General features: G+C 64.7%; 102 protein-coding genes and 4 tRNA genes. 74 read left to right on the plus strand and 32 right to left on the minus strand.

What is annotated here, in order from left to right; all coding sequences use genetic code 11:
* From EV659_RS15250 to EV659_RS12090, 6 genes are all read right to left on the minus strand, one after another.
* Positions 1-392 (minus strand): three component ABC system middle component (locus tag EV659_RS15250; protein WP_221400796.1); only part of this gene is annotated, 392 nt, incomplete at its 3' end.
* A complete protein-coding gene (locus EV659_RS12070) occupies positions 392-1,573 on the minus strand; it encodes an ABC-three component system protein (RefSeq protein WP_132709150.1) in 1,182 nt (393 codons plus the stop codon). The genes EV659_RS15250 and EV659_RS12070, both read right to left, overlap by 1 nt.
* A gap of 96 nt (positions 1,574-1,669) precedes the next feature.
* A complete protein-coding gene (locus EV659_RS12075; RefSeq protein WP_132709151.1) occupies positions 1,670-2,341 on the minus strand; it encodes a hypothetical protein in 672 nt (223 codons plus the stop codon).
* Positions 2,338-3,807: a relaxase/mobilization nuclease domain-containing protein gene (locus EV659_RS12080; protein WP_132709152.1), complete on the minus strand. Its 1,470-nt coding sequence runs from the start codon at positions 3,805-3,807 to the stop codon at positions 2,338-2,340. Before EV659_RS12080 ends, EV659_RS12075 begins: the two co-directional genes overlap by 4 nt.
* Positions 3,804-4,304 carry a relaxase/mobilization nuclease domain-containing protein gene (locus tag EV659_RS12085; RefSeq protein ID WP_132709153.1) on the minus strand — a complete coding sequence of 167 codons (501 nt, stop codon included), beginning with the start codon at positions 4,302-4,304 and terminating at the stop codon, positions 3,804-3,806. The genes EV659_RS12080 and EV659_RS12085 overlap by 4 nt, the downstream gene beginning before the upstream one ends.
* On the minus strand, positions 4,301-4,687 hold the full coding sequence (locus EV659_RS12090; RefSeq protein ID WP_165878876.1) for a plasmid mobilization protein: 387 nt from the start codon (positions 4,685-4,687) through the stop codon (positions 4,301-4,303). Before EV659_RS12090 ends, EV659_RS12085 begins: the two co-directional genes overlap by 4 nt.
* Positions 4,688-5,420: 733 nt before the next feature.
* Between EV659_RS12090 and EV659_RS12095 the strand changes: the two genes are divergently transcribed.
* The 5 genes from EV659_RS12095 (at position 5,421) to EV659_RS12115 (ending at position 9,403) form a co-directional block, all read left to right on the plus strand.
* Positions 5,421-7,256 carry a type IV secretory system conjugative DNA transfer family protein gene (locus EV659_RS12095; protein WP_132709155.1) on the plus strand — a complete coding sequence of 612 codons (1,836 nt, stop codon included), beginning with the start codon at positions 5,421-5,423 and terminating at the stop codon, positions 7,254-7,256.
* Positions 7,257-7,328: 72 nt separating this feature from the next.
* Complete coding sequence (locus EV659_RS12100) at positions 7,329-7,682, plus strand: type II toxin-antitoxin system RelE/ParE family toxin (protein WP_132709156.1); 354 nt, start codon at positions 7,329-7,331, stop codon at positions 7,680-7,682.
* A 1-nt stretch (position 7,683) separates the two neighbouring features.
* Positions 7,684-7,983 carry an XRE family transcriptional regulator gene (locus tag EV659_RS12105; RefSeq protein WP_132709157.1) on the plus strand — a complete coding sequence of 100 codons (300 nt, stop codon included), beginning with the start codon at positions 7,684-7,686 and terminating at the stop codon, positions 7,981-7,983.
* 179 nt (positions 7,984-8,162) lie between these two features.
* Positions 8,163-8,924 carry a pentapeptide repeat-containing protein gene (locus EV659_RS12110; protein ID WP_132709158.1) on the plus strand — a complete coding sequence of 254 codons (762 nt, stop codon included), beginning with the start codon at positions 8,163-8,165 and terminating at the stop codon, positions 8,922-8,924.
* Positions 8,921-9,403, plus strand: coding sequence for a hypothetical protein (locus EV659_RS12115; protein WP_132709159.1), 483 nt, complete (start codon positions 8,921-8,923; stop codon positions 9,401-9,403). The genes EV659_RS12110 and EV659_RS12115 overlap by 4 nt, the downstream gene beginning before the upstream one ends.
* Before the next feature lie 66 nt (positions 9,404-9,469).
* On the opposite strand, the gene EV659_RS12120 is transcribed toward EV659_RS12115, so the two are convergent.
* Positions 9,470-10,399 (minus strand): ArdC family protein, encoded by a 930-nt coding sequence (locus tag EV659_RS12120; protein ID WP_132709160.1) that lies wholly within the window; start codon positions 10,397-10,399, stop codon positions 9,470-9,472.
* Positions 10,400-10,938: 539 nt separating this feature from the next.
* Between EV659_RS12120 and EV659_RS12125 the strand changes: the two genes are divergently transcribed.
* From EV659_RS12125 to EV659_RS12135, 3 genes are all read left to right on the plus strand, one after another.
* Positions 10,939-12,753 carry an ATP-dependent nuclease gene (locus tag EV659_RS12125; RefSeq protein WP_132709161.1) on the plus strand — a complete coding sequence of 605 codons (1,815 nt, stop codon included), beginning with the start codon at positions 10,939-10,941 and terminating at the stop codon, positions 12,751-12,753.
* Positions 12,750-14,024, plus strand: a complete 1,275-nt coding sequence (locus EV659_RS12130; protein WP_132709162.1) for an ATP-dependent helicase — start codon at positions 12,750-12,752, stop codon at positions 14,022-14,024. Before EV659_RS12125 ends, EV659_RS12130 begins: the two co-directional genes overlap by 4 nt.
* Before the next feature lie 274 nt (positions 14,025-14,298).
* Positions 14,299-15,381 (plus strand): IS630 family transposase, encoded by a 1,083-nt coding sequence (locus EV659_RS12135; protein ID WP_132709245.1) that lies wholly within the window; start codon positions 14,299-14,301, stop codon positions 15,379-15,381.
* On the opposite strand, the gene EV659_RS12140 is transcribed toward EV659_RS12135, so the two are convergent.
* From EV659_RS12140 to EV659_RS12175, 8 genes are all read right to left on the minus strand, one after another.
* Complete coding sequence (locus tag EV659_RS12140; protein WP_132709163.1) at positions 15,378-16,208, minus strand: hypothetical protein; 831 nt, start codon at positions 16,206-16,208, stop codon at positions 15,378-15,380. The two genes, EV659_RS12135 and EV659_RS12140, sit on opposite strands and share 4 nt — an antisense overlap.
* 112 nt (positions 16,209-16,320) lie before the next feature.
* Positions 16,321-17,622, minus strand: a complete 1,302-nt coding sequence (locus EV659_RS12145; RefSeq protein WP_132709164.1) for a hypothetical protein — start codon at positions 17,620-17,622, stop codon at positions 16,321-16,323.
* Positions 17,623-17,882: 260 nt separating this feature from the next.
* Complete coding sequence (locus EV659_RS12150; RefSeq protein ID WP_132709165.1) at positions 17,883-20,900, minus strand: type I restriction endonuclease subunit R; 3,018 nt, start codon at positions 20,898-20,900, stop codon at positions 17,883-17,885.
* Positions 20,897-21,931, minus strand: coding sequence for a restriction endonuclease (locus tag EV659_RS12155; protein ID WP_132709166.1), 1,035 nt, complete (start codon positions 21,929-21,931; stop codon positions 20,897-20,899). The genes EV659_RS12150 and EV659_RS12155 overlap by 4 nt, the downstream gene beginning before the upstream one ends.
* Positions 21,928-23,232, minus strand: a complete 1,305-nt coding sequence (locus tag EV659_RS12160; RefSeq protein WP_132709167.1) for a restriction endonuclease subunit S — start codon at positions 23,230-23,232, stop codon at positions 21,928-21,930. Before EV659_RS12160 ends, EV659_RS12155 begins: the two co-directional genes overlap by 4 nt.
* Positions 23,229-25,253, minus strand: coding sequence for a type I restriction-modification system subunit M (locus EV659_RS12165; protein ID WP_132709168.1), 2,025 nt, complete (start codon positions 25,251-25,253; stop codon positions 23,229-23,231). The genes EV659_RS12160 and EV659_RS12165 overlap by 4 nt, the downstream gene beginning before the upstream one ends.
* A gap of 54 nt (positions 25,254-25,307) precedes the next feature.
* A complete protein-coding gene (locus EV659_RS12170; protein WP_132709169.1) occupies positions 25,308-25,517 on the minus strand; it encodes a type II toxin-antitoxin system Phd/YefM family antitoxin in 210 nt (69 codons plus the stop codon).
* A gap of 339 nt (positions 25,518-25,856) precedes the next feature.
* Positions 25,857-27,398, minus strand: a complete 1,542-nt coding sequence (locus tag EV659_RS12175) for a site-specific integrase (protein ID WP_132709170.1) — start codon at positions 27,396-27,398, stop codon at positions 25,857-25,859.
* Positions 27,399-27,850: 452 nt separating this feature from the next.
* On the opposite strand from EV659_RS12175, the gene EV659_RS12180 reads away from it, so the two are divergent.
* Positions 27,851-28,546, plus strand: a complete 696-nt coding sequence (locus EV659_RS12180) for a thermonuclease family protein (protein WP_165878877.1) — start codon at positions 27,851-27,853, stop codon at positions 28,544-28,546.
* A gap of 336 nt (positions 28,547-28,882) precedes the next feature.
* Here the strand turns inward: EV659_RS12180 and EV659_RS12185 are convergent, their stop codons facing one another.
* A complete protein-coding gene (locus tag EV659_RS12185; RefSeq protein ID WP_132709172.1) occupies positions 28,883-29,389 on the minus strand; it encodes a CarD family transcriptional regulator in 507 nt (168 codons plus the stop codon).
* Between the two features lie 531 nt (positions 29,390-29,920).
* Between EV659_RS12185 and infC the strand changes: the two genes are divergently transcribed.
* Positions 29,921-30,445 (plus strand): translation initiation factor IF-3, encoded by a 525-nt coding sequence (gene infC / locus EV659_RS12190; RefSeq protein ID WP_132709173.1) that lies wholly within the window; start codon positions 29,921-29,923, stop codon positions 30,443-30,445.
* 423 nt (positions 30,446-30,868) lie between these two features.
* Here the strand turns inward: infC and EV659_RS12195 are convergent, their stop codons facing one another.
* Entirely contained in the window at positions 30,869-32,239 is a 1,371-nt protein-coding gene (locus tag EV659_RS12195; RefSeq protein ID WP_132709174.1) for a UDP-glucose dehydrogenase family protein, read from the minus strand.
* Positions 32,240-32,564: 325 nt separating this feature from the next.
* On the opposite strand from EV659_RS12195, the gene EV659_RS12200 reads away from it, so the two are divergent.
* Positions 32,565-34,676, plus strand: coding sequence for a methyl-accepting chemotaxis protein (locus EV659_RS12200; protein ID WP_132709175.1), 2,112 nt, complete (start codon positions 32,565-32,567; stop codon positions 34,674-34,676).
* Between the two features lie 115 nt (positions 34,677-34,791).
* On the opposite strand, the gene EV659_RS12205 is transcribed toward EV659_RS12200, so the two are convergent.
* Positions 34,792-34,867 (minus strand) — tRNA-Thr (locus tag EV659_RS12205).
* A gap of 182 nt (positions 34,868-35,049) precedes the next feature.
* Here EV659_RS12205 and EV659_RS12210 point away from each other — a divergent pair.
* The 4 genes from EV659_RS12210 (at position 35,050) to EV659_RS12225 (ending at position 38,424) form a co-directional block, all read left to right on the plus strand.
* Positions 35,050-35,667, plus strand: coding sequence for an ATP-dependent Clp protease proteolytic subunit (locus EV659_RS12210; protein ID WP_165878878.1), 618 nt, complete (start codon positions 35,050-35,052; stop codon positions 35,665-35,667).
* Positions 35,668-36,194: 527 nt separating this feature from the next.
* A complete protein-coding gene (locus EV659_RS12215; protein WP_420877581.1) occupies positions 36,195-36,566 on the plus strand; it encodes a GntR family transcriptional regulator in 372 nt (123 codons plus the stop codon).
* Positions 36,563-37,498, plus strand: a complete 936-nt coding sequence (locus EV659_RS12220; RefSeq protein ID WP_132709177.1) for an ABC transporter ATP-binding protein — start codon at positions 36,563-36,565, stop codon at positions 37,496-37,498. Before EV659_RS12215 ends, EV659_RS12220 begins: the two co-directional genes overlap by 4 nt.
* Entirely contained in the window at positions 37,495-38,424 is a 930-nt protein-coding gene (locus EV659_RS12225; protein ID WP_132709178.1) for an ABC-2 transporter permease, read from the plus strand. Before EV659_RS12220 ends, EV659_RS12225 begins: the two co-directional genes overlap by 4 nt.
* Before the next feature lie 254 nt (positions 38,425-38,678).
* On the opposite strand, the gene EV659_RS12230 is transcribed toward EV659_RS12225, so the two are convergent.
* Entirely contained in the window at positions 38,679-39,551 is an 873-nt protein-coding gene (locus tag EV659_RS12230; protein WP_132709179.1) for a TrmH family RNA methyltransferase, read from the minus strand.
* A gap of 201 nt (positions 39,552-39,752) precedes the next feature.
* Between EV659_RS12230 and EV659_RS12235 the strand changes: the two genes are divergently transcribed.
* The 52 genes from EV659_RS12235 to EV659_RS12485 all read left to right on the plus strand — a co-directional run bounded on the left by EV659_RS12235 (position 39,753) and on the right by EV659_RS12485 (position 82,416).
* Positions 39,753-41,864, plus strand: a complete 2,112-nt coding sequence (locus EV659_RS12235; RefSeq protein WP_165878879.1) for a TonB-dependent receptor — start codon at positions 39,753-39,755, stop codon at positions 41,862-41,864.
* 2 nt (positions 41,865-41,866) lie between these two features.
* Positions 41,867-42,160: a hypothetical protein gene (locus tag EV659_RS14730; RefSeq protein ID WP_165878880.1), complete on the plus strand. Its 294-nt coding sequence runs from the start codon at positions 41,867-41,869 to the stop codon at positions 42,158-42,160.
* Complete coding sequence (locus EV659_RS12240; protein WP_165878881.1) at positions 42,160-43,908, plus strand: PepSY-associated TM helix domain-containing protein; 1,749 nt, start codon at positions 42,160-42,162, stop codon at positions 43,906-43,908. Before EV659_RS14730 ends, EV659_RS12240 begins: the two co-directional genes overlap by 1 nt.
* Entirely contained in the window at positions 43,905-44,180 is a 276-nt protein-coding gene (locus tag EV659_RS12245) for a hypothetical protein (RefSeq protein WP_132709182.1), read from the plus strand. Before EV659_RS12240 ends, EV659_RS12245 begins: the two co-directional genes overlap by 4 nt.
* A gap of 79 nt (positions 44,181-44,259) precedes the next feature.
* Positions 44,260-44,344: transfer RNA gene (locus tag EV659_RS12250), tRNA-Tyr, on the plus strand.
* A 90-nt stretch (positions 44,345-44,434) separates the two neighbouring features.
* Positions 44,435-44,508: transfer RNA gene (locus tag EV659_RS12255), tRNA-Gly, on the plus strand.
* Between the two features lie 122 nt (positions 44,509-44,630).
* Positions 44,631-45,821, plus strand: a complete 1,191-nt coding sequence (tuf, locus tag EV659_RS12260) for an elongation factor Tu (RefSeq protein WP_132709183.1) — start codon at positions 44,631-44,633, stop codon at positions 45,819-45,821.
* A gap of 213 nt (positions 45,822-46,034) precedes the next feature.
* Positions 46,035-46,110, plus strand: a tRNA-Trp gene (locus tag EV659_RS12265).
* A gap of 95 nt (positions 46,111-46,205) precedes the next feature.
* Positions 46,206-46,403, plus strand: a complete 198-nt coding sequence (gene secE, locus EV659_RS12270; protein WP_132709184.1) for a preprotein translocase subunit SecE — start codon at positions 46,206-46,208, stop codon at positions 46,401-46,403.
* A 4-nt stretch (positions 46,404-46,407) separates the two neighbouring features.
* Positions 46,408-46,941, plus strand: a complete 534-nt coding sequence (gene nusG, locus EV659_RS12275) for a transcription termination/antitermination protein NusG (protein WP_132709185.1) — start codon at positions 46,408-46,410, stop codon at positions 46,939-46,941.
* Positions 46,942-47,044: 103 nt separating this feature from the next.
* Entirely contained in the window at positions 47,045-47,479 is a 435-nt protein-coding gene (gene rplK / locus EV659_RS12280; protein ID WP_132709186.1) for a 50S ribosomal protein L11, read from the plus strand.
* Between the two features lies 1 nt (position 47,480).
* Positions 47,481-48,176 (plus strand): 50S ribosomal protein L1, encoded by a 696-nt coding sequence (gene rplA / locus EV659_RS12285; protein WP_132709187.1) that lies wholly within the window; start codon positions 47,481-47,483, stop codon positions 48,174-48,176.
* Positions 48,177-48,650: 474 nt separating this feature from the next.
* Positions 48,651-49,166, plus strand: coding sequence for a 50S ribosomal protein L10 (gene rplJ, locus EV659_RS12290; protein ID WP_200287403.1), 516 nt, complete (start codon positions 48,651-48,653; stop codon positions 49,164-49,166).
* A 68-nt stretch (positions 49,167-49,234) separates the two neighbouring features.
* Positions 49,235-49,612, plus strand: coding sequence for a 50S ribosomal protein L7/L12 (gene rplL / locus EV659_RS12295; protein WP_132709189.1), 378 nt, complete (start codon positions 49,235-49,237; stop codon positions 49,610-49,612).
* A gap of 179 nt (positions 49,613-49,791) precedes the next feature.
* Positions 49,792-53,886: a DNA-directed RNA polymerase subunit beta gene (gene rpoB / locus EV659_RS12300; RefSeq protein ID WP_132709190.1), complete on the plus strand. Its 4,095-nt coding sequence runs from the start codon at positions 49,792-49,794 to the stop codon at positions 53,884-53,886.
* A 120-nt stretch (positions 53,887-54,006) separates the two neighbouring features.
* Positions 54,007-58,236: a DNA-directed RNA polymerase subunit beta' gene (gene rpoC / locus EV659_RS12305; protein ID WP_132709191.1), complete on the plus strand. Its 4,230-nt coding sequence runs from the start codon at positions 54,007-54,009 to the stop codon at positions 58,234-58,236.
* A gap of 427 nt (positions 58,237-58,663) precedes the next feature.
* Positions 58,664-59,035 carry a 30S ribosomal protein S12 gene (rpsL, locus tag EV659_RS12310; RefSeq protein WP_132709192.1) on the plus strand — a complete coding sequence of 124 codons (372 nt, stop codon included), beginning with the start codon at positions 58,664-58,666 and terminating at the stop codon, positions 59,033-59,035.
* A gap of 12 nt (positions 59,036-59,047) precedes the next feature.
* The gene (rpsG, locus tag EV659_RS12315; RefSeq protein ID WP_132709193.1) at positions 59,048-59,518 is read left to right on the plus strand and encodes a 30S ribosomal protein S7; all 471 of its coding nucleotides are present in this window, start codon (positions 59,048-59,050) and stop codon (positions 59,516-59,518) included.
* Between the two features lie 39 nt (positions 59,519-59,557).
* Positions 59,558-61,639, plus strand: coding sequence for an elongation factor G (gene fusA, locus EV659_RS12320; protein ID WP_132709194.1), 2,082 nt, complete (start codon positions 59,558-59,560; stop codon positions 61,637-61,639).
* Between the two features lie 79 nt (positions 61,640-61,718).
* Complete coding sequence (tuf, locus tag EV659_RS12325) at positions 61,719-62,909, plus strand: elongation factor Tu (protein ID WP_132709183.1); 1,191 nt, start codon at positions 61,719-61,721, stop codon at positions 62,907-62,909.
* 39 nt (positions 62,910-62,948) lie between these two features.
* The gene (rpsJ, locus tag EV659_RS12330) at positions 62,949-63,263 is read left to right on the plus strand and encodes a 30S ribosomal protein S10 (protein WP_132709195.1); all 315 of its coding nucleotides are present in this window, start codon (positions 62,949-62,951) and stop codon (positions 63,261-63,263) included.
* Between the two features lie 5 nt (positions 63,264-63,268).
* Entirely contained in the window at positions 63,269-64,003 is a 735-nt protein-coding gene (gene rplC / locus EV659_RS12335; protein ID WP_132709196.1) for a 50S ribosomal protein L3, read from the plus strand.
* 5 nt (positions 64,004-64,008) lie between these two features.
* A complete protein-coding gene (gene rplD / locus EV659_RS12340; RefSeq protein ID WP_132709197.1) occupies positions 64,009-64,629 on the plus strand; it encodes a 50S ribosomal protein L4 in 621 nt (206 codons plus the stop codon).
* Complete coding sequence (locus EV659_RS12345; RefSeq protein ID WP_132709198.1) at positions 64,626-64,931, plus strand: 50S ribosomal protein L23; 306 nt, start codon at positions 64,626-64,628, stop codon at positions 64,929-64,931. The genes rplD and EV659_RS12345 overlap by 4 nt, the downstream gene beginning before the upstream one ends.
* 4 nt (positions 64,932-64,935) lie before the next feature.
* On the plus strand, positions 64,936-65,772 hold the full coding sequence (gene rplB / locus EV659_RS12350) for a 50S ribosomal protein L2 (protein WP_132709199.1): 837 nt from the start codon (positions 64,936-64,938) through the stop codon (positions 65,770-65,772).
* Between the two features lie 12 nt (positions 65,773-65,784).
* Complete coding sequence (gene rpsS, locus EV659_RS12355) at positions 65,785-66,066, plus strand: 30S ribosomal protein S19 (RefSeq protein ID WP_132709200.1); 282 nt, start codon at positions 65,785-65,787, stop codon at positions 66,064-66,066.
* A gap of 2 nt (positions 66,067-66,068) precedes the next feature.
* Entirely contained in the window at positions 66,069-66,449 is a 381-nt protein-coding gene (gene rplV, locus EV659_RS12360; RefSeq protein ID WP_132709201.1) for a 50S ribosomal protein L22, read from the plus strand.
* A complete protein-coding gene (gene rpsC, locus EV659_RS12365) occupies positions 66,449-67,150 on the plus strand; it encodes a 30S ribosomal protein S3 (protein ID WP_132709202.1) in 702 nt (233 codons plus the stop codon). The genes rplV and rpsC overlap by 1 nt, the downstream gene beginning before the upstream one ends.
* An 18-nt stretch (positions 67,151-67,168) precedes the next feature.
* Positions 67,169-67,579, plus strand: a complete 411-nt coding sequence (gene rplP / locus EV659_RS12370; protein ID WP_132709203.1) for a 50S ribosomal protein L16 — start codon at positions 67,169-67,171, stop codon at positions 67,577-67,579.
* Between the two features lie 16 nt (positions 67,580-67,595).
* Positions 67,596-67,787: a 50S ribosomal protein L29 gene (rpmC, locus tag EV659_RS12375; RefSeq protein WP_132709204.1), complete on the plus strand. Its 192-nt coding sequence runs from the start codon at positions 67,596-67,598 to the stop codon at positions 67,785-67,787.
* A gap of 19 nt (positions 67,788-67,806) precedes the next feature.
* Positions 67,807-68,055 carry a 30S ribosomal protein S17 gene (rpsQ, locus tag EV659_RS12380; RefSeq protein ID WP_132709205.1) on the plus strand — a complete coding sequence of 83 codons (249 nt, stop codon included), beginning with the start codon at positions 67,807-67,809 and terminating at the stop codon, positions 68,053-68,055.
* Positions 68,056-68,114: 59 nt separating this feature from the next.
* Entirely contained in the window at positions 68,115-68,483 is a 369-nt protein-coding gene (rplN, locus tag EV659_RS12385) for a 50S ribosomal protein L14 (protein ID WP_132709206.1), read from the plus strand.
* On the plus strand, positions 68,480-68,803 hold the full coding sequence (gene rplX / locus EV659_RS12390; RefSeq protein ID WP_420877580.1) for a 50S ribosomal protein L24: 324 nt from the start codon (positions 68,480-68,482) through the stop codon (positions 68,801-68,803). Before rplN ends, rplX begins: the two co-directional genes overlap by 4 nt.
* Positions 68,796-69,374 carry a 50S ribosomal protein L5 gene (gene rplE / locus EV659_RS12395; protein ID WP_132709208.1) on the plus strand — a complete coding sequence of 193 codons (579 nt, stop codon included), beginning with the start codon at positions 68,796-68,798 and terminating at the stop codon, positions 69,372-69,374. The genes rplX and rplE overlap by 8 nt, the downstream gene beginning before the upstream one ends.
* A 14-nt stretch (positions 69,375-69,388) precedes the next feature.
* The gene (rpsN, locus tag EV659_RS12400) at positions 69,389-69,694 is read left to right on the plus strand and encodes a 30S ribosomal protein S14 (protein WP_132709209.1); all 306 of its coding nucleotides are present in this window, start codon (positions 69,389-69,391) and stop codon (positions 69,692-69,694) included.
* Positions 69,695-69,706: 12 nt separating this feature from the next.
* On the plus strand, positions 69,707-70,105 hold the full coding sequence (gene rpsH, locus EV659_RS12405; protein WP_132709210.1) for a 30S ribosomal protein S8: 399 nt from the start codon (positions 69,707-69,709) through the stop codon (positions 70,103-70,105).
* Positions 70,106-70,125: 20 nt separating this feature from the next.
* Positions 70,126-70,665, plus strand: a complete 540-nt coding sequence (gene rplF / locus EV659_RS12410) for a 50S ribosomal protein L6 (RefSeq protein ID WP_132709211.1) — start codon at positions 70,126-70,128, stop codon at positions 70,663-70,665.
* 12 nt (positions 70,666-70,677) lie between these two features.
* Positions 70,678-71,034 (plus strand): 50S ribosomal protein L18, encoded by a 357-nt coding sequence (gene rplR / locus EV659_RS12415; RefSeq protein WP_132709212.1) that lies wholly within the window; start codon positions 70,678-70,680, stop codon positions 71,032-71,034.
* Positions 71,035-71,066: 32 nt separating this feature from the next.
* The gene (gene rpsE / locus EV659_RS12420; protein WP_132709213.1) at positions 71,067-71,648 is read left to right on the plus strand and encodes a 30S ribosomal protein S5; all 582 of its coding nucleotides are present in this window, start codon (positions 71,067-71,069) and stop codon (positions 71,646-71,648) included.
* 6 nt (positions 71,649-71,654) lie between these two features.
* Complete coding sequence (rpmD, locus tag EV659_RS12425; RefSeq protein WP_132709214.1) at positions 71,655-71,855, plus strand: 50S ribosomal protein L30; 201 nt, start codon at positions 71,655-71,657, stop codon at positions 71,853-71,855.
* 4 nt (positions 71,856-71,859) lie between these two features.
* Positions 71,860-72,351: a 50S ribosomal protein L15 gene (rplO, locus tag EV659_RS12430; protein WP_132709215.1), complete on the plus strand. Its 492-nt coding sequence runs from the start codon at positions 71,860-71,862 to the stop codon at positions 72,349-72,351.
* Positions 72,352-72,521: 170 nt separating this feature from the next.
* Positions 72,522-73,862, plus strand: a complete 1,341-nt coding sequence (gene secY, locus EV659_RS12435; RefSeq protein WP_132709216.1) for a preprotein translocase subunit SecY — start codon at positions 72,522-72,524, stop codon at positions 73,860-73,862.
* Complete coding sequence (locus tag EV659_RS12440) at positions 73,859-74,527, plus strand: adenylate kinase (RefSeq protein WP_132709217.1); 669 nt, start codon at positions 73,859-73,861, stop codon at positions 74,525-74,527. Before secY ends, EV659_RS12440 begins: the two co-directional genes overlap by 4 nt.
* An 84-nt stretch (positions 74,528-74,611) precedes the next feature.
* Positions 74,612-74,980 carry a 30S ribosomal protein S13 gene (gene rpsM / locus EV659_RS12445; RefSeq protein WP_132709218.1) on the plus strand — a complete coding sequence of 123 codons (369 nt, stop codon included), beginning with the start codon at positions 74,612-74,614 and terminating at the stop codon, positions 74,978-74,980.
* Positions 74,981-75,028: 48 nt separating this feature from the next.
* Positions 75,029-75,421: a 30S ribosomal protein S11 gene (rpsK, locus tag EV659_RS12450; RefSeq protein ID WP_132709219.1), complete on the plus strand. Its 393-nt coding sequence runs from the start codon at positions 75,029-75,031 to the stop codon at positions 75,419-75,421.
* A gap of 85 nt (positions 75,422-75,506) precedes the next feature.
* Entirely contained in the window at positions 75,507-76,523 is a 1,017-nt protein-coding gene (locus EV659_RS12455) for a DNA-directed RNA polymerase subunit alpha (protein WP_132709220.1), read from the plus strand.
* A 45-nt stretch (positions 76,524-76,568) separates the two neighbouring features.
* Positions 76,569-76,988: a 50S ribosomal protein L17 gene (rplQ, locus tag EV659_RS12460; RefSeq protein WP_132709221.1), complete on the plus strand. Its 420-nt coding sequence runs from the start codon at positions 76,569-76,571 to the stop codon at positions 76,986-76,988.
* Between the two features lie 153 nt (positions 76,989-77,141).
* A complete protein-coding gene (locus EV659_RS12465; RefSeq protein ID WP_200287401.1) occupies positions 77,142-78,596 on the plus strand; it encodes a DegQ family serine endoprotease in 1,455 nt (484 codons plus the stop codon).
* A gap of 146 nt (positions 78,597-78,742) precedes the next feature.
* Positions 78,743-80,056 carry a replication-associated recombination protein A gene (locus EV659_RS12470; RefSeq protein WP_132709222.1) on the plus strand — a complete coding sequence of 438 codons (1,314 nt, stop codon included), beginning with the start codon at positions 78,743-78,745 and terminating at the stop codon, positions 80,054-80,056.
* Between the two features lie 45 nt (positions 80,057-80,101).
* A complete protein-coding gene (locus EV659_RS12475; RefSeq protein ID WP_132709223.1) occupies positions 80,102-80,989 on the plus strand; it encodes a hypothetical protein in 888 nt (295 codons plus the stop codon).
* 24 nt (positions 80,990-81,013) lie between these two features.
* A complete protein-coding gene (gene crcB, locus EV659_RS12480) occupies positions 81,014-81,421 on the plus strand; it encodes a fluoride efflux transporter CrcB (RefSeq protein WP_132709224.1) in 408 nt (135 codons plus the stop codon).
* The gene (locus EV659_RS12485) at positions 81,418-82,416 is read left to right on the plus strand and encodes an RluA family pseudouridine synthase (protein ID WP_132709225.1); all 999 of its coding nucleotides are present in this window, start codon (positions 81,418-81,420) and stop codon (positions 82,414-82,416) included. The genes crcB and EV659_RS12485 overlap by 4 nt, the downstream gene beginning before the upstream one ends.
* 112 nt (positions 82,417-82,528) lie before the next feature.
* Here the strand turns inward: EV659_RS12485 and EV659_RS12490 are convergent, their stop codons facing one another.
* On the minus strand, positions 82,529-84,250 hold the full coding sequence (locus tag EV659_RS12490) for a hypothetical protein (RefSeq protein WP_132709226.1): 1,722 nt from the start codon (positions 84,248-84,250) through the stop codon (positions 82,529-82,531).
* A 297-nt stretch (positions 84,251-84,547) separates the two neighbouring features.
* Here EV659_RS12490 and EV659_RS12495 point away from each other — a divergent pair, with 297 nt between their 5' ends.
* From EV659_RS12495 to EV659_RS12510, 4 genes are all read left to right on the plus strand, one after another.
* Entirely contained in the window at positions 84,548-85,240 is a 693-nt protein-coding gene (locus EV659_RS12495; protein ID WP_132709227.1) for an HAD-IA family hydrolase, read from the plus strand.
* Between the two features lie 67 nt (positions 85,241-85,307).
* Positions 85,308-85,991 (plus strand): hypothetical protein, encoded by a 684-nt coding sequence (locus EV659_RS12500; RefSeq protein WP_132709228.1) that lies wholly within the window; start codon positions 85,308-85,310, stop codon positions 85,989-85,991.
* A 6-nt stretch (positions 85,992-85,997) separates the two neighbouring features.
* Complete coding sequence (locus EV659_RS12505; protein ID WP_132709229.1) at positions 85,998-86,696, plus strand: ATP12 family chaperone protein; 699 nt, start codon at positions 85,998-86,000, stop codon at positions 86,694-86,696.
* Positions 86,697-86,889: 193 nt separating this feature from the next.
* Positions 86,890-88,422 (plus strand): acyl-CoA carboxylase subunit beta, encoded by a 1,533-nt coding sequence (locus tag EV659_RS12510; RefSeq protein ID WP_132709230.1) that lies wholly within the window; start codon positions 86,890-86,892, stop codon positions 88,420-88,422.
* Between the two features lie 38 nt (positions 88,423-88,460).
* Here the strand turns inward: EV659_RS12510 and moaD are convergent, their stop codons facing one another.
* The 3 genes from moaD to EV659_RS14900 are packed head-to-tail and all read right to left on the minus strand — an operon-like array spanning position 88,461 to position 89,805.
* Complete coding sequence (moaD, locus tag EV659_RS12515; RefSeq protein ID WP_132709231.1) at positions 88,461-88,715, minus strand: molybdopterin converting factor subunit 1; 255 nt, start codon at positions 88,713-88,715, stop codon at positions 88,461-88,463.
* 46 nt (positions 88,716-88,761) lie between these two features.
* Positions 88,762-89,361, minus strand: coding sequence for a CDP-diacylglycerol--glycerol-3-phosphate 3-phosphatidyltransferase (gene pgsA, locus EV659_RS12520; protein ID WP_132709232.1), 600 nt, complete (start codon positions 89,359-89,361; stop codon positions 88,762-88,764).
* A 21-nt stretch (positions 89,362-89,382) separates the two neighbouring features.
* The gene (locus EV659_RS14900) at positions 89,383-89,805 is read right to left on the minus strand and encodes a tellurite resistance TerB family protein (protein ID WP_200287398.1); all 423 of its coding nucleotides are present in this window, start codon (positions 89,803-89,805) and stop codon (positions 89,383-89,385) included.
* A 268-nt stretch (positions 89,806-90,073) separates the two neighbouring features.
* Between EV659_RS14900 and EV659_RS12530 the strand changes: the two genes are divergently transcribed.
* A complete protein-coding gene (locus EV659_RS12530; RefSeq protein WP_132709234.1) occupies positions 90,074-92,554 on the plus strand; it encodes a GMC family oxidoreductase N-terminal domain-containing protein in 2,481 nt (826 codons plus the stop codon).
* 108 nt (positions 92,555-92,662) lie between these two features.
* Here the strand turns inward: EV659_RS12530 and EV659_RS12535 are convergent, their stop codons facing one another.
* Positions 92,663-93,331 (minus strand): outer membrane protein, encoded by a 669-nt coding sequence (locus EV659_RS12535; protein ID WP_132709235.1) that lies wholly within the window; start codon positions 93,329-93,331, stop codon positions 92,663-92,665.
* 581 nt (positions 93,332-93,912) lie between these two features.
* Between EV659_RS12535 and EV659_RS12540 the strand changes: the two genes are divergently transcribed.
* Both EV659_RS12540 and purU read left to right on the plus strand, forming a co-directional pair.
* Entirely contained in the window at positions 93,913-94,590 is a 678-nt protein-coding gene (locus tag EV659_RS12540; protein ID WP_132709236.1) for a hypothetical protein, read from the plus strand.
* Between the two features lie 234 nt (positions 94,591-94,824).
* A complete protein-coding gene (gene purU, locus EV659_RS12545; protein WP_132709237.1) occupies positions 94,825-95,688 on the plus strand; it encodes a formyltetrahydrofolate deformylase in 864 nt (287 codons plus the stop codon).
* A 132-nt stretch (positions 95,689-95,820) separates the two neighbouring features.
* Here the strand turns inward: purU and EV659_RS12550 are convergent, their stop codons facing one another.
* The 8 genes from EV659_RS12550 to EV659_RS12585 form a co-directional block, all read right to left on the minus strand.
* Positions 95,821-96,393 (minus strand): peptidylprolyl isomerase, encoded by a 573-nt coding sequence (locus EV659_RS12550; protein WP_132709238.1) that lies wholly within the window; start codon positions 96,391-96,393, stop codon positions 95,821-95,823.
* A complete protein-coding gene (locus EV659_RS12555) occupies positions 96,390-98,093 on the minus strand; it encodes a hydantoinase B/oxoprolinase family protein (protein WP_132709239.1) in 1,704 nt (567 codons plus the stop codon). The genes EV659_RS12550 and EV659_RS12555 overlap by 4 nt, the downstream gene beginning before the upstream one ends.
* Positions 98,090-100,198 carry a hydantoinase/oxoprolinase family protein gene (locus EV659_RS12560; protein ID WP_132709240.1) on the minus strand — a complete coding sequence of 703 codons (2,109 nt, stop codon included), beginning with the start codon at positions 100,196-100,198 and terminating at the stop codon, positions 98,090-98,092. The genes EV659_RS12555 and EV659_RS12560 overlap by 4 nt, the downstream gene beginning before the upstream one ends.
* Before the next feature lie 344 nt (positions 100,199-100,542).
* Positions 100,543-102,786, minus strand: a complete 2,244-nt coding sequence (locus tag EV659_RS12565) for a TonB-dependent receptor (RefSeq protein ID WP_132709241.1) — start codon at positions 102,784-102,786, stop codon at positions 100,543-100,545.
* 183 nt (positions 102,787-102,969) lie between these two features.
* Complete coding sequence (locus EV659_RS15070) at positions 102,970-105,738, minus strand: LuxR C-terminal-related transcriptional regulator (protein ID WP_243641596.1); 2,769 nt, start codon at positions 105,736-105,738, stop codon at positions 102,970-102,972.
* 424 nt (positions 105,739-106,162) lie between these two features.
* On the minus strand, positions 106,163-107,170 hold the full coding sequence (locus EV659_RS12575) for a tyrosine-type recombinase/integrase (RefSeq protein WP_165878882.1): 1,008 nt from the start codon (positions 107,168-107,170) through the stop codon (positions 106,163-106,165).
* Positions 107,101-107,307, minus strand: coding sequence for a helix-turn-helix domain-containing protein (locus EV659_RS15255; RefSeq protein WP_132709243.1), 207 nt, complete (start codon positions 107,305-107,307; stop codon positions 107,101-107,103). Before EV659_RS15255 ends, EV659_RS12575 begins: the two co-directional genes overlap by 70 nt.
* Entirely contained in the window at positions 107,304-107,609 is a 306-nt protein-coding gene (locus EV659_RS12585; RefSeq protein WP_132709244.1) for a DUF4326 domain-containing protein, read from the minus strand. Before EV659_RS12585 ends, EV659_RS15255 begins: the two co-directional genes overlap by 4 nt.
* Between the last annotated feature and the right edge of the window lie 152 nt (positions 107,610-107,761).

Here is a 107,761-nt window from a genome sequence, read left to right on the forward strand (position 1 = left end):
AGGGCTGGAAAAACGCCCACTCCTCGTCCGTCATCAACCCGCGAACCAAGACCGCCTCCCAAAAGCCAGTCTTGAATCACGCTTCGACCGCCTTGAGAATCCACTTCGTCAACAGGACCTAGGTTTTGAGCCCGCGTATCGTAGCCAACCAAGACATCGGGGTTCCGTTCTAGCCATGGATATAGCGATGTGATGATGCTTCTCGGAAGCCGGTCTCGTGTGTCCGGATGCAAAGCCACGGGCATCGCACAAAACGGTAAGCAGAAAGATGGTGGGCCTGACTTCGCTCGCGTGTAAGAGTGGACAAATTCATAGATCAAAGCACCACAGTAAGCTGGGTTGAAATGGTTCGCTTCCTCAGGTGAGCGCTCGCGCCAAATGGGCAATCTCATCACACATTACCTTCTTCATTCATGAGCGCGTTGAATTCAGGGTGCCAACCAAGACGCACTGAGTCAGCAAGGATCTGATAGGAGCCTGACGACAGCCATAGTTCTTCTCGATTCCGGAAAGGCTTGCTGTAAAGGCCCGCCCAGAAAAATATCGAACGTCCGATTCTCTTTTTCTCATCCTCGCTACAGCCGTTCCTAACTTCGTCGACTTTAGAGTGAAATTTCCTTTTCCATGCGTCGTATAAGGCCCGGTCATATCGATCGACCTCGCCATCGAGCAGCAAGTTTTCCCTCGCCCAACGGGAGCGTTGTTCGGACGCGCGATAGAAATCATGGACGGCAGCAAGGGTTGGGCTTTCCTCGAGGCCAATCAGTTTCATTTGTCGGACGAAATCGCGTTCGTCCTCTGGCAATGTCTCAATAGGCGGCATCGCATCGATGCCATCATCAAGGGGGAGCTTTGCTGCTTGAAAAGTCTCACGCAAATCAGCGATTTTACTTTGAATCGCAGCAAGAGGAATAGATGGAGGAGGGGAATCCGTAAGCGCGCCGATAACTTTTCTAAGCCACCAACCCTCCAGATAATCGACAAAATTTGTTAATTGATCAGAGGGCGCTGCATAAAATAGAAGCTCTTCCAGTTCTTCACGAACATCGACAATGTTCGGGGCGGCGTCGAACACCCAAATATTGGCAATCAGCAACTTACGCTGTTTGGAGTCCATGTCCAGAAAGGCCTCGCGCGCTTTCTGTGTCTGTGAATTAGTTGAGGATTTCGCCGCGTGGAGTAGGGTTTCCTGAGCACCATCGACATCACGCAGTTCTCCAAACATTCTAAGTTTGGATAAAGCTGTTTCAGGGGCCGCCGTACTTGTCGTAAGGAACGTAAAGCGGGTTTCGGACATCGCTTGGGGGTTGCCTTTAACCTGCCCAATCCAAATTCCAAGTGTTTTCCAGGTATCGACACTCATGTCTGAGGTGTCGCCCGGTTTGGAATGATGTTTGGTTTGAATTAGTTCAAGTGGGTTGTCAGTGTCTTCAAAGGCAACGTCATCGAATTTTTCAATGGACAGGGTATGACTTGGATTGCCCTTACCTTCCTGGAGGGCGCGAAGAAGCGCGTAACGGCTTTGGTATAAATAGCCGAGCATAGAAGCCGTGGCATCATGCGCGTTAATCAATGGTCCCCCCCCCCAAAGCTAAAATTCCAATCAGGATACAATTTCTACGTGCTTACGCTCAATCCTTTTATGGTTCTGTATTCATGGCCCAGAGACCTACTTCGGTACTTTTGGTTTCTTCTCGGGCTGCGGCCCATCCATCTCTAAATTATCTGGCCCAAGCACCTGCTCAGGATCGATATCCATCTCGTTTGGGTCAAGCTGTGCAAATACCCGCACATCACCGATTCCGGGCGCGTAGTAGGTCCGCAGGAGCTCCCCGGCCTCCAGCGGTACGCGTTCACCCGGTCGGACCGTAATCGCGTCTTCTGCCGGCTCCGTTGGTTCATCATCCCACCCGGGGTTGTCCTCGGCAAAGGCGTATTCATCAACATAATCGTCGTCCTGCATTGTTTCTGGTGCAACTTCTGGCGGCGATGCGCACGCCTGCTCCCACGGCGGCACCCACGGGGGCTCAAACGTCTGCACCCAAGGCGGCTCCCATGACGGTAGGTGCGGCTTGGGCGGCACCAGTCCCGGCGGAAGCCATTCGTCAGCCTCGGGCGCAGGCGTCGGCTGCGGCACAGGGAACCACGCCGGATCAATCTTGATCGGCTCGGGCCTCGGACCGCGCGGCCGGGCGAACCAGTTGAACAGCGCCCGGATGCCAAGCAAGCCGGTCAGCTTATTGAACAGCCTCTTGAGGCTGAACCGTGCCTGTGATGGTCCAGGATTGACGGGTTGTCCGCTCCTGCGGTCCTGCTCCTCCCGTCGGGAAGGACCGCTCATCGGTCGTAGCCACCTCCACGGTCGGGCGGCCGGTCGCCAGATGGATCGAAGTCCGGCGGATTGGGATCGCGGGCGCGGTCCAGTTCCTGCTGCCGGGCGCGCTCCTGATCGCGGCGATGCATGTCTTCAAGCTGCTGATGTTCGCGCTCGAAGGTCCGCTCCATCTTGTCGCGATGTTGTTCCTTGTCACGCAGCAGCTCTTCCATGCGGGCCTCGCGGCGTTCTTCGTCGCGGGCGTCGCGTTCTTTCTCGCGGGCCTGGCGCTCGTCGTGACGGTCACGGACGCGTTTCCGGTCGAGACGGTCGCGCAGCTTGTGATCGAACCGTTCAAAGCCGGACTTGCCTTCCATCTCCTTCCAGTCGGTTTTGCGCTCGATCTCGCGCTGCTCCCGAATCTGGCGATTGACCAGATCCATTTCGCGCGCGATCCGCTTCTCCCAATCCTGCTCAAAATATTCACGCCGACGCGCGTGGTTCTGGTCCAGCTCGGCGCGGGCCTCGGCCAGGGCCGGATCATCAGGGGCAAGAACCGGCAACGCGTCTTTCACCGGTTGTGCGGGCTCCGGCGTAACCTGAGACACGTCCGGCGCGTCCACCGCGCCATGCTGGCGGGCCTCGGCATCCTCGCGGCCCGAAGCACTGCGGCGGGCGTCGCGGCGCTGCTCTTGCAGCTCGCGCGCCTCGCTCACATCCGGCAGATGGGCGGGATCGATGTCGGCGACCTTCTCGCGGATTTCCTTTGCCTTGGCGGAGGTAATCTGGCGGTTGAGGCTGTGAACGTGGCCCGCGATGTCGACCACGACGAAAACGCGCTTGTCGCCATTGGCGAGCACATAGCCACGATCCTCAAGCGCGTTCTGAAACGCCTGTCCGTTATCCGACTGCTCATAGAGCGCCGTGATCTCGGCCTTGCGTTCCACCGCGTCTAAGCCCGACCGTTCCGATTGCTGCCACTCGGCGTGGTTATAGTCGGCCATCGGCAACTCCTGCTCCATGTCGCGCTTGTGCCATTTGCCCGGCACATGCTCGTGGCCGAACTCTTCCTCCAGCCGGGCGCTGGCGCGTTCGTGCTTGCCGTAGGTGAAGCTGTCCGGACGTAGCGTCATGGTGTCGAGGTCCGTGCGCGCCCATACGACATGGATATGCTCGCGGTCGTCTTTCTGATGCAGAATGATCGCACGGGGCTGGCCTTCGAAGCCCAGCTCCTGTTCCAGCACGTCAGCGGCGCGGAACCACTGCTCCTTCGTCATGGGGTAGTCGGAATGCGGATCGATATTGGCGTGGTACAGGCCGTTCTTGCCCTGCGTGCCAAGGCAGAGGGCCTGCATGTCGCAAAGGGCTTCTTCAAGATTGTCGGTGGGGGAAAAATCCACCTGCAACAGATCGACGCGCTCGTTGGTGTCGGTGCGCTCAAGATGCTTGGCCAGCCCCTTGGGCCGGGCGCGGCTTTTGCCCTTGATGATCATGGCGCGCCATCCGCTCCGTTATCCGGCTGCGGATCGCGCCAGCTCGGCACCGGATCGTGACCGAACATGGCCTCAATCGCGCGTGCGGCGCGTTCATGGGCGGCGTAGGTGAAACTGTCGGTGCGCAGCGTCAGCGTGTCGATATCGGTGCGTGCCCAGATGACGTGAAGATGGGCGCGCTCGTCCTGCTCATGCAGGATGATGACGCGGGGCTGGTCGTCCAGGTCCAGCTCGGCCTCCAGAATGTCGGTGGCCCCGACCCATTGATCGTGGGTGAGGCTGTATTCCGGGGCGGGGCGGATTTTGGCATGGTAAAGGCCCTTGGTGCCTTTGGTCCCGGCGCTGAGTATCTGCATGTGACGCAGTGCGTGCGCCACCTCCCAGATCGGTACGTCCCGGTATTCCAGCGCCTCGATACCGGTGTTTTCCACCGTGTCGTCGAGAAGTCGCCGCACAAGATCGAGCGAGAACGTGATGCTGTTGCCGGTGATAATCATGGCCCGAGCCCCAGCACCTTGCGCACCGCCGCGCGCATATCGGCATAATCGACCACCGCCGCCTTGATGTCGTCGGCGAGGCCGTTCGGGTCGTCGCCGCTGTTCACGGCACGGGCAAGCTGGTTGAGGTTGGAGCCGGTCTTGCCGATCTGGCCCAGTAGCCGGATAAGCTCGCGCTTCGCCACCGGCGGCTTGCGCGCCGCACGTGGCCCGGCATCGCCAAGGGCGCAGGCGCGCAAATATGCCCCGAGAGACATGCCCGCATTATCGGCGGCGGTGACAAGTCGCTCATGCTCCGCATCGGACAGGCGGAGATGGGCCACCTTGTTGCGCCGCCGCTTTTCGCTGCGGGCGGGTTTCTCGTTTTGGGCTTGGCGGGCCATGCTGCTATCGGCGACCTCCGGTGTCGTTCCTACAGCGCGCATCCGGGTCCAGCACGGTTTTGCTGGTGCGGGTTCAGGGGGCACACCCCTGACGCGGGGTCGAGGGGGCTGCGCAACCCTCTCGCCGGGTTCCAAGGGCGGCGCGCCTTGGTCGTCATGTCGGGCCGAAACCCGGCGCCGCATCCAACCGAAGGGGTTGGCCGTTCCAGCACGGATGCTGGTCGTAAGCCGCTGCCGAAACAGCGGTCGGGATCGTCAAGGGCGAAGCGCCTTGACGCGGTGTCCAGCCCGAAGGGGGCTGGCCGTCACCGGGGGCGGAAAACCCGGTCGTGATCCAGCGCCGAAACGCTGGTCTGGGTCCAGGGGAGAAGCACCCCTGGCCGGGGATGCAACGGGGACGGAGCCCCCTTGCCAAGCAGGTCTGATTCTCGGCGCGCAACCTGTGCGTCCGGGGATCGGACCGTCTGGGCGGTAACACCGCCCACGGCTTGCCATCACCAGTATCGGTACTTTCAACCTATCATATTTATGAAAAATATGCGAGTATTCGCACACTCCTGCGTAGACGATTTCGGCGCGCGGAACAACGCTCACAAGAGCGTTTCGCGTATTCCGCCAGCGCCGAACGGGCGGTCATTGCGCCCGCCCGCGCGGATGTCATCCGCGTTCCCGTGGTGCAATTTTCAGCCACAGTTTGTAACAAGGGAAGCGCCAGGAACGGAGGGGAACAGATGTGAACATACAAGCCCGAGAACTCCTCACCCTCTCTGCCATCGGCATCGCCGTTCCGTTTGGCGTGATCGCCCTTACCGGCGACGACATGCCCCTTGCGTGGGGGCACGCGGCACGGTCATCGGTGGCAGCCGGGTTCCTGTTTCTGGGGCTTGGTGTTCTGGCTATGTTCGGCATCCCGAAATCGGCCAAAGAGCCGGAAGATGAGGACGACGAAGAGGACGAATGGCGCTGGCGGCACGTCCGTCTGTGGCAGCTTTCCCTAGGTCTTGGTTTTCCCCTCCTGCTCTATGCCGATGGCGTCACCGGGGATACCGCCAACTTCGCCCGGATGCAGACCATCGTCACCTTCTGGCCCGGCGTTGCGGCGGTCGGTTACGCTTGCCTTGTGGCGGGGTGGCGTATCTGGCAGGCGCTCTATGGCGAGACCATTGACGAGCCCGAACTGTCGAGCCACGGCACGGCCCGGTTCGCCGACGACAAGGAAATCAAGAAAGCCGGGCTGCTGGAAAAGGGCGGCGTCTATATCGGCCAGTACCCGGACCTGACCGATGAAGGGCTGTGGTTCGACGGCGACGGTCACCTCATGACCGTGGCCGCCTCGGGGGCTGGAAAAGGTGTCTGCTCGATCATTCCGAACCTGCTCACATGGCAGGGCTCTCTCATCTGCAATGACCCCAAGGGTGAGAACGCCGCCATCACGGCACGGCGGCGTCGGGAGATGGGCCAGGAGGTCCATGTCCTGAACCCATGGGGCCTGCATAGCGGCCCGCCATGGGATTTACCGTGCTCGGCGTTCAATCCGCTCGACTGGCTGGACACCAACAGCGACGACGTGGGCGATGATGCCGCCATGATGGCGAATGCCCTCGTGCTGCGCGACAAGGGCACGTCCGGCGTCGAGGGGCATTTCTCGGATGAAGCGGAGTCATTGCTGACCGGCCTCATCCTCTATGTCGCCTTCATGGAGACACCGGAACGCCGGAATTTGCTCACGGTCCGCGAGCTGATCACGCTCGCCCCGGAAGACTGGACCGACCTGCTCAAGAAGATGTCCAAGCTGCCGCAAGCCGACGGGCTGATCGCCCGCGCCGCGAACCGCTTCCTCTCGAAGTCGGATCGCGAAGGCCCGGCGGTGCTCTCCACCGCACAGCGGCACACCAACTTCCTCGACAGCAACCGCATGCGGCTGGTGCTGGGCACGTCGGATTTCGACCTGGCGGACCTCAAGCGCAAACCGATGACGATCTATCTCTGCCTGCCCTTCGAGCACGTCAACGGCCAGTTCGCCCGCTGGCTTCGTCTGATGATCACGCTCAGCCTGACGGCGCTCTCACGCACGCAAGGCCCGACGCGGCCCGGCGTGCTGTTCTTGCTCGATGAGTTTGCCGCGCTGGGCCACCTCCGCATGGCCGAACGCGGAATGGCAGAGGGGCGCGGCTACGGCGTCAAGATGTGGCCGATCCTGCAAGACCTCAGCCAGCTCAAGGACACCTATCGCGACCGCTGGGAGACCTTTATCGGGAATGCGCGGATCGTGCAGTTCTTCGGCACCAACGATCTCTTCACCGCAAAATACGCCTCCGACCTGCTCGGCAAGACCACCGTGTGGTCGAGCGGATCAAGCGGCGACAGGGAAAACATCAGCGAGACAGGCCGCCCACTGATGACGCCGGACGAGGTTATGCATATGGGGCCGCAGGAAGAGCTGCTGTTCTTCCGGGGCGGGCTGCGCCCGATCCGGGCGCAAAAGCTGCCCTACTTCCATTCGACGCTGAACGAGTGCGCCGATCCGAACCCGATGGCCCCGGAGCACTTCGACCAGGCGGGGAGCTGAGCCTTCCAAGCCTTCCGCAGCCTTGACAAAAGTACCGCGCACGGTACATAATGTACCTTGAAAGGTACAGGCATGGTCGATGCGGAAAAGCGAATTCCCGCTGTCTTTTACCGGACGGGAAAGGGAAGTGAACCCGTCCGGGAGTGGTTGAAGGGCCTCGACCGCGAGGATCGCCGAGTCATTGGCGAGGATATCAAGACGGTCGAGTTCGGCTGGCCGGTCGGCATGCCGGTGTGCAGGCCGATCTCATCCCACAAGGGGATATGGGAGGTTCGCAGCTCCCTGCCGAAAGGCCGCATTGCGCGAGTGCTGTTCTGTATCGCGGAAGGGCAAATGGTTTTGCTGCACGGCTTCGTCAAGAAAAGCCAGAAGACACCGAAACCGGATTTGGACCTGGCCGTGCGGCGTATGAAAGAGGTGAACTGAGATGGCTAAGAAACATATAGGGTCGTCCTTCGACGACTTTCTTGAGGAAGAAGGCGCGCTTGAGGAAGCCACGGAAGTGGCGATCAAGCGGGTTCTCGCATGGCAGATCGAAGAGGCCATGAAGGAAAGAAAACTGACCAAAGTCGAGATGGCAAAGCGGATGCAAACCAGCCGGTCACAACTTGATCGGCTGCTCGATCCGCGCCAGACGCATGTCAAGCTGCACACGATGCAGCGGGCCGCCGCCGTCATCGGCAAGCGGCTGAAAATCGATCTCGTGGATGAAGCTCCTGCCGGATAACGCGGCGGGGCCATCCACGGTTTATCAAACACTGAATCTGCGGCAATCATCGCCGCAGATTTTTGTTTTCCTGAACCATCCAAACAGAAAAACGTCCAGAATTAACAATCGATTGTGCCATTAACCGTTAATTTCTACTAGTAATAGTATAATTACCCCATACTACATGGGAGTAATTCATGGAGATGTTCAAACAACAAACACCTTTCGACATTCGTATCATCGATTCCAGCGGCACATTTCTCGGCGTCATGGAGTTCAGCACCGTTTCCGAACTCTGCCGCCATATGCGCCATCATGGCCTGCCCAAAGGGCAGGCTTTTTGTTTGGCGGGGCTGGATTTGCGCGGCAGCTACCTGCGGCAGGCGCGTCTGGCCGGTGCCGATTTATCAAACTGCAACCTTGAAGGCGTCTGCCTGAGCGGTGCGGATTTGACGGGTGGCAATCTCGAAGGCGCAAACCTCAATGGCTGTTCACTCAAGAATGCCAGCCTGCGCGGCGCACGACTACGCCGCGCGACGCTGGTCGCGGCGGGCATGTGGTGGGCGGACCTTGAGAGCGCAGATCTGGAGCAAGCCGATCTGCGCCACGCCAACCTCAACGGGGCCTGCATGGAAGGCGCAAATATGGCCGGGGCTGATCTCGGCGCGGCGGCGCTGGCATGGACGGATTTCGAGGGCACGAACCTCGAAGGCGCCAGGCTGTGCGGCGCCTATGCGCGCGGCTCTTTCTTCCGGGGCGCCGATATGCGCGGTGCCGACATATCGGGGGCCTTCCTCGACGGGGCGGATTTTCGCACCGCGCATCTGAAGGGCGCATGTATCGACAAGGCCGATATGTGCGGCGTCCATGTCGTCTCCGCGCAACTGCGCGGAACGACGGGCAAACCGGCCACGGCACCGCCGGTCATGGCGGAACACGTGGAACGGGGCGCGCCATGACACGCCAGCAATGGATTGTCTGCGGTGCGGAATTTATCGAGGGCGACGTGATCCGCTGGCATGAAAGCGTGTTCCAGCCGAACCGGTATGACCGGAGCCAGCGGGTGAAGGTCGGCCACCGCGCGGTGACGGCGCAGGTGCTGTTCGATCCGATGGATAGCAACGAAATGCTGGAACTTGAGGTCGTCGCCAGCGAGGGCAGAAATGCCTACCAGGTCGGCGATACCCTGCGCCGGGCACGACGCACGGTGAGCCGCGAGGATACCGAGCGGCTGGCATGGTCTGATGAAGAGGCCCGCGCCTCGGTCGTTGACTCATTGCCGGAAGCCCAACTCAAGGCCGTGCGCGAAGCGCAGACACAAATACCCAAACCACTGGCGCAGCCAGGCTATAGCCAGAAGATACCAAGCGCCGGTACAACCGGCGCGCCATGGCGCAGGAAGCGCAAAGCGACCGGAGCCTATGCCGCGAAGCCCTGAGCGGCCACACATAGGGGTGGGTCGGGCGGGAAAGAAACTGCCCCCGCGTGATGCGGGGGCAGTGCTTCAGGCCGCCTGTTCGGCTGCGTGTTCTGTTGCTTGCTCCGGGGCCTGCTCGGCGCTCGGCTGCAAGCCATGCAGGAAATCCACGGCGCGCTGTGCATGCGCGGCGGCGGTGAAGATCGCGCGCTTGTCGTTCTGCAAGACCTTCAGCCATGATCCGATATAGGCGGCGTGATCCTCGCGGGGCTCCGGCGTCAGCTCAAGATCGGCGGCCAGAAAGGCAGAACCCAGCTCGGCAACAAGCTCCTCGGCGGCGTAACCTTCATCGCCCCAACGTTTGCGCCCAAAGTCACGCTCAAGGCGGGACGGGTGGCGCGTCCAGTGCGTCACCTCATGGGCCAGGGTCGCATAGTAGGATTCGGCATCCCTGAACGCTTCAAAGGGCGGCATCTGCACATAGTCGGAACCGACAGCGTAATAAGCCTGATTGCCACCATGCCGGATATCGGCGCGGGTCGCGGCAAAGAACGATTCCGCCCGCTCGATCCGCTCGACCGGGTCAAGCTGCGGCTCGGCCACGGCGTAGTAATGCGTGGGCAAGCCTTCGATCTGCTCGACGTTAAAACAGCTATACCCTTTCATGAACGGAATATCGCGTTCCTCTTCCTCGCCGGTGTCGGCGTCAACCTCCGTGCGGGTAATGGTGTTGGCATAGACCACAAGGGAACCCTTCTCACCCTTGCGGACATGCCCACCCAATTCCTTTGCCTGCCGAAATGTCATCCAGATGGGCGCGGCAAAGCCCCGCTCCACGGCAGACGCCCAAAGCATCAGGACGTTGATTCCATTGTACGGCGCACCATTGAACCGCAACGGCCTTGTGATTCGCCCGGCGGCGTGCTCGGCGTTCCACGGTTTGAGCCATGTACGGATTCCCTTCTCAAGGTCAGCGACGATCTTGTCAGTTACACGGGTGTAAACATCAGCTTTCATTGCCTTTCTCCTTTTGGCTGTTCGCGTTTGCGCTGCTGCTGCAAACGGACTAGCCACGCGGCAATGAGCGGGGGTTGGGCCGTCAGAGGCCGGACGCGGGGAAAGGGGGATCACCCGGCCTGCACGACCAAAGGGAGGAAGGTCGGGGAACGCCGCGCGTCCGCCCGGAGCCCAAGCGAAGGGCCTGGCCTTGACGGCCAAGGGGCCGCAAGCCCCCAAGAAAGACAAAGAAGAAGCGGCCAAAGGCCGCTCAACAGGGGCGGCGCAGCCGCCTAAACGCGCGAGGGATCGTTACCGAATGGCCGAGACCCTTCGTGAGCCTTGCGAAGCAGGGGCTCGGGGAGCGCCGCAGGTGCGAGTAGAGCCTGGTCCGGCTATGCCGGACGCGCCCCACCAGTGAAAACAAACAGAAATGTAGAACTTCTCGATGTTTCGCATACAGGTTGCTACGGTGAAAAGCGTTTGATGATGGCTGAGTTAGCTTCTTAAAGGAGACCTATGCGTCCGCCATAAGTCTTTCAGGGATCGGGGGAACAATTGTGAAAGTCGTTTTGCTTGAAATAGAGAATTTTCGCGGCATCAGTTCCGGAACAATAAAGTTCCACGACCATTCCGTTCTCATTGGGCCTAACAATAGCGGCAAGACGACGGTCGTTGAGGCGCTGGCTCTAGTGCTCGGGCGTGACCGGCTGGTTCGTAATCTGACGGAGCACGACTTCTTTGGCTCGGCCCCTGAACCACTCAGCAGAATAAAAATCACGGCAACCCTGGCTGGATTTGAACCCGAGGATTTCGCGGAGCATACCGACTGGTTCCGCGATGGACGGGGCGTACCGTTCTGGTTCGATCCGGAAACCGGAGATGTATTGCCGGAAAAGACAGAAGATCGCCAGAATTTGGCGTGCCAGATTGTATTTGCCGCTCGTTTCGACAGGGAGAGCCTAGAAGTCGAAACCGCGCGTTATTTCAACGACGGCAACGATATCGATGTTTTCGCCGACGAAAATTATGTCGGGGTTCCGGCCAAGCTGATTCGTGATATCGGCTTTTTCATCGTACCGGCGAACCGGTCCTGGGACCGGATGCTCTCTTTCAGCTCCGAACTGTTCAGGCGCGTCATTCGCTCCACCGACGGCCTTCCGGCTGAGACGATTCTGGATGAGCGAGACAGGCTCCGCGATCCGGCCCGGAAACTCGAAGACGATGCGCGCTTGAGCCCGGTCGTCAACGAGGTCAATGAAGAGATAAACAACCTTCTTGGCACATCTACGCCGATGCGCCTGAGGCTAACGGCAACAGACAGCGCCGGGGTCCTGGAATCGGTAATGCCTCATTTCCAGACCGGTGACCGTACGCCGATTCCGTCAAAGCGGCAGGGCAGCGGGCTAGTCTCACTGCAAAGCCTATTTCTGCTCCTCCATTTCGGTCAGAAGCGCATTGAGGATGGCGAGAGCTTCTTCATGGCACTCGAAGAACCGGAACTGCACCTGCCTCCAGCGGTGCAGCGGCGCGTCCTATCGCGCCTGCAAGCGCTTTCGACGCAGACCATCATTTCCACGCATTCTCCGCTCGTCGCCGGATATTGCGACGCCGACTCTCTGCTTGTCGTACGTAACGAGGACGGCAGGATGGACGCGCGGCCGATGTTGCCCAAGCCACTTGGGCAGGACGCGATTAACGCCGTTCGCAGGCTTTACCAGATCAACAGGGTCGAAACCGCGGCCGCAATGATGAGCGAGTTCCTTCTCGTGCCCGAAGGGCGTTACGATTTCGATTGGCTGGCGTTGTTGTTACGCGTTGCAGAGCTAGCCCCTGAGCGCGAGCAGCCTTGTCTCTTCGGCGTACGAATCGGCGTGGTGCCGACCGATGACGCCAAGGTGGAAGAGACCTGTGAAACACTTGCCAAAGCACATCCGAAGGTCATGGCGCTGGTTGATGGCGACCCCGCCGGAATCGGATACGCCGATGCTCTTGATGCACCCGACGCAGGAGCAAAGAAAGTTCTTCGCTGGCCTGATGACTGGACGATGGAGGATGTCATTGGTTGGCTTCTCGAAGCAGACGAAGCTGCGGTGATTGCGCGTCTGGATACGGATTTAACGACAGCGCCCGGCGACGCCGCGACGCTGGTGGCTCGCCTGAAATCCAGTGACCGGAACAACAATGGTCTCAAAGGTGACGGCGTCGCATACGAAATAGTCGCCAATGCCTTATCGGAAAGCGCCGCTTGCCGCGTTCGTACCCGCGTGCTTCTGCACGCCATCGCCGAGGCTTGCGCCGGAACCGAAAACCCTCATTTCACGCAAGAGCAGGGGCAAGGAGGCCATATCCCCAGACTAGTGTTCACGCAATGACAGTCGTCGCTTTCGAAGGACCGGCGGGGGCAGGAAAAACCTATCGCCTGATGGAAAGCCTGTCGGAGGCGCTGCGCGAACGTCCGTTGGTTGATCATGAGCGGGTCATGGCGCTGACCTTCATGCACGGGTCGCGGCGTAGACTCGATGCTCGGCTGCGCGACGTAGATGACCTATCGGGTCGCTTTGCAGCAATGACATTGGATAGCTTCGCGTGGCGGGTCACACAGAGGTGGCAGCGGCTCGCCAGACATCTCGGTCACCAAATGCCCGGTGAGAACGAGTACGAACGCACCTGCAGACTGGCCGCTGTCCTTCTGGAACGTGATGATGTGCGGAGATGGGTCACTCTGACCTATCCTTATATTCTCGTCGATGAAGCGCAGGATCTTAGCGCCGAAAGATCGGCCATGATCGCTGCCTTGGCGCAGTCGGGAACCATCCTGCTGGCTTATGACGAGTTCCAGTGCCTGAACACAGCGCTTTTGCCGATCGCGATTGAAGGGTGGATAAGGGAGCATTGCGAGCCGGTTATCCTCGAAGGCTGTCGGCGGACCGAAGACGCGGAGTTGATTGAAGCGGCTATTGCAGTGCGAGAAGGCCGGGCCGTGAATCCGGACGGTCAACGTTTCAAGGTCGTCGCAACGCCCGGACACGTAAATTACAGGGCGACGTTTGTCGCGAACGCGATTGCATGGCGCAACGGAGGAAGCGTCGCAGTGCTTACACCGTCTCGCCAAGGCGGGTTTGCAGACGATGCAGTTAGACGGGTTGGCGAAGGGCCTGTCGGTCAAAGACAGAACGGTCCTTACAGGATCAGATGGGAAAGCAGCGATGCACAAGATGGAGATGCGCTGTGGGATAATCTCGGCATAGCTGGCCGCTGCACGGCAGATGAAGCACTCGCCGCTATGGCAGCGCACCGGCGCAAGCCTGCGGTCAGGACGCTGAGGGACTGGGTGAAGAGGCAGCGCAGCACACAGGGCGTAGAGCAATTCAGCGGGGATGATCTACGACGCCAGCTCGGTCAGGCGTTATCGGTGCGGCGGCGGTACGGTCAACGAGCCGACGCTGAATTCACTGCAATGACGATCCAGCAGGCCAAGAACCGGGAATTTGATCATGTCATCGTTCTCTGGCCTTACAATGTCCCGAACGATGACGAACAGAAGCGGCGCCTATTGTACAATGCGATAACCCGTGCGAAGCGAAGCTGTAGAGTTCTCGTCCAGTCCGAGGATATGCTGTCGGCACCGCCGTTTTCGCCATGAGCCGGGATCTGAATGCGAGAGCCAAATTGCCTGGCTCTTTTTCCGGCTAAGGTCGTTGGCCATAGAGGATCGCCGAGTTCTGAATAGCATCTTCTGCATTCATACGAACCGGGGCGCGTTGCGAAAAATGCTCCTCCAACTACCGCACCATGCTCAAACTCGCTGCGATCAAAATCTGGCTACGCCTTTGTGGGGCTATGACCTAGTGGATTGATCGGAACGAAAGAGTCCGATTGAGGATTCCATGTTCGTCGCCGGCGTGCGAGTCTGGCGCATGCGCACCGACATCTCCTTTACCGTGTCGTCTCGCGAGCGCCAGCGATTGCGAGCGATCGTCGCAGACCCCAAGAGCCCGCAGAAGCATGTCTGGCGGGCGCGTATTGTCCTTCTCAGCGGCGACGGCCTCGGAACTGCGGCGATCATGGCCGGGACCGGCAAGTCCAAGACCTGCGTGTGGCGTTGGCAGGAACGCTTCATGCACGATGGCGTCGACGGGTTGCTGCGCGACAGGACCCGTCCGCCCGGTAAGGCACCGGTCCCGCCGGAGCGCGTCGCCGGGATCGTCCGCCTGACGCTCGAACCGCCGCCGTTCGAGGCGACCCACTGGACGCTGCGCGCGATGGCGACGCTCGCCGGCGTCGCGCCGTCGACGGTCCAGGCGATCTGGAAGGCGCACGGCCTCAGCCCGCACCGCTGGCGGCACTTCAAGCTCTCGAACGACCCGGCCTTCGCCGAGAAACTCACCGATATCGTCGGCCTCTATGTCGATCCGCCCGCCCATGCGGTGGTGCTCTCGGTCGACGAGAAGTCGCAGATCCAGGCGCTCGACCGCACCCAGCCCGGCCTGCCCATGAAGAAGGGCCGCGCCGGCACCATGACCCATGACTACAAACGGCACGGCACCACGACGCTGTTCGCCGCCCTCAACGTTCTGGACGGGACGGTCATCGGACAGAACATGCAGCGCCACCGCCATCAGGAGTTTATCCGCTTCCTCAACCGCATCGAGCGCGAGACCCCGGCGGACAGGGACATCCACGTCATCCTCGACAACTACGCGGCACACAAGAAGGACAAGGTCCGCGCCTGGCTCGACCGCCATCCGCGCTGGACCTTCCACTTCACGCCGACCTCGTGCTCCTGGCTCAACGCCGTCGAGGGCTTCTTCGCCAAACTCACGCGCCGCAGGCTCAGGCTCGGCGTCTTCCATTCCGTCGTCGAACTCCAGGCCGCCATCAACCGCTTCGTGAGCGAATACAATGCGGCAAACCCCAAACCGTTCGTCTGGAAAGCCCGTCCCGATGACATCATCGCCGCTCGAAACAGAGGGTTCCAAACGTTGGAATCAATCCACTAGTGTCTGCGCTGTTCTCGAAGTTCTGACTCGTACCTCTTAAAGAAATCTCCCTTCAGCTTGTCCGATAATTCACCAACAGTGGCGCGAGCGCGAGCTTCACTGATCTCATAAGACTCCTTTACTTTCTTCACGACATCCTTGAACACATCGTCTCTCATTCGATTCGAGAGCTTTACGCCCAAGAGGGTCGGGAAGACAGTTCCAAAACTTTTCCGTACATCTTCCGTAGAGGGTGAAAGAGCAATGAAGTTAAGCAAGAACTCCGGGCGCATCATATATTGTGCGCCATTCTCTTTTATGGTTTCCGATGTTGCCCGTCGTACGAGCGTTTCATGGGTGAGCCACCATGTGCGATACCCATACGGATTCGGTTTCTTTGCTTCGCCCAACTCTCGTCGCTTAGCGTAAACGCGTAACACGTGAAGAGCATCGTTAAAGGAGAGAATTTCCTCTTTCTCTTTGTCTCGAGCTGGTCCCTTCCGAACGCTGATAATTTTATCCTTCAATTTTTCCAAGTCATCGGCGTCAACACCTTGACTCATGTCTGATGCGCTCTCGTAGGAAAATCCAAACTCTTCACAGAGATATCGCCGTAAAGAGTCTTTTCCTGCTTCAGAATGCAAATCCTCGTATGTGCAAAACTGCCCCAAATATCTCTTCCACCCGGAGGGTTTCTTCCTCTTTGGTTCATCATCAAAACGTGCATAGAAGTACGACCGGATCAGGATTCGGTCTATATGCCGGGCAAATTCTCGATTAATGGAGGGCTCTATATCCATGTAGAAATTTTGAAATTCAAAGTCCGCCGCGCGAATATGAGAAATCACTTCTTCTAGGGCTTTCTCAGTTAGAATAGTTGTTGAGCCTGCGGCTTGGACGATCTTAAAAACGTTCCAGGTAATGCGGTCTTCCTCAGGCAGGAAATATTCTGATATTGCTCTAATAATTAGGTCCGCACCTATATATAAAAAAGTCTCTAGACATCGTTCGGAAGTATTCTACAATCTTTGGTTCATTTTTTAGAACAAAAATAAGGGTGTAGGTTCTACTGAGTTTTGATAAATAAACTCGTTCTTCTTCCGTACTCTCGTAGAAGGTGCTTCTCAATACCTTCATAGAGGTCTCTTTTACGAGTTGCCTCTTGTCGGAACCGACAGACAAGGCCTCCATGGCAGAATCAACATTTTCTGAGATGCTTGGGGTTACATAGTCTTCGGGTTCCTCTTCCGCGAAGTAGTAGGCCACCTCTAGGCCTTGCTTCTCGAATGTAATTTCGAGCGTGCGATGGCACGTTCCGACAACAAGCTCCATCAGGGCGTCGGGTTCGTCAGGAATCGTAAACCCTGACACTCTCATCTTGAAAATGTCACTCACTTGGGTCTTTAGAGATTCGTCCTCAACATTTTCCTGTTCAACCAAGAGACGGGTCTCATAGGGGAGGCAAAATTTATCCTCCTTCTTATGCCATCTAACTTCGCGGCCAGATGTGCCCTGTTTGGAAGAGAGTGCTTTCAAGCGGTGGTCCATAACCCCCCGTATGAAATGGCGTGCAGCCGGTAAGGCAGCTTCGATCTTCTCGCGAATTTCGTCCCGTGTAACAAAGATACCTTTGTCTGGGTCAGTCCCCTCCATGGCCCAAAGAATGAGGCTATCGGTTACTGCCTCCAAGAGTTGCGTGTCGCCTCTGCGACGCTCAATTTCCTGGCCCAGGAATACGCATAGAGACCGAGCTGGCAAATCCGGAGTATGGCTTAGCAGTGTCGTGCCGCCGATATCCCTCAAGAAAGCGAGTTGCGGGGCGAGGTACGAATTAAACGCCTGAACCGTTTGGGGAGAGTCATTGATGTGGGAGAGAATGTACTTTTGATCTCTTATCCGCACTCTTAGACTAAGCTCAGCACCCAACAAATCCTCTTCGCCGTCAATGTCCTGAACGACCACCGATGTGCAGTAGGTCAATTGAGCAGGGGTTCGCCCGAATTCGCGCAGACGACTTACCGTTTTTCGTATCTTTGACCTTGGTGTCTTTTCGACTGAGGCCTGCCAAAAATGATCAGCGTGGCCCGCGTCGAATACGCCACCTTCCGTGAAGGCGTCTGCCCCACCATCATGTACACCGCCTAGCGGAACGAAATTCTCGCCCGTCAGGGCGGCGAAGAAGGCGTGGCAGAACTTTTCGAAAGATGCGCCATCGACCCGCTGAAGCGCCATCTCAACTAGCGGATAACTAATAGTTTCCAATTAACCACTCCTCATTTCGAAGGGCCATAGAGCGTCAACGCTAAAGGCGGCCCGATATGCTTCATCAAGCAAATGCCGAACACGGCCTATCAAGCCCTTAACCTGCCATTTTGGCCTAATCCGTCCCAAGAGGTCCGGCACGTTTGATGCGCGCGTCATTTCAACGGATGCCAGGGGCATAAGCTCAACGGATGGCAGGGGCATAAGCTCGTTTGACATTTCTTGGCTCGCTCTCGCTAGATATTGTATTCAGCGGGTAACTAGGATTGGTCTCTAACCTCACGCAGTGCCCTGTTAAAGAAATGCTTGGTCGCCTTGTCTCGCGCTTCGGCGTCGGTCAGGACAATGTTGCGCATTTCGTTGTCCCGCTGAAACATGCGGATTGCGCCCTGGAAAAAGGCATCCCGGAAGGCGGCGTAAACAACGTCTGGCGGGTTGTTGCGAAGCATCTCCGTCATGTCTTCGTCCATGATCTCGCGGTTGACCTGCTCAAAGCGGATCATGTCGGCTTCGCTAAACTCCGTCCCATGCCGTTCGTTGAAGGCTTTCACAATTTCTGAAAGCTCTTTCTTCTCGTCCTCGGTGTACGGCTTCGCCCCGAACTCGCTGATAGCCTTGAGGGCTTCAGTGTCTCCTGCTTCTAGTGAAGCACTACCCGCTTCCTTCTGCTCTACCTTGAAAGCTTGAAGCCGAAGCATGTCCTCGGTGATTTCGATCTCCGGTGGCACTTCACGGTTCGGCAGGAGGCGCGCAAGCCAAGCTCCATAAGATGCGAGCTTTTCAAGGTCGGTATCTTCTAGGCGGATCACCTGTGCAATAAAGCTATAGAAGCGGCCATAGCTCTTGAGAAGCTGGCGAAACTCTTCCTGCCGCCCTTCGTCGTCGTCCGCTTCAAAACGACCGACAGCAAGGCGCACCAGACCTTCCAATCGCGCGCGATCTGAACCGCTAAGCGGCCCCTTGAAATAAGTCTGCGCAAATCGCTCGATCTCGTCCTTGTCGAGGTAGCCGAAGCGATAGAGCCGACCTTCAAGGTCATAGACCTGATTGGGGTCGGACATGGCTTCGACGGTCGTTACCTCGTAGAAGGGCTTAAACGCCGTCTGGATGTCCTCGATTGTGTTCTGGAAGTCGAGAATGAAGGTCTGGTCCTTCCCGGCGCGCGTGCGGTTTAAGCGGGAAAGGGTCTGCACCGCCTGAAGACCAGCGAGCTTGCGATCCACATACATGGCGCAAAGCTTGGGCTGATCGAAACCAGTCTGGTATTTCTCCGCGACAATCAGGATTTGATAGGTTTCGGGATACGGTGTGCCGTCTGGCTTGAAACCATCAAAGCGACCCGGAAGCTCTGTTTCTGAAAAGTCGTTGAGGTCCGCCTCAGTGTAGGTTTCGCCGTCAAGGTCAAGCTCGCCGGAAAACGCGACGAGCGCCTTCAAATTCGTATAGTCCTCATCGCGGATATACTTCTTCACGCCGAAATAATAGCGCAGCGCATGTTCACGGCTCTGGGTAACGATCATTGCTTTGGCCTGACCGTTCAGCATCCCCATCACATGGCGGCGGAAGTGCTCGACAATGATTTCGACCTTCTGGCCGATAGCGGTGGCATGAAGGTTCGCGTACCGCGCCACTTTTCGCTGACCGCGCCGACCGCTCAGCTCGGGGTCGTCTTCAATCGTCTTTTCAAGCTGATAGTAGGCTTTGTAGGTCATGTAATTCTGGAGCACGTCCAGAATGAAGCCTTCCTCAATCGCCTGGCGCATCGAGTAGAGGTGGAATGGATGCGGCAGGCCGTCCGGCCCCTGCACGCCAAACCGCTCAAGCGTCACGTTGCGAGGGGTGGCGGTAAAAGCGAAGAAGCTGATGTTCGATTGCGGGCCGCGCGCCTTCTGATATTCGGCGATCAAATCCTCGATGTCATCGCTGGACGTTGCTTCGCGGGTCAGTGCGTCTGTCATCGCTTGGGCGCTCTTGCCGGATTGACTTGAGTGCGCCTCGTCGATGATGACGGCGAAATTGCGCTTGCCCTGACCGGACAGCGCTTTGAGGTGATCCGTCGAAAATTTCTGAATAGTGGTGACGATGATCCGCGCGCCCTTGGCAATGGCATCCTTCAACTGCCGCGATGTGCCGTCGATCTTTTTGACGATGCCTTGTGTCTGCTCGAACTGAGAGACCGTGTTTTGAAGCTGCCGGTCGAGTACAACACGGTCGGTGACGATAATCGCCGTGTGAAACACCTGATTGTCGTCAGTGTCGTGCAGGTTGATGGCGTGATGCGCGAGCCAGCCAATGGTGTTCGATTTCCCTGATCCTGCCGAGTGCTGGACAAGGTAGTTCTTGCCAGCACGGTGAGCCTTCGCGTCCGCCATAATCTTGCGCACGGCGTCAAGCTGCTGGAAGCGCGGGAAGATCATCACTTCGTTCTTGCCAATGACTTCCAGCGTCATGAATCGACCGATCACATCGATCAGCACCGCGCGCGAGAAGATTGCCTCACCCCAATCGCCGGAGCGGTAGAGATAGGCGATGCGGTGTTCATCTTCGATATCCGGGTTGCCTGCGCCACCGTCTCGTCCACGGTTGAACGGAAGGAATCGCGTCTTCCCATTTTGAAGTCGTGTCGTCATCGACACATTGTCTTCGTCGATGGCGAAATGGACGAGTGCCCCGCGCTTGAAGGTCAACAGCGGCTCGCCAGCCGGGGAGCGATCCTGTTTGTATTGCCGCTCAGCGTGGCGGAAGGTCGTACCAGTAAGAAGGTTCTTGGCTTCAATCGTGGCGATGGGCAGGCCATTCAGGAACAAAACAACGTCCAGCCGGTTACCGTGTTTCTGGCTGTAAACGACTTCATCCATCACGCTGAGGAGATTGGCTTCGTATTCGGCAATGCGTTTCGGCTCCAACCCACTCGCCGGGCGGAAGTAGCAAAGCGTAAAGGGGATGCCGGGAACGATCTTGATCCCTTGACGGAGCACATCGAGAAGTCCGCGATCTCTAAGCGCCTTGTCGAGCTGCTTGAACAGCACATCCTCGGCGGAGCCGGTATAGTGCTGCTCCAACTTTTCCCACGCTTCGGCCTGTGTGGATTTCAGGAAGCGAACCACAAGCGCTCGGTCCAACGCCAGCGCCTTGTCGAAGTGGATTTCCCCTTCATAGCCTAGGCTTTTCTCCGAGCCGATGCGCCGGAGATAACCTTGTGTCGAGACAAGCTGTTCTATTAGATGCTCCTGAAGAACATCCTCTTTATGGGCATTGGAGGCAGCATGTTCCGTCATTGGGCATCCTCCTGCGGTAGATATGCCCAAATCCGTTGCAAGGGCAGGTCAGCGCGAATGCTTTCCGGCAAGCGGTCATAGGTGCGGAACAGCGCATTCAGGATTTCGTCGCGGCCCCAGAGACGCACACGGAAATAAAGTTCGTTCACACGCTGGCGGACAGGCGGTGTGAAACCGGACCAACTCACGAGAAGTCCGTGCTCCGCCTGAACATCGGAAATGCAACCAATCAAGCTTTGCAACGTAGGTTGATCGGTGACGAGATCGCCCGACTTGACTTGGACGACGAGGCGCGGACCGTCGAAGCCAAGCGCGCCTTGACCGGCAACAATATCAATCCCCTTGTCGCTTCCTGGCGGTGAGACCTTGGTCTGATAGCCGTCGGCTTGAAGAATTGCGTCGATCAGGCGCGTAAACGCATGTCCGACAAAAGCGGAACTGATATGCCGCTCGATTTGGTCGCGCGCCAGCTCAACAAGGTCGATAGCGCTTTCGGTCTCGGCGTCTTCCTCATCGCCATTGCTTTGCTCAAGGGCGGGCAGAGCGCTGTCGCCCGGATCGCGCCGTGTTTTGACAATTTCTTCAAAGCGGCTGGCGGCGTTGTTGCGCGAGATTTCGCATATCGTCTGTGACGCCCCCAAGCTGTAGAGCAAGTCCTGCTTCAGGGCATCGCGGGGCAGGTCTGTATGGAGCCATTCAACCTTGCGCGCTGGATGTTGTCCCTTAGCGGCGAAAAAGCCGCCCTTGATCCGACCAATGGCTAGTTGCCGCGAAGCTGTCTTGAGAGGTGTGACAGTCAGATCGCCTTCGCTTGCCTTGTTGCAAAGTTGATTGAGCTGGACACTCCAATTCTTGAGCGTTCCCGGCTTTTCATCAGGATACGCCGTTTGCAGTTCGGCGAGGATCGCGGCACGGTCTAGGGCTTCCGTGAAATTGGGCAAGCACCAGCCTGTCGCAAGCTCACCCGTCTCCAATGCGTAGGCTTCCGCCTCGCCATATTCGCCAAGTCTAACCAGCCAAACCCTTGTCATGCGCGCACCTCCCGGATAGACATTTCCTCTTCGATCCGGTCGAGCCGACGATCTGTCTCCTCCTGTCTGCCCCAGTTCTTGACATTGATCTGCCCAGTTACGGCGGCGGTGATAAGCGCTGAACGGAACTCCTGAAGCAATGCCTCGGCCTTCTTGTTCTTTTCAAGCAAATTATCTTCGCGGCCCTCTCGGTTAGCGATTTCTTTCAGTAACGCGTCTTGTGTTTCTAGCGGAGGTATCGGCAAACGCATGTCTAGAAACGCGTCGGGATACAATCGCAGGCGGGATGAATGGATGCCTTTGCTGCGTCGGGTAGCTTCCGCAATAAATGGTTTAGAACGCACCATCAGATCAACAAACTCTGACCGGAGCGCATCGGAAATCGGTGAGTAAATGCCGTAAGATGGACTGATGAGGCCGTGCTCTGAGCTAACTCCCATAGCTCCCATCCAGGCCCACATTGTATTGATGACCAGTTCACCAGGCGCGACGAGTTTGTAGCCCTCGTTGCTCTCTGCCATGAACATATTTACGTCCTTTTCAGAACGCTTCGTCACACCAGTGAGATGCGAAACTGTCAGAAGCTCTTCCTCGCCCGTTTTGCTACGTTCTTGGCTTTCCCGAAAGTGGACCTTTGCACGCTCTGCTTTCCAGCCATCAGGCAACGCGGAGAGCCAAGGTGTGTCACCAGTCGTACCGGTGACGGCCTGCGAGACAATAGCCAAGCGCCGTTCAAGTACGAGCTCGGCAAACTTTGATCTCTTATCGATCAGTTCGTCGATGCGGGCGGTTTCACGGTCAAGAAAATCCGCGATGGCCTTTTGGGTGTCGAGGTCAGGGAGAGGGACAGGAAACTCAAGGAGGTCAGTAGGTGTGAGATTTTGGCGAACACCACCCCCCATGCCATTAAAGATATTGTTCAGATAGGCCCCGTAGAAGAACCAGTAGTAATACCGCGAAAAGGTTAGTGGGCTAGAAGGCTGAAGTCGAATATAAGCGGGGCTCATGATCCCTCTACGTGGAACATATCCCACGCGACTTGTCTTAATATTCTCAAGGTCGATTAGCTTAAAAACAAGATCGCTCTCCTCGAATACCTGGTACGTTGAGTAGTCTGAAGACTGCAGGCCCTCGTCATCTTCGAGCGCCCTATCAATGACTCCGCCAAGCGTCAATGCGAGGCGATGTTTTTCCTCCATACCTCGATTAACTCGTTTGCGGAACCGGAACCGACGCTTCGCAGGGGCTTGGTTCCATGCGTATTTCTCGGCGAATTTCTCAAGGAAAGTAAGCTCGCTCACGCTGCCACCTCCTTCAGAAGCCCGGCGATGTCGGCTTCGAGCGCTTTAAGCTCTTCATCGATTTCTTCGAGTGGCCGCGGGGGCACATACTGATAGAAATATCGGTTGAAATTGATCTCATAGCCGACGCGACCAACCTGCTTATCGCGGGCGTCAGTGTGGCTCTCGTCAACCCAGGCATCGGGCACGAAGGGCTTGACCTCACGCTCCACATACTCCCGCCAGTCTTCATTTAGCGGCACAAGCTCGTTATCGCGTAACTCTGTATCGGGCTCGGGGTTGCCATTCTTGTCCGTACAAATATCGGCGTCTTCGTCCCGTTCTGACAAAGCACTCAGGATTGCCTTTTTGATGGGCGCACCGATTTTGGTGCCTTCCCCTTTCAAGGCTTTTGCCAATGTCCTTTCGAACGCACTACGGTTGGTAAAGGGCGTGCCGGGTAACGTCGCGAGGGCGGCGCGGATAGCTTCGGCCTCGTCGTCCTCAAGCCTCTGGAACGCTTTCTCGTCTGCCAATCGAGCAATCCGTTCCTCGCTGGCCTGGAAATTCAGCCGCAAGGGGCGCTCGACCCGGATTTCCCGATAGCCAAAGTCAGTCGTATTGAAGATTTTGGAGACTTCAGATTCACCGCTCTCGCCATTCAGAAACTCCGCGTAGAGGCGCACGATCTCGGCGCGTGCCTCATCTGGGATTTCCCGGCGTTTGGAGCCAAGCGATTTGCGCATGGACTTCCAGAAACGCTCGCCAGAAGCATCAATGAGTTGCACCTTGCCTTGACGGCTGGCGGGCTTCCGGTTCGTCAAGAGCCAGACATAAGTTTGAATGCCCGTGTTGTAGAAAAGATCAGTCGGCAGAGCGACGATGGCCTCAACCCAATCGTTTTCGAGCATCCAACGACGGATTTCGCTCTCGCCCGATTGCGCCCCGCCTGTGAACAGGGGGGAGCCATTCATAACAATTCCAATGCGCGAGCCGTCCTCGTCGTCGCGCATTTTCGAGATCATGTGCTGAAGAAAGAGAAGCTGCCCATCTGAGATGCGGGGCGTACCAACGCCGAACCGGCCTTCGAAACCCATATTCTCGGCTTCGGCCTTGATAGGGTCTTGATATTTCTTCCAGTCCACGCCGTAGGGCGGATTGGACAGCATGTAGTGGAATTTCTTGCTCGCGTGAGCGTCCTGGGTGAGTGTGTTGCCGAAGGCGATCTGCTCAGGATCGTGGCCGGTGACGAGCATGTCGGATTTGCAAATGCCGAAAGATTCGTCGTTCAACTCCTGCCCAAACAGCTCAACGCGGATATTGGGGTTGAAGTCCTTCAGCGCCTCTTCGGTTAGTGCGAGCATACCGCCGGTCCCGCAAGCGGGGTCATAGACCTGGCGAATGATGCCGCGTCCAGTGAGCTTAGCGTCGTCGTTGGCGATTAGAAGATCGACGATCAGGCGGATAACTTCGCGGGGAGTGAAGTGCTCCCCGGCAGTCTCGTTCGACATTTCCGAGAAGCGGCGGATCAGCTCCTCGAACAGGTAGCCCATTTCGAGGTTAGAGACCGTCTCGGGATGAAGGTCGATCTCGCAGAAACGCTCGAACACATTCCAAAGAATGCCACCGTCTTTCAGCCGCTTGAGCTGATCCGTGAAGCGGAACTTGTCGAGGAAGATATCCCGGACGTTCGGCGAGAACTTCGTGATGTAGTCGATCAGGTTTTGGTGAAGCTGGCCGGGTTCTTGGCCCTTCAGGGTGTCGAATGTGAAGCGCGAAAGGTTGTAAACCTTTACGTTGCCGCCGACCGCACCGAAAAGGATCATGTCGCGCGTAGCATCGTCGGCGCTATCCGGCAGAGTTTTTTCAGCATCAAGAACGGTTTGTTTGGACCCCTCTAGCAAGCAGTCAAGTCGCCGAAGCACAATGAAGGGCAAGACCACCTTGCCGTATTCGGACTGCTTGTAGTCACCGCGAAGGATTTCTGCGATTGACCAAACGAAAGAGCTTAAGCTCTGAACCTTGGCTGTTGCTCCCGACACCCCTGAACTCCCTCGTTATCGGTTGCCCGAAATGGGCTTACATAGAATTTCGATTCACGATCCTCTGCGATCGTCTCTCTTGTCAGCTTTGTCCGCTGCCTGATTTTTACGGTGCGTAAGACCTTTAAGTCGGTCGTACTCCTCCGTCGAGATAACCACGACAACAGGCCGTCCGTGTTTTTCGATCACCACGGGCTCTGCCCGTGCTGTGTCGAGAAGCAACCCGAAGCCGTTCTTGGCTTCCTTGGCTGACATTTTTTTCATGGCGTGTCCTTGCGAGCCATTTGGGCTATTTTGTCCACTTTGATGGCTGCACGCAAGGATTGATCTTAAGGCGAGTTGATATCGCCGATAATAGGCTGGAGAGCCGCACTCGGTACGGCGAATTTTCAGTAGCTGTCCCGAGCCACAAGATGCCCATCGGGCGGGCTCGGACGGCTGAGCGGCTTCCCGCCCATCCTGACATGAGGCACACCGCAAGCGTCCGGTGCCGGACGATAGATGCGCGGTGGCCTTTACCCGTCCAGGTCCACTGACGCCCAACGGGCTGGACTTGACGGCTCTTGAAGCTGCCTTCCGAGCCTAACGGGTGAGAGAAGGGGATTAAGCCTCCGGTCTCTTGCCGGAGTCCTCTTCCTTGCTTTGGTTTTTGCGCTTCGGCCTTCGCACATTGATCGCTGACGCATCGAGGGTCGTGGCGATGTGCGAGGCGTAGTACTTCTCGATCATCTCGACGCTGGTACGGCAGTTTTTGGCGATCTGGTAGATGTCGGCACCTTCGAGGAGCCGGAAACAGATATAGGTGTGGCGCAGACTGTAGGCCGTCCGCCTGTTGCCTTCGCGGTCGAATTTGAGGTCATTCTCTTCGAGAATGGCGTTGAATTGCTTCTTGTGATTGGCGGGGAAAACAAGGTCGGTCGGCTGCGGTTTCCGCCAGACAGGTTCCCCCGATCCGGTTTCCGTGTCGTCAACGTCTGTCTGATCATCTGATGGGGGCCGCAGCCTGTCGACCAGGCGCTCAAACGGTCGCACGGCGTTCGCCATGCTCTTGCAATAGCCGACGCCGCGTTTTCCCCGGACTGAAATCAGAAGGATCGTTTCGCCTGTTCCTTCGTCCTCGACGATCTCAACGTCACGAAACTCAAGCGTGTTGGCTTCATCCGGTCGCAAGCCGGTATTTGCCATGAACAGGATATAGTCGTGCAACTGCTCGTTCGGCCACGCCCTTGTCGTGCCCTTGAATTGTTGGGTGCGGGCGCGGGACGCCTCGTAGAGCTTCCGGTATTCTTCCTGCGAGAACCACGCGCGGTGGGCGATTTTCTCGGCCTTCCGGTATGGGGGCGAGAAGTCGGGCAGGTGTTCCAGCCAGCCGTGGCGGATGGCGGTCTTTATGACCTGCCGAAGCGTCACGATCTCGTGGTGCATCGTGCTTTTGGACGGCGGCCTGCTGCGCTGCTTCATCCAGTTCAGCATTTCGCCAAGCGCGCCCAATTCACGGTCCACGATCTTAGCGGCGATGGCGGGTTCTTGATCGATCTCAGAAATCCGGTGGTCACGGTATTTCTCGATAGCCTTGGGTGTGACGGTGGCTGCAACTCCGTCACTGAAATAGGGAACGATGTGTTTCTTGACCGCTTCGAGGCGGGCCTCGGCTTCGCGGTCGGTACGGTGATTGCTTCGAAAGCCGTATTCCTTCTCAAACTGGCGAACCGCCTGTTTGAACGGCTTTTCGATTGGCTTGTTGTCGGGATTCAGCCTGGAGATGCGGTACTCCTGCACAAGGCCGGGAGTGACTTCGGATAGTCCCTTGTCTCCGAAGAAGGGGACAAGGTGGAGCTTGAGCCGACGCTCATGTCCTTCGACATAGCCGGGGTGGCGCTGGCCTTCGGTGATGACCTCGTACTCGCGCAGGAACTGCTCGGCGGCTTGCTTGAATGTCTTTTCGGATTTCAGCTCGCCGCGATTGTTCTTTCCACGGAGGTCTAGATACCAGTCCTCTGCAAAGTCCTTTGCCTGCGCCAAACTCTCTTGCTTGGTGCTGACGCGCCGGTTCTTACCGGCGATGTAGGTGGAGCACTGCCAGTATCGGCTTCGTCCACGTTTATAAACGTGGACTTTTCCGCCCATTATCGTGTGATTAGCCATGACTGTTCAAAAAGTGTGAAAATGTGTAAGCTATGTGTAAGGATAAAATGGCGATCACGGCGAGGCAAGAAAATTCATAAGTTATTGTATTTTCGTTTTTATTTGCGTTTTTATGGAGAACAAGTCGTATGGGTCGGGAGATTAGGAATCTGATGCTCTATCCACCTGAGCTACGGGCGCATGCTATGCTCTGTGCCTGTTTGTGGGGGGGGAGTCAATTGGAGGGCCGGTGCGTGCCAGAGCGGTGGCCGCGGTCGAAAGAAGCCCCCGCGCGACGGTTGCGGCGCGCGGACGGTCAGCCGGTTGGCGATCGTGGCTCGCCGGTCGCCATCGTCTGCGCGCTGTCGATCACACTGGTTGCGAGCGCCTCGGTCGCGCCGGCGTCGGCGCCATCGACCCTGGCGCCAGCCGCGCCGCCCGCTGCGCTGGCGGGACTGACCGAGGGTGCCGGGATGCGCGTCGTCCGCGTATCCGATGGGCTCAGCCTGCGCGACGACGCGGGCGAGACCCTGCGCCTGGCAGACCTGTGGGCGCCGCGCCGGACCGTACAGGGCGAGGCTGCGCCCGCGGCGGATCGGGCGCGGGCGGTGCTGGCGCGGTTAGCGCAGGGGCGGCGCTTCGTCCGCTACGCCGCCGAGCCAGCGCAGGATCGCTATGCCATCCCCCAAGTGCATCTGGTGCGCGACGATGGGCTGTGGCTGCAACGCGCACTGTTGCAGGCAGGCGCCGCCCAGGTCGACCCGTGGACCGACCGGGAGGCCGTCCGCGCGGCGTTGTTTGAGGCCGAGGCGGTGGCCCGGCACGCCGGGCGCGGGCTGTGGCGCACGCCATCCATGGGCCGCCGGCGCGCCGATAGCCTCGACGCTCGCGACCGTGACCGTTTTCGCATCGTCGTCGGCCGGGTCGAAAGCGTGGGACGCGGTGACCTGGGCGTGTTCATCAATTTCGGCCGCGACTGGTCGCGCGACCTGACCCTGTTGGTGCCCACCGGGCATGTGCGCGCCATGGGCGGCATGGCGGGGCTGCGCGCTCTTGAAGGCCGAACCGTCGAGGCGCGCGGCGTGCTCGATTGGTGGCGAGGCCCGTTCCTGCGCGTCCGCCGGCCGGGCACCCTGCGCCCGCTGGCCCCGGCCGACGACGCGGAGTGAGCGATCGTGTTCGAAACCGTCTCGACACGCTTGGCCGCCGGGGCCGGACGGACCCAGGGGGAGGGCCGGAGCTTGGGCGCCCCCGCCCGGGGAGCGACCGGGCCCTGCCGGCAACAGGCCCGTACCGCCGGTGATCTCTGGCACTATGGCGTCCGGCGGTCGGGTCTCGGCTTGCTGCAGGTGCCAGGAGCCGCGACGGCAGCGGCCGCCGGGGGATGAGAGATCGGCACCGGGTCTATGTGGGGCCGGGTCTCTGCGGGGCCGGGTCTGAGAGGCAGGTGAGGGAGGGCGACGCCGCGGACGCCGAGCGCGTCGGGCGTCGCCAAAGCGGGCGGATCAGGCGGCGACCAGCACCTTTTCGAGCTTGGTCATCGCCTCGCCTTCGTCGATCTGTTCGACGGCGGCGAGCTCGCGTGCCAAGCGGCCGAGCGCGGCCTCGTAGATCTGGCGTTCGGAGTAGGACTGTTCGGGTTGGTCATCGCCCCGGTGCAGGTCGCGCACCACTTCGGCGATCGACACGATGTCGCCCGAGTTGATCTTGGCTTCGTATTCCTGGGCCCGGCGCGACCACATGGTGCGCTTGACCCGCGCCTTGCCCTTGAGGGTGGTGAACGCCTCTTCAAGCGTCGCCTGGTTGGACAGGCGCCGCATGCCGGAGGTGGCCGCCTTGTTGAGCGGCACGCGCAGGGTCATTTTTTCCTTTTCAAACCGCACCACATAGAGATCGAGCTTCATGCCGGCGATCTCCTGGTGCTCGATATCGACAATCCGCCCGACGCCGTGCTTGGGATAGACCACATAGTCACCCTTGTTGAACGCCAGTGTCTTTTTGTCTTTTGCCATGATGCCAGTGTGTTCCTCTGCAGAGCGTCGTCGGACCGTCCGGGATACGGCAATGTGGCCATGCGTCCGCGCCCTCATTCGGAGGCATCGCCATTACGAATCGCTTGATGTCAAAGGGAAGTTGCCGCGGCCTCCGGACCCGTCACCGCCGAATGCTCTTCATGCCTTGGGTTCCAATGGCGATTATGTAACATATTTTCCGCATTTTTGGTAGCCCCCGTTTTCTGCGCCTTTTGGGATCGTTTCGGCCTAAACGATCGTTGAGGGCGCGGGCTGCGGCTGGCGGTCTCGCGGCCGGCTGGCAAGGCAGTCTGTAAAGTGGTCCCCACGGTGAGCCTCGGGGCGACCCCGGGCGGGGCCGGGCCCAAAGCCGCGCTGGATGGCGGCGCTGGGTGGTGGGCCTGGGAGGCGGCGCGGCCTGAACACCGATGGCGGCGGTTTCCATCTCGTCAAGGCGCATTCTATGCGCTATCCTGATCCGACGACCCAGTTTTCACGGCTATAGGAGACAAGACCATCCGTAAGCGTCGCATGCCGGGTGCCGCACCCACGCCGACCGGCCCCCGCGCCAATGAAAGGATCCGGGTGCCCAAGGTGCGCCTGATCGATCACAATGGGGATAATCACGGCGTCGTCGAAACTGACGAAGCGCGGCGTCTTGCCGAACAAGCCGGATTGGACCTGGTGGAGGTGTCGCCCAGCGCGGACCCGCCGGTTTGCAAAATCCTCGACTATGGCAAGTACAAGTACGAGGCTCAGAAAAAAGCCAATCTGGCCCGTAAGAAGCAAAAGACCCAGGACGTCAAGGAAATCAAAATGCGTCCGGGGATCGACTCGCACGATTACGAGACCAAGATGAAGGCGGCCAACAAGTTTCTGGACGCCGGCGACAAGGTCAAGTTTACCCTGCGCTTTCGGGGCCGCGAGATGGCCCACCAGGATATCGGCATGAACATCCTCAAGAAAGTTGAGGAAGATCTCGTCGATATCGCCAAGACCGAAGCGCGCCCGAAGATGGAAGGCCGCCAGATGGTCATGGTGGTGGCACCGAAATAGCCGGACGCTCATGCGGGTGGTGCCGACCGGCGGTTTCGCCGGGCACCGCCCGCGGCGCGCCCTGCCGCTTCCACGTTGTCCCGCCCTAGGCCGCCGGCCCCTCGGCGGACCCGCGCCAGAAGTCCGCCACCAATCCGCGAGAACCCCACAAGACCCCCTCCCAACACCCGGGGCTCCCCTTCCGGGTCCTGGCAGCGCATCGGCCTTTTCCGCCACCGCTTTGGTCATGGCGACAGCCGAGGTCGCCCGGGCGCTCGCAAGCGTCGGTGGGCGATCGCCACGTCGCGCGCCGGTCGGGCCGCCAGCCACACTCAGCCACACGCCGACACCGCCGCTTTACCGATGCGGTTGGCCGAATGCAGGTGGGCACGACTGCGGTGGGCTGGGCCTATGGCGGCCCGCCGGCCCAGGGCCGCCCGACGATCAGGCCTGGCCGGCTTGGCGATGCGTGTCCATGGTGGTAGGGGGCGCGTCGGCGGCGTGCTCACCCCGGCCGATGCCGTGATAGACGAGCCCGTGACGGCGCGGCTCGTCGCCCCGGCCATAGACGTTGCGCAGATCGACCATCACCGGCGCGCGCAGCAGCCGCGCCACCCGCGCCAGGTCGAGCGCGCGGAACTGGTTCCACTCGGTCAGGATGACCACCGCGTCGGCGCCGTCGATGACCGCATAAGGGTCGGCGCCGAAGCTGAGCGCGTGGCCGAGCAGCGGCGCGGCTTCGTCCATGCCCTCGGGGTCGTAGGCCAGGATCTCGGCGCCCGCGTCCTTGAGGCGCGGCACGATGGCAAGGCTCGGGCTTTCGCGCATGTCGTCGGTGTTGGGCTTGAAGGTCAGGCCCAACAGGGCGATGCGCTTGCCGGCCACCGAGCCGCCGCACGCGGCGATGATCCGGTCGGCCATGGCGGCCTTGCGGGTATCGTTGGCCTGCACCACCGCGTCGACGATGCGCAGCGGCGTGCCGGCCTGTTCGGCGGTGCGCAGCAGGGCGAGCGTGTCCTTGGGAAAGCAACTGCCGCCATAGCCCGGCCCGGCGTGCAGGAATTTCGGCCCGATCCGCTTGTCGAGACCCATACCGCGCGCCACGTCCTGGACATTGCCGCCGACCCGTTCGCACAGATCGGCGATCTCGTTGATGAAGCCGATCTTGGTGGCCAGAAACGCATTCGAGGCGTATTTGATCAACTCGGCGGTTTCGCGGTCGCAATAGAGCACCGGCGTTTCGTTGAGCGACAAGGGCCGGTAAAGCCCCGCCATCACCGCCTGCGCGCGGTCGCTCTGGATGCCGACCACCACCCGGTCGGGGCGCATGAAGTCCTCGATCGCCGAGCCTTCGCGCAGGAATTCGGGGTTCGACGCCACCTCCACGTCGGCGCCGGGCGCGGTCTCACGCAGCAGCGCTTCGAGCGCCAGGCCGGTGCCCACCGGCACGGTGGACTTGGTGACCACCACCGTAAAGCCGCGGACCGCCGCGGCGATCTCGGCGGCGGCGGCGCGCACATAGCTCAGATCCGCATGGCCATCGCCGCGCCGGCTCGGCGTGCCGACGGCGATGAACACCGCCTCGCTGTCGGCCACCGCCTCGGCCATGTCGACCGCGAAGTCGAGCCGACCGGCGGCCACGTTGCGCGCCACCAGATCCTCAAGCCCGGGCTCGAAGATCGGGATCTTGCCCCGGTTCAGGGCGTCGATCTTGGCGGGATCCTTGTCGACGCAGGTGACATGATGACCGAATTCGGAAAAGCAGGCGCCTGAAACCAGGCCCACATAGCCGGTGCCTACCACTGTAACGCGCATACGCTGGTCCTCCTCAGGGTCGCATCCATCTGCGATCGTCGCGGTTGCGACCGTCGCCGTTGTCTATCCGGTTCCGGCGTCAATCGCCAGGGGGCGCATGGGCCGATGACCCGCCGTCTGGACAGAGTGCCGCGCCCCACAAGCCGCCGTCCCGACCTATCTGGGCGGGTCCGTCGGTTGGGCGTTTGACGGTTGGGTGAAGCTTTCATGGCAGCCGGCTTATGTCACAAATCTGAGATCACGAGCGCCTACCAGAGCGGCCATAGGTGAAAAACCGCAACCGGGGCGGGATCGACCGTCTTTGTCGAGGGCCGGAGTAGTGTTTATGTTTGAACGATTTCGCCGCATCGGGATCGGAACTTGGATTGCCGGCACGCTGGGCTTGGTGATCGCTTTGTTCTTTTTGTCGAACCTGGCGGTTCAGGATCGCCTGGCAACGGTGCGCAAGGCGGATCGGTCGATCCGCGCGGCCGAGGTCGTAGCTTTGGCGGCGGATCGGTACTTGTTGGCGCTAACCGATTTGGGCGCGCGGTTGAAGGAATATGCCTATGCGCCGACCGCTGAGCATCGCGCCGCCGTGGACGCCGCGTTTGCCGAGACCGACCGCCGGCTCACCCGGCTCGACACGCGCCTGGCGGCGGCCGATGCCGGCGACCTTGCCGCCGCCCTGGACCAGCGCTGGCAAGCCTATCGCGCCAAGCTGGAATCGGTGCTCCAGCGCGCCGAACTCGACGCCGAGGGTCTGGCGCTGGTGCTGTTCGGCGTTGGCCAGTTGATCGATTCGACGCCCGACCTGTCGGCCTTGTTGCGCCAGGTGGCGCCCGACACCGCGGCTGAGACGGCGGCCGCCCTCATGCCCTCGGCGCGCGACCTGCGCGACCGGGCGCTCGCTTATGCCGCCACCGGCAGCGACACCGCCTTGGCGGCGGTCGAGGAGGCGTTGGACGCCCATGCGGCGTTGCTGGATCGCGCCAAGGCGGCGTTGTTGGGTGCACGCATCGAGCGCGCGCAGTTCCGCACCTTCATTTTCGTGCGCGGCGATTTCGAGAAGGTGCAAAGCGGGGTACGCCAGAAGCAGGGCGAGGTCAGGGGGTTTCAAGCGGCGCTTGAGCAGTTGAACGCGGCTCAGGCGGCGGTGAGCGAGGCCGCCGAGCGCGCGCTGGCCGACCTCCAGGCGAGCCGTGAGGCGGCCCTCAACCGGCTGTCGGGGTCGGTCGATGCCGCCAACCGGGTGGCGCTGCGCTGGGCGATGGCTGCGCTGGCGCTGGCCATCGCCATGGTCGGCGTGTTGCATCTGCGCCTGGTCCGGCCGATCCGGCGGATCACCGCAGCCCTGTCGGCGCTCGCCCGCCAGGAGCGCGAGGTGAACATTCCGTATGAACATCGCGGCGACGAGATCGGCGCGCTGGCCCAGGCGGCGCGCGTGTTCAGTTCCCACGCCGCCGAGATGGAGCGGGTCAATGCCCGGCGCCTGGAGGCCGAACGGGTCGCCGCCGATGAGCGGGAGCAACGCCGGCGCGAAGAGGAACACCGCAAGGCCGAGGCGGCGGCCGACCGTCAGCGCCAGGCACAGGCCGCCGAGCGCGCCCGCCACCAGGCCATGGTCGCGCTTGCCGACCGGTTCGAACGCGACATCATGGCGGTCGCCACCCGGGTCTTGGAAGCCGCCGAGCAGGTGCGCGGCTCGGCCGACACCATGAAGGCCAATGCCGGGCGCACCCGCGACCAAGCCGGCGCGTCGGCCGAGGCGACCGAGACCGCCGCCGACACGGTGCGCCAGATGGCGCTGACCGCCCAAGCGCTCGGGGCCGGCATGGCGCGGATCAGTGCGTGTCTGGCACAATCGCACACCGTGTCGGGCGCGGCGTCCGACAAGGCCGGTCGCAGCCAGCGCGCGGTCCGGCGGCTGCGCGACGCGGCGGCGGAAATCGGCAAGGGGCTCGACCTGATCACCGACATCGCCGACCAGACCAATCTCTTGGCGCTCAACGCGACCATCGAGGCGGCCCGGGCCGGCGACGCCGGGCGCGGCTTCGCCGTGGTGGCGACCGAGGTCAAGACGCTGGCCGGACAGTCCGCCAAGGCGACCGAGCAGATCGCCGGGTTCATCGACGAAGTGCGGGCGGCCACGCGCCATGTGGCCGACGATATCGACGGCATCGTCGCGACCATCGCGACGCTGGGCAGCGCCACCGACGAGGCCGCCGAGGCCGCCGGCGAACAGGAACGCGCGGCCGGCAGCATCACCGAGCGGGTCGACGCGACCGTCGACGAGACCGACCGGGTACGCACCAGCATCGACGATATGCACCGGGCGGCCGAGGAGACCGGCCGGGTCGCCGACAGCGTCTTCGAGGCCAGCCGCGCCTTGACCGAAGACGCCGAGGCCCTGCGCGCTCGCGTCACCGCGCTGGCTGCCGAGATCCGCGCCGCATGAGTGCAGGCGGCCGCGCGGCGGCAAGGGCGCCCCGGCCGGATGCCGCGCCTTGGCGGTCGGCGGCTCATCGGCGCCGTCCGCACAACGAATTGGCGTGAGGGAAAACAGAAACGAATGGTGCCGGCAGCAGGACTCGAACCCGCGGCCCTCTGATTACAAATCAGATGCTCTACCAGCTGAGCTATACCGGCCTGCATCTCGGGAGACGCGATGCCGCATGAATAGCAAAGGCCGGCGTGCGATACCAGTGCCGGGTGAGGGCCGGACCGGCCGGCCCGGCCCGGCGCGCGCCTATGCCCTTGCGCTGGAGCGTTCACCCTGCCACATCACACAGAACCCGTTTCCTGAAAACGCAACCGAAATCGAGGACCGCATGACCCACTCGGTGATCCAGAACCGGCCTTCGCTGGACGATGAAGACGAGGAAAAGCCCGACAATCGGGAAACCCCAAATTTCATCGAGAAGCATCTGTTCAAGCGCCGCCACGTGCTGATCACCGGCGGCGTCGACGACAAGCTGGCCCGGGTCACCTGCGAGCGGCTGCTCGCCCTGGCCGCCGAAAGCAGCGACCCGATCAATGTTTTCGTGTCGTCGCCCGGCGGCCACGTGGAATCGGGCGACATGATCCACGACATGATCCGCTTCATCGATTGCCCGGTGCGCACCATCGGCACCGGCTGGGTCGCTTCGGCCGGCGCGCTGATCTTCGCCGCGCCGCCGCGCGAGAACCGGCTGTGCCTGCCCAACACCCGCTTCCTGCTGCACCAGCCCTCGGGCGGCATGGGCGGCTCGGCCACCGACGTGGCGATCCAGGCCGAACAGATCATCAAGATGCGCCACCGGCTGAACCTGATCTTCGCCGAGGCGACCGGCCAGCCGCTGGAGCGAATCGAGAAGGACACCGACCGCGACCATTGGCTGACGCCCGAGGAAGCGCTCGACTATGGCCTGCTCGGCCGCGTGGTGCAGACCACCCGCGACATCGGCTGATCGATCCGAAGTAAGCGGCGCCGCAGCGCGCCCCGACCGTTCGCCCACGCCCCGGCTCACCGCCGGGGCGTTTTTTTTGGTCGCGGGCCGGCCCGTCATCGGGGCGATTTGCGGCGTGCCGGATGGGGTGGACAGGCGGACAGGGGGGCTTGACGTTGCTGCCCCGGTGTTATACATATCTACTACACCAACCAAGCAAAGCGCCGCGCCACCATGTATGGCCCGGTCACGACAGCACCGCCCGATACCGGCCGACCGGGTCGGTATCGGGCCCCGATCAAAGCGGACACCGCGCCCGAGCGGCCGGTGCCCGAGAAGGAGAGACCTCCCATGATCCCCGCTTCCCCTCTGCTGGTTCCCCGCGACGCGCCCGGCGCTCGCTCCTTATCGCGCCGGCTTGGCGGTGGGCCGCGTTCGCGCCCGCAGCCCCGCCCTCTGTTGGCGGAGGCAGCGACCGGCGGGCCGCGCGTTGTGCGTGCGCCTGGCCGGGCGCTGGCCGCCTGATGGGGGAGGGTGCGCCCATGATGCTGTCGCCCGAATGGACCGACGACCAGCCGATCTATCGTCAATTGCGCGACAAGGTGGTGGCGTCGATCCTCGACGGCTCGCTCAAGGAGGGCGAACCCTTGCCGAGCGTGCGCTCGGTGGCGGTGGACTTGCAAATCAACCCGATCACGGCCTCGAAAGCCTATCAGGAGCTGGTGATGGACCAATTGGTGGAGAAGCGCCGCGGCCTCGGCATGTTCGTTATCGACGGCGCGCGCGCAAAACTGCTGGAGGGCGAAAAGCGCCACTTTCTGGAACAGGAATGGCCGCGCATCCTGCAACGCATCGAACAACTGGGCCTGACCGCGGAGGATCTCTTGGCCCGCGCGCCCAAGCCGGGAGACGCTCAATGACCCGTCAAGCCACCGCCAGTTCCGAGCCTGTGGCGCCCGCCGAGGCGGCGGCCGCCGACGCCACCCGGCCGATCGTCCGGGCGCGCGGGCTCGCCAAGCAGTATGGCGACTTCACCGCCCTCGACCATGTGGATTTCGACGTGGCGCCGGGCCGCATCCTCGGCGTCATCGGCGCCAACGGGGCCGGCAAGACGACCCTGCTCAACGCCATTCTGGGGCTGATCCCGCACGAGGGTGAGTTGACCGTGTTCGGCCGCGACCCGGCGCGCGAGCGCGCCGCGCTGATGCGCGACGTGTGCTTCATCGCCGACGTGGCGACGCTGCCCAAATGGATGACCGCCGCCCAGGTGTTCGACTATGTGGAAGGCGTGCACCCCGGTTTCGACCGCACCGTGGCGCTCGACTTCCTGTCGCGCACGTCGGTGCCCTTGTCGAAGAAGATCAAGAAGCTGTCCAAGGGCATGACGACCCAGTTGCACCTGTCGATCGTGATGGCCATCGACGCGCGGCTGTTGGTGCTCGACGAACCGACGCTCGGGCTCGACATCCTGTTTCGCAAGCAATTCTACCGCAGCCTGCTGGAAGAGTATTTCGACGACAGCCGGACGATCATCGTCACCACCCACCAGGTGGAGGAGATCGAGCACATCCTCACCGACGTGATGTTCATCCGCGACGGTCGCATCGTGCTCGAAGCCGAGACCGAGGCGCTGGAGACGCGGTTCGCCCAGGTCAGCGTCGACGCCTGTCACGCCGACGCGCTGCGCGACCTCGGCCCGCTCTATGAAAGCGGTAGCCTGGGTCGCAAGACCTTCGTCTTCGACGGCGCCGACCGCGCCGCGTTGCAACGCTTCGCCCCCCCTCAGCGCATGAGCCTGGCCGACATCTTCGTCGCCACCATGCAGGACGCGCCCAAAGGAGACAGCCAATGAGCCGGTTGACGAAATACGCCGCGTTGGCCCGGCGCGAAGTGCAGGAAACCTGGACCGGCAGCGTGATCACCCCGGCGCTGATCATGGCCGTGGTGGTGCTGGTCACCGTGCTGGCGCTGAGCGCGGTGCCCCAGGGCGGCATCAGCATCGGCGACGAGGGCCCCGACATCAACAGCTTCGCCGAATTGCTGGACCGCGTCGGCCAGGAAGCCGAGGGCGACGAGGACAAGTTGATGTCCACCTTCCTGTTGGGGGTGTCGTTGCCGTTGGCGTTGGCGACCTATTTTATCGTCTTCTTCACCCTGTTGGGCAGCTTGTACGAAGACCGTCGCGACCGCAGCTTCCTGTTCTGGAAGTCGATGCCGGTGTCGGACACCGAGGAGGTATTGGCGCGGTTCCTGGGCGGCGCGCTGCTGCCGTTCGTCACCGTCAATCTGGTGACCCTCGCCGGTCTGCTGGTGCTGTTGGTTTGCGCCACGGTGGTCGGGCTGGCTCAGGGCGCCAATGTGGGGCTGTTGTGGCAAATCGGCCCCTATCTGCAGCTCTGGCTGCTCAGCTTCCCGCTGTTCGTGCTGATGATGCTGTGGATGCTGCCGCTGACCGGCTGGGTGTTGTTCGCCAGTTCGGTCGCCCCGCGCGCGCCGTTCGCCTTCGCGGTGTTGCCGCCGGTGCTCGCCATGGCCATCGAAGGCGTGGTGTTCAACAGCGGCCGGGTGGCCGAATGGCTCGGCCGCCGGATCGTGCCGATGGCCGGGGATGACGGCATCGACGATGTGGACGGCTTCGGCGAGTTCTACGACTCGCTCAGCGCGATGATGCTGGGCGATTGGCTCGATCTGCCGACCATGCCCGAGTTCTACGTGTCGATCCTGGTTGGCGCGGCGTTCATCGCCCTGGCGATCTGGCGCCGCCGTTACACCAGTTGACCATGCCGCCGGGGGTGCCTGCCGCCCCCGGCGTTTTTTCGCTCAGACCCGCACAGCGAGGCCGTCGATGACCAAGCTTCCCGCTCCGCCCCTGACCGCGCCCGACGACGTGCCCGTGGCGCTCATCCGCCATCTTCAGCGCCAGCGCCGACGCGCGCCGCAACGCTGAACCGGCCCTGTACCGGGCGCTCGAAACCCGAGCCGCCCGCCCCAGGCCCCGAAAGACCCGTCCCGCCTTTGTTGCCGGCCGGGTCTTAGGCTCGGCGCGCGCGCGTGACCGCGTAGAGGCTCACCGCGGCGGCGTTGGAGACGTTGAGGCTTTCCACCGCCGGGTCGATGGGGATGCGCGCCAGGGCATCGCAATGCTTGGCCACATTGGGGCGCAGGCCGCGCCCCTCGGCGCCGAGCACCAGTGCGACCGGGCCGGTCTGTGCGGCGGCGCCCTCCAGATCGACCGGCGCCGAGCCGTCGAGGCCGACGCGCCAGAAGCCCGCCTCGGCCAGCGCGTCGAGCGCGCGCGCCAGATTGGTCGCCCGCACCCAGGGCAGTTGTTCGAGCGCGCCCGACGCCGCCTTGGCCAGCGTCGCCGTCTCGGCCGGGCTGTGGCGGTCCTGGGTGACCAGCGCCACCGCCCCGAATGCCAGCGCCGAGCGGAACACCGCGCCCACATTGTGCGGGTCGGTGACCTGGTCGAGCACCATCACCGGGCCGCGGTGCGCCTGCGGCACGCCTTCGGCGGCACTCAGCGCGACGTCGAGGTCGGCGGGCGGCAACGGCTCGCAAGCCAGTGCCAGCCCCTGGTGCGGCACGTCGCTGTCGCCGGCGCCGGCGCGGGCCAGGGTGCGGGTCAGCGCCTCGGGGCTGACCGTTTCCACCGTCAGCGTGCCGGCGATGCCCGCCGGCAGGTCGTAGCGTTCGGCGCCGCGCTCGGTCAGGAGCAACCGGCGTTTGACCCGCTGGCCATTGGCCAGCGCGGGCAGCACCGCGTGGGCGCCGTAAAGCCACAGTGTATCCGGTGCGCTGGGTCGTGACCCGCCGGACTTGACCGGGCGGCGCGCAGCGCGAGGGCGCGGCTGAGGTTTGCCGGGCCGCTTGGGTCGGATGGGAGATGCGGGAGGTCGTGCCATGATCGGCAAGCCTGTGCCCGTTTCCGCGCCCGAAGACAAGAGCGTGTTGCCGGTTTGGGTCTCAGGTGAAAATGACTTGCAATAACAATAACGCCAACGTACCCCTTGGTCGGTCGGATTGATTGAAGGTTCAAGCTAAGCAGGGGTCAGGCGGCGATGTGGGGTCGGGAGAGAGGGACGGTTCGGGGGCTGTTCGGCCTGATGGTCGCCGTGGGTGGCGGGCTGGGGCCGGTGGCGGCGGCGGATGACGTCGAGGCGGGGGCGGACGCCGCAGCGGCTTCGGCGGACCGCCAGCCGATCGAGACCCTGGTGGTCTATGGCGAGCGGGTCGAGCGGCCGCTTCTGGAGGTCCTGTCCGGGGTCACGGTGTTCGACGAGGCGACGCTGGCGCGCGAGACCGGCCGTCATGTAAACCAGTTGCTGAATTTGGCGCCCAATGTGCTGATTGAAAGCATCAGCGAGACGCCGGTGGTGCGTGGTGTCCAGGGCGGCGGGGCCGGCGGCATCGCCACCGGGGCGACCAATGGCTCGCTGCCGCGCCTGACCACGGTGATCGACGGCGTGCCGCAGATCGCCGCGCTGCCGAATTCGTCCTTCTCCGATCTCTACGATGTGAAACGGATCGAGGTGCTGCGCGGCCCGCAGACCACGCTGTTCGGCCGTAATGCGCTTGGCGGCGCGGTGGTGGTGGAGACCAACGACCCGACCTTCGAGCCCGAGGCGGAATTGCACTCGACCCTTGCCTTCGACGGCACCAGCCGGGTGGACGTGTTGGGCGCCGGCGTGGTCTCGGGGCCGCTATGGGCCGACAATCTGGCCGGTCGGGTGATGGTCCAGTACCGCGACGGCGAAGACCCGCGCGACGTGATCGGCGCGCCCGCGGGCGCCGAGACGGGCTTTCTGACCGAGTTCGACGCGCTGCGCGTGCGGGCCAAGCTGCTGGGCCGGGCCAATACCTGGCTCGGCCGTCTGCGGGTCGAGGGTTTGGTGGACTATGAGACCGGGACCACACCCCAGACCCGCAACGATGTGGCGGGGCCGGCGGCGGGCGGCGCACCGTTCGACGATCGGGTGATCCGCTTCGACGGTCCCAATCGGACCTTCGACGTGGCCGCGATCACCGGCGCGGTGGAGGCCGAACTGGTGGTTAGCGACGCCTTTGCCATCGAGTCGCTGACCTCGGTCACCCGCACCACCTTCGAAACGGTGCCCGAACAGGTGTTTCCGAGCGCCTTCGACAGCGCCGAACGGTTCCTTGCCCAGGACCTGATCGCCCGCTTCGGCCGGGCCGCCGACCGGTTGACCGGCCTGGTGGGGTTGGCGTTCGAAGGCCGGGATCAGGAGATCGCGGTGGTCGGCGTGCCGATCAACTCCGACGCCGCGGTCGAGTCGCGGCAATGGTCGGCGTTCACCGATCTGCGTCTGCGCTTGCGCGGTGGGCTGGATCTGGTCGGTGGCGGTCGGCTGCTGTCGATTGCTCAAGACCGGGTCCAAACGATCCGCACCCTGCTGCCGACACCCGGCGGGCCGGTGGCGATCCCCGGCGATACGGCGTTCGACGAGACCGAGACGGTGTTTTTGCCCAGCGTCGGCCTGATCTGGACCTTCGCCGACGCCCACTCCTTGCGAGCCAGTTATCGCGCCGGCTTCAACGCTGCGGGCGCATCGGTCAACGCCTTCACCGGCGTGCCCTTTCGCTTCGACAGCGAGCGGTTGCGCGCCGTCGAGGCGGGCTATCGCGGCCAGGTCTGGGGCGAGCGGCTGACGCTGTCGGCGACCGCCTTTCACTACAGTTACGACGACCAGCAGTTTTTTCTGCAGACGGTACCCGGCGACCTGACCTCCACCATCACCACCAACGTGCCGGACAGTTCGTCCTACGGGCTGGAACTCGACGCCAGCGTCAAGCCGGTCGACAGCGTGACGCTGAGCCTCGGCTTGGGGCTTCTGGAGACCAAGATCGGCCGTGGCCCGGCCTCCAACCCGGCCTTCGACGGCAATGATTTCGGTCGTGATCCGGGCGCCAATGTGACCGCCAGCCTGCTCTGGGCGCCCACGCAGTGGCTCGATCTCGACGGTCAGCTTCGCTATGTGAGCGGCTACTTCCCCGATTTTCAGAACATACCCGGCAGCCAGGTGGGCGATTATGTGCTCGGCGATCTGGGGGCTACGGTGCGGTGGCGGCGCTTCGAACTGCGCGGCTTCGTGCGCAATGTGGCCAACGAGACGGCGTTTCTGCGTCGGGTCGGCGGGTTTGCGGCGTTGGCGCAGCCGCGCACCATCGGGCTGTCGATCACCGCGCAGGTGTTCTAGCCATGGCGACCGCAGACCAGGGGCCGACGCGCCCGCTGTTTCCGCGCCGTCGGCTGCGGTTGGCGCTGGCGGTGCCCGGTGCCTTGGTGGCTGCCCTGGCGGTGACCGCCGGGTTGTCGCTTTACGCCCCGGTGGGCCAGGTGGACCGCATTCTTCTGCCGGTGATCTTGTTCCCGTTTTTGTTTGTCGGTCTGTTTTTCTTTGCGCTGATGGCCCCCCGGGTGCGCTGGGTCGGGCTGGTGTTCGCCCTGCTGATCCTGGGCCATGGTGCGCTGATCGCAAGGGGGCTTGGATAATGGCCAGGACCAGCAGGGCGTTCCGTCAGATGCACGCCATTCACGCCTGGACCGGGGCGGTGACGGCGTTGGCGCTTTATGTGGTCATGCTGACCGGGGCCGTGGCGGTGTTCGCCCGGCATGATCTGGCCGCCTGGGCGGACCCGGCTGTCAACGCCGAGACCGACCCGGGGTTCAGCGCCGAACGGGCCCTGCGCCTCAGCATTGCCCGGTTCCAGGCCGAGACGGGGGCGCCGGCGGGCTCGGCGATCCTGTTCTTCCCCCAGCCGGGGGCGGCGCGCGCCCATGTGAGCATCATGGCCGCAGCCGAAGACGGCGCCGCCGGCCATGACGGCGTCGACTATCGTCTGGACGCCGGCCGGGGTACCGATGCGTCGGCGGTCGTCGGCCGCGCGGCGGGCGATACCGAGCGGCTCTACCAGACCGACTGGACCACGCCGCTCGGGTCGTTTCTGGTCCATCTGCACACCGACCTGTGGCTGCCGCCGCCTTGGGGACGGTATCTGACCGGGCTGTTGGGACTGACGCTGTTGATCTCGGCGTTGTCGGGGCTGGTGATCCATCGGCGCTTGCTGCGCGACGCTTTGCTGCTGCGCTGGCCGCGCGGGCGCTCGGCGCGCTGGCGCGAGGCGCACAAGTCGGTCGGGGCCTGGGGGCTGTTGTTCAACCTGATGATCGGCCTCACCGGTACCTTGCTGAGCTTTGCCGCCGCCTTGTTGCTGCCGATCGTGGCGGTGATCGGCTTTGGCGGCGATGTGGCTGAGGCCGAACGCGTGTTCGTCGGCATTCCGCCGGCCGCCGGTGTTGAGCGCCCGACCGCCGATCTGGACCGCCTGATGGCCGATGTGTCCACCCGAAGCCCCGGGTTTCGCCCGGCGTTCCTGCATGTGCACCATCTGGACGACGCCGCGGCGGTGGTCGACGTGACCGGCTTTGACCGTGGCGCGGTCTCGCAGGCCAAGTATCGCTTCGACGGCGCGACCGGCGCGTTCCGGTCTCGGCTCGACGGTCTGGCCGACGATGCCGCCCTGTCCAAGACGCTCGCCATGCTGTTGAGCCTGCATTTCGGCAATTTCGGCGGCGGCTTGGTCAAGGCCGCCTGGGCATTGTTAGGCGTTGCCTCGGCGGGCTTGGTGTTGAGCGGCCTGATGAGTTGGGTGGAACGCCGCGGCCGTCTGGTCGCCGGGCCGGTCGGATCGGCAGCCGGCGCGCGCCTGGCGGCGCCTTTGGCAGCGCAGGCCGGAAAACCGGCCGGGAGACGGGCCGGGGCACCGGCCGGGACACCGGGCAGGGCGCCATCGGGGCGCGGCTATGGTCTGCTCGCCCGGCTGGCCGGTGGTGTGGGCGTCGGCGTGCCGCTGGGCCTTGCCGGCGTCATGGCCGCAGCCCACCCGATGGCGGCGCTGACCCCGTCGAGCGCGGCGGCGACGGGGGCGCTGACCCTCGTGTTCTGGTCACTGGTGGCGCTCGCCTGCGCGCTGGCCATCGCCCTTCGCCCGCTGGCGTCGGTGCTCGGCGGGTTGTTGACCGCCGTGGCGATCTGTTTGCTGGCGGCGGTGGTGGCGCGCGGGTTTCTGGCCGGGGTCTGGCCTTGGCACAGTCTCGCCGAGGCCCGTTGGAGCGTCGTCATGACCGATCTGGTGTTGGTCGGGCTGAGCGGCGGGCTTGCGTGGGCCGGCCTGCGTCTGGCCCGGCTTGGTCTGGCCCGGAGGGCGGCCGGCGAGCGGGCCGGGGCGGTCGTGCCATGACCGGTTGGGTGGCCTGGATGCTGGTCTTGGGCGGGCTTGGCCTGGCGGTGCGGGTCCGTCGCCGCTCGCCGCGGTCGGCGCTGTGGCGGGTGGCGGCCTGGGCCGGGTCGGGGCTGGCCCTGGCGGTGGCGGCAGGCCTGTGGATCGGTGCTCTGGGCGTCGAGGTGGGACTGGTCGTCTGGCTGGCGCTGGTGCCCTTGTCGGCGTTGGCGGTGGTGGCGCTGTTCGGCCGCCGCGGACCGCGCCGCGCAGAAAAACCTGACGGCTGGTGATCTTGTTGTGTTGACAACCCAGCCCCATTTTCTTAGACGACACGCCCTGACGCTGACCCAATCGGGTTCGCGCCACTCTGGAGGGGTGGCTGAGCGGTCAAAAGCAACGGACTGTAAATCCGTCGGGTTTCCCTACGCAGGTTCGAATCCTGCCCCCTCCACCAAGTCCCTTCCCCGAGACATCCGCTCGGGACGTTGTACGGGAAGGCTGATGCGGGTATCGCGGCGGACGGCGCGGTGCCCGGCTCGTGTATGCGGGTGTAGCTCAATGGTAGAGCCCCAGCCTTCCAAGCTGGTGGTGTGGGTTCGATTCCCATCACCCGCTCCAATCGCCGTCCACCGCTCCGGCGTCGCCGGGCAACGACGCAAAACCCAAGGGGCCGCTCCGGCCCAGGATTGAACCGTAGCTAGGCGCCGCGCGCCGCAGAGAAGAAGGGCACGAGCAGGGCGATGTCCAAAGAGAAGTTTGAACGCGATAAGCCGCACTGCAATATCGGCACGATCGGTCACGTCGACCACGGCAAGACCACGCTGACGGCGGCGATCACGAAGGTTCTGTCGGAGACGGGCGGGGCGACGTTTTCGGACTACGCCAACATCGACAAGGCGCCCGAAGAGCGCGAGCGCGGCATCACGATTTCGACCGCGCACGTGGAGTACACCACGGACAAGCGCCACTATGCGCACGTGGACTGCCCGGGTCACGCCGACTATGTGAAGAACATGATCACGGGTGCGGCGCAGATGGACGGGGCCATTCTGGTGGTTTCGGCGGCCGACGGCCCGATGCCGCAGACGCGCGAGCACATTCTGCTGGCCCGTCAGGTGGGTGTGCCTGCGATCGTGGTGTTCCTGAACAAGGTGGACCAGGTCGACGACGAAGAGCTCCTGGAGCTGGTCGAGCTGGAAATCCGCGAACTGCTGAGCGACTACGAGTTCCCCGGCGACGACATTCCGATCGTCGCGGGGTCGGCGCTGGCCGCCCTTGAGGGCCGCGATGCCGCCATTGGTGCCGAGAAGATCCAGGAACTGATGGCGCAGGTGGACGAGTATGTGCCGCAGCCGGAGCGTCCGGTGGACAAGCCGTTCCTGATGCCGATCGAGGACGTGTTCTCGATTTCGGGTCGCGGCACGGTGGTGACCGGCCGGGTCGAGCAGGGGATCGTGAAGGTTGGCGAGGAAGTGGAAATCGTCGGTCTGAAGGACACCAAGAAGACCACGGTGACCGGTGTTGAGATGTTCCGCAAGCTGCTCGACCAGGGCGAAGCGGGCGACAATATCGGTGCGCTGCTGCGCGGTGTGGCGCGCGACGACGTGGAGCGCGGTCAGGTTCTGGCCAAGCCGGGCTCGATCACGCCGCACACCAAGTTCAAGGCCGAGACCTACGTGCTGACCAAGGAAGAAGGCGGCCGTCACACGCCGTTCTTCGGCAACTACCGGCCGCAGTTCTACTTCCGGACCACGGACGTGACCGGGTCGGTGACGCTGCCCGAGGGCACCGAGATGGTGATGCCGGGCGATAACGTGACGCTGGAAGTGGAACTGATCGCGCCGATCGCCATGGACAGCGGCCTGCGTTTCGCGATCCGCGAAGGCGGCCGGACCGTCGGCGCCGGCGTCGTCGGCGACATCATCGAATAAGCCAGCCGGCCAACCGGTCGCATCCGTGCGGGTGCGACCGGCTGGTAAAAAAGGGGCTTGACAGCGCGTCGATCGCGCTTCAGTCATACGCTCCTTGTCGGTCTGGGGCGGCGGCGGTCGTTTGTTCCAGACCTTTGATTTTCGGGCCGTTGCCTCGGGTTGTCGTGCCAGACGGGGCGGCGCCCTGAGCCGGGCCGGAACGCCGGGTCTTGGAGGAGTGTAGCTCAATTGGTAGAGCACCGGTCTCCAAAACCGGGGGCTGGGGGTTCGAGTCCCTCCACTCCTGCCACCTTGATCCAGGCAGTTCGGCAGCGGCACCGCGCACGCCCGGCCCGTGCGAGACGGGCGTTGGGGCCCGAAGGCCGGCGAAGAAGGAAGTAATCGATGGCACGCACCAGCCCGGCTGAATTCGTTCGGCAGGTTCGCCAGGAAATGAACAAGGTGACGTGGCCGACCCGCAAGGAGGCTACGGTTTCGACCATCATGGTGCTGATCATGGTGTTCGTCATGATGTTGTTCTTCCTGGGCATCGACTCGGTCTTTTCGTGGGCCATTCAGTATATTCTGGGCCTGGGGAATTAAGCCGATGGCGACACCGCGCTGGTACATCATTCACGCCTATTCGGGCTTCGAGGAAAAGGTCGCCGCGTCGATTCAGGAGCGTGCGCTCCAGCACGGCCTGGACCAGTTGATCGAAGAGGTCACCGTGCCGACCGAAGATGTGGTCGAGGTGCGTCGCGGTCAGAAGCGGACGGTCAAGAAGAAATTCTTCCCCGGCTATGTGCTGGCCAAGATGGTGATGACCAACGAGACCTATCACGTGGTCAACGAAACGCCGAAGGTGACCGGCTTTCTGGGCCCGCAAGGCAAGCCGACGCCGATCACCCAGGCCGAAGCCGACCGGATTCTCAATCAGGTGACCGAGGGCGTGGAACGGCCGCGCCCGTCGGTCCATTTCGACATTGGCGAAGAGGTGCGCGTCACCGACGGCCCGTTCTCCAGCTTCAACGGCCAGGTCGAGGACGTGGACGAGGAGCGCGCCCGGCTCAAGGTGTCGGTGTCGATCTTCGGTCGCGCCACGCCGGTGGAACTGGAATACAGCCAGGTCGAAAAGGTTTGATGCGGCGCGCCGGCCCGGGTTTCGGGTCGGCGGTGCATGACTTGCGTGGCAGGCTCGCCATAGCCGGACCACGCCCCTTCAACCCTGTCGAAGGACGAGAGGAATGGCAAAGAAGAAGATTAAGGGGTACCTGAAACTTCAGGTCCCGGCGGGTGCCGCCAACCCGTCGCCGCCCATCGGGCCGGCGCTCGGTCAGCGTGGCCTGAATATCATGGAATTCTGCAAGGCGTTCAATGCCGCCACGCAGGACCTGGAAAAGGGCATGCCGATCCCGACCATCCTGACCATCTATCAGGATAAGTCGTTCACGTTCGAGACCAAGACGCCGCCGGCGACCTACTATCTGAAGAAGGCCGCCAAGATCAACAAGGGCGGCAAGGAGCCCGGCCGCGCGGTGGCTGGTACGGTGACCGCCGACCAGGTGCGCGAGATCGCCGAGGCCAAGCTCAAGGACCTGAACGCCAACGATGTGGACGCGGCCATGCGCATTGTCGCCGGCTCCGCCCGGTCGATCGGCCTGAAAGTGGAGGGCATGTAAGATGGCACGGCGCTCCAAACGTATGCAGAAGCTCCACGAGGGGCTGGACCTGACCAAGACCTACACGCTCGCCGACGCGCTGCAGGTGCTCAAAGAGCGCTCGGGCGTCAAGTTCGACGAGACGGTCGAGGTGAGCATGAACCTCGGCGTCGACCCGCGCCACGCCGACCAGATGGTGCGCGGCGTGGTCGCGCTGCCCCACGGCACCGGCAAGACCACCAAGGTGGCGGTGTTCGCCAAGGGCCCGAAGGCTGAGGAAGCACAGGCCGCCGGTGCCGACGTGGTCGGCGCGGAAGACCTGGCGCAGCAGGTGCAGTCCGGCGACTTCGATTTCGACCGGGTGATCGCCACGCCGGACATGATGGCCGTGGTCGGCAAGCTGGGCAAGATCCTCGGGCCCAAGGGCCTGATGCCGAACCCCAAGCTCGGTACCGTGACCATGGACGTCAAGGCGGCGGTGGAAGCCGCCAAGGCCGGCCAGGTGCAGTTCCGGGTCGAGAAGGCCGGGATCGTGCACGGCGGCGTGGGCAAGCTCAGCTTCGACGCCGACAAGCTGCTGGAAAACGCCAGTTCGTTCGTGGACGCGATCATCAAGGCCAAGCCCTCGGGCGCCAAGGGCACCTACGTCAAGAAGGTGTCGGTGTCGTCGACCATGGGCCCGGGCCTGACCATCGACGTTTCGAGCCTCGGTCAGTAAGGCCAAGGGGGCTCGCCCGGGCGGCGCCTGACCCAGGCGCCGGCTGGTAAGGAACGCTTCGTCGGGCGCGCTGCGCTCGCGGGGCCGGACCGGAGGATCGGGGGCGCTGGCCGTCGGTCCTCCACACTGTCCAAGAACCCAGGTGTGCCCGGGCGCCGCGTGCGACGATGGCGGGGCAGGGGCACTTAATCAAGGTCGTCTCGCGGGGCGGCCGGCCTGGATGAGACGGGGTATCGGAACGGCGTCGGCCGGTGGGGCATCAAGCCCCGCTTGAAGGCGCCACCCGCGGTGTCCGATCGGTCGGGGCCTGCTGTCGAGCGGCACCCGCTTCCGCCGGGCGCACGGGGACATCCGATGGGATCTCCCGTGGGCAGCAGCGGATCGGCCGGGACGGTACGCCGTCCCGCCGGAGCTCAAACGACCGGGAAGCAAAGTCCCCATGGGGGCCGCTTCCCACAGAGTTGGAGACGTTCTGTGGATAGAGCCCAAAAACGGGAGTTGGTGTCGGACCTGCACGACGTCTTCTCGTCCGCGGGCGTTGTGGTGGTGACCCACTACAGCGGCCTGAGCGTGGCGCAGATGACCGACCTGCGGAGCCGCATGCGCGACGCCGGCGCCAGCTTCAAAGTGACCAAAAACCGGCTCACGCGTCTCGCCTTGGCTGACACGCCGGTGGAATCGGTGTCGGACCTGTTTACCGGTCCGACGGCGATCGGCGTGTCGGACGATCCCGTCGCCGCGCCCAAGGTGCTGGCCAAGTTCGCCAAAGAGAATGACAAGCTGATCATTCTCGGCGGTGCGCTCGGCGAGACCCGGCTCGACGAAGCCGGCGTCAAGGCGCTGGCCGAACTGCCCTCGCTCGACGAGCTGCGCGGCAAGCTGGTGGGTCTGTTGCAGACCCCGGCGAGCCGGGTGGCCCAGGTGCTGCAAGCGCCGGGCGGGCAGGTGGCGCGTGTGCTGTCAGCCTATAGCGAAAAAGACGCGGCGTAAGCCGAGACCGATGACCGGGCCTCGGGCAATGATGAACGCCCAGAGGCACTCGACCTGGAGTGAAAAGAATGGCCGATCTGGAAAAGCTTGTTGAAGACCTGTCGAACCTGACCGTGATGGAAGCCGCCGAGCTGTCCAAGCTGCTCGAAGAGAAGTGGGGCGTGTCGGCGGCCGCTCCGGTCGCCGTGGCCGCGGCCGGTGCGCCGGGTGCCGGTGGCGAAGCCGCTGAAGAGCAAACCGAATTCGACGTGATCCTGGCCTCGGCCGGCGACAAGAAGATCAACGTGATCAAGGAAGTGCGCGGCATCACCGGCCTGGGCCTGAAGGAAGCCAAGGCGCTGGTGGAAGAAGCGCCGAAGCCGGTCAAGGAAGGCGTGTCGAAGGACGAAGCCGAAGAGCTGAAGAAGAAGCTGGAAGAAGCCGGCGCGACCGTCGAGCTGAAATAGGCTTGGGTCGTCCGAACCAGCATACCGGTTCCCGGGGCTGGGAGCGCGCGTCGCTTCCGGCCCCGGGCCGTTGTCTGACGGTCGTCGGGAGCGTGGTCCGCCCGGCTTGAGCCGTTTTTGGACCACCGGCGTGGCCGCAGCCGTAAACCCAGGGCGGCACCAGCAAGCGAGGGCGAAGCATGGCGATCTCTTTCACGGGTCGGAAGCGGGTACGCAGAAATTTCGGTCGGATCGAAGAAGTGACGAAGATGCCCAACCTCATCGAGGTGCAGCGGGCGTCTTACGATCAGTTCCTCAAGCCCCATCCGAGCGAGGAGGAACGGCTGGCGTCGGGCCTGGAAGAGACCTTCCGCTCGGTGTTCCCGATCACCGATTTTTCCAACACCGCGTCGCTGGAATATGTGCGCTATGAGTTGGAAGACCCCAAGTACGACGTGGAAGAATGCCAGCAGCGCGGGCTGACCTATGCCGCCCCCCTGCGCGTGACGCTGCGCCTGATCGTCTTCGAGGTCGACCCTGAGACCGAGTCGCGCTCCGTGCTCGATATCAAGGAGCAGGACGTCTATATGGGCGACATGCCGTTGATGACCGACCACGGGACGTTCATCGTCAACGGCACCGAACGCGTGATCGTCAGCCAGATGCACCGCTCGCCCGGCGTGTTCTTCGACCATGACCGCGGCAAGACCCATGCCTCGGGCAAGCTGCTGTTCGCCGCCCGCGTCATTCCCTATCGCGGCTCGTGGCTCGATTTCGAATTCGACGGCAAGGACCTGGTCAATGTGCGCATCGACCGGCGGCGCAAGCTGCCGGCGACCACGCTGCTCTATGCCCTGGGCTTCAACGCCGAGGAAATCCTCGGCCATTTCTACGAGGTCGCCACGTTCAAGCGCGACCCCAATGGCTGGCAGGTGCCGTTCCGCTTCGACGCCTGGCGCGGTGCCAAGCCCGATTTCGACCTGATCGACGCCGCTTCGGGCGAGGTGATCGCCGAGCAGGGCCAGAAGATCACCCCGCGCCTGGCGCGTAAGATCGAGCAGTCGGGCGTCGAACGGGTGATCGTGCCCGAGGCCCGGGTGATGGGCCGCTATGCCGCCTTCGACGTGATCAACGAGTCGACCGGCGAGATCTATGTGGAGGCCGGCCAGGAGATCACCGAAGAGATTTTGGCCAAGCTTTATGAGGCCGGCGTCGAGGATCTCGGCGTGCTGGAGATCGACCACACCAATGTGGGCCCGTGGATGCGCAACACCCTGGCCGCCGACAAGGTGGAGACCCAGGACGGCGCCCTGGCCGAAATCTACCGGGTGATGCGCCCGGGCGAGCCGCCGACCAAGGAAACCGCCGAGGCGCTGTTCGCCGGCCTGTTCTTCGACAGCGAGCGTTATGATCTGAGCTCGGTGGGCCGGGTCAAGATGAACATGCGCCTGGGGTTGGATGTGGACGATACCGTGCGCGTGCTGCGCAAGGACGACATCCTGGCGGTGGTCAAGACGCTGGTGGCGCTCAAGGACGGCAAGGGCGAAATCGACGATATCGACCATCTGGGCAACCGGCGCGTGCGCTCGGTGGGCGAGCTGATGGAAAATCAGTACCGCATCGGCCTGCTGCGCATGGAACGCGCGATCCGCGAGCGGATGAGCTCGGTGGATATCGACACCGTGATGCCGCACGACCTGATCAACGCCAAGCCGGCGGTCGCCGCGGTGCGCGAATTCTTCGGTTCGTCGCAGCTCAGCCAGTTCATGGATCAGACCAACCCGCTCGGCGAGATCACCCACAAGCGGCGCCTGTCGGCGCTCGGTCCGGGCGGGCTGACGCGCGAACGCGCCGGCTTCGAGGTGCGCGACGTGCACCCGACCCACTATGGCCGGATCTGCCCCATTGAGACGCCCGAAGGCCCCAATATCGGCCTGATCAACTCGCTGGCCACCTACAGCCGGGTCAACAAGTACGGCTTCATCGAGACCCCCTATCGCCTGGTCAAGGACGGCCATGTGACCGACGAGGTGGTCTATCTGTCGGCCATGGAAGAAGGCGGCCACGTGATCGCCCAGGCCAATGCCGACCTCAACGACGACGGCACGTTCGTCAACGACCTGGTGTCGACGCGCTCGAACGGCGAATACGCCATGAGCCCGCGCGACACCATCACGTTGATGGACGTGAGCCCCAAGCAACTGGTGTCGGTGGCGGCGTCGCTGATCCCGTTCCTGGAAAACGATGACGCCAACCGCGCGCTCATGGGCTCGAACATGCAGCGCCAGGCGGTGCCGGTGGTCAAGGCCGAGGCGCCGTTCGTCGGCACCGGGATCGAAAAGGATGTGGCGCAGGATTCGGGGGCTGCGCTGGCGGCGCGCCGGGCTGGCATTGTCGACCAGGTGGACGCCAACCGGATCGTCATCCGCGCCACGGAAGAGGTGGACCCGGGCGAGTCGGGCGTTGACATCTATCGGATGAAGAAGTTCCAGCGGTCGAACCAGAACACCGCCATCAACCAGCGCCCGCTGGTCAAGGTGGGCGACCGGGTGGCCAAGGGCGACATCATCTGCGACGGCCCGTCCACCGATCTGGGCGAACTGGCGCTGGGCCGCAACGTGCTGGTCGCGTTCATGCCCTGGAACGGTTACAACTTCGAAGACTCGATCCTGATCTCCGAGCGGATCGTCAAGGAAGACGTGTTCACCTCGATCCACATCGAGGAATTCGAGGTGATGGCCCGCGACACCAAGCTGGGCCCCGAAGAAATCACCCGCGACATTCCCAATGTGGGCGAAGAGGGCCTGCGTAACCTGGACGAAGCCGGCATCGTCTATATCGGTGCCGAGGTGCACCCGGGCGATATCCTGGTGGGCAAGATCACCCCCAAGGGTGAAAGCCCGATGACCCCGGAAGAGAAGCTGTTGCGGGCGATCTTCGGCGAAAAGGCGTCGGACGTGCGCGACACCTCGCTGCGCCTGCCGCCCGGCGTGTCGGGCACCATCGTCGAGGTGCGGGTGTTCAACCGCCATGGCGTCGACAAGGACGAGCGCGCGGTGGCCATCGAACGCGCCGAGAAGGAGCGCCTGAAGCAGGACAATGACGACGAACGGCTGATCCTGGAGCGCAACATCTATTCGCGCCTCAAGCCGCTGTTGCTCGGCAAGACCGTGGTCAAGGGCACCAAGGACCTCAAGAAGGGCCAGGAGGTGACCGCCGAGAAGCTCGACGAGTTGGTCAAGGTCGAATGGTGGTCGATCGCCGTCGACGACGACGAGGCCATGGCCACGGTCGAGGCGCTCAAGAAGCAGTTCGACGAGTCCAAGAAGGCCCTGCAGCGCCGGTTCGAAGAAAAAGTCGAAAAAATCGAACGGGGTGACGAACTGCCCCCGGGCGTGCTAAAGATGGTCAAGGTGTTCGTGGCGGTGAAGCGCAAGTTGCAGCCGGGCGACAAGATGGCCGGCCGGCACGGCAACAAGGGGGTGATCTCGCGCATTCTGCCGCAGGAGGATATGCCTTTCTTGGAAGACGGTACACCGGTCGACATCGTGCTCAACCCGCTGGGCGTGCCCAGCCGGATGAACGTCGGGCAGATCCTGGAAACCCACCTTGGCTGGGCCAGCCGGGGGATCGGCCGACGCATCACCGATGTGCTGGAACAGGTCAAGGCATCCAAGGCCGAGCCCGAGGCGCTGCGCCGGGAACTGGCCCAGGTCTATTCCGAGAAGCAGTATGCGGAAGAGATCGCGCCGCTCGACGACGCGGACATCGTCGAAATGTCGGGCAATCTGACCTCGGGCGTGCCGTTTGCCACTCCGGTGTTCGACGGCGCCAAGGAAGACGATATCGTCGACATGCTGGAGCGCGCCGGCCTCGATGCCTCGGGCCAGGTGGATCTGATCGACGGGCGCACGGGCGAGAAGTTCGACCGGCCGGTGACCGTGGGCTATATCTACATGCTCAAGCTGCATCACCTGGTGGACGACAAGATCCACGCCCGCTCGATCGGCCCCTACAGCTTGGTCACCCAGCAACCGCTGGGCGGGAAGGCGCAGTTCGGCGGTCAGCGCTTCGGCGAGATGGAAGTGTGGGCGTTGCAAGCCTATGGCGCGGCCTACACGTTGCAGGAAATGCTCACCGTCAAGTCGGACGACGTGGCCGGGCGGACCAAGGTCTATGAGGCGATCGTCAAGGGCGACGACACGTTCGAGGCGGGCATTCCCGAATCCTTCAACGTGCTGGTCAAGGAAATGCGCTCGCTGGGCCTCGACGTGTCGCTCAAGGGCGAAGGGTAAGCCCCCGTGCCGGCCGGCCGCCGGGGGCTGCGCCCCGGCCTGACCGGCCCTCATATACTCTGCCGCGGGTGGCGCGTCCGCCCGCGGGTTTGCTGAGCCTCAGACTGAGAGCAAACGGCTATGAACCAAGAATTGATGAATCTGTTCAGCACGGGTCAGAAGGCGGATACCTTCGACGAGATCCAGATTTCGATCGCCAGCCCGGACAAGATCCGCTCCTGGTCGTTCGGCGAGATCAAGAAGCCCGAAACGATCAACTACCGGACCTTCAAGCCCGAACGCGACGGCCTGTTCTGTGCCCGCATTTTCGGTCCGATCAAGGACTATGAGTGCTTGTGCGGCAAGTACAAGCGGATGAAGTATCGCGGCGTGATCTGCGAGAAGTGCGGCGTGGAAGTGACCTTGAGCAAGGTCCGCCGCGAGCGCATGGGCCATATCGACCTGGCCGCCCCCGTGGCCCATATCTGGTTCTTGAAGTCGCTGCCGAGCCGCATCGGTCTGCTGCTCGACATGACGCTCAAGGACCTGGAGCGGGTGCTCTATTTCGAGAATTATGTGGTCACCGAGCCCGGTCTGACGCCGCTCAAGCCGCTGCAACTGCTCTCGGAAGAAGATTTCTATCGCGCCCAGGACGAATATGGCGAGGACGCCTTCACCGCCGGCATCGGCGCCGAGGCGATCCGCAAGCTGCTCGAAGAACTCGACCTGGAGGCCGAGCAGACCAAGCTGATCCAGGAACTGGCCGAGACCAAGTCGGAGCTCAAGCCGAAGAAGATCGTCAAGCGGCTCAAGGTGATCGAGGCGTTCCTCGAATCCGGCAACCGGCCCGAATGGATGATCCTCACCGTGATCCCGGTGATCCCGCCCGAGTTGCGCCCGCTGGTGCCCTTGGACGGCGGCCGGTTCGCGACCTCGGACCTGAACGACCTGTATCGCCGGGTGATCAACCGGAACAACCGCCTGAAGCGGCTGATCGAATTGCGCGCGCCCGATATCATCATCCGCAACGAAAAGCGGATGCTGCAGGAATCGGTCGATGCGCTGTTCGACAACGGCCGGCGCGGGCGCACCATCACCGGTGCCAACAAGCGGCCGCTGAAGTCGCTGTCCGACATGCTCAAGGGCAAGCAGGGCCGGTTCCGTCAGAACCTGCTGGGTAAGCGGGTCGACTATTCCGGCCGGTCGGTGATCGTGGTCGGGCCCGAGCTCAAGCTGCACCAGTGCGGGCTGCCCAAGAAGATGGCGCTCGAACTGTTCAAGCCGTTCATCTACAGCCAGCTCGACAAGCGCGGCATCGCCACCACCATCAAGCAGGCCAAGAAGCTGGTGGAGAAGGAGCGCCGCGAGGTCTGGGACATCCTGGCCCAGGTGATCCGCGAGCACCCGGTGCTGTTGAACCGCGCGCCGACCCTGCACCGTCTGGGCATCCAGGCGTTCGAGCCGGTGTTGATCGAAGGCAAGGCGATCCAGTTGCACCCGCTGGTCTGCGCGGCGTTCAACGCCGACTTCGACGGCGACCAGATGGCCGTGCACGTGCCGCTGTCGCTCGAAGCGCAGCTCGAAGCGCGGGCGCTGATGATGTCGACCAACAACATCCTCAGCCCGGCCAACGGCAAGCCGATCATCGTGCCGAGCCAGGACATCGTGCTGGGTCTCTATTACATCACCATGATGGCCGAGGGCGAGCCGGGCGAGGGCATGGTGTTCTCCAGCCTCGACGAGATCGAGCAGGCGCTGGAGACCAAGGTGGTTTCGCTGCACACCAAGATCCAGGCCCGCTTCGACACCGTGGACGAGAACGGCGAGCCGGTGGTGCGCCGGGTCGAGACCACGCCGGGGCGGATGATCCTCGCCCAGCACCTGCCGCGGCACCCGCGGGTCAGCATCGATCTGATCAACAAGCTGTTGACCAAGAAGGAAATCTCCGAGGTCATCGATACCGTCTACCGGCACTGCGGCCAGAAGACCACGGTGCTGTTCGCCGACGCCATCATGGGCCTCGGCTTCCGCCAGGCGTGCAAGGCCGGGATTTCGTTCGGCAAGGACGACATGGTCATTCCGTCGGCCAAGGAAGACCTGGTCAACAAGACCAAGGAACTGGTCAAGGAATATGAAGAGCAATACCAGGACGGTCTGATCACCCAGGGCGAGAAGTACAACAAGGTGGTCGATGCCTGGGCCCAGTGTACCGACAAGGTCGCCGACGAGATGATGAAAAAGGTCTCGGCGGTGGAGAAGGACCCGGAGAGCGGGCGCCAGAAGCCGGTCAACTCGATCTACACCATGGCCCACTCCGGGGCCCGGGGCTCGCCGGCGCAGATGCGTCAGCTGGCCGGTATGCGCGGGCTGATGGCCAAGCCGTCGGGCGAGATCATCGAAACGCCGATCATTTCGAACTTCAAGGAAGGCCTGTCGGTGCTGGAGTACTTCAACTCCACCCACGGCGCGCGGAAGGGTCTGGCCGATACGGCGCTCAAGACCGCCAACTCGGGGTATCTGACCCGGCGTCTGGTGGACGTGAGCCAGGACTGTGTGGTCAACGAGATCGACTGCGGCACCGAGGACGGGCTGACCGTCGGCGACGTGGCCGACGGCTCGGACGTGATCGTGCCGCTGGCCGACCGCATTCTCGGCCGCTCGGCCGCCGGTGACGTGCTGCACCCCAAGACCGGCGATGTGATCGTCGGCTCGGGCCAGCCGATCAACGAGGCCGAGTTGGACGCCATCGCCGAGGCGGGGCTGACCGAGGTCAAGATCCGGTCGGCGCTGACCTGTCAGACCAAGGGCGGCATCTGTGCCACCTGCTACGGGCGCGACCTGGCGCGCGGCACGCCGGTCAATATCGGCGAAGCCGTGGGCGTGATCGCGGCGCAGTCGATCGGCGAGCCGGGCACGCAGCTGACCATGCGCACCTTCCACATCGGCGGGGCGGCGACGGTGAACGAGCAGACCTCGCTCGAAGCGCCGGTCGCCGGTACGGTCAAGCTCGGCGAGGGATCGGTGGTCACCGACAGCCGCGGTCGCGACGTGGTGATGAGCCGGACCATGATTCTGACCCTCGTCGACGAGGACGGGCGCGAGCGCTCGCAGCACAAGCTCAGCTATGGCGCGCACCTGTCGGTCAAGGACGGCCAGGCGGTCGACCAGGGCGAGAAGCTGGTCACCTGGGACCCCTATACGATCCCGATCCTGACCGAAAAGTCGGGCGTGGCGCGCTATGTGGACCTGATCGAGGGTCTGTCCATGCGCGAGGTGGTCGACGAGGCCACCGGCATCACGTCCAAGGTGGTCAGCGACTGGCGCTCGGCGCCCAAGGGCTCGGACCTGCGCCCGCGCATCACCCTGCGCGACGACAATGACGAGGTGGTGCAACTGGCCAATGGCACGGAAGCGCGCTACTTCATGTCGGTGGACGCCATTCTGTCGATCGAGGACGGCGACCGGGTGCAGGCCGGCGACGTGATCGCCCGGATCCCGCGCGAGGCGGCCAAGACCCGCGACATCACCGGCGGTCTGCCGCGGGTGGCGGAACTGTTCGAGGCGCGCCGGCCCAAGGACCACGCGATCATCGCCGAGGCCGACGGCTATGTGGAGTTCGGTCGCGACTACAAGAACAAGCGTCGCATCATCATCCGCCCGAAGGACGACAGCCTCGACCCGTTCGAATATCTGGTGCCCAAGGGCAAGCATATCGACGTGCGCGAGGGCGACTTCATCCACAAGGGCGAGTATCTGATTGACGGCAATCCGGCACCGCACGACATCTTGCGGGTCATGGGCGTCGAGGCGCTGGCCGAGTATCTGGTCGAGGAGATCCAGGAGGTCTATCGGCTGCAGGGCGTGAAGATCAACGACAAGCACATCGAGGTGGTGGTCCGCCAGATGCTGCAAAAGACCGAGATCACACACCCCGGCGACAGCACCTTCCTGCTCGGCGAGCAGGTGGACCGCGAGGAGTTCGAGGAGGCCAACGCCAAGCTGGTGCAGGAAGACCGGACCCCGGCCAAGGGCGAACCGGTGTTGCTCGGCATCACCAAGGCGAGCCTGCAGACGCGCTCGTTCATCTCGGCGGCGTCGTTCCAGGAGACCACGCGGGTGCTCACCGAGGCGGCGACCGCCGGCAAGGTGGACCGCCTGCACGGCCTCAAGGAAAACGTCATCGTCGGCCGCCTGATCCCGGCGGGGACGGGCGCGATGGTCAAGCAACTGCGCTCGGAAGCCGCCGACCGCGACCTGGAATACCAGCGCACCCACGGGGCGCCGGTGGTCGAGGCGCCGGCCCTGCCGGCCGAGACCGGCGAGGGCGCGGGCGATGGCGGCGGTGCGTCTGAGTCGTCGGCCGATCTCTGAGCCGACTCTCTCCCGCGGCGGCACGCCGCGTTATCATGGCAACGTCGGGGCCCGGTCCCGGCGTTTTCTCTTCCCCCGCCGCGGGCCCGTTCAGGGGCTCGGTCGGCGGCTCTGTCGGCGGTCGGAGCGGCGGTTTTCCGCGGCTTGGCTGTCGGACCGTCCCCTGCCGACGGCGGGGCTGGCGGTTATGACTTTTTTGTTGACTCAGGGTAGGGCCAACCATATGGTTCGCCCCTCGCTCGGGCCCGGGTGGTAGCCGATCGCGCTAGACGCCGGGCAGGACGAGCTGCTGAAGAGACAATCGAACCGCATCGTGCCGAGGGCCAGTCGGCAGGGACGGCCTCCCTCCGGGGGGCTTGTTTTCTTGTGCCGACCGCCGTGCTTGGCGGGGATGCGCCGTAACCAGGGCTGAAGTGAGGCGAGCTGAATGCCGACTGTGAACCAATTGATCCGCAAGCCGCGGCAAGCGCCGGTTGAGCGTAAGAAGGTCCCGGCGCTGGAGGCGTGCCCGCAAAAGCGCGGCGTATGCACCCGCGTTTATACGACGACGCCGAAAAAGCCGAACTCGGCCTTGCGGAAGGTCGCCCGTGTGCGTCTGACCAACTCGATCGAGGTCACGGCCTATATTCCCGGTGAGGGCCACAATCTGCAGGAGCACTCGGTGGTGCTGATCCGCGGCGGCCGGGTGAAGGATTTGCCGGGCGTGCGCTACCACATTCTGCGCGGGACGCTCGACACCCAGGGTGTCAAGGACCGTCGCCAGAGCCGGTCGAAATACGGCGCCAAGCGGCCGAAGTAAGGGGAACCGATCATGTCGCGTCGCCATCGCGCAGAAAAACGGGAAGTCCTGCCCGATCCGAAATTCGGGGACACGGTGCTGACCAAGTTCGTCAACAATCTGATGCTCGACGGCAAAAAATCCGTCGCCGAGGGGATCGTCTACGGTGCCTTCGATCAGATCCAGGCGAAGGTCAAAACCGATCCTCTGGCGCTGTTCCACGAGGCGCTGGACAATGTGAAGCCGGCGATCGAGGTGCGGTCGCGCCGGGTCGGTGGTGCCACGTATCAGGTGCCGGTCGAGGTGCGCGGCGATCGCGCGCAGGCGCTGGCCACCCGCTGGCTGATTTCCGCAGCCCGCAAGCGCAACGAAACCACCATGAAGGCGCGCCTGGCGGGCGAGCTGATGGATGCGGCCCAGAACCGGGGTGCCGCGGTGAAGAAGCGCGAAGACACCCACAAGATGGCCGAGGCGAACAAGGCCTTCTCGCACTATCGCTGGTAATCGCTGACCGAGACGTCCTACGGACCCGAAGGAAGACCCATGCCTCGTCAAACGCCGCTGGAACGCTACCGTAATATCGGCATCATGGCCCACATTGATGCCGGCAAGACGACCACGACCGAGCGCATTCTGTATTACACCGGTCGCAGCCATAAGATTGGCGAGGTGCACGACGGTGCGGCGACCATGGACTGGATGGAGCAGGAGCAGGAGCGCGGCATCACGATCACGTCGGCCGCGACCACTGCGTTCTGGAACGACCATCGCGTCAACATCATCGACACGCCGGGCCACGTTGACTTCACCATTGAGGTGGAGCGCTCGCTGCGCGTGCTCGATGGTGCCGTTGCGGTGTTCGACTCCGTCGCCGGCGTCGAGCCGCAGTCCGAAACCGTCTGGCGTCAGGCCGATAAGTACGGCGTGCCGCGCATGGCGTTCGTCAACAAGATGGACCGGATGGGCGCCAATTTCGACCGCTGCGTCGAGATGATGGTCGAGCGTCTGGGCTGTACGCCGCTGGTTACGCAACTGCCGATCGGCGCGGAATCCGATTTCGTTGGTCTGGTCGATCTGATCCAGAACAAGGCGCTGGTCTGGAAAGACGAAACGCTGGGGGCCGAGTGGGAAATCCGGGACATCCCGGCCGACATGGCCGATGCCGCCGAAGAAGCCCGCACCACCATGATCGAGACCGCGGTCGAGCAAGACGAAGCGGTGATGGAAAAGTATCTCGAAGGTGAAGAGCCCACCGTCGAGGAGCTGAAGCGCTGCATCCGCAAGGGGACGCTCGCCAATGCCTTCGTGCCGGTGTTGTGCGGCTCGGCGTTCAAGAACAAGGGCGTTCAGCCGCTGCTCGACGCGGTGGTGGACTATCTGCCGGCGCCGACCGATGTGGCCTCGATCAAGGGTGTCGACGCCAAGGACCCGGAAAAGCCGATCGAGCGGAAGTCGTCGGACGACGAGCCGTTCTCGGCCCTGGCGTTCAAGGTGATGACCGACCCGTTTGTCGGCACGCTGACCTTCTGCCGGGTCTATTCGGGCAAGCTGGAGTCCGGCACGCAGGTGCTGAACTCGGTCAAGGGTAAGAAGGAAAAGGTCGGGCGCATGCTGCTCATGCACTCGAACCACCGCGAGGACATCAAGGAAGCCATGGCCGGCGATATCGTCGCCCTGGCCGGCCTGAAGGAGACCACCACCGGCGACACGCTGTGTGAGAACCTCAAGCCGGTGATCCTGGAGCGGATGGAGTTCCCCGAGCCGGTGATCGAGGTGGCCGTGGAGCCCAAGTCGAAGGCCGACCAGGAAAAGATGGGTGTGGCGCTCAATCGTCTGGCGCAGGAAGACCCCTCGTTCCGGGTCAAGTCGGACGAGGAATCCGGCCAGACGATCATTTCCGGCATGGGCGAGTTGCACCTGGACGTGCTGGTCGATCGGATGCGTCGCGAGTTCAAGGTCGAGGCCAATGTGGGTCAGCCGCAGGTGGCCTATCGCGAGAGCTTCGCCAAGGAAGTCCAGATCGATTACACGCACAAGAAGCAGACCGGCGGGTCGGGTCAGTTCGCGCGCTGTAAGATCGTCTTCCGGCCTGGCGAACTGGGCTCGGGCTTTGCCTTCAACGACAAGATCGTTGGCGGCCGGATCCCGCGCGAATACATCCCCGGTGTCGAAAAGGGCATCAAGGATGTGGCCGAGACCGGCGCGCTGATCGGCTTCCCGATCATCGACTTCGAGGTCGATCTGATCGACGGCGCCTATCACGATGTGGACTCGAGCGTCATGGCGTTCGAAATCGCCGGTCGCGGCGCCACCCGTGAGGCCGCCGAGAAGGCCGGCATCAAGCTGCTCGAACCGATGATGAAGGTCGAGGTGGTGACGCCCGAGGATTTCATCGGCGACGTGATCGGCGACCTGAACAGCCGTCGCGGCCAGGTTCAGGGCCAGGAGCCGCGTGGCCCGGCGGTGGCGATCAACGCCTTCGTGCCGCTGGCCAACATGTTCGGCTATGTGAAGCAGCTTCGCTCGTTCAGCCAGGGCCGGGCGCAATTCACCATGCAGTTCAGCCATTATGAGGAAGTGCCGTCGAGCGTGGCCGAAGAGCTGCGCGCCAAGCACGCCGGCTGAGCCCGCTAGCTAAACGCGAACGCGAACGGAACACAGCCTTGGCGCCGCCGCGCAGGGCCTGAGGATCGGAGACGGAAAGATGTCCAAAGAGAAGTTTGAACGCGATAAGCCGCACTGCAATATCGGCACGATCGGTCACGTCGACCACGGCAAGACCACGCTGACGGCGGCGATCACGAAGGTTCTGTCGGAGACGGGCGGGGCGACGTTTTCGGACTACGCCAACATCGACAAGGCGCCCGAAGAGCGCGAGCGCGGCATCACGATTTCGACCGCGCACGTGGAGTACACCACGGACAAGCGCCACTATGCGCACGTGGACTGCCCGGGTCACGCCGACTATGTGAAGAACATGATCACGGGTGCGGCGCAGATGGACGGGGCCATTCTGGTGGTTTCGGCGGCCGACGGCCCGATGCCGCAGACGCGCGAGCACATTCTGCTGGCCCGTCAGGTGGGTGTGCCTGCGATCGTGGTGTTCCTGAACAAGGTGGACCAGGTCGACGACGAAGAGCTCCTGGAGCTGGTCGAGCTGGAAATCCGCGAACTGCTGAGCGACTACGAGTTCCCCGGCGACGACATTCCGATCGTCGCGGGGTCGGCGCTGGCCGCCCTTGAGGGCCGCGATGCCGCCATTGGTGCCGAGAAGATCCAGGAACTGATGGCGCAGGTGGACGAGTATGTGCCGCAGCCGGAGCGTCCGGTGGACAAGCCGTTCCTGATGCCGATCGAGGACGTGTTCTCGATTTCGGGTCGCGGCACGGTGGTGACCGGCCGGGTCGAGCAGGGGATCGTGAAGGTTGGCGAGGAAGTGGAAATCGTCGGTCTGAAGGACACCAAGAAGACCACGGTGACCGGTGTTGAGATGTTCCGCAAGCTGCTCGACCAGGGCGAAGCGGGCGACAATATCGGTGCGCTGCTGCGCGGTGTGGCGCGCGACGACGTGGAGCGCGGTCAGGTTCTGGCCAAGCCGGGCTCGATCACGCCGCACACCAAGTTCAAGGCCGAGACCTACGTGCTGACCAAGGAAGAAGGCGGCCGTCACACGCCGTTCTTCGGCAACTACCGGCCGCAGTTCTACTTCCGGACCACGGACGTGACCGGGTCGGTGACGCTGCCCGAGGGCACCGAGATGGTGATGCCGGGCGATAACGTGACGCTGGAAGTGGAACTGATCGCGCCGATCGCCATGGACAGCGGCCTGCGTTTCGCGATCCGCGAAGGCGGCCGGACCGTCGGCGCCGGCGTCGTCGGCGACATCATCGAGTAATCAAGCGTGAGCGCGCGAGCGAGCTGAGAGAAAATAACCATGGAAGCGCAAAACATTCGCATCCGCTTGAAGGCGTTCGACCACCGGGTGCTGGATCAGGCGACCGGTGAGATCGCCGACACTGCAAAGCGGACCGGGGCGTTGCTGCGGGGACCGATCCCCATGCCGACCCGGATCGAGAAGTTTACCGTGCTGCGCTCGCCGCACGTCAACAAGAAGTCGCGCGAGCAGTTCGAGGTCCGCACCCACAAGCGGCTGCTGGATATCGTGCAGCCGACGCCGCAAACCGTCGACGCGCTGATGAAGCTCGACCTGGCGGCTGGCGTCGATGTCGAGATCAAGTTGCAGGGGTGAGCCAGATGCGCACGGGATTGATTGCAAAGAAGCTGGGCATGACCCGGATCTTCGACGAGCAGGGTCGCCACGTTCCGGTGACTGTGCTCGGCATCGAAAACTGCCAGGTGGTGGCCCATCGGACCAAGGACCGCGACGGTTACAGCGCGGTGCAACTGGGGGCCGCGGACGCCAAGGTCAAGCGGGTGAGCAAGGCGCAGCGGGGCCATTTCGCCAAGGCGGAAGTGGCGCCGAAGCGCAAGCTGACCGAGTTCCGGGTCGCCGAGGATGCGCTCGTCGATCTGGGCGCGGAAATCACCGCCGAACACTTCGTCAAGGGCCAGAAGGTGGACGTGGTCGGGACCAGCCAGGGTAAGGGCTTCGCCGGTGGCATGAAGCGCCACAATTTCGGCGGCCTTGAAGCCACCCACGGCATCTCGATCTCGCACCGGAGCCACGGCTCGACCGGTCAGTGTCAGGACCCTGGCCGGGTGTTCAAGGGCAAGAAGATGGCCGGCCATATGGGCGACCGTCGGGTGACCGTGCAGAACCTGGAAGTGGTGGACGCACGCGCCGATGACGGCCTGCTGCTGATCAAGGGGGCGGTGCCCGGCGCCAAGAACGGCTGGGTGCTGGTGAGCGACGCCGTCAAGGCGGCGGCGCCCGAGGGCCTGCCCTATCCGGCGGCGGTGCGCGCGGCGGCTGCTGAGACGGCGGCGCCGGCCGAGGCCGCGGGCGACACCGCGCAGAGTGAGGAATAAGACCGATGAAGGCGGACGTCATCACACTGGACGCCGAGAAAGCCGGCCAGGTCGACCTGGACGAGGCGGTCTTCGGCATCGAAGCGCGGGCCGATATCCTGCACCGGGTCGTGACCTGGCAGCTGGCGCGTCGGCGCGCAGGGACCCACGCGGTCAAGACCCGCGGCGAAGTGACCGGGACCACCAAGAAGTGGTACCGTCAGAAGGGCACGGGTAACGCGCGGCACGGCAACAAGAAGCCGAACATCTTCCGCGGCGGCGGCAATGCGCACGGCCCCAAGCCGCGCGACTATGAGTATTCGCTGCCGAAGAAGATCCGCGCGCTGGGCCTGCGCTCGGCGCTGTCGGCCAAGCAGGCGGCGGGTAAGCTGATCGTCGTCGATGCGGCGGCGCTCGACGCACCCAAGACCCGGACGCTCAAGGACAAGCTGGCCAAGCTGTCGCTGGACAATGCGCTGATCATCGACGGCGCGGAGGTGGACGCGAACTTCAAGCGCGCCGCTCAGAACCTGCCCAAGATCGACGTGCTGCCGAGCATGGGCGCCAATGTCTACGACATCCTGCGCCGCGACACGCTGGTGTTGACCAAGGCCGCGGTCGAGAAGCTGGAGGAGCGCCTGAAATGAAGGCCGAACCGAAGCATTACGACGTTTTGCGCGCGCCGGTGATCACCGAGAAGTCGACCCTGGGCTCGGAGCACGAGAATACCCAGGTGACTTTCAAGGTGGCCACCGACGCCACCAAGCCGGCGATCAAGGAAGCCGTGGAAGCGATCTACGGCGTCAAGGTCGAGGCGGTGAACACGCTGATCCTGAAGGGCAAGCAAAAGCGGTTCCGCGGCATTCGCGGCCGCCGGCCCGACGTGAAGAAAGCGATCGTGACGCTGGCCAAGGGCCAGTCGATCGACGTGACGACGGTGGGGGCCTAAGATCATGGCGCTGAAACAGCACAATCCCGTCACGCCGAGCCAGCGCCAGCTGGTGACCGTGGACCGCAGCGAGCTCTACAAGGGCAAGCCGGTCAAGACATTGACCGAGGGCCTGACCAAGAAGGGCGGACGCAACAATCACGGCCGGATCACCGCGCGGCGTCGCGGCGGTGGCCACAAGCGCACCTACCGTCGGATCGACTTCAAGCGTCAGAAGGTCGACATGCCGGCGACGGTCGAGCGGCTGGAATACGATCCCAACCGCACCGCCTTCATCGCGCTGATCAAGTACGAAGACGGCGAGCTGGCCTATATCATCGCGCCGCAACGGCTGAAGGCCGGCGACACGGTGGTGTCGGGCGCGCGCGTCGACGTGAAGCCGGGCAACGCCATGCCCCTGTCGGCCATGCCGATCGGCACGATCGTCCACAATGTGGAGCTCAAGCCGCGCAAGGGCGGCCAGATCGCGCGGGCGGCCGGCACCTATGTGCAACTGGTCGGCCGCGACCAGGGCTATGCGATCATCCGGTTGAACTCGGGCGAACAGCGCCGGGTGCCGGCGGCGTGCATGGCGACGGTGGGCGCGGTGTCCAACCCGGACAACCAGAACATCTCGCTGGCCAAGGCCGGCCGCAAGCGCTGGCTGGGCAAGCGCCCGTCGGTGCGCGGTGTGGCCATGAACCCGATCGACCACCCGCATGGGGGTGGTGAAGGCCGGACCTCGGGCGGTCGTCACCCGGTCACGCCGTGGGGCAAGCCCACCAAGGGCGCGCGCACCCGGAGCAACAAGGCGACGGACAAGTTCATTCTGCGCAGCCGCCACGAGCGGAAGAAGAAGTAAGGAGACGGCCTGATGGCGCGTTCGGTTTGGAAAGGCCCGTTTGTTGATCTTCATCTGCTGAAGAAGGCGGAAGAGCAGCAGGAAAAGGGTGGCGGCGGTGTGATCAAGACCTGGTCGCGCCGGTCGACGATCATGCCGCAGTTCGTCGGTTTGACCTTCAATGTCTACAACGGCCAAAAGTTCGTGCCGGTGTATGTGACCGAAGAGATGGTCGGCCAGAAATTTGGTGAGTTCGCACCGACCCGGACCTATTACGGGCATGCGGCGGACAAGAAGGCGAAGAGGAAGAAGTAGCCGTGGGTAAGAGCAAAAATCCGCGCCGGGTCGCCGATAATGAGGCGGTGGCGACGGCCACCATGCTTCGGGGCTCGCCGCAAAAGCTGAATCTGGTCGCGGCGGCAATCCGCGGCCTGCCGGTGGAACAGGCGTTGACGCAGTTGGCCTTCAACCGTCGCGGTCCCGCCCGGGATGTCAAGAAGGTGCTGGAGTCCGCCGTGGCCAACGCCGAAAACAACCATGATCTGGACGTGGACAACCTGGTGGTGTCCGAGGCCAGCGTGGGCAAATCGTTGACCATGAAGCGGTTTCGGGCCCGTGCCCGGGGCCGTGCGGCGCAGATCCAAAAGCCGTTCTCGCGGCTGCGCATCGTGGTTCGCGAAGTGGAGGAGCAGGCATAATGGGTCAGAAAGTTAATCCGATCGGCCTGCGTCTGGGCATCAACCGGACCTGGGATTCGCGCTGGTACGCCGGCGGTGACCGGTACGCTTCGCTGTTGCACGAAGATCTGCGCCTGCGCGAGTTCATCGCCAAGGAAGTGCCCCAGGCCGGCATCAGCCGGATCATCATCGAGCGGCCGGCCAAAAAGGCCCGGGTGACGATCTATTCGGCGCGCCCCGGGGTGATCATCGGCAAGAAGGGCATGGACATCGAGAAGCTGCGTCGCAAGCTGGAAAAGCTGGCGACCGGCGAGGTCAGCTTGAACATCGTCGAGGTGCGCAAGCCCGAGATCGACGCCAAGCTGATCGGCGACAATATCGCCCAGCAGTTGGAGCGTCGGGTGTCGTTCCGCCGCGCGCTGAAGCGGGCCGTGCAATCGGCCATGCGGCTCGGCGCCCAGGGGATCCGGGTCAATTGCGGCGGTCGCTTGGGCGGTGCCGAAATCGCGCGGACCGAATGGTACCGCGAAGGCCGGGTGCCGCTGCACACGCTGCGCGCCGATATCGACTATGCGCATTCGGAAGCGCGCACGGCCTATGGCGTGATCGGCATCAAGACCTGGGTGTTCAAGGGCGAGATCATGGCCCACGACCCCTATGCCCAGGAAAAGCGCATCCAGGAAGTCCAGTCGAGCGGCGGCGCGCCGTCCGGCCGGCGCTAAGCGGGAAGGAACAGGGCGATGTTACAGCCGAAACGGACCAAGTTCCGCAAGCAGCATAAGGGCCGCATCCACGGCCTGGCCAAGGGCGGCACCGACCTGAACTTCGGGCAGTTTGGCTTGAAGGCCGAAACCCCGGGCCGCGTGACCGCGCGCCAGATCGAAGCCGCGCGTCGGGCGATGACCCGGCACATCAAGCGCGCCGGCAAGATCTGGATCCGCGTGTTCCCCGACGTGCCGGTCAGTGAAAAGCCGGCCGAAGTCCGCATGGGTAAGGGTAAGGGCGCGCCGGAATTCTGGGCCGCCCGGGTCAAGCCCGGTCGGGTGATGTTCGAGATGGACGGCGTGCCGGAAGACCTGGCGCGCGGGGCGTTGGAGCGCGCGGCGTCGAAGCTGCCGGTTCAGACCCGCATCGTCGTTCGCATGCAGTAGCGTGGGAGCCGCAGCGATGAAAGCCACCGATCTTCGGGCCAAGTCGGCCGACGAGCTGACCGACAGCCTGCGCGATCTGAAGCGCGAGCAGTTCGGGCTGCGCGTGCAGGCCGCCACCGGCCAGTTGGAGAATACCGCACGGGTTGGCGAAGTGCGCCGCGATATCGCGCGCATCAAGACCGTGCTGAACGAGAAGGCCGCCCAGTAGGGCCGTCCGGGAGAGAGTAATGCCGAAACGCATCCTGCAGGGCGTGGTGGTCAGCGACAAGATGGACAAGACCGTGGTCGTGTCCGTCGAACGGCGCTTCAAGCACCCGCTTCTGGGCAAAATCGTGCGGCGGTCGAAGAAATTCCACGCCCACGACGAAGAGAACGAATGGAAATCGGGCGACCGGGTCCGCATCGAGGAATGCCGGCCGCTGTCGAAATCCAAAACTTGGCGCGTTGTGGGCGGCGAACACGTCCAGACCCTCTAGCGCGCGAAGTCCCATGGCAGGCCCCGAGACCGGGGCCCTGAGTGAAGGAAGTTGGACCCATGATCCAGATGCAGACGAACCTCGACGTCGCCGATAATTCCGGCGCCAAGAGGGTGCAGTGCATTAAGGTCTTGGGCGGATCGAAAAAGCGCACGGCCGGCGTTGGCGATGTCATCGTGGTGTCCGTGAAGGAAGCGATCCCCAAGGGCCGGGTGAAAAAAGGCGACGTCCACCGCGCGGTGGTGGTGCGGACCGCCAAGGAAGTGCGCCGTGCGGACGGCAGCACGATCCGCTTCGACCGCAATGCTGCTGTGCTGTTGAACAAGCAAGGCGAGCCGATCGGCACGCGCATTTTCGGCCCCGTGCTGCGCGAGCTGCGGGCGGCGAAATACATGAAGATTATCTCGCTGGCTCCGGAGGTGCTGTGATGGCGTCGAAGTTCAAGACCGGCGATCGGGTGATCGTCCTGGCCGGGCGCGACAAGGGCAAGCGCGGCCAGATCACCAAGATGCTGCCCAAGGAAGAACGCGCCGTGGTCTCGGGCGTCAATGTGGTCAAGCGCCACCGCAAGCCGAGCCAGGCCGCGCCCCAGGGCGGTATCGACGAGATGGAAGCGCCGATTCACCTGTCGAATCTGGCGCTTGAGGACCCCAAGGACGGCAACGCCACGCGGGTCGGGTTCAAGTTTCAAGACGATGGCCGGAAAGTGCGCGTCGCCAAGCGCTCCGGGGAGGTGATCGATGGCTGAGGCCGCTGTGGACAACGCCGCCGAGCGCTATGTGCCGCGCCTCCAACAGGTCTATCGCGAGCAGATTCGCGGTGAGCTGACGGAAAAGTTCGGCTACAAGAACCCGATGGAAGTGCCCAAGCTGGACAAGATCGTCATCAATGTGGGCGTTGGTGACGCGGTCCAGGACAGCAAGCGCATCCGCGCGGTCGAGCAGGAAATCGCCGCCATCGCAGGCCAGAAGCCGGTGGTGACGCGGGCCAAGAAGTCGGTCGCCGGCTTCAAGCTGCGCGAGGGCATGCCGATCGGCGTCAAGGTGACGCTGCGGCGCAACCGGATGTACGAATTCCTCGACCGCCTGGTGACCATCGCGTTGCCGCGGGTGCGGGACTTCCGGGGCGTCAGCCCGAAGAGCTTCGACGGTCGCGGCAACTACGCGCTGGGCCTGAAGGAACAGATCGTCTTCCCCGAGATCGAGTACGACAAGGTCGAGCACGTGCGGGGCATGGACATCATTATCGCCACGACGGCGAAGACGGACGACGAAGCGCGCGCCCTGCTGGCCGCCTTCCAGATGCCGTTCCGTCAGTGATTGGGAGCTGAGCAATGGCGAGAAAAGGCTCTGTGGAGAACAACAAGAAGCGCGCGCGGCTGGCGAAGCAATATGCGGCCAAGCGGGCTCGGTTGAAGGCGATCTCGGAAGATCTGTCGCTGCCTGAGGACGAGCGGTTCCTGGCTCGGCTGAAGCTGGCCGAACTGCCGCGCAATGCGGCGCCCACCCGTGTGCGTAATCGCTGCGAGGTGTCGGGGCGTCCGCGCGGTTTCTATCGCAAGTTCAAGATGTCGCGGATCGCGCTGCGTGACCTGGCCAGTGAAGGCAAGGTCCCCGGCGTCGTGAAGTCGAGCTGGTAAGGAGCGGCACCGATGAGTATGCAAGACCCCCTTGGGGATATGCTGACGCGGATCCGCAATGGCTTGCGGGCGCGCAAGGACATGGTGCCGGCGCCGGCGTCGCGCAACCGGGAACGGGTGCTGGACGTGTTGCAGCGGGAAGGCTATATCCGCGGCTATGAGCGTGTGGAGCTGGGCAACAACAAGGCCGAGCTGCGCATCTTTCTGAAGTATTTCGAAGGCGACCCCGCGATCCGGTCCATCGACCGGGTGTCGAAGCCGGGTCGGCGTATCTACGCCGGCGTGCGCGATCTGCCGCGGGTGGCCAACGGGCTGGGTATTTCGATCGTCTCGACGCCGAAGGGCGTGCTGTCCGACGCGGAAGCGCGTGAGGGCAATGTGGGCGGCGAAGTGCTCTGCACCGTGTTTTAACCGGCCGGGGGACAGAACAGATGTCGCGTATCGGTAAGAAGGCGATCGAGATTCCGTCCGGTGTCACGGTCAACGTCGACGGCCAGGACATCTCGGTCAAGGGTCCCAAGGGCGAAATGGCCCTGACCCTGGTCGACGAGGTCGAGGCTCGTTGGGAAGACGAAAACAAAGCGCTGTCGATCATGCCGCGCAAGACGGACAAGCGCCACCGCTCCATGTGGGGCATGCAGCGCACCCGCGTGGCCAATCTGGTCGAGGGCGTGTCCCAGGGCTTCACCAAGAAGCTGGAAATCAACGGCGTCGGCTACCGGGCGCTGTTGAAGGGCAAGGAGCTGCAACTGCAGCTCGGCCTCAGCCACGACGTGATGTTCCCGATCCCCGAGGGGGTCGACGTTCAGGTGCCGGACAACACGACGGTGATCGTGTCGGGCGCGGACAAGCAGCAGGTCGGCCAGGTGGCCGCCAAAATCCGCGAGTACCGGAAGCCGGAACCCTATAAGGGCAAGGGCATCAAGTACGAAGGCGAGTATATCTTCCGCAAGGAAGGCAAGAAGAAATAAGGACGAGCGGCAATGGCTAAGCGACTTACTCAGTTCGAGCGGCGCCGGCAGCGCCTGCGCACGCAAATCCGCCGCAAGAGCGGCGGGCGCCCGCGTCTGTCCGTTCACCGCTCGTCGAAGAACATCTACGCGCAGGTCATCGACGACGCGGCCGGCCGCACGCTGGCGGCCGCCTCGACGCTCGATGCCAGCCTGCGCGACAAGGGCGGCGCGGACACCGATGCGGCCAAGGCGGTCGGCAAGCTGATTGCCGAACGCGCCAAGAGCGCCGGCATCGAGCAGGTGGTGTTCGACCGCGGCGGTTTCATCTATCACGGGCGGGTCAAGGCGCTGGCCGACGCCGCGCGCGAGGGCGGTCTGGACTTCTGACCGACCTGGCGTACAGACGAGAGGAATAGGCGATGGCACGCGCTGACAGAGACAATCGCGAAGACAGCGACCTGGTCGAACGACTGGTCCACATCAATCGCGTGGCGAAAGTGGTCAAGGGCGGCCGGCGGTTCGGCTTTGCCGCCCTGGTCGTGGTGGGCGACGGCAAGGGTCGGGTCGGTTTCGGTACCGGCAAGGCCCGCGAGGTCCCCGAGGCGATCCGCAAGGCCACCGACCAGGCGAAGAAGACGATGATCCGGGTGCCGCTGCGCGAAGGCCGCACGCTGCACCACGACGTCAAGGGCCGGCACGGCGCCGGTCGGGTGATGCTGCGCTCGGCGACGCCGGGGACGGGCATCATTGCCGGCGGGCCGATGCGCGCCGTGTTCGAAAGCCTGGGCGTTCAGGACGTGGTCACCAAGTCCAACGGGACCTCGAACCCCTATAACATGGTCCGCGCCACGTTCGACGCGCTGGCCCGCCAGTCGAGCCCGCGCACCGTGGCGCAGCGTCGTGGCCTCAAGGTCAGCGACCTGGTCGCCCGGCGCTCGGTGGTCGAAGGCGGCGGTGCTTCCAAGGCGGCGGCCGAATATGAGGCGGCCAGCGGGGAGTAATCGGACATGGCCAAGAAACCGAGCAAGGCGAAATCCATCACCGTGACCCAGACCGGCAGCCCGATCCGGCGCCACAAGGACCAGCGCGAGACGCTGGTCGGCCTGGGGCTCAACAAGATGCATCGGACGCGCACCCTGGAAGACAGCCCGGCGGTGCGCGGCATGATCGACAAGGTCAAACACCTTGTCCGCGTGGAAGAGGTGTAGGATCATGAAACTCAACGATCTGCGCGACAATCCGGGTGCCCGTAAGGGCCGGATGCGCGTCGGCCGCGGTCTCGGCTCGGGCAAGGGCAAGACCGGCGGGCGTGGTTACAAGGGCTACAAGTCGCGGTCGGGCTCGTCGGTGAACGGGTTCGAGGGCGGCCAGATGCCGATCCACATGCGGCTGCCCAAGCGCGGCTTCAACAACATCTTCGCCAAGGACTATGCCGAGGTGAATGTGGGGCGGTTGCAGGCCGCCGTGGATGCCGGCAAGCTCGACGCGACCAAGCCGGTGGATGCTGAGGCGCTCAAGGCCGCCGGCGTGATCCGCCGGGTCAAGAAGGACGGCGTGCGGGTGCTGGGCAAGGGCGACTTGACCGCCAAGCTCGACCTGCAGGTGGCCGGTGCCACCAAGGGCGCCGTGGCCGCCATTGAAAAGGCTGGCGGTTCGGTCACCGTGACCGCCCCGGCGCCGGCTAAGGCCGCCGACGCCGACTGATCGCCGACCGGGCGGCCGGGCGCTGTGGGCGCCCGCCGCCCGGGTTCCGGCGGCGGCCCCCAGGCCGGTACCGCGCCGGCACCCGCCGGCTCGTGTGCGTGCATAGACCGGTGCGTGGCTAGACCGGCGACGGTCCGCGCCGGCCGGGCCCAGAAGGAGCGACTTCCAACATGGCATCTGCCGCAGAGCAACTTGCGTCCAATCTCAACTTCAGCGCCTTTGCCAAGGCGGACGAGTTGAAGCGCCGTCTGCTGTTCACGATCACCATCCTGATCGTGTACCGCTTCTGCACCTATGTGCCGCTGCCGGGGATCGATCCCGACGCGCTGGCTCGGTTCTTCGAGCAGCAGCGCAGCATGGGCGGCAGTATGCTGGACGTGGTCAACGTCTTCTCCGGCGGGGCGTTGCAGCGCATGTCGATCATCGCGCTCAACATCATGCCCTACATCTCCGCCTCGATCATCATGCAGCTGCTGACGACCATGTCGCCGGCCTTGGCCGCGATGAAGAAGGAAGGCGAGGCCGGGCGCAAGAAGATCAACCAATACACCCGCTACGGCACGGTTCTGTTGACCGCGGTGCAGGGCTACGGCCTGGCGCTGACGCTGCAAAGCGGCGGGATGGTCTCGGCCGAGAATGCCGGGGCGTTCTTCCAGGCCAGCACGGTGATCTCGCTGGTCGGCGGCACCATGCTGCTGATGTGGCTCGGCGAACAGATCAGCGCGCGCGGCGTTGGTAACGGCATTTCGCTGATCATCTTCGCGGGCATCGTGGCGGAACTGCCGCGGGCGTTCGCCCAGATCGCCACGTCCAACATGAGCACGCTGGCCACCCTGGCGCTGATCGCCGGCGCCATCGGCCTGATCTACCTGATCGTGTGGGTCGAGCGCGCCCAGCGCCGGATTCTGATCCAGTATCCCAAGCGCCAGATGGGCAACCGGATGTTCCAGGGCGACACCTCGCACCTGCCGCTCAAGCTCAATACCGCCGGGGTGATCCCGCCGATCTTCGCCAGCTCGATCCTGCTGATGCCCCTGACGGTGGCCAGCTTCTCCAGCAGCCAGGACGGCGGGCCGGCATGGGTCAACACGTTCACGGCCCTGCTCGGCCAGGGTCAGCCGCTCTATCTGGCGCTGTTCGCCGCAGGGATCATCTTCTTCGCCTTCTTCTATACGTCGATCGTGTTCAATCCCTCGGACACGGCCGACAATCTGAAGAAGCATGGCGGCTTCGTGCCGGGCATCCGGCCGGGCAAGCGGACGGCTGAATACATCAACTATGTGTTGGTCCGCTTGACCGTGGTCGGCGCCATCTATCTGGCGATCATCTGTACGATCCCGGAGTTCCTGCGCGCCAAGAACGCGATCCCGTTCGCGCTCGGCGGCACCAGCTTCCTGATCATGGTCAATGTGACCATGGACACCGTCGCCCAGATCCACAGCCACCTGCTGGCCCACCAGTATGAGGGGCTGATCAAGAAATCCAAGCTGCGGGGAGGACGGAAGAAATGATTATCGTCTTGATGGGACCGCCGGGCGCCGGTAAAGGCACCCAGGCGTCGCGGTTGGAACAGCAACACGGGCTGGTGCAATTGTCCACCGGCGACATGCTGCGCGCCGCGGTGCGCAACGAAACCGCGGTGGGGCTGGAGGCCAAGTCCTACATGGATGCGGGCGATCTGGTCCCGGACCAGGTGGTGGTCGGCATCATTGCCGAGCGGACGGCGAAACAGGATTGCGAAAACGGTTTCGTGCTCGACGGCTTCCCGCGCACGGTGGCCCAGGCCGAGGCGCTCGACGCCATGCTGTCGGAGCGCGGCGCCCAGGTCGACCAGGCGGTCGAATTGACCGTGTCGGAAGAAGCGCTGGTCGAGCGGATCACCGGTCGGTTCAGTTGCGCCAAATGCGGCGAAGGCTACCACGATCAGTTCAAGCGGCCGGCCCAGGCCGGGGTGTGCGATCGCTGTGGCTCGACCGAGTTTACGCGTCGTGCCGACGACAACGAACAGACGGTGCGCGAGCGCTTGGCCGCGTACCGGCAAAAAACCGCCCCGGTGCTCGGCTACTATGGCGCCAAGGGGCTGTTGACCGAGATCGACGGGCTGCAGTCGATCGACACCGTGGCGCACCAGATGGACGACGCGCTCGGGGTCACGAATCTCGAACCGCGCTGTTGACGCGACGGTCGAAATGGGTACACTCGCGCGCTTCCGAGCGGCGGGGCAAAAATTAAACGGTTAAGCCGAGGCAGGAGAACGGTCGTGGCGCGTATTGCAGGGGTGAATATTCCGACCAACAAACGGGTCGAGATCGCCTTGACGTATATTCATGGAATCGGTCCCACGCGGGCCAAGGAAATCTGCCAGCGTTTGGGCGTGGCGTCGGAACGGCGCGTCAACGAGCTGTCGGATGCTGAAGTGGTGCAGCTGCGCGAGGTGATCGACAGCGACTTCACGGTCGAGGGCGATCTGCGGCGCGAAACCGCGATGAACATCAAGCGGCTGATGGATTTGGGCTGCTATCGCGGCCTGCGTCACCGCAAGCATCTGCCGGTGCGCGGTCAGCGGACCAGCACCAACGCCCGGACCCGCAAGGGTAAGGCCGTGCCGATCGCGGGCAAGAAAAAGTAAGCATTCAGTGGGCCGGACGGCACCGCGGCGGACAATTAGGATACGAGAATGGCCAAGGAACAAGCAGGACGCGTCAAGCGCCGCGAGCGGAAGAATATTTCTTCGGGCGTGGCGCATGTGAACGCCTCGTTCAACAACACCATGATCACCATTTCCGATGCCCAGGGCAATGCGATTTCCTGGTCGTCGTCGGGGATGATGGGCTTCAAGGGCTCGCGCAAGTCGACCCCTTATGCCGCTCAGGTGGCGGCCGAGGATGCCGGCCGCAAGGCGCAGGAACACGGCATGCGCACGCTGGAAGTGGAAGTGAAGGGCCCGGGCTCGGGGCGCGAATCGGCGCTGCGCGCATTGCAGGCGATCGGCTTCCAGATCACCTCGATCCGCGACGTCACGCCGATCCCGCACAACGGTTGCCGGCCGCCCAAGCGCCGGCGGGTCTGATCGCCACCACCCGGCGGCAGGGGCAGGTGCGTCCGGTCTCGGCCGGGCGCCCTTTTTGAACACTAGGGAACGCGAGGATGTCGTCGTGATCCAAAAGAATTGGCAGGAACTGATCAAGCCGAGCGGCCTGGAGATCGTGCCCGGGGTCAACCCCGAGCGGCGCGCGCAGGTGATCGCCGAGCCGCTGGAGCGCGGTTTCGGCATGACGCTCGGCAATGCGCTGCGGCGGGTGCTGCTGTCCTCGCTGCAGGGCGGCGCGGTGACCGCGATTCAGATCGAGGGCGTGCTGCACGAGTTCTCGTCGATCGACGGCGTTCGCGAAGACGTCACCGACATCGTGCTCAACGTCAAGCAGTTGCCGGTGAAGGTCGAGACCGACCAGCCCAAGCGTCTGCACCTGACCGCCACCGGGCCGGGCGAGGTGCGGGCCGGCCAGATCGCCGAAGTGGCGGGCGTCGAGATCATGGACAAGGACCTGATCATCTGCACGCTCGACGACGGCGCCACGTTGAACATGGAATTGTGGGTCGATTCGGGCAAGGGCTATGTGCCGGCCGACCGCAATCGCCCCGAAGACGCGCCCATCGGCCTGATCCCCGTGGACGCGCTCTACAGCCCGATCCGCCGGGTCGCTTACAAGGTCGAGAACACCCGCGAGGGTCAGATCCTCGACTATGACAAGCTGACCCTGGACATCGAGACCGACGGGTCGATCAGCCCCGAAGACGCGGTGGCGTTTGCCGCGCGGATCCTGCAAGACCAGCTTCAGTTGTTCATCAATTTCGAGGAACCGACCGAAGCCCTGGCCACCAAGGAAGAGGGCGAGCCGCCGTTCAACAAGAACTTCCTGCGCAAGGTCGACGAGTTGGAACTGAGCGTCCGCTCGGCCAACTGCCTGAAGAACGACAATATCGTCTATATCGGCGATCTGGTGCAGAAGACCGAGGCCGAGATGCTGCGGACGCCCAACTTCGGCCGCAAGTCGCTCAACGAGATCAAGGAAGTGTTGAGCCAGATGGGCCTCAGCCTGGGCATGGAAGTGCCCGGTTGGCCGCCGGACAATATCGAGGAACTGGCGAAGAAGCTGGAGAACGATTACTGAGGCTGCCGGGTTTGAACCGGGTCTCGGAGCTAACGGAGTAGGACCATGCGTCACCGCAAATCGGGCCGCAAATTCAATCGCACGTCGAGCCATCGCCAGGCCATGTTCAAGAACATGGCGCAGGCGCTGGTCAAACACGAACAGATCGTCACCACTCTGCCCAAGGCCAAGGACCTGCGTCCGGTGGTCGAAAAGCTGATCACCCTGGGCAAGAAGGGCGGTCTGGCCAATCGTCGTCTGGCCATCGCGCGGCTCGGCGACGTCAAGCTCGCCGACAAGCTGTTCAGCGAACTGGCCGAGCGTTATCAGGACCGCCCCGGCGGCTATGTGCGGGTGCTGAAGGCCGGCTTCCGCACCGGCGACGCCGCGCCGATGGCGGTGATCGAACTGGTCGACCGCAACCCCGAGGCCAAGGGCCAGGATTCAGGGCCGGTCGAGACCGAAGAGCTGGAAGAAGCGGCCTGATCGGGCTGCGGCTTGCACCGGCAGGGCGGGTCGGCCATGGGCCGATAGCCAGAGGATGAAGGCGGCGCCCCGGTGCCGCCTTTTTTCGTGGCAATAGACGCCAGAGGCTTTTTCTCGGCACAACTGACAGCGTTTTGCGACGGGAGACGACAGATGGCCAAGCTGTGGCTGATGACGGCGGGACTGGGGGCGGCGTTGCTGCTGGGCGCGGCGGGCGCCAAGGTGCCGGTGGCTCAGGAGATCGAGCGCCAGGTGCCCCATGACCGCCAGGATGTGCTGCTCAGCTATGCCCCGGTGGTCGAGCGGGTGGCGCCTGCGGTGGTCAACATCTACACGCGCAAGCAGGTGGCGGCGCGCGAGTCGGCCATGGCGCAGATGTTCCGCGAATTCTTCGGCCAGGACATCCCGCAGCGCCGGCGCCAGCGGGTGTTGTCGTCGCTCGGCTCGGGCGTCATCGTGCGCCCCGACGGGGTGATCGTCACCAACAACCATGTGGTCGCCGACGCCGACGAGATCACCGTCGCCTTGAGCGACCGGCGCGAATTCGATGCCGAGGTGGTGGTCGCCGACGAACGCACCGATCTGGCCGTGCTGCGCATCGACACCGACGGCGAGAAGCTGCCCACCTTGGCGTTCGCCGATAGCGAGACCGCCATGGTCGGCGACATCGTGTTGGCGATCGGCAACCCCTTCGGCCTCAACCAGACGGTGACCAGCGGGATCGTCTCGGCGACCGCGCGCACGCGCGTCGGCATCACCGACCTCAATTTCTTCATCCAGACCGACGCGGCGATCAACCCGGGCAATTCCGGCGGCGCGCTGGTCGACCTGCAGGGCCGGCTGTTGGGCGTCAACTCGGCGATCTATTCGCGCTCGGGTCAGTCGGCGGGCATCGGCTTCGCGGTGCCGGCCAACATGGTCGAGACGGTGGTGCGCGCGGCGCTCAACGAGGGCGAGGTGGTGCGCCCGTGGATCGGCGTCGCGACCCAGCCGGTGACCCGCAATCTGGCCGCCAGCCTCGGGCTCGACCGGCCCGGCGGCGTGTTGATCGACCGCTTGTATCCCAAGGGTCCGGCCGAGCGCGCCGGCCTGCGCCCGGGCGATGTGATCCTGGCGGTCAATGGGCGTGAGGTGCTGGACGAAAGCGCGCTGACCTTCCGCGTCGCCACCACCCGGCCGGGCAGCGCGGCGGCGGTCACCATCCTGCGCGACGGCCGCACCCGCGACATCGCGGTCGACGTGGCGCTGCCGCCCGAGCGGCCGAAGCGCGACCTGACCGCCCTCGACGGCCGGCACCCGTTCCAGGGCGTCGAGGTGGGCAATCTGTCGCCGCGCTTCAACGACGAACTGGGCCTCGACCCGTTCGCCGAGGGCGTGGTGGTGGTGGCGGTGGAGCGGCGCAGCCCGGCGGGGCGTCTGCGTTGGCTGCGCAAGGGCGACATCATCCGCGGCGTCGACGGCACCAAGGTGGACGATGTGGCGGAGCTGGAGCGGCTGTTGGACGACACGGGCTCGCCGTTCAACTATCGCATCGAGCGCGACGGCCAGGTCGCCGACTGCGTCATCGCCGACCGCGGCCGCCGCTTCGGCTGCCAACGGGTGCGCTGACCGGGATGCTGACCGGAGCACCGATCGCCACCGCGGTCGGTCCGGGCGGGTCGGGCCGGGCGCCCGCTCACCAGCCGGCCCGGTGGCTTGTGTCGGTGGCCGGAACGGATTAGGAACACCGGTGTAGCACCGCGAGGCAGCAGCCCATGAGTGATCTTTTCGAGCAGGCCGGCATGGCCGAGGCAGCGCCGCGGCCCTTGGCCGACCGGTTGCGGCCCACGGCGCTCGACCAGGTGGTCGGTCAGGACCATCTGTTGGGTGCCGGCGCGCCGCTTGCGCGCATGGTCGAAACCGGCCATCTGGGCTCGCTGGTATTGTGGGGGCCGCCCGGGACCGGCAAGACCACCATCGCCCGCCTGTTGGCCGAGCGCACCGGGCTCGCCTTTACCCAGGTGTCGGCGATCGGCACCGGCGTCGCCGAATTGCGCAAGGTGTTCGACCAGGCCGCCCAGCGCCGCCGCACCGGCCAGGGCACGCTGTTGTTCGTCGACGAGATCCACCGCTTCAACCGCGCCCAGCAGGACAGCTTTCTGCCCCATGTGGAGGACGGCACCGTCACCCTGGTCGGCGCGACCACCGAGAACCCGTCGTTCGAGCTCAACGCCGCCCTGCTCAGCCGCATGCAGGTGCTGGTGCTCAAGCGCCTCGACGACGCCGCGCTCGACGCGCTCTTGGCCCGCGCCGAGGCGCATATGGGCCGCGCCTTGCCGCTGACCCATGAGGCGCGCGCGCAACTCAAGGCGATGGCCGATGGCGATGGGCGCTATGCGCTGACCACCGCCGCGGCGGTCTTCGATCTGGCGCCCGGCCCGCTCGACCCCGCCGGCCTCGCCGAGTTGATCCAGCACCGCGCGCCCCACTATGACAAGGACCGCGAAGAGCATTACAATCTGATTTCGGCGCTGCACAAGGCGCTGCGCGGTTCGGACCCGGACGCGGCGCTCTATTGGCTCGCGCGCATGCTCAGCGCCGGCGAGGACCCGCTTTATGTGGCGCGCCGGCTGATCCGCTTCGCCTCGGAGGATATCGGTCTGGCCGACCCTGCCGCCCTGACCCAGGCGCTCGCCGCGCGCCAGGCCTATGAGGTGCTCGGCAGCCCCGAGGGCGAGTTGGCGATCGTCCAGGCGACGCTCTATCTGGCCACCGCGCCCAAGTCGAACGCGGCCTATGCGGCGCAAAAGGCCGCCTGGGCCAAGGCGCGGGCGACCGGGTCGCTGATGCCGCCCAAGCATATCCTCAATGCGCCCACCGGCTTGATGAAGGATCTGGGCTACGGCAAGGGCTATGCCTATGACCATGACACCGAGCAGGGCTTTTCGGGCCAGGACTATTTCCCCGACGAGATGGCGCGCGAGCAGTTCTACCGGCCGCGCGGTCGGGGCTATGAGGCCCGGGTCGCCGAGCGGCTGGCGGGCTGGGAGCGGCTGCGCGCCAAGGCTGGCCAGGACGGCGGCCGCTGATCGGCCGGCCGGGCGCGCTTGGCCGGCGCGACCGGACCGCCGCCGATGACCTGGGGCGCCTTCGACGCCTTCGTCGCCATCGACTGGACCGGGGCGGTGGGGCGCCGGCATCCCGGCATTGCCGTGGCGCTGGCCGAGCCCGGCCGGGCCGCGCCCCGGCTGGTCTGGCCCGAAGACCGGGGGGCCTGGTCGCGCACCGGCGTGCTCGCCTGGCTCGGCGAGGCGGCGGCGGTGCGCCGGCTGCTGGTCGGTTTCGACTTTTCCTTCTCGCTGCCGTTCATCGATCTCGGCGCCTATGCCCCCGGTCTCGACGCCGCCCGGGTGCCGACGCGCGCGCGCGACCTGTGGGCGTGGCTCGACGCCCTCGCCGCCGGCACCGAGGGCGCGGAGGATCTGGGGCCGGGGACAATCGCCCGCGACGGCCCGCTGGCCGCCTATTTTCTGACCGCCAAGCCGGCCGGCCGGCACTTCCAGCGCCGCTTTCGGCTGACCGAGCATCTGTGCCGCGAGGCCGGGCAGGGCAATGCCCAGTGCGTGTTTCACCTGATCGGCCCCAACCAGGTGGGCAAGGCGTCGCTCGCCGGGATGCGCCTGCTGCACCGTTTGGACGGTTTCGCCGTCTGGCCGTTCGACCGGCGGCAAACCGGCGCGTCGGTGGCGGTGGAGATCTATACCGGCCTGTGCATCCGCGACGCCGGTCTCGGCCAGCGCAAGGTCGCCGACCATGCCGGGCTCGCCGAGGCGCTCGGCGCCCTGGCCAGCGACGCGGTGGCGCCGGATGGCGATGCTGCGGCGCTCAACGACCATGGCGCCGACGCGCTGATCGGGGCGGCGTGGCTGCGCGCGCGCGCCGGCGATGCCCGGCTCTGGCGGCCGCGTGCGTTGTCGGCTAAGGTGCGCCGCGCCGAGGGCTGGACCTTCGGCGTTGTGTAAGCCGATTTCAGGAGTGCGTGTTCCATGGCCGGTGTTCCGCCCGTCCTTGCCATCGCCCTTGGCGGGGCCCTGGGCGCCGTCAGTCGGCACTATGTCTCGGCGACGGTCATGCGCTGGTGGGGCCAGACCGGCGGCGGGGCGTTTCCGCTTGGCACCCTGGCGGTCAATGTGGCGGGCTCGGCGCTGATGGGGCTGCTGGTCGGCCTGTTGGTCGGCCGCTTCGACGCCGGCGTCGCGTTGCGCTCGTTCCTGACCGTGGGCTTTCTGGGCGGTTTCACCACCTTTTCCACCTTTTCGCTGGAGACCATGCTGCTGATCGAAAAGAACCAATGGGCCCTGGCCGGCGCGTATGCGCTGCTGTCGGTGGGGTTGTGCGTGGCCGCTGCGTTTGCCGGTCTGGCGCTTGCCCGCGGCGTGGGGGCTGGCCTGTGAGCGGCGCCGAGACGGTGACGGTCGGCGCCGAGGACGACGGGGTCCGCCTCGACCGCTGGTTCAAGCGCCACTATCCGGGGCTTGGCTTCGGCGCGGTGTCCAAGCTGGTGCGCACCGGCCAGGTGCGGGTCGACGGCAAGCGTGCCAAGGTGGGCGACCGCCTGGTCGCGGGCCAGGCGGTGCGCGTGCCGCCCATGGACCGTGAGGCGGCGCGTCAGCCGGCGGCGGGGCCGGCGGCCAAGCCGCGCCCGGCGGTGTCGGCGCGCGACGCGGCGGATCTGCGCGCCCGGGTGCTGCACAAGGACGACCATGTGCTGGCGATCGCCAAGCCGGCGGGGCTCGCGGTCCAGGGCGGCTCGGGGGTGGCGAGGCATCTCGACGGGATGCTCGACGCGCTGACGTTCGAGAAGGACGAGCGCCCGCGGCTGATCCACCGGCTCGACAAGGACACCTCGGGCGTGCTGTTGCTGGGCCGTACGGCGCAGGCCGCCGCCCAGTTGGGCAAGGCGTTTCGCAGCCGGGCCGCGCACAAGGTCTATTGGGCGCTGGTCATGCGCGTGCCCCGGGTGCGCGCGGGCGAGATCCGCGGCGCCATGGACAAGCAGGGCGGCGCGGGCCAGGAGAAAATGGCGCTCGACCCCGAGGGCAAGGCGGCGGTGACGCTCTATTCGGTGGTCGACCAGGCAGCACAGAAGGCCAGTTGGTTGGCGCTCAAGCCGCTGACCGGGCGCACCCACCAGTTGCGCGTGCACAGTGCCGCGATCAATCACCCGATCGTCGGCGACGGCAAGTATGGCGGGCGCGAGGCGTTTCTGGGCGGCCAGGTGTCGCGCAACCTGCACCTGCACGCGCGCGCGATCACGCTGCCCCATCCGGCGGGCGGGCGGCTCAGCGTCACCGCGCCGCTCGAAGGCCATATGCTGAAAACCTGGGAGACCTTCGGCTGGGACCCCGATTATGCCGAGGACCCGTTCGAGGACGACGGCGCGCGCTGACCGCGGGATTGACTGATCGGCTGATTGACTGACCCGGTGGCCGCGCGTCGCCCCCGTTGCTTCCGTTGCCCCCGCCGCCCGCCGGAACTGGCCGGTGGGCGGCGGGCGGTGGTCAGAAGACGTCGCCGGTCGATCCGAATTCCAGGTCGTTGGTGAGGCCCAGGTCATTGGCCCAGATCAGCGGCGCGCGCTCGGTGCCGAGCGCCTCGAACCCGTCGGGCTCGGCGCGGCCGGCGAGGCTGCGCAGGTCGAGCCCCCGGGCGTCGGCCCAGTCGCTGCCCGAAACGAGGATCGGGTCGGTTTCGAACGCGAAGCCGTCGTCGGCGAACAGGCCGGCACTCACATAGATGTCGTCGAGCCGATTGCCCGACGGCGCGCCGCCCATAAGCCCGGCGATCGGGTCGCCGCCGAGCAGAACCGAGCCTGAGGGCACCACGCTGACCGTCTGGCTGCCGCCCGGCCCGCCTTGCAGGATCAGGTCGATGGTCACGGTGTCGGTCTGCTGGGCGCCGATCTGCGCGCCGGCGAGTACCGCCTGGGCCGGGTTGAACAGGGTCACGTCGATGCTGGCGGTGACCGATTGGCCTTGGGCCACGCTCGACACGCCGAACACCTCGGTGAAGCTGAGCGTCACCGTCTCCGACGTGTCGCCGGGCTGGAACAGCACCCGGCCGTCGAGATTGGTGCCGGCGCTGGTGGCCAGGTCCAGCCCCACCGACGACGAGACGGTGCTGAACGGCGGCGCGCTGGAGAGCACGATGCCGATGTCGAGGCTGCCCGCCCCGGTGCCGGCAAGCCCCGACACGCTGACCGTGGGCACCGCCGAGGCCGGCAGGCCGTCGAGGATGTTGATGAACGGCGCCTGGTTGATGTTGGTGACCGAGTGACCGATGTCGGCGAACAGCGCCAGTTCGGTGGCGCCGATATCGGCCCGGTCGCCCTGGATGACGAACGGGTTCATCAGCGACAGGCGCAGGTCCACCGGCGTGCCGAAGCTGTTGCCGGTATTGCCCAGGAAGTGCGAGATGTCCGAACCGCCGCTGCCGGTGGTGTATTCAAGCGGCACGCCGCCACCATAGAGCGCCACGCTGTTCGGCCCGGTGAACAAGGGCACGCCCGAACTGTCGTCGATGAACAGGTCGTACTGGGTCGCCGCCGTGATCGTGCCGAAGCCGAGGAAGTTGCCGCTGGGCAGGCTGCTGGCCACCGGCACGCTGTTGGCCAGGCCGAGGAAGCCCAAACCGTGGCCCAGTTCGTGCAGGATCACCGAATAGAAGTCGATCTGGTTCGATGGCACCGGGTCGTCCAGTTCCGGGTCGAAGAAGAACTGGCCGCCGTTGATCAGCTGTTCGTTGACGTTGACGATGATGTCGGGCGTGCTGCCGTTGAAATCGGTGCCGGTCTGCAGCTCCAGCAGGCTGCCGGCGATCACCGTGCCTATGTCGCCGGCGTCGAAGCTGCCGCTGCCGTTGCGGTCGACGAAGTTGCCGTCGAAGAAGATGCTGCCAGGCCCCGCCGACGCCACGGCGTTGGTGCCGCCCACATTGACCTGGACGTCCAGATTGGCGTTGCCGAAGCCGTTGAGGAAGTGTCCCCAGGCTTCGAGCGCCTTTTCGGTGATCGTCTCGAACAGGGTGAGGATCGACGCGGCGGTGCCGCCGACCTGGTCGACGATGGCCACGGTGAAGTCGAAGCCCTGCTGGCTGGCCTTGAACCCGAACGCATCGGACGGCAGTTCGGTGCCCATATAGGGCAGGGCCGCCCCGGCGAGCAGGCCGGCAAGGTCGAGGCCGTCCTCGCCTTCGTGGTGATGGTGATGGTGCGCATGAGTCATCGCATCTGGCTCCATGGCAACGGGATGAGGGAGATAAGCTTTGGGTTTATTGTCTTACTTAGCATACGTCCTATCACGTGCATCATAAGGAATAAACAAAAAATATTTTCAATGAATTGTTGCTGTTCAGGGTTGCATGGCCAGCCTGTCCGGCAACATTGAGTGTCAAACGGGGGGCGACGGGGCGCCGCCGGCGCGGCCCTCTCGCCTTCCGTGTCGAAACCCACTAAACCCCTTCGCGCGGGGCGGGCGTGCGCGCGCCTCGTGCCGGCTTGGATTGAGAGAGGATCGATCACGATGGCGCAACGCGTCTCCGCCGACCGGCCGTTGCGGCTGGTGGTGTTCGATTGCGACGGCACGCTGGTGGACAGCCAGGGCATTATCGTTCGCACCATGGAACGGGTTTTCGATGCCGCCGGCCTGCCGCGGCCCGATGCCAACGCGGTGCGCCGGGTGGTGGGCTTGTCCTTGCCCGAGGCGATCGCGCACTTGCTGCCCGACCTCGACGCGCCCGACCATCATGAACTGGCCGGCCATTACAAGCGCGCCTTCGCCGATATGCGGGCCGCCGGCGGCGATGCCGACGAATCGCTCTATCCCGGGATCGCGGCACTGCTGGCGGCGCTGGACGATGCCGGCTATCTGATGGGGGTGGCGACCGGCAAGTCGTCGCGTGGGCTTGCCTTGACGTTGGACAGGTACGGCCTTGCACGGTATTTTATCACTTTGCAGACGGCGGACCTGCATCCCTCGAAGCCGCACCCGGCGATGCTGCGCACGGCGATCGCCGAGGCCGGCGCCGAGCCCGAGCAGACCGTGCTGATCGGCGACACGCGCTATGACATGGCGATGGCGCGCAGTGCCGGCGCCCATGGCCTGGGCGTTACCTGGGGCTATCACCCCGGCGACGAACTGATCGAAGCCGGGGCGCGCGGGCTGGCCGACCGGGCCGCGGATGTGCCCGCGCTGGTCGCCGGCCTGATCGACTAGCGCCGCCGGTGAGCCGGCATGTTGGCGTTGATTTGGCGGATAATCTTGACGAACAGACGGATCGCGAATGACTTCCACACCGCGCCATAGCGAAACGCCGCCGCGCAAACGCCCGGATTGGGTTGTGCGGCACCTGGAACAGCCATCGACTGTGCCGGCGACCGATCCGCAGGCCCGCGAGGGGTATTGGCTCCTGGTCGTCGGCGCGGTCCTGTGTTTTGCGGTCACCGCGCTGATACTGGTCTATCGAGGCTGGTTTTTGGCGGGCTCCGACGCCCGGGCGTTCGTGTATCTGAGCCTGCTGGGCTTCTCGACCATCGGCGGTCTGTTCTTCATCGGCGCGTTCCGGATGCGGTCGCTGGGCGACAAGGTCCTGAACAAGACGCCGCGCCGGCGCGCCCGGCCGCTGCCGGTCTCGCACCTGCGCTTCGGTGCTGAAACAACGTCGGGCGCCCAGGTCAAGCGCCAGTCTTCGGCCCGGTTGCAACGCCGCCAGGCCCGGCGCGAGGCGCTGCGCCACATGCCGCGTGCCAGCCAACGCCCCGCCGTGCGGCCGGCCGCCAAGCCCGGCCCGGGCACCGGCCCCGCTGACCGGGCGGCCGAGACACCGGCCCACCGGCACGGCGACGATGGTGTCGCGCCCCCGGCGACCGCCACGCCCGCACCGCCGCCGGCCTCGCCCTCCGCTGCGCCGCCCTCTGCTGCGCCGTCATCCTCCGCACCGACCTCCGATCCCGACCCGAAAGGCTGACGGTCCGTGAAGCGTTTTTATTCCGACGCGGCCGTCGTTCCGGCCGACGAGGGCTATGCCGTCGTGCTCGACGGTCGCCCGGTCAAGACGCCGGGGCAGCGCCCGGTGGCCGCCCCCACCCGTGCCCTGGCCGAAGCGGTGGCCGAGGAGTGGCAGGCCCAGGGCGAGACCCTCGACCCCGCCGCCATGCCGCTAGCCCGCAGCCTCAACTCGGCGATCGACACCAGCGACGAGCAGCGCGCCGCCGTGGTCACGTCGCTCAGCCGCTACGCCGAGACCGACCTGTTGTGCTATCGCGCCGCCGGCCAGCCCGACTTGGCCGAACGCCAGCGCTATCTGTGGCAACCCTATCTGGACTGGGCGGCCGAGCGCTTCGCGGCGCGCTTTGCGCTCGCTGAAGGGGTGATGCCGGTGGTCCAGCCCCAGGCCACGGTCGATGCCCTGGCGGCGGCGGTGGCCCGGTTCGACCGGTTCCGGCTGACCGGCGTGCACCTGGCCGCCGGGGTGACCGGGTCGGTGGTGCTGGCCCTCGCACTCGAAGCGCGCTTCGCCTCGGCCGAACAGGTCTGGACCGCGGCCAGCCTGGACGAGGCGTTCCAGGCCGAATTGTGGGGCGAGGACAGCGAGGCCGCCGAACGCCGCGCCGGCATCGCCGCCGAGGTGCGCGCCGCCGATCGGTTCTTGAGCCTGCTCGACGCCGGCTAAGCGTGCGCGCCGGTCGGGGCCGCGATGGCCCCGGCGCGGTTTTCCGACCTCTGGGTTATTGACAGCGGCGCCCCGCGGCGATCAGCCTGTGCGCCGCACACGGCCGTGCCGCCCTGTCCATGGGGGGGCGCGGCCGCTGTATCCGCGCCGGCCGCTCGCCCGGCCAACCATCACAATAAGGGGGACCGTGCCCATGAAGGAAATCCTCGAAGAGCTGGAGCAGCGCCGCCACCAGGCGCGCCTCGGCGGCGGCCAGAAGCGCATCGACGCCCAGCACGCCAAGGGCAAGCTGACCGCGCGCGAACGCATCCAGGTGCTGCTCGACCCGGGCTCGTTCGAGGAATACGACATGTTCGTCGAGCACCGCTGCACCGACTTCGGCATGGACGACAAGACCTATTACGGCGACGGCGTGGTCACCGGCTCGGGCCTGATCAACGGCCGGCTGGTGTTCGTGTTCTCGCAGGACTTCACGGTCTTCGGCGGTTCGCTGTCCGAAACCTATGGCGAGAAGATCTGCAAGGTCATGGACATGGCGGTGAAGGCCGGGGCGCCGATGATCGGCCTCAACGACTCCGGCGGCGCGCGCATTCAGGAAGGCGTCGCCAGCCTGGCCGGCTATGGCGAGGTGTTCCAGCGCAACATCGAAGCCTCGGGCGTGATCCCGCAGATCTCGGTGATCATGGGGCCGTGCGCGGGCGGCGCGGTCTATTCCCCGGCGATGACCGACTTCATCTTCATGGTCAAGAACACCAGCTACATGTTCGTCACCGGTCCCGACGTGGTCAAGACGGTGACCAACGAACAGGTGACCCAGGAAGAACTGGGCGGCGCGATCACCCACACCACCAAATCGTCGGTTGCCGACGCGGCGTTCGACAATGATGTGGAAGCGCTGATGCAGGTGCGCCGGCTGGTCGACTTCCTGCCGGCGAGCAACCGCGAACGCGCGCCCAAGCTGCGCCCGTTCGACGTCGCCAACCGGCCCGAGCCCAGCCTCGACAATGTGGTGCCGTCGAACCCCAACAAGCCCTACGACATGCGCGAGGTGATCGAGAAGGTGGTCGACGAGGGCGACTTCTACGAGATCCAGGCCGCCCACGCCGCCAACATCCTCACCGGCTTCGCGCGCCTCGACGGCCAGACGGTGGGCATCGTCGCCAACCAGCCGATGGTGCTCGCCGGTTGTCTCGACATCGACAGCTCCAAGAAGGGCGCGCGCTTCGTGCGCTTCTGCGACGCCTTCGATATCCCGATCATCACTTTCGTCGACGTGCCCGGCTTCCTGCCCGGCACCACTCAGGAATATAACGGCATCATCAAGCACGGCGCCAAGCTGCTGTTCGCCTATGGCGAGGCGACGGTGCCCAAGATCACCGTGACCACGCGCAAGGCCTATGGCGGCGCCTATGTGGTGATGAGCTCCAAGCACCTGCGCGGCGACCTGAACTATGCCTGGCCCACGGCCCAGGTGGCGGTGATGGGCGCCAAGGGGGCGGTGGAGATCCTCTATCGCAGCGAACGCGACGACGCCGACAAGATCGCCCAGCGTACCGACGACTATGAAAACCACTTCGCCAACCCGTTCGTGGCCGCCAAGCGTGGCTTCATCGACGAGGTGATCATGCCGCACAACACCCGGCCGCGGCTGATCCGGGGCTTGAAGGCGCTGGCCAAGAAGCGGGTCGAGACGCCGTGGAAGAAGCACAACAACCTGCCGCTCTAAGCGGTCGCCGGTCGGGCGTCCGCGCCCGGCCGGGCGGCTCAGCCGCCGGTGACCGGCGGGAACAGCGCCACCTCGTCGTCGGCGCCGACCGGGGTCGCCGGGTCGCGCGCGTGGACCTGGTTGACCGCCACGCACAGCCGCTCGCGCTCGCCCAGCACGGCGGCATAAGCGCCGCCCCGGCCGGCCAGCCAGTGGAGCAGGCTGGCCACGTCGACCACCGCGGCCGGCGGTGCGACCTCCTCTTCGGCGACGCCAAGGCGTTCGCGCACCCAGGCGAAATACAGCAGTTTCATGGTCGCGCGGTCCCGAGGTCGTCGGCGCGTGAGGCTGCCGCGCCGCTCAGCGATCCTCGCCGGCGTCGGTGGGGCCGGTCAAGTGCGGCCAGGCGGCGGCGGTGTACTGCCAGCCGGTGATCGCGGTCATGGCCGCCGCCAGCCACAACAGCGCGAGCCCGAGCAGGTGCGCGCCGCCGGCACCGGCGCCGACGAGCGGCGCGCCGAGCAGCACGGCGATGGCGACCAATTGTACCGTGGTCTTCCACTTGGCCAGCCGCGACACCGGCATGGTCACCTTCACATTGCCGAGAAATTCGCGCAGGCCCGAGATGAAGATTTCGCGGAACAGGATCACCACCCCGGCGACCACATGAAGCCCGGCCAGCCGGCCGTCCCAGGCGAGCAGGATCAGCGCCGCGCCGACCATCAACTTGTCGGCGATCGGGTCGAGGAAGGTGCCGAGCCCGCTGACCACCCGCAGCTTGCGCGCCAGCCAGCCGTCGAGGAAATCGGTCAGGGCGGCGACGGTGAACAGCAGGAAGGCAGCCAGGCTCTTGGTCGGCTCGGCCAGGAAGAAGACGCCGGCCAAGAACGGCACGGCGGCCACCCGCGCCACGGTCAGGGCGTTGGGCAGGTGGCGCAGGGCGGTGCGGGCACTGGTCATCGGCTGGCGGTCCGGGCCGGCTCAGGCCGGGACGGCGAAGCTTTTGCGCCGGGCGGCGGCCCCGCGCTCGATCGCCGCGGCGGTCAGCCGGTCGATGCCCAGTTCGTGGCGGATCAGTTCCAGGATGCGCAATTCTTCCTGGCTCAGATGGCCGTCGGCCGCCGCCACCTCGCAGGCGACCGCATAGACCAGATCGCCATGATACTGGTCGATCGCCTCGGCGATCAGGCCGATCACCGCGTCGAGCCCCTCGTCTTCCTGAAGCATCTGGGTACACGCCTCGCTGTCGGCGAGCAGGCGGTTCTTGTCGTAACTGGCAAAGCAGGGCAGGCCGCCGACCGCGAAGGTCATGCGGTTCAATTCGCTGTCGGTCATGTCGCCGTCGCAGGCCGATACCAGGACCATGGTATAGACCAGGGCGGTCTCGGGGCTGATGGTGCTCATCTGAGGACTCTTTGTGCTGCGGGATACCGGCTTGTGGCCGGCTGAAAAGGACCGGGCCTGGGCCCGCCTTGGTTGGCGACAAGCTATCGCGCGTGCGGCCGCTGAGCAAGGGGGCGCCCGGTATCGCCGCCGGCTCAGAGAACACCGGCACCATGATCGTGTCGAGTGAGCGTCGGCGCGGGCCCGGGCCACAGTTCCAGGTGGTAAACCTGTTCCGCTTATGCCTATCCTCGACCGCCCACAAGGGGGGCATGGCGGGAGAGGGCCGATGACCATCGATCTCGACCAGATGACCGATGCCGCGTTCGCGCGGCTTCGCAAGGATAACAGCCGGCTGACGCTGCAATATCTGGACGGCGCCCAGTATCGGGGCCGGTTCGACCGGCGGCTGGCGGCGTTCGCAGGCCAGGCCCGGTTCGTGCGCGAGTTCGACAGCCTCGACGCGCCCGGCGCGCTGGTGGCGGAAGATTTCCTGCTCGCCGGCGATGGCGCTGATGACGGCGGCGACGACGACGACGCCGGGCCGTTGCGCCGCGCGGTCTTGGAAAGTGCCGCCGAGGGGCTCGATTTCGGCCCCGGCGAACGCCCGGGCTATGGCCCGCCGGGCGGCGTGGTGACGCTCGACGAGGTGTTGGTGCCGGTGGTGGCGGAACAGCCGATGGTGCTGCTCGGCCGGGCGGTGTTGACCCGGCTGCCCGCAGCGGCCGACCGGGACACCGCAGACCATGGGGCCGCCGAGCCCGATGCGGTGTCGGGCTTTTTTCTGCTGGAGCGCACGACCCCGCCCGAGGCGATCAAGCCCTTATTGTCGGGGCGCAAGCTGCGCACGCTGCGCGCGTTCACCGAGGCGCTGTTCGCGCCGCGCCTCGACCAGGCGGTGCTCAGCCTCGACGAGATCGTCGACAGCATCCAGGAACAGGTGGCGCTGATCGGCCGGGATATCCTCGCCACGGTCAAGCTGGTGCTGTTTGGCATCGAGCGGCTGGACTTTTTCGGCGGCTTTTCCAGCCAGTCGCTCGACAAGCGCCAGCGGCTGATCCGCAACACCCTGCTCGACCCCGACAGCGACGGGCCGTTCGGGCTGTTCCGCGACATGGCCCGGCTGCGCGCGCTGATCTATGCGGGCTATTACCGGCGCGAGGCGAGCTATCGGCGCATCGGCTTCGTGCCGCCGCCCGACCGGCCGACCCATGAGGGCCCGGCGCCCGAACGCGCGGTGCCCACCGGCCGGCTGACCGGCGGCGAGAGCTTCGACGTGATCGTCGTGGGCTCGGGCGCCGGCGGCGCGGTGACCGCCTACAATCTGGCGCGCCAGGGCTATGAGGTGGCGCTGTTGGAGGCCGGGCCGCTGGTCGCCAACGCCGAGATCACCCACAACGAAGCGGCGATGACCGCCAAGCTCTATGAGGATGGCGGTTTGCAGACCACCGCCAACAACGATCTGGTGATCTTCCAGGCCCACGCGGTCGGCGGCTCGACGGTGGTCAACAACGCCATCTGCCTGAACTTGAAGCCCGAGACCCTGCACCCGCGCGCCCGTGCCAATCATCCCTTCGACCTGTGGGCGGCGCGCTTCGACATCGATATCGACCGCGACCGCTTCTACGCCGCCTATGACACCATCGCCGACTTCCTGCCGATCCGCGAGATCAGCGAGACCCAGGCCGGCCCCAATGGGCGATTGCTGCTCGACGGCTGGGCGGCGTATCGCCAAACCCTCGACGACCCGGACGACCGCGCCGCGCCGGCCGGCCGGTTTCGCAAGAATTATCGCCAGGACGGCTATGGCTGTTTCCAGTGCGGCTATTGCAACACCGGCTGCCCTTATGAGCGCAAGAACGACGCCCGCGGGCGCTACATCCACGAGGCGGCGACCCGCCACGGGCTCAAGGTGTTTCCGCGCACCTGGGTCGACCGGGTGCGCCTGCGCGACTGGTGGGGCGGGGCGCTCAAGGCGCAGGGCGTCTATGCCCGGGTGCCGGGCCAAGGCGGCGTGTGGATCGGCGCGCGCCACGCGGTGGTGCTGGCCGGCGGCGTCGGCGCGACCACCGCGATCATGCGGCGCAGCGGCTTGAGCCACAATGTGGGCAACCAGGTCAGTTTCAATGTGGGCAGCCCGATGCCCGCCCTTTATGACCGCGAGATCGGCGCGCAGTACGGCGTGCAACTGGCCACCTATGTGGACCTGGGCGACTATCTGCTGGAATCGCTGTTCCACCCGCCCTTAGGGCTGGCGGTGATGATGCCCGGCTGGTTCGCCGACCATTTCGACCGCATGCACAGCTATGACCGGCTGGGCAGTGCCGGGGTCCTGTTCGCCACCCACAATTCGGGCCGGGCGCGCCGCGACGGGGCCATCGACTATGTGATGTCGGGCGAAGAACTGGCGCTTTACAAGCGCTCATTGGCGACGCTGGCGCGGGTTCACTTCGCCGCCGGGGCGGTCGAGGTCTACCCGCCGTCGATCGCCGGGGCGACGCTCAAACGCGGCGACGATATCGAGGCCCATATGGACCATTTCATCCGCCGGCCGGGCGACGCCACCATGTCGTCGAGCCACCCGCAAGGCGGCAGCCCCATGCACGGCCGGCCCGAATGGGGCGTGGTCGACGCGCGCTGCCGGGTCCACGGCACGCGCAACCTGTTCGTCACCGATGCCTCGGTGTTCCCAAGCGCGATCCGGGTCAACGCCCAATGGACCACCATGGCCATGGCCCATTATCAGAGCAGCCGCCCCGATTGGATCTGACCGGCGTCCCGCCACGGCGCCATCGGCAGCGGGCACATGACACAAAAAGGCCGCGGCATGACGGGGCCATGCCGCGGCCGGTCTTGGTCTGGGTCGTCGGGGCGGTGCTTAGAACTGCACGAAGATGCCCGTGCCGACGCGCCAGCTGTTCAGGTCGATACCGGGTGCGACGGTGGCGTCGTCCAGTTCGAACCCGATGCCGCCGAGCTTCTCGTTCGACAGCGAGTTGTAGAAGGTATAGTCCATGCCCGCGCGCACGCCCATGAAGCTGGTCAGCATGTAGTTGACCTCGCCCCCCAGACGCAGGCCGTCCAGGTTCTTCGAGGCGTCGTCGAGATCCTTGTCAAGCGGATCGGCGGTCACCTTGGAATTGACGTAGCCGACCTTGACATTGGCCAGGGTGCGATCCGACAGGGCGTAGCCGATGGTGCCGTTGACGCCGAACGACCGGCCCTTTTCCAGATTGGTTTGCAGGCCGAGCGGCTCGCTGCCCACCTTGGTGTCGGCGAACGAATAGTCGAAGCGGCCTTCAAGGCCCAGGACGAAATTGTTCTGGAACTGGTAGCGATAGCCAAGACCCAAGTCCAGGAACAGACCGTCGGCATCGAAGCCAAGTTCTTTGATATTCAGAACGTCTTCGTTGATCGAGACATTATTGTTCTCATAGCCGAAACCCAAGTCGCCATAGGCGCCCGTGAAGGGCTCCGCATTCTGTGCGTACGCTTGGCTCGACATAAGAGCGATGGTGGAAGCAGCAACCAGGGCCTTGCCGTACATTCTTTTCCTCCTGAGGCATTGTCATAGCAACGCAGGGGATATGTACTTGGCTTTGGCAAAGTCAATGGATAATGGTATACAAAAAAGTTGATAATTATACTTTTATTGGCATAATAAACTTCTGTATAAATCAATTTTTTATTGGGTTTCAGTGTGTCATCTGCGGTATTTTCGGTCGCCGGTTTTGACGCGTAACGTATTGATCCATCCGATCGCCCGTGGCGGGCGTGATCTTGCCCGTGCGGTCGCTCAGGGTGGCATGACCTGTCGATCCGGTTAAGGCGGCGGTTGGCAGGATGTTGTCCGGCCACTGTGGCGAGGTTGCGGCGGACCGCCTGTATCATTTGAGAGGGCCGGTGTTGTTTTGAGGCGCCGGGCGGTTCTGGAATGACGCACGCGGCGCCGGGGCGTTGCCGTCGGCGGCGGTTTTTCGGCGGTGGGCCGAGTTGGCACGAACCTTGGTTAGAGGGGAGCGCGCGACCCGGTGGGCGGGGCGCGCCCCTGTTAGCAATGCGTTCAAAAGGACCCTCAATCATGTCTTTCGCCAACATGACGTTCGCGACCAAAATCTATGCCGTCGTTTGCGCCGTCTGCGCCAGGAGGTGATCGCGCTCAACCGCGCCGAGTACCGCCTCGCCGCGGCGCCGACTGTCGGCGAGCGGCGCGCCGCCATCGAACGCCGGCAAACGCGCGCCGAGGCCGTCGAAGCGGCCGAACGCGAAGCCGCCAAGCAGCGCCGTGAGGCCGAGCAATTGGAGGTCGAGGCGCGCGCCAAGCAGGAGCGGGCGCAACGCGAGGCGGCCAAGGCCGAGGCGCTGCGCGGTGCCGTTGCCACCTTCGAAGAAGACATCCGCTCGGTCCTCGACGCCCTGGCATCGAGTGCGTCGGAACTGGACGCCACCGCGCACCAGATGGCCGCCACTGCCGAGGAAACCACCGCCCAGGCGACCACCGTGGCGACCGCCTCGGACCAGACCTCGCAGTCCATGCAGATCGTCGCCGCTTCCACCGACGAGTTGGACCGTTCGATCGCCGAGGTGACCGGTCAGGTGTCGCAATCGGCCGCTGCGGCGTCGACCCAGGTCTTGTCCGCTGCGAAGACGGTGGGCGAGCGCGGCGAGATCCTCAAGGCGCGGGTCGAACATTTCCTCGGCGGCATCCGCCGCGGTGAAGAAGAGGCGCTGGCGGAAAACGCCTTCGACAGCGTCGTCGCCATGGCCCACCCGGCCAATGACACAACCCTGAGCGCGGTGGCCTAAGGGTCCGGCCACCCGCTTGTCACCTCTGCCCACCAGGGGTCGGGGTTGTTGGCGGCTCGGTCTGCGGACCGGGCCGCCACTTTTCGGTTACGCACCCGGTTGACTCGGTTGACCGCCGGTGCCGGACGCGCATGGCTATGGCCTCGGGGCGGGCTGTCTGCTAGAGCCGGATGCGGTGTATACAACCGGCCCGGTGCCCGTCGCTGGCGTGCCCGGCCGTTCGGAGTCGCTGTCATGGTCGATCGCCTGCCCGCCCGTCTGGTCTTGAAGCTCGCCTGTCCCGACCAGCGGGGCATCCTGGCGCGCCTGGCGCCGCTGCTCGCCGAGCATGGCTGCGACATCCGCGAAGCCTCGGTCTATGGCGACCCGCAAAGCGCGATGTTCTTCGTGCGCATGGAACTGGTCAGCCCCGACCGGACGCTGCACCAGCTGGAAGAGATCGTCCGCCCGCTCGCCGACACCATGGCGCGCACCTGGTCGCTGCACACCCTGGGCCGGCGCATGCGCGTGCTGGTGGCGGTGTCGAAGGCCGGCCATTGCCTGAACGATCTGCTGCACAAATGGCAGATCGGCACCCTGCCCATCGACATCGTCGGCGTGGTCTCGAACCATCCGACGCTCGCCCGCACCGTCGAGTGGCACGGCCTGCCGTTCCACCATCTGCCGATCACGCCCGACACCAAGCCCGCGCAGGAGCAAGCCTTTCGCGGCCTGATCAAGGACAGCGGCGCGGAGCTTGTGGTGCTGGCGCGCTACATGCAGGTGTTGTCGGACGGCATGAGCGCCTGGCTCGGCGGCCGCTGCATCAACATCCACCATTCGTTTCTGCCGAGCTTCAAGGGCGCCAAGCCCTACCATCAGGCGCACGCCCGCGGCGTCAAGCTGATCGGCGCCACCGCCCACTATGTGACGGCGGACCTGGACGAAGGCCCGATCATCGAACAGGACGTGCGCCGGGTCACCCACGCCACCACGGTCGACGACATGGTCGCCATGGGCCGCGAGGTGGAAGCCTCGGTGCTGTCCCGCGCCGTGCGCTGGCACGCCGAACACCGCGTGTTCATGACCAACGGCCGCACGGTGGTGCTGCGGAGTTAAGGCACTCGGGCGCCTTGTGTCGGCCTCTTGATGCTGGGGGTGTGGGCTTGGCGCGATTGCGACGAGCGTTCGGGCGCCCATGACGGGGGAGGTAAGGCCCGTACGAACACCGGGTCGGCTCCCCCGCCGCCGTCAAATCACCTCTGCGCGCAGGATTGGCACCGGTGGGTCGAGCATTTCTTGAGCGCCGGCCCGGCCGAACAGCCGGTCGAGGCTGTCGACCCCCTCGACCAATTGGCCGAAGGCGGCGAAGCCCTGGCCGTCGGGGTGGCGCGCGCCGCCGGCGTCGAGCGACGGCGTGTCGGCGCGGCACAGGAAGAAGCCGCCATAGGTGCGTCCGGGCTCGAACCGCGCCGCCGAGACGGTGCCCCGGCGATGGCGCAGGCCGGTCCGGTCGGTCGGTTCGTGGGCCACCGGGGGCAGCGGCTGCGGGTCGTCGACCCACAGCCCGCCCTGGGCCACCTCAATCGGGTGGTCGGGCCGGTGGCTGGCATTGGCACGGGTGACGATGCGGTAAAAGCCGGTGCCGTCGAACGCGCCCATGGCCGCCAAGTCGGCGAAATAGGCGCAGGTCAGCGGGGCGGCGGCGTCGTCGAGCGCGATCACCAACCGCCCGACCCCGGTGTCGAGGGCCAGGTGGCGCCGCCGGCCGGGCCCGGGCTGTGGCGTCGGCTGCGGCGTCGGTGTGGGGGTGTCGGCGGTCATGCGGGGTCGCCCCGATAGCCATAGACCTCGGCGGCGCGGTCCGGCGAGACATAGCCGTTCTTGACGTCCTCGGCCACTTGCCGGGCGGGGCGCTCGGCCGGGTCGCCATAGCCGCCGCCATGGGCGGTCACCACCTCGACCACGTCGCCGGCGTTGAGCGGCAGGGCGGTGCAGGCGGCGTGGCGGCTACGCTCGCCCGACGCGCGGACCACCTCGATAAAGTTGGTCGAACCCGGCCGGCCGCCGTCGAGACCCCAGGGGCCGTTTTCTGTGCGCACATAAGCCGTGGTGATCCACCAGCCGTCGGCCATGATCCGATAGTGCAGGCGGATGCCGCGCCCGCCCATGTGCCGGCCCTCGCCGCCCGGTGCCTCGCTCAGGCTCAGCCGGTCGACCATCAGCCCGTTGCGCTGTTCGGCCACTTCGGCCGGCACGTTGAAGGTGTCGCCGTGATAGCCGGTGTAGAGCGCGTTGACGCCGTCGCGGGTCGCCGCCGCCCCCCAGCCGCCCAGCTGCGGCTCGACGATGCCGAGCGCCTGGCCGGTTTCGGGGTGCGGGCCGCCCAGGAAGGTGCCGCAGATCGAGGCATAATGGCCGGCGGTCAGCCGTTCGGGCAGTGCGGGCGCCAGCGCCTTCCACAACAGGTCGAAGCCGGTCACCGTGGTTTCGTAATAGACGCTGACCGCGGCCGGATAGCGCGCGGCGAACATGGAATCGTCGTCGACGAGCAGGCGGATCGGCCGGAAGGTGCCCGAATTGGCCAGATTGTCCGGCCCGCAGATTGCCATGAAGATCATCTGCGCGTTGACCATGGTGGCGTCGAGCGTGCAGTTGAGCGCGTCGGCGCGGGTCGGCGGGTTGCCGCGCAGGTCGACCTCGAAGACGTCGTCGGTGATGGTGATCGTGGTGCGCAATTCGATGCCGTCGTCGGTGCGCTCGGTGGCGTCGAAGCGGCCATGGGGCAGCGCCTTGAGGGCGGCGCGCGCCATCCGCTCGCCGGTCTCGATATAGTCGGCGATGGCGTGCAGCACCGCAGGCGTGCCGTACTTCTCCGCCAGCGCCTTGAAGCGGCGCTCGCCGGCGCGCATCGACGCCACCCCGGCCCAGAAATCGCCCTTCGAGATGTCGGGCTGGCGGCTGTTGGCCTGGATGATGTCGAGCACCGCCTGGTTCACCTGGCCCGCCTCGATCACCTTGATGCACGGCAGTTGCAGTCCCTCCTGATAGAGGTCGCGGGCGTCGGCGCTGATGCCGCCGGGGAACGCGCCGCCCAGGTCGACCCAGTGCGCCTTGTTGGCCAGCCAGCCGATCAGCGTGTCGCCGGCGAACACCGGCAGGATCAACACCACGTCGTTCATGTGGCTGACCCCGCCATGGTGCGGGATGTTGGTCATGAAGATGTCGCCGGGGCCCACATCGCCGGGCCGGTGGTACTTGGCCCGCACCGACTTCACGCCCGGTTCCAACATGCCGATGAAGCCCGGAATGCCCGAGCCCGAACTGGCCAATTGGCCGTCGGCGTCGAACATGGCGACGCCGAAGTCGAGCACCTCGTAGATGATCGAACTCATTGCGGTCTTGCGCATGGTGGCGAACATCTCGTCGGTGATCGCGCGCAGCGAGCTTTGGATGATCTCCACGGTGATCGGGTCCACCGGCGCCTGGTTCCGGGTCGGGCTCGGGGTGTCGTGCTGGGTCATGCCGTGGCCTTTCCTGTCTCGATGTGCAGATTGCCATAGTCGTCGACGCGGACCCGTTGGCCCGGCAGCACCACGGTGGTGGTGCCGGCTTCCTCGACGATGGCGGGGCCGGTGAAAGTGGTGCCGGCGGGCAGCCGGTCGCGGTCGTAGATGGCGGTTTGGTGGACCCCCTGGGCGTCGAAATCGACCCGTCGGTCGGGCTTGCGCGCGGCGTTGAGCGCACCGGCCGGGTCGTCCGTGGTCGCCAGCTTGGGCAGCGTCGGCTTGTCGATGGCGGCGAAGGCGGTGAGGTTCAAGCTCACCAGTTCGACCGGGTTGTCGAGCGCGTAGGTATAGGTTTTCTCGTACGCGGTGTGGAAATCGGCGAGCACGCGGTCGATGTCGTCGGCGGTCAGGCGGTCATGGTCGAACGCTACCTTGACCGTGTGCGCCTGGCCCACATAGCGCAGCTCAAGCGCCTGGTCGAAGCGCACCCGGCCGGGCTTGACGCCTTCGTCGGCATAAGCCGCAAGCGCCTGGTCGCGCAGGGCGCCCAGGGCGTCGGTGATGCCGTCGGCGGCGTGGGCGTCCATGGCCACCGCGTGGGTCTGCACATAGTCGCGGCGCAGGTCCGACATCAACATGCCCCAGGCCGAGAACACCGACGCCTTGGCCGGCACGATCACCGAGGGGATGTTCAATTCCTCGGCCAGGGCAGCGGCGTGCATGCCGCCGCCGCCGCCGAACGCCACCAGGGCGAAGTCGCGCGGGTCATAGCCCCGGTTGATCGACACCAGCTTGAGCGCGTTGGCCATATTGTGGTTGGCGATGCGGATCACGCCGCGCGCGGCTTGCACCGCGTCGAGCCCCAGGGGCTGGCCCAGGCGCGCGAACGCCGCCTCGACCGCGGCCATGTCGGCCTTAACCTCGCCGCCGATGAAATAGTCCGGGTTGACCCGGCCGAGCATCAGATTGGCGTCGGTGGTGGTGGCGTCCCGGCCGCCGCGCCCATAGGCCACCGGGCCGGGGTCGGCGCCGGCCGATTGCGGGCCCACGTGCAGCTTGCCGAAATCGTCGATCCAGCCGATCGAGCCGCCGCCATTGCCGATCTCGACGATGTCGACCACCGGGGTCATGATCGGATAGCCGGCCGAGCGGTCGTCGCGTTCGATCATGTACTGGCTGGTCAGGCTGACCTGGCCGTCGTCGACCAGCGAGCATTTGGCGGTGGTGCCGCCGATGTCGAACGCGATCAGGTTGCGCACGCCCAACAATTCGCCGAGTGCCGCGGCGCCGAGCACGCCGCTGGCCGGGCCCGATTCGACGATGGTGATCGGCGTGCGCCGGGCCGCCTCCACGGTGTCGATGCCGCCGTTCGACTGCATCACATAAAAGGCACCGTCGAATCCCTTGGTGGTGAGCGCGTCCTGCAACTGGGTCAGATAGGCGCTGGCGCGCGGCTGCACATAGGCGTTGAGCACGGCGGTGTTGGTGCGTTCATATTCGCGCCATTCGCGGCAGATCTGGTGCGAGGCGACCACCGCCACCTCGGGCCAGCGCGCGGCGATGGCCTGGGCCAGCGCCTGTTCATGGGCGGGGTTGGCGTAGGCGTGCAGCAGGCAGATGGCGATCGCCTCGACGCCCTCGGCGCGGAAATGGTCGAGGATCGCGTCGAGCCCCTCGCTGTCCTCGCTGGCGTCGAGCGCCAGGGGCTGCGCCACCTCGCCCTTGTAGGTCATCCGCTCGGCGACCTCGCGGCGCAGGTGCCGGGGCACGAACGGGGCCGGCTTTTCATAGAGCAGGTTGAAGAAATCCGGGCGGTTGCCGCGCGCGATCTCCAGCACGTCGCGAAACCCTTGGGTGGTGATCAGGCCGACCGCTGCGCCCTTGCGCTCGGTCAGGGTGTTGATCACCACGGTCGAACCATGGGCGAAGAAGGCCATCTGGCGCGCGTCGATGCCGGCCTTGTCGAGCGCGTCCATGACGCCTTGCTGGAAGTTGGGCGGGGTGGTGTGGGCCTTGACCTCGGTGATGTGGCGGGCCTCGCCGGTCCGGTCGTCGATCTCGTAATAGACCAGGTCGGTGAAGGTGCCGCCCACATCGCTGGCGGCGCGGATTTGCGTCATGGTGTCTGTCCCTTCTGGCCAAGGCGCCGGCAGCCTTGCGGGCGGGCGGCCGGGTCGGATCGGCGTTGGCGATGGCATGGCTGGGTGTCGGCCGGGGCCGAGCGGCCCTTGGATGGTCGGCGGCCAAGCGACCGGGATGTGGCCCGGCCCCGGCTGCATCCGATGACGAGAGGGCGGGCGATCACCCGCCCTCTCGGGCGTCGGCCCGGGGCCGGCCCGGTTTCTGTGTCCGGTGCCGGCCCCGGGTGGGGCGGCCGTCCGGCGTCGGCTTGGTTGGGTGCCGATCTGCGCGGATGGCCGTGGGTGTGGGGGGCGAGCGGCAAGGGCGTTGGGGTCTTGCCGGTCTAGAAGTTGTAGCGCAGGTCGAAACGCCAGACCCGCGGCAGCGCGGCGTGGGCGAAGCCGCCGAGCACATATTCGGAGTTGTAGACCGTGTCGGTCAGGTTCTCGACCGAGCCGGTCAGCGCCCAATGACCGTCGGCGGTCTCGACCCCGGCGCGCAGATTGACCAGGTTGATCGCCGAGCGCGGCGTGGCGTTCTCGGGCGACCAATACTGTTCGCCGCGCCGCTCATAGTCGGTGCGCGCGAAGCCGATCAGGTCTTCGGTGATGTCGAAGCGGTATTGGGCGGCCAGGTTGAAGGTCACGTCGGCCACATAGGGCGCGGTGTTGCCGACCAGCGCGGGGTTGACGGTGTAGTCCTTGATGGTCGCGTCGGTGACGCCGATGCCGGCGGAGATGTCGAAGCCGGCGAACGGCCGCACGGAGATTTCCGCCTCGCCGCCATAGATCTCGACCACGTCGATGGGCACCAGCACCTGGCCGCCGACGGCGCCGATGAACACATAATAGGGCGCGTTCTTCAGCCGATTGCGATAGACCGCGCCGTTGACGGTCAGCCGGTCGCCGAGCCAGACGCTCTTGAAGCCGGCCTCGACCGCGTCGTTCTCCTCTTGCGGCAGCACGTCGGCGACGCCGGGCACGCCGTTGGCGGCCGCCAGGTCGCCGATGCCGTTCTGGTTGAACTGGCCGCTGCGGAAGCCGCGCGCGTAGCTGGCATAGGCCGAGACATCGTCGGTGATGGCGTAGCGCAGGCTCACCTTGGGTTGGAACAGGTCGAAGGTGGCCTGGTTGACCGCGCCGGGCTGGCCGATGTCGCGCTGGCTGGTGCCGTCGATGAAATTGCCCTGGTCGGGGTCGACGACCTGGTCGCGTTCTTCGCGGTCGTAGCGGCCGGAAAAGTCGATCTCCAGGCGCTCGGTGACGTCGAAGGCGGTGCTGAAGAAGACCGCATAGGCTTCATTGTCATTGTCGTCGGCGATGAAGCTGAGCAGCGGGTTGGTCGGGTCGATCACCGGTTCGCGGCGGATGCGCGTGAAGCCCTGTTCCCGATCTTCCATCACCGAGGTGGACAGGAACCGGTTCTCGCTCAGGAAATAGGCGCCCACCTGCCAGCGGAAGCGCTGGTCGGCGCGGCTGATCAGGCGCACCTCCTGGCTGAAATTGCTGACGTCGGTGAACTGCGACTGCAATTGATCGCCCAAGGGGTAGGGGATCGCCGGGGTGATGCCGCTGGCCGCCGAATAGGGGTATTGGTCGCCGCCGGTGCTTTGGGTCAGCATGTCGTAGGCGGTGACGGTGCGCAGCTCGGCGAAGCCTAAGTCGGCGGCGATGCGCAACGAGATCTGGCTGACGTCGCGGTCGTCGCGGCCCAGATTGTTGGTGTAGAAGGTGCGCGACACCTCGTTGGCGTCGCCGCGGCTGAAGTCGAACGCGACCGGGATGCCGTCATCGTTGAGGACCGCCGGCTGGTAGACATAGTTGAGCCCGCCGCCCTTGGTGCGCACCAGCGAGCCGCGCAGGTCCATCTGCAACCACGGCGCGGGCGTGAATTCCAGATGGCCCCGGAACGCGATGTTCTCCTGATAGTCCATCCGTTCGTCGACGACCGGATTGTGGAAGAAGCCGTCGCGGTTGAAATAGTGGGCCGACACCCGCGCCTTCAGCACATCGGGCACGATCGCGCCCGAGACCGACAATTCGCCGCCGAAGCTGTCGCCATTGCCGGCGGTCGCCTGGGCATAGCCTTCGAACGCGTTGGTCGGGCCTTTGGTATTGATGATGATCGCGCCGCCGATGGCGTTGCGGCCGTAGAGCGCGCCCTGCGGCCCGCGCAGCACCTCGATGCTGGACAGGTCGAACAGGGGCTGGTCGAACATGCGCTCGTTGGTCAACAGCACGCCGTCGATCACGATCGCCACCGGCGGGGCGGTGTTGCGGCTTTGCGTCGAACCGCGGATCGAGATGAAGTTGGTGCCGGCGTCTTGCGAATTGGCGAAGGTGACGCCCGGCGTCATGGCGAAGAAATCGTCGACCCGGTCGATGCCCGCGTCCTGGATCAACGAGGCGGAGAACACCGTCTCCGAGATCGGTACCGACTGCACGGTCTCGGTGCGGCCGCGCGCGGTGACGACGATCTCCTCGATGGTCAGGCTGGTGTCGGCCTGGGCCACGGCCGCCACGGACAGCGCCGGCCCGGTCAACAGGGTGGAAGCGAACAGGGCCGCAAAACGGTGTCGATTGCGCATATGGTGTGAGTCCCGGCTGATTTGTTATGGCGATGTCGCGTCGCGGCATCCATTCATTGCCGAGCAGTATGCTGGGGTGTTCCTTGGCCGGGCAAAGCCGCAGACGGGTGGTTTTGGCGGTAATCCGGGTGGGGTGCGCATGGCCGGGCCTACCCGAACGGGTGGGCCGTGCCGCGCCGGGGCCTATTGCAGCAATGCCCGGGCGCGCGCCTTGGCCACCGCCTCGCCGCGGCGCTGCACCCCAAGCTTGGCGTAGATGCTCTTGAGGTGGAACTTGACCGTGTTCTCGGTCAGCGCCAGCACCCGGGCGATTTCCTTGTTGGACTGGCCCTGCGCCAACTGGTCGAGCACGTCGCGCTCGCGCCGGGACAGCAGCGCCTGTGCGCCGCCTTCGCGCGTGGCCAGCAGGCGCTCGACCCGGTCGAGTGTCAGGCGATCCAACTGCCGGGCCGGGTCGTCCGCACAAAGGTCGCGCAGGTCAGCCAGATACGGCTCGAGCGCGCCATCATGGGCGAGGATCGCCGGCAGTCCGTGGCGGGTGACCGCGCCGAGCGCCCGGGCCAGAACCGCCTGGCTGCGCCGTGGCTGGCCGGCGCGGTCGAGCGCCCGGCCCAGCGCCGCCCACAGGCGTTGGGCATGGAACGCCCGGCCGGTGTCCTCCAGCCGCCGGGCCAGCGCTTCCATGCCGGCCAGGTTGGCGACGGCCTCGGCGCCGCCACCCGCCGGGTCGACCGCCGCACGCAGGCTCAGAAACAACGCCGCCGATTGCCAGTGAAACGCGTCTTCGTTCGCGCCGGTCACGTGCGCGCCATATTGGAAGCCCAGGGCCGTCAGCTCTTCCCAGGCGGCGTCGGTGCGGCCGGTGACCCAGGCGTGTTTGGCGCGCAGACAACGGACAAAGCAGGCCAGGCGGTCCAGGTCGCGCCGGGCGGCATAGTCCTGCACCTGGTCGAGCACCTGGGTCGCCAGCTCATGACGGCGATAAAGCAGCGCCAGGTGCACCAGCGCATCCACGCCGACCAGATAGATCTCGCTCCAGCCATCATGGTCGAGGATATGGTCGAGCATGCGGCGAAACCGCGGGATGTCGCTGTCGCGGGCGGTGCCGGCCCAGGTCTTGACCGCCAGGTCGAGCACCGTGGCCAGGTGGATCAGGCCGCTGTCGAGGCCGAAATTCTCCCGCGCCAGGTCGAGCGCGCGTTGGATCGCCGCTTCCGCCGCATCGTGCTGGCCGGCATAGAGCGCGATGGTGCCGGCGTGGATGGCGCAATAGTTGAGCCCCAGGATCGACCCGCACTGTTTCATGGCGAGGGTGGCAGCGCGTTCGGTCGCCACCGCGTCGGCGAGCCGGCCGCGGCGCAGCCGGTCCAGCGTCTCGCCGGCCAGGATGGTGCCGGCATCGAGCGGCGCGTGGGCCTCGGCGCGCGCGATCACCTGGGCCACCGGCGGCGCGCCGTCGGGCCAGGTTCCCAGATCCTCGTACAGGTGCAGCATGGTCAGCACGGGCTCGATGTCGCCGGCGCCCCCGTTCCCCTCGCTCCCCCCGGTTCCCCCGCTCCCGGCGCCTTCGCTGGCCTGGCCGCCCTGGTCAATTGGGCCGGGCAGGGCGGCGGCGCGGCTCAGGCAGGTGCGGGCCTGGGCGATCTGGCCATCCTTGCAGTGCAGATAGCCGCGCGCGATGCACAAGGCCCGGTCGTTCTGCACCACCGCCGGCGGCAGGTGCGCCAATTGGGTGCGCAGCGGCGTGATGCCGTCCCACAGAATGATCCGCCAGCCGCCCTGGCTGCGGATCAGGGCGCTGGCCAGCGTATAGTCGCCGGCCGCCGCCGCGCAGCGCACCGCCTCGCCGTTATAGCCGCGCTCGGCATGCCAGCGCGCGGCGCGGGTCAGGATCCGGCGAAACACCGCTGGCGCCTCGCATTTGAGCTGCTTTTGCAGATGCTCGGCGAACAGGTGGTGCAGGCGAAACCATTGGCCGTCTCGGTCGAGCGGCACCAGCAGGGCGCGAAACGGCTGCAAGGCCGCCAGCATGGCCCAGGCATTGGTTGCGCCGCCCTGGCCCGCGTCGTCGGTGCGCTCGGGCGCCGGGTCGTCGGCCACATGGTCGGCGAGTTCGGCGGTGACCTTGCCGAGCACCGCGATGCGGAACAGAAAGTCGCGCAATGGCGGGTCGAGCACGGAGATGATCTGCCGGGTCAGATAGGCGGAGATCAGTTCGCTGGAGACGATTTCGCCCACCGGGGCATGGGGGTTGGTGGCCCGGCGCGCCTTGATAAGTTGCAGGGCGATGGGCCAGCCCTCGGCCTTGGCGGCGATGGCGCTCAATTCGCCGGCGTCGAACGCCTCGCCCAGCAGCGTGCGGGTTTCGTCGGCGGTCATGCGCAGATGATCGGGGCCGATCTCCACCGCCCGGCCTTCGGCAAACAGGGTCGCCAGATCGAGCGCCGGGGCATGGCGACAGCCGAGCGCGATGTGCACGCGCCCCCCGGCTTCGCGCAGCAGCCGCTCGAGCACCGCATTGGCTTCGGGCGTTTCGGCCAGGTGATAATCGTCGATGAACAGGGAAAGGCGCGCTGGTGCGGCTGCCAGGCGCTCCACCAGTCGGTCGGTCACGGCGGTCACATGGGCCTGTGCGAAGCCATCGGCCGCCCCCACGGCCATGTCGTCCAGGTCGAGCGCCGCGTTGGCAAGCGCCCGGACCAGCAGGGCGAGGAAGGCGCGCACGTCGCGGTCGTCGCTGTCGGCCGCCGCCCAGGCGGTGGTGCGGCCCTCGGCCTCCAGGGCCTGGGCATACTGGATCAGCAAGGTCGATTTGCCGAAGCCCGCAGGCGCTGCCAGGATCACCAGCGGCCGCGCGGCTTCGGCGGTCAGCAGACCGATCAGCCGCCGGCGCGCGATCAGCCCCGCCGCCGGATCGGGCCGGTGGGTCTTGGTCATGCTGTGGCCGGGCATGGCAGCCCCCGGCGCGACGACGCCCCTGGACATATGACGGCGCTACCCCTGTGGTATCGATCCAGGAGCCTAGTCAGGATGGTTGCGGGAAATAAAGGGAACTTTCGTCACCGCCCCGGCGAGGGGGCGAGGCTGCGGTGAGCGGCTCTGCCCCATGGGCTGCGATCGCGGGCGTGCACGCTTGCCGGGCGCAGGGCGTGACCGAACCATTGTCCCCTGTGCGCGGACCAGCCTAAGTGCTTGATTTGAATGGTGGGCGCGAGAGGATTTGAACCTCTGACCCCTGCGGTGTGAACACGTGTGGGGCGCAGTTTTCCGCGGTTTTTCGATTCAATTTCCGTGCACAAACCAAGAACAAAGCATGAACAGGCAATTTCAGGGTTCATCGCGTACCACCGAGCACTGTGTTTTTTTGGCCCCCGGATCAGTAGTCCAGAGCCGCTGCCGCATCCTGTAAGTAATCCGGGCTATAGCGCGCATAGGTGCGTTCGGTGACCGACGTGCTGGTGTGGCCCATGTACTGGCTGATAACCGACATCCGCACGCCAGCTTCGGCCATCCAAACCGCCGCCGTGTGGCGCAGAGAGTAGGGCGTGGCCTTGACGCCGCTGCGCGCGCTGGCTGAAGCGAACGCCGACTTGATGGATTGCACGCGGCCACCGCCATACTCGATCACATATGCCGATATCGCCCCCTGCCGGGCCTCCCAAAGCACACCAAGCAGCTTGTCATTGATCGGCACGATCGGTCGGCGCTTTGACGTCTGCGCGCGACCGGGGGGATTGAGGTCGATGCGCTTGAGCTCAAAATCCACTTGGTCCCATTGCAGATCCAGGATCGCGGAGGGCCGGGCCGCGGTCGCGATGGCGATCTGCATGTAAAGCCGGATATGGGGGGCGCAGCACCCGTCCAACAGTAACCGGAATTGGTCGCGCGTCAGGTGCCGTGACGCCGGGGCGCCGCGATCCGGCAATGTGATGTGGGGTGCCTTGGTCAGAAGACCCGCCCGCTCGGCCGAGCGGAGTGCCGCGCGTAGATAGAGCAATTCGGTGTGGATCGTCGCACGAGATGCGCCACCATCGCGCCGTTGCTCCACATAGGCGTGGCACACCTTGCGCGTCACATCCGTGGGCTCCAATGGTGCAAAGACCGGCGCGAGGCGCTTCCAGGCATCGCGTTGTCGGCTGGAGGATTTGCCGCGCTCTTCCAGTTCCTCAAGATAGGCTTGGTACAGCGCGGCCACGAGACCGCTCTTAGGTTTCTGGATTTCCTTCCACCGCTGTGGCGCGCGTGCCTTGGCGACGGTGTAGTCATCGGTGCCGAGCGCGCGTTTGCGGTAGACGCCATCTTTGTCGTGGAAAGCTATGCTCCAGCCGCCTCGGTGGCGCACGATTGAATATAGGTTTCCAGATCGCTTTTCCTTACCCGCCATAATTTGGTCCCGACACGAAATCCCTTGAGTGTGCATTTGGGTGAAGCCAGCATCCGCCGCACGGTCGACGGATTGCATGACAGGAACTCAGCGACTTGCTCGACCGTGTACACGGGCTCGATCTTGATTTGGCTCATGATCCCGTTCCTTCTCTATTCGCCAGCGCCAGAAGCACGTCGGCATGGCAGGGTTGGTCGAGTGGGCACCAGCAGACCAAATCGCGACCCCGCAGATCCCGCCGTGCGGCCTCGCGCAGGGCGGCCTGCTCAGGCCGGGCCACGTATTCGCGATAGAGCCGCGCGAGCCTTTCGGGGTCGGCGCCCTGATATGGATTGCCCCAGCGGGTAGGGCGGCCCACGTAGACGGCGCCGGCCGGCATCAGCCAGCCTTTCGTCCGCTTCCGTTGTATGCGCTGCGGGCGGCGCGATGGGTCGATCATGCCGCCGCCCTCCGGCTTGGGCTGAGGGCGGCCGGCAGGGCGGTGTGCTCGCGGCCATCGAGCAGGCGGCCGGCACGGCGTCGGCCGAGCGCCACCATCACCTCATTGTCCAGCGGCGACACCGGCGGCCGGCCGCCATTGATCGCCACCTC

Source organism: Rhodothalassium salexigens DSM 2132 (assembly GCF_004341375.1).
Classification (GTDB): domain Bacteria; phylum Pseudomonadota; class Alphaproteobacteria; order Sphingomonadales; family Rhodothalassiaceae; genus Rhodothalassium; species Rhodothalassium salexigens.

Excerpts from the sequence above, each read along its gene's own strand:
- EV659_RS12075 (WP_132709151.1), bottom strand. The coding sequence starts at position 2,341 with ATGAGCGGTCCTTCCCGACGGGAGGAGCAGGACCGCAGGAGCGGACAA.
- EV659_RS12080 (WP_132709152.1), bottom strand. The coding sequence starts at position 3,807 with ATGATCATCAAGGGCAAAAGCCGCGCCCGGCCCAAGGGGCTGGCCAAG.
- EV659_RS12085 (WP_132709153.1), bottom strand. The coding sequence starts at position 4,304 with ATGATTATCACCGGCAACAGCATCACGTTCTCGCTCGATCTTGTGCGG.
- EV659_RS12090 (WP_165878876.1), bottom strand. The coding sequence starts at position 4,687 with ATGGCCCGCCAAGCCCAAAACGAGAAACCCGCCCGCAGCGAAAAGCGG.
- EV659_RS12100 (WP_132709156.1), top strand. The coding sequence starts at position 7,329 with ATGGTCGATGCGGAAAAGCGAATTCCCGCTGTCTTTTACCGGACGGGA.
- EV659_RS12105 (WP_132709157.1), top strand. The coding sequence starts at position 7,684 with ATGGCTAAGAAACATATAGGGTCGTCCTTCGACGACTTTCTTGAGGAA.
- EV659_RS12110 (WP_132709158.1), top strand. The coding sequence starts at position 8,163 with ATGGAGATGTTCAAACAACAAACACCTTTCGACATTCGTATCATCGAT.
- EV659_RS12115 (WP_132709159.1), top strand. The coding sequence starts at position 8,921 with ATGACACGCCAGCAATGGATTGTCTGCGGTGCGGAATTTATCGAGGGC.
- EV659_RS12120 (WP_132709160.1), bottom strand. The coding sequence starts at position 10,399 with ATGAAAGCTGATGTTTACACCCGTGTAACTGACAAGATCGTCGCTGAC.
- EV659_RS12130 (WP_132709162.1), top strand. The coding sequence starts at position 12,750 with ATGACAGTCGTCGCTTTCGAAGGACCGGCGGGGGCAGGAAAAACCTAT.
- EV659_RS12135 (WP_132709245.1), top strand. The coding sequence starts at position 14,299 with ATGCGCACCGACATCTCCTTTACCGTGTCGTCTCGCGAGCGCCAGCGA.
- EV659_RS12150 (WP_132709165.1), bottom strand. The coding sequence starts at position 20,900 with ATGACGGAACATGCTGCCTCCAATGCCCATAAAGAGGATGTTCTTCAG.
- EV659_RS12155 (WP_132709166.1), bottom strand. The coding sequence starts at position 21,931 with ATGACAAGGGTTTGGCTGGTTAGACTTGGCGAATATGGCGAGGCGGAA.
- EV659_RS12170 (WP_132709169.1), bottom strand. The coding sequence starts at position 25,517 with ATGAAAAAAATGTCAGCCAAGGAAGCCAAGAACGGCTTCGGGTTGCTT.
- EV659_RS12175 (WP_132709170.1), bottom strand. The coding sequence starts at position 27,398 with ATGGCTAATCACACGATAATGGGCGGAAAAGTCCACGTTTATAAACGT.
- EV659_RS12180 (WP_165878877.1), top strand. The coding sequence starts at position 27,851 with ATGCGCGTCGTCCGCGTATCCGATGGGCTCAGCCTGCGCGACGACGCG.
- EV659_RS12185 (WP_132709172.1), bottom strand. The coding sequence starts at position 29,389 with ATGGCAAAAGACAAAAAGACACTGGCGTTCAACAAGGGTGACTATGTG.
- infC (WP_132709173.1), top strand. The coding sequence starts at position 29,921 with ATGCCGGGTGCCGCACCCACGCCGACCGGCCCCCGCGCCAATGAAAGG.
- EV659_RS12195 (WP_132709174.1), bottom strand. The coding sequence starts at position 32,239 with ATGCGCGTTACAGTGGTAGGCACCGGCTATGTGGGCCTGGTTTCAGGC.
- EV659_RS12200 (WP_132709175.1), top strand. The coding sequence starts at position 32,565 with ATGTTTGAACGATTTCGCCGCATCGGGATCGGAACTTGGATTGCCGGC.
- EV659_RS12210 (WP_165878878.1), top strand. The coding sequence starts at position 35,050 with ATGACCCACTCGGTGATCCAGAACCGGCCTTCGCTGGACGATGAAGAC.
- EV659_RS12220 (WP_132709177.1), top strand. The coding sequence starts at position 36,563 with ATGACCCGTCAAGCCACCGCCAGTTCCGAGCCTGTGGCGCCCGCCGAG.
- EV659_RS12225 (WP_132709178.1), top strand. The coding sequence starts at position 37,495 with ATGAGCCGGTTGACGAAATACGCCGCGTTGGCCCGGCGCGAAGTGCAG.
- EV659_RS12230 (WP_132709179.1), bottom strand. The coding sequence starts at position 39,551 with ATGGCACGACCTCCCGCATCTCCCATCCGACCCAAGCGGCCCGGCAAA.
- EV659_RS12235 (WP_165878879.1), top strand. The coding sequence starts at position 39,753 with ATGGTCGCCGTGGGTGGCGGGCTGGGGCCGGTGGCGGCGGCGGATGAC.
- EV659_RS14730 (WP_165878880.1), top strand. The coding sequence starts at position 41,867 with ATGGCGACCGCAGACCAGGGGCCGACGCGCCCGCTGTTTCCGCGCCGT.
- EV659_RS12240 (WP_165878881.1), top strand. The coding sequence starts at position 42,160 with ATGGCCAGGACCAGCAGGGCGTTCCGTCAGATGCACGCCATTCACGCC.
- EV659_RS12245 (WP_132709182.1), top strand. The coding sequence starts at position 43,905 with ATGACCGGTTGGGTGGCCTGGATGCTGGTCTTGGGCGGGCTTGGCCTG.
- tuf (WP_132709183.1), top strand. The coding sequence starts at position 44,631 with ATGTCCAAAGAGAAGTTTGAACGCGATAAGCCGCACTGCAATATCGGC.
- secE (WP_132709184.1), top strand. The coding sequence starts at position 46,206 with ATGGCACGCACCAGCCCGGCTGAATTCGTTCGGCAGGTTCGCCAGGAA.
- nusG (WP_132709185.1), top strand. The coding sequence starts at position 46,408 with ATGGCGACACCGCGCTGGTACATCATTCACGCCTATTCGGGCTTCGAG.
- rplK (WP_132709186.1), top strand. The coding sequence starts at position 47,045 with ATGGCAAAGAAGAAGATTAAGGGGTACCTGAAACTTCAGGTCCCGGCG.
- rplA (WP_132709187.1), top strand. The coding sequence starts at position 47,481 with ATGGCACGGCGCTCCAAACGTATGCAGAAGCTCCACGAGGGGCTGGAC.
- rplL (WP_132709189.1), top strand. The coding sequence starts at position 49,235 with ATGGCCGATCTGGAAAAGCTTGTTGAAGACCTGTCGAACCTGACCGTG.
- rpoB (WP_132709190.1), top strand. The coding sequence starts at position 49,792 with ATGGCGATCTCTTTCACGGGTCGGAAGCGGGTACGCAGAAATTTCGGT.
- rpoC (WP_132709191.1), top strand. The coding sequence starts at position 54,007 with ATGAACCAAGAATTGATGAATCTGTTCAGCACGGGTCAGAAGGCGGAT.
- rpsL (WP_132709192.1), top strand. The coding sequence starts at position 58,664 with ATGCCGACTGTGAACCAATTGATCCGCAAGCCGCGGCAAGCGCCGGTT.
- rpsG (WP_132709193.1), top strand. The coding sequence starts at position 59,048 with ATGTCGCGTCGCCATCGCGCAGAAAAACGGGAAGTCCTGCCCGATCCG.
- fusA (WP_132709194.1), top strand. The coding sequence starts at position 59,558 with ATGCCTCGTCAAACGCCGCTGGAACGCTACCGTAATATCGGCATCATG.
- tuf (WP_132709183.1), top strand. The coding sequence starts at position 61,719 with ATGTCCAAAGAGAAGTTTGAACGCGATAAGCCGCACTGCAATATCGGC.
- rpsJ (WP_132709195.1), top strand. The coding sequence starts at position 62,949 with ATGGAAGCGCAAAACATTCGCATCCGCTTGAAGGCGTTCGACCACCGG.
- rplC (WP_132709196.1), top strand. The coding sequence starts at position 63,269 with ATGCGCACGGGATTGATTGCAAAGAAGCTGGGCATGACCCGGATCTTC.
- rplD (WP_132709197.1), top strand. The coding sequence starts at position 64,009 with ATGAAGGCGGACGTCATCACACTGGACGCCGAGAAAGCCGGCCAGGTC.
- EV659_RS12345 (WP_132709198.1), top strand. The coding sequence starts at position 64,626 with ATGAAGGCCGAACCGAAGCATTACGACGTTTTGCGCGCGCCGGTGATC.
- rplB (WP_132709199.1), top strand. The coding sequence starts at position 64,936 with ATGGCGCTGAAACAGCACAATCCCGTCACGCCGAGCCAGCGCCAGCTG.
- rpsS (WP_132709200.1), top strand. The coding sequence starts at position 65,785 with ATGGCGCGTTCGGTTTGGAAAGGCCCGTTTGTTGATCTTCATCTGCTG.
- rpsC (WP_132709202.1), top strand. The coding sequence starts at position 66,449 with ATGGGTCAGAAAGTTAATCCGATCGGCCTGCGTCTGGGCATCAACCGG.
- rplP (WP_132709203.1), top strand. The coding sequence starts at position 67,169 with ATGTTACAGCCGAAACGGACCAAGTTCCGCAAGCAGCATAAGGGCCGC.
- rpmC (WP_132709204.1), top strand. The coding sequence starts at position 67,596 with ATGAAAGCCACCGATCTTCGGGCCAAGTCGGCCGACGAGCTGACCGAC.
- rpsQ (WP_132709205.1), top strand. The coding sequence starts at position 67,807 with ATGCCGAAACGCATCCTGCAGGGCGTGGTGGTCAGCGACAAGATGGAC.
- rplN (WP_132709206.1), top strand. The coding sequence starts at position 68,115 with ATGATCCAGATGCAGACGAACCTCGACGTCGCCGATAATTCCGGCGCC.
- rplE (WP_132709208.1), top strand. The coding sequence starts at position 68,796 with ATGGCTGAGGCCGCTGTGGACAACGCCGCCGAGCGCTATGTGCCGCGC.
- rpsN (WP_132709209.1), top strand. The coding sequence starts at position 69,389 with ATGGCGAGAAAAGGCTCTGTGGAGAACAACAAGAAGCGCGCGCGGCTG.
- rpsH (WP_132709210.1), top strand. The coding sequence starts at position 69,707 with ATGAGTATGCAAGACCCCCTTGGGGATATGCTGACGCGGATCCGCAAT.
- rplF (WP_132709211.1), top strand. The coding sequence starts at position 70,126 with ATGTCGCGTATCGGTAAGAAGGCGATCGAGATTCCGTCCGGTGTCACG.
- rplR (WP_132709212.1), top strand. The coding sequence starts at position 70,678 with ATGGCTAAGCGACTTACTCAGTTCGAGCGGCGCCGGCAGCGCCTGCGC.
- rpsE (WP_132709213.1), top strand. The coding sequence starts at position 71,067 with ATGGCACGCGCTGACAGAGACAATCGCGAAGACAGCGACCTGGTCGAA.
- rpmD (WP_132709214.1), top strand. The coding sequence starts at position 71,655 with ATGGCCAAGAAACCGAGCAAGGCGAAATCCATCACCGTGACCCAGACC.
- rplO (WP_132709215.1), top strand. The coding sequence starts at position 71,860 with ATGAAACTCAACGATCTGCGCGACAATCCGGGTGCCCGTAAGGGCCGG.
- secY (WP_132709216.1), top strand. The coding sequence starts at position 72,522 with ATGGCATCTGCCGCAGAGCAACTTGCGTCCAATCTCAACTTCAGCGCC.
- EV659_RS12440 (WP_132709217.1), top strand. The coding sequence starts at position 73,859 with ATGATTATCGTCTTGATGGGACCGCCGGGCGCCGGTAAAGGCACCCAG.
- rpsK (WP_132709219.1), top strand. The coding sequence starts at position 75,029 with ATGGCCAAGGAACAAGCAGGACGCGTCAAGCGCCGCGAGCGGAAGAAT.
- rplQ (WP_132709221.1), top strand. The coding sequence starts at position 76,569 with ATGCGTCACCGCAAATCGGGCCGCAAATTCAATCGCACGTCGAGCCAT.
- EV659_RS12465 (WP_200287401.1), top strand. The coding sequence starts at position 77,142 with ATGGCCAAGCTGTGGCTGATGACGGCGGGACTGGGGGCGGCGTTGCTG.
- EV659_RS12470 (WP_132709222.1), top strand. The coding sequence starts at position 78,743 with ATGAGTGATCTTTTCGAGCAGGCCGGCATGGCCGAGGCAGCGCCGCGG.
- EV659_RS12475 (WP_132709223.1), top strand. The coding sequence starts at position 80,102 with ATGACCTGGGGCGCCTTCGACGCCTTCGTCGCCATCGACTGGACCGGG.
- crcB (WP_132709224.1), top strand. The coding sequence starts at position 81,014 with ATGGCCGGTGTTCCGCCCGTCCTTGCCATCGCCCTTGGCGGGGCCCTG.
- EV659_RS12490 (WP_132709226.1), bottom strand. The coding sequence starts at position 84,250 with ATGACTCATGCGCACCATCACCATCACCACGAAGGCGAGGACGGCCTC.
- EV659_RS12495 (WP_132709227.1), top strand. The coding sequence starts at position 84,548 with ATGGCGCAACGCGTCTCCGCCGACCGGCCGTTGCGGCTGGTGGTGTTC.
- EV659_RS12500 (WP_132709228.1), top strand. The coding sequence starts at position 85,308 with ATGACTTCCACACCGCGCCATAGCGAAACGCCGCCGCGCAAACGCCCG.
- EV659_RS12510 (WP_132709230.1), top strand. The coding sequence starts at position 86,890 with ATGAAGGAAATCCTCGAAGAGCTGGAGCAGCGCCGCCACCAGGCGCGC.
- moaD (WP_132709231.1), bottom strand. The coding sequence starts at position 88,715 with ATGAAACTGCTGTATTTCGCCTGGGTGCGCGAACGCCTTGGCGTCGCC.
- pgsA (WP_132709232.1), bottom strand. The coding sequence starts at position 89,361 with ATGACCAGTGCCCGCACCGCCCTGCGCCACCTGCCCAACGCCCTGACC.
- EV659_RS14900 (WP_200287398.1), bottom strand. The coding sequence starts at position 89,805 with ATGAGCACCATCAGCCCCGAGACCGCCCTGGTCTATACCATGGTCCTG.
- EV659_RS12530 (WP_132709234.1), top strand. The coding sequence starts at position 90,074 with ATGACCATCGATCTCGACCAGATGACCGATGCCGCGTTCGCGCGGCTT.
- EV659_RS12535 (WP_132709235.1), bottom strand. The coding sequence starts at position 93,331 with ATGTACGGCAAGGCCCTGGTTGCTGCTTCCACCATCGCTCTTATGTCG.
- purU (WP_132709237.1), top strand. The coding sequence starts at position 94,825 with ATGGTCGATCGCCTGCCCGCCCGTCTGGTCTTGAAGCTCGCCTGTCCC.
- EV659_RS12550 (WP_132709238.1), bottom strand. The coding sequence starts at position 96,393 with ATGACCGCCGACACCCCCACACCGACGCCGCAGCCGACGCCACAGCCC.
- EV659_RS12555 (WP_132709239.1), bottom strand. The coding sequence starts at position 98,093 with ATGACCCAGCACGACACCCCGAGCCCGACCCGGAACCAGGCGCCGGTG.
- EV659_RS12560 (WP_132709240.1), bottom strand. The coding sequence starts at position 100,198 with ATGACGCAAATCCGCGCCGCCAGCGATGTGGGCGGCACCTTCACCGAC.
- EV659_RS12565 (WP_132709241.1), bottom strand. The coding sequence starts at position 102,786 with ATGCGCAATCGACACCGTTTTGCGGCCCTGTTCGCTTCCACCCTGTTG.
- EV659_RS15070 (WP_243641596.1), bottom strand. The coding sequence starts at position 105,738 with ATGCCCGGCCACAGCATGACCAAGACCCACCGGCCCGATCCGGCGGCG.
- EV659_RS12575 (WP_165878882.1), bottom strand. The coding sequence starts at position 107,170 with ATGGCGGGTAAGGAAAAGCGATCTGGAAACCTATATTCAATCGTGCGC.
- EV659_RS15255 (WP_132709243.1), bottom strand. The coding sequence starts at position 107,307 with ATGAGCCAAATCAAGATCGAGCCCGTGTACACGGTCGAGCAAGTCGCT.
- EV659_RS12585 (WP_132709244.1), bottom strand. The coding sequence starts at position 107,609 with ATGATCGACCCATCGCGCCGCCCGCAGCGCATACAACGGAAGCGGACG.